The sequence below is a fragment of the Caballeronia sp. AZ10_KS36 genome (genome assembly GCF_023631105.1).
Taxonomy (GTDB): Bacteria; Pseudomonadota; Gammaproteobacteria; order Burkholderiales; family Burkholderiaceae; genus Caballeronia.
Map to the genome: position 1 here is coordinate 283,187 of NZ_JALQDQ010000025.1, position 113,891 is coordinate 397,077.

The 113,891-nt window shown below is 64.4% G+C and carries 104 protein-coding genes, 1 pseudogene and 4 riboswitches (2 of these 109 running past the window's edge); of the genes and pseudogenes, 53 read left to right on the plus strand and 52 right to left on the minus strand.

Annotated elements, in window-relative coordinates:
• The 5 genes from NCR35_RS16720 to norR all read right to left on the minus strand — a co-directional run.
• Window positions 1-487 carry the 5' portion of a cupredoxin domain-containing protein gene (locus tag NCR35_RS16720; protein ID WP_244850173.1) on the minus strand. It extends 80 nt beyond the left edge of the window, so only the first 487 of its 567 coding nucleotides appear in the window; the start codon lies at window positions 485-487; its stop codon lies off the left edge, out of view.
• An 18-nt stretch (window positions 488-505) separates the two neighbouring features.
• A complete protein-coding gene (locus NCR35_RS16725) occupies window positions 506-664 on the minus strand; it encodes a hypothetical protein (protein ID WP_244850170.1) in 159 nt (52 codons plus the stop codon).
• A 13-nt stretch (window positions 665-677) separates the two neighbouring features.
• Window positions 678-1,946 carry a c-type cytochrome gene (locus NCR35_RS16730; RefSeq protein WP_502801687.1) on the minus strand — a complete coding sequence of 423 codons (1,269 nt, stop codon included), beginning with the start codon at window positions 1,944-1,946 and terminating at the stop codon, window positions 678-680.
• Window positions 1,947-1,957: 11 nt separating this feature from the next.
• On the minus strand, window positions 1,958-2,647 hold the full coding sequence (locus NCR35_RS16735) for a c-type cytochrome (RefSeq protein ID WP_502801695.1): 690 nt from the start codon (window positions 2,645-2,647) through the stop codon (window positions 1,958-1,960).
• Between the two features lie 373 nt (window positions 2,648-3,020).
• Window positions 3,021-4,610 (minus strand): nitric oxide reductase transcriptional regulator NorR, encoded by a 1,590-nt coding sequence (norR, locus tag NCR35_RS16740; protein ID WP_250535235.1) that lies wholly within the window; start codon window positions 4,608-4,610, stop codon window positions 3,021-3,023.
• A 119-nt stretch (window positions 4,611-4,729) separates the two neighbouring features.
• Here norR and hmpA point away from each other — a divergent pair, with 119 nt between their 5' ends.
• On the plus strand, window positions 4,730-5,914 hold the full coding sequence (gene hmpA / locus NCR35_RS16745) for an NO-inducible flavohemoprotein (protein WP_250535236.1): 1,185 nt from the start codon (window positions 4,730-4,732) through the stop codon (window positions 5,912-5,914).
• Between the two features lie 114 nt (window positions 5,915-6,028).
• On the opposite strand, the gene oxlT is transcribed toward hmpA, so the two are convergent.
• The 8 genes and pseudogenes from oxlT to NCR35_RS16790 all read right to left on the minus strand — a co-directional run bounded on the left by oxlT (window position 6,029) and on the right by NCR35_RS16790 (window position 15,514).
• The gene (gene oxlT / locus NCR35_RS16750) at window positions 6,029-7,342 is read right to left on the minus strand and encodes an oxalate/formate MFS antiporter (RefSeq protein ID WP_250535237.1); all 1,314 of its coding nucleotides are present in this window, start codon (window positions 7,340-7,342) and stop codon (window positions 6,029-6,031) included.
• A gap of 342 nt (window positions 7,343-7,684) precedes the next feature.
• A complete protein-coding gene (locus tag NCR35_RS16755; RefSeq protein ID WP_250535238.1) occupies window positions 7,685-9,082 on the minus strand; it encodes an OprD family outer membrane porin in 1,398 nt (465 codons plus the stop codon).
• Window positions 9,083-9,242: 160 nt separating this feature from the next.
• The gene (oppF, locus tag NCR35_RS16760; RefSeq protein WP_250535239.1) at window positions 9,243-10,232 is read right to left on the minus strand and encodes a murein tripeptide/oligopeptide ABC transporter ATP binding protein OppF; all 990 of its coding nucleotides are present in this window, start codon (window positions 10,230-10,232) and stop codon (window positions 9,243-9,245) included.
• Window positions 10,225-11,223: an ABC transporter ATP-binding protein gene (locus NCR35_RS16765; RefSeq protein ID WP_250535240.1), complete on the minus strand. Its 999-nt coding sequence runs from the start codon at window positions 11,221-11,223 to the stop codon at window positions 10,225-10,227. Before NCR35_RS16765 ends, oppF begins: the two co-directional genes overlap by 8 nt.
• A 3-nt stretch (window positions 11,224-11,226) precedes the next feature.
• Complete coding sequence (locus tag NCR35_RS16770) at window positions 11,227-12,117, minus strand: ABC transporter permease (RefSeq protein WP_250535241.1); 891 nt, start codon at window positions 12,115-12,117, stop codon at window positions 11,227-11,229.
• A 10-nt stretch (window positions 12,118-12,127) separates the two neighbouring features.
• The gene (locus tag NCR35_RS16775; RefSeq protein WP_250535242.1) at window positions 12,128-13,048 is read right to left on the minus strand and encodes an ABC transporter permease subunit; all 921 of its coding nucleotides are present in this window, start codon (window positions 13,046-13,048) and stop codon (window positions 12,128-12,130) included.
• 18 nt (window positions 13,049-13,066) lie between these two features.
• Window positions 13,067-14,697, minus strand: a pseudogene (locus tag NCR35_RS16780) (peptide ABC transporter substrate-binding protein).
• 346 nt (window positions 14,698-15,043) lie between these two features.
• Window positions 15,044-15,514, minus strand: coding sequence for a VOC family protein (locus NCR35_RS16790; protein ID WP_250535244.1), 471 nt, complete (start codon window positions 15,512-15,514; stop codon window positions 15,044-15,046).
• A gap of 181 nt (window positions 15,515-15,695) precedes the next feature.
• On the opposite strand from NCR35_RS16790, the gene NCR35_RS16795 reads away from it, so the two are divergent.
• The 3 genes from NCR35_RS16795 (at window position 15,696) to NCR35_RS16805 (ending at window position 19,984) form a co-directional block, all read left to right on the plus strand.
• Window positions 15,696-16,457: an SDR family NAD(P)-dependent oxidoreductase gene (locus NCR35_RS16795; protein ID WP_250535245.1), complete on the plus strand. Its 762-nt coding sequence runs from the start codon at window positions 15,696-15,698 to the stop codon at window positions 16,455-16,457.
• Window positions 16,458-16,515: 58 nt separating this feature from the next.
• Window positions 16,516-18,249 (plus strand): gamma-glutamyltransferase, encoded by a 1,734-nt coding sequence (gene ggt, locus NCR35_RS16800; RefSeq protein WP_250535246.1) that lies wholly within the window; start codon window positions 16,516-16,518, stop codon window positions 18,247-18,249.
• Window positions 18,250-18,583: 334 nt separating this feature from the next.
• On the plus strand, window positions 18,584-19,984 hold the full coding sequence (locus NCR35_RS16805; RefSeq protein WP_250535247.1) for an NCS2 family permease: 1,401 nt from the start codon (window positions 18,584-18,586) through the stop codon (window positions 19,982-19,984).
• 102 nt (window positions 19,985-20,086) lie between these two features.
• Here NCR35_RS16805 and NCR35_RS16810 read toward each other — a convergent pair whose 3' ends face one another.
• The 5 genes from NCR35_RS16810 to NCR35_RS16830 form a co-directional block, all read right to left on the minus strand.
• Window positions 20,087-20,233 carry a hypothetical protein gene (locus NCR35_RS16810; protein WP_175941675.1) on the minus strand — a complete coding sequence of 49 codons (147 nt, stop codon included), beginning with the start codon at window positions 20,231-20,233 and terminating at the stop codon, window positions 20,087-20,089.
• A 126-nt stretch (window positions 20,234-20,359) separates the two neighbouring features.
• A complete protein-coding gene (locus NCR35_RS16815; RefSeq protein ID WP_250535248.1) occupies window positions 20,360-21,481 on the minus strand; it encodes a succinylglutamate desuccinylase/aspartoacylase family protein in 1,122 nt (373 codons plus the stop codon).
• Between the two features lie 86 nt (window positions 21,482-21,567).
• Window positions 21,568-22,377, minus strand: coding sequence for an ABC transporter substrate-binding protein (locus tag NCR35_RS16820; RefSeq protein ID WP_502801688.1), 810 nt, complete (start codon window positions 22,375-22,377; stop codon window positions 21,568-21,570).
• 115 nt (window positions 22,378-22,492) lie between these two features.
• A complete protein-coding gene (locus tag NCR35_RS16825) occupies window positions 22,493-23,587 on the minus strand; it encodes a calcium:cation antiporter (RefSeq protein ID WP_250535249.1) in 1,095 nt (364 codons plus the stop codon).
• Window positions 23,588-23,747: 160 nt separating this feature from the next.
• Window positions 23,748-24,179 (minus strand): OsmC family protein, encoded by a 432-nt coding sequence (locus tag NCR35_RS16830; protein ID WP_350029209.1) that lies wholly within the window; start codon window positions 24,177-24,179, stop codon window positions 23,748-23,750.
• A gap of 298 nt (window positions 24,180-24,477) precedes the next feature.
• On the opposite strand from NCR35_RS16830, the gene NCR35_RS16835 reads away from it, so the two are divergent.
• Together NCR35_RS16835 and NCR35_RS16840 are read left to right on the plus strand one after the other, a co-directional pair.
• Window positions 24,478-25,818, plus strand: a complete 1,341-nt coding sequence (locus NCR35_RS16835) for an NAD(P)/FAD-dependent oxidoreductase (RefSeq protein ID WP_250535250.1) — start codon at window positions 24,478-24,480, stop codon at window positions 25,816-25,818.
• Window positions 25,819-25,909: 91 nt separating this feature from the next.
• Window positions 25,910-26,563 (plus strand): DsbA family oxidoreductase, encoded by a 654-nt coding sequence (locus tag NCR35_RS16840; protein WP_206468357.1) that lies wholly within the window; start codon window positions 25,910-25,912, stop codon window positions 26,561-26,563.
• A gap of 207 nt (window positions 26,564-26,770) precedes the next feature.
• Here NCR35_RS16840 and ypfJ read toward each other — a convergent pair whose 3' ends face one another.
• Window positions 26,771-27,643: a KPN_02809 family neutral zinc metallopeptidase gene (gene ypfJ, locus NCR35_RS16845; RefSeq protein WP_250535251.1), complete on the minus strand. Its 873-nt coding sequence runs from the start codon at window positions 27,641-27,643 to the stop codon at window positions 26,771-26,773.
• Window positions 27,644-28,048: 405 nt separating this feature from the next.
• Between ypfJ and NCR35_RS16850 the strand changes: the two genes are divergently transcribed.
• From NCR35_RS16850 to NCR35_RS16860, 3 genes are read left to right on the plus strand one after another with little or no spacing between them, the layout of a single operon-like run.
• Window positions 28,049-29,455, plus strand: coding sequence for a cytochrome ubiquinol oxidase subunit I (locus NCR35_RS16850; protein WP_250535252.1), 1,407 nt, complete (start codon window positions 28,049-28,051; stop codon window positions 29,453-29,455).
• A 2-nt stretch (window positions 29,456-29,457) separates the two neighbouring features.
• The gene (gene cydB / locus NCR35_RS16855) at window positions 29,458-30,459 is read left to right on the plus strand and encodes a cytochrome d ubiquinol oxidase subunit II (RefSeq protein ID WP_250535253.1); all 1,002 of its coding nucleotides are present in this window, start codon (window positions 29,458-29,460) and stop codon (window positions 30,457-30,459) included.
• Complete coding sequence (locus NCR35_RS16860; protein WP_244850117.1) at window positions 30,437-30,598, plus strand: hypothetical protein; 162 nt, start codon at window positions 30,437-30,439, stop codon at window positions 30,596-30,598. Before cydB ends, NCR35_RS16860 begins: the two co-directional genes overlap by 23 nt.
• A gap of 22 nt (window positions 30,599-30,620) precedes the next feature.
• Here the strand turns inward: NCR35_RS16860 and NCR35_RS16865 are convergent, their stop codons facing one another.
• The gene (locus NCR35_RS16865) at window positions 30,621-31,670 is read right to left on the minus strand and encodes a permease (protein WP_250535254.1); all 1,050 of its coding nucleotides are present in this window, start codon (window positions 31,668-31,670) and stop codon (window positions 30,621-30,623) included.
• Window positions 31,671-31,699: 29 nt separating this feature from the next.
• A complete protein-coding gene (gene mnmH / locus NCR35_RS16870) occupies window positions 31,700-32,767 on the minus strand; it encodes a tRNA 2-selenouridine(34) synthase MnmH (RefSeq protein ID WP_250535255.1) in 1,068 nt (355 codons plus the stop codon).
• A 143-nt stretch (window positions 32,768-32,910) separates the two neighbouring features.
• Between mnmH and NCR35_RS16875 the strand changes: the two genes are divergently transcribed.
• Window positions 32,911-34,299 (plus strand): ethanolamine ammonia-lyase subunit EutB, encoded by a 1,389-nt coding sequence (locus tag NCR35_RS16875; RefSeq protein ID WP_250535256.1) that lies wholly within the window; start codon window positions 32,911-32,913, stop codon window positions 34,297-34,299.
• A complete protein-coding gene (gene eutC / locus NCR35_RS16880) occupies window positions 34,296-35,135 on the plus strand; it encodes an ethanolamine ammonia-lyase subunit EutC (protein ID WP_250535257.1) in 840 nt (279 codons plus the stop codon). Before NCR35_RS16875 ends, eutC begins: the two co-directional genes overlap by 4 nt.
• A 5-nt stretch (window positions 35,136-35,140) precedes the next feature.
• On the opposite strand, the gene NCR35_RS16885 is transcribed toward eutC, so the two are convergent.
• Together NCR35_RS16885 and NCR35_RS16890 are read right to left on the minus strand one after the other, a co-directional pair.
• Window positions 35,141-35,314: a DUF1328 domain-containing protein gene (locus NCR35_RS16885; RefSeq protein ID WP_250535258.1), complete on the minus strand. Its 174-nt coding sequence runs from the start codon at window positions 35,312-35,314 to the stop codon at window positions 35,141-35,143.
• 144 nt (window positions 35,315-35,458) lie between these two features.
• Window positions 35,459-36,607, minus strand: coding sequence for an OpgC domain-containing protein (locus NCR35_RS16890; protein ID WP_250535259.1), 1,149 nt, complete (start codon window positions 36,605-36,607; stop codon window positions 35,459-35,461).
• 282 nt (window positions 36,608-36,889) lie between these two features.
• On the opposite strand from NCR35_RS16890, the gene NCR35_RS16895 reads away from it, so the two are divergent.
• A complete protein-coding gene (locus NCR35_RS16895) occupies window positions 36,890-37,657 on the plus strand; it encodes a TerC family protein (protein ID WP_250535260.1) in 768 nt (255 codons plus the stop codon).
• Window positions 37,658-37,660: 3 nt separating this feature from the next.
• Here the strand turns inward: NCR35_RS16895 and NCR35_RS16900 are convergent, their stop codons facing one another.
• The 5 genes from NCR35_RS16900 to cbiE are packed head-to-tail and all read right to left on the minus strand — an operon-like array spanning window position 37,661 to window position 41,847.
• Entirely contained in the window at window positions 37,661-38,065 is a 405-nt protein-coding gene (locus NCR35_RS16900; RefSeq protein WP_244850108.1) for a DUF4186 domain-containing protein, read from the minus strand.
• A gap of 5 nt (window positions 38,066-38,070) precedes the next feature.
• Window positions 38,071-38,796, minus strand: coding sequence for a precorrin-4 C(11)-methyltransferase (gene cobM, locus NCR35_RS16905; protein WP_250535261.1), 726 nt, complete (start codon window positions 38,794-38,796; stop codon window positions 38,071-38,073).
• A 1-nt stretch (window position 38,797) separates the two neighbouring features.
• Window positions 38,798-39,526 carry a cobalt-precorrin-6A reductase gene (locus NCR35_RS16910; RefSeq protein ID WP_250535262.1) on the minus strand — a complete coding sequence of 243 codons (729 nt, stop codon included), beginning with the start codon at window positions 39,524-39,526 and terminating at the stop codon, window positions 38,798-38,800.
• Window positions 39,523-40,620 (minus strand): cobalt-precorrin-5B (C(1))-methyltransferase, encoded by a 1,098-nt coding sequence (locus NCR35_RS16915; protein ID WP_250535263.1) that lies wholly within the window; start codon window positions 40,618-40,620, stop codon window positions 39,523-39,525. Before NCR35_RS16915 ends, NCR35_RS16910 begins: the two co-directional genes overlap by 4 nt.
• Window positions 40,621-40,638: 18 nt before the next feature.
• On the minus strand, window positions 40,639-41,847 hold the full coding sequence (gene cbiE / locus NCR35_RS16920; protein WP_250535264.1) for a precorrin-6y C5,15-methyltransferase (decarboxylating) subunit CbiE: 1,209 nt from the start codon (window positions 41,845-41,847) through the stop codon (window positions 40,639-40,641).
• A gap of 84 nt (window positions 41,848-41,931) precedes the next feature.
• Window positions 41,932-42,119, plus strand: a riboswitch (cobalamin riboswitch).
• A 142-nt stretch (window positions 42,120-42,261) separates the two neighbouring features.
• On the opposite strand from cbiE, the gene cobG reads away from it, so the two are divergent.
• Genes cobG through cobJ form a run of 4 tightly spaced genes read left to right on the plus strand, consistent with a single transcriptional unit; the run spans window position 42,262 to window position 46,460 of the window.
• On the plus strand, window positions 42,262-43,476 hold the full coding sequence (gene cobG / locus NCR35_RS16925; protein WP_250535265.1) for a precorrin-3B synthase: 1,215 nt from the start codon (window positions 42,262-42,264) through the stop codon (window positions 43,474-43,476).
• Window positions 43,469-44,095: a precorrin-8X methylmutase gene (locus tag NCR35_RS16930; protein WP_244850102.1), complete on the plus strand. Its 627-nt coding sequence runs from the start codon at window positions 43,469-43,471 to the stop codon at window positions 44,093-44,095. Before cobG ends, NCR35_RS16930 begins: the two co-directional genes overlap by 8 nt.
• Window positions 44,095-44,820, plus strand: a complete 726-nt coding sequence (locus NCR35_RS16935; RefSeq protein ID WP_250535266.1) for a precorrin-2 C(20)-methyltransferase — start codon at window positions 44,095-44,097, stop codon at window positions 44,818-44,820. The genes NCR35_RS16930 and NCR35_RS16935 overlap by 1 nt, the downstream gene beginning before the upstream one ends.
• Entirely contained in the window at window positions 44,817-46,460 is a 1,644-nt protein-coding gene (cobJ, locus tag NCR35_RS16940) for a precorrin-3B C(17)-methyltransferase (RefSeq protein WP_502801696.1), read from the plus strand. Before NCR35_RS16935 ends, cobJ begins: the two co-directional genes overlap by 4 nt.
• Here the strand turns inward: cobJ and NCR35_RS16945 are convergent.
• From NCR35_RS16945 to cobW, 4 genes are all read right to left on the minus strand, one after another.
• Entirely contained in the window at window positions 46,439-47,008 is a 570-nt protein-coding gene (locus NCR35_RS16945; RefSeq protein WP_250535268.1) for a vWA domain-containing protein, read from the minus strand. The genes cobJ and NCR35_RS16945 overlap by 22 nt on opposite strands.
• A 113-nt stretch (window positions 47,009-47,121) precedes the next feature.
• Window positions 47,122-48,135, minus strand: coding sequence for a magnesium chelatase ATPase subunit I (locus NCR35_RS16950; RefSeq protein WP_250535269.1), 1,014 nt, complete (start codon window positions 48,133-48,135; stop codon window positions 47,122-47,124).
• Window positions 48,132-51,905 (minus strand): cobaltochelatase subunit CobN, encoded by a 3,774-nt coding sequence (cobN, locus tag NCR35_RS16955; RefSeq protein ID WP_250535270.1) that lies wholly within the window; start codon window positions 51,903-51,905, stop codon window positions 48,132-48,134. Before cobN ends, NCR35_RS16950 begins: the two co-directional genes overlap by 4 nt.
• 4 nt (window positions 51,906-51,909) lie before the next feature.
• A complete protein-coding gene (cobW, locus tag NCR35_RS16960) occupies window positions 51,910-52,989 on the minus strand; it encodes a cobalamin biosynthesis protein CobW (RefSeq protein ID WP_250535271.1) in 1,080 nt (359 codons plus the stop codon).
• Window positions 52,990-53,126: 137 nt separating this feature from the next.
• A riboswitch (cobalamin riboswitch) is annotated at window positions 53,127-53,373 on the minus strand.
• Between the two features lie 52 nt (window positions 53,374-53,425).
• Window positions 53,426-53,674, plus strand: a riboswitch (cobalamin riboswitch).
• 86 nt (window positions 53,675-53,760) lie between these two features.
• Between cobW and NCR35_RS16965 the strand changes: the two genes are divergently transcribed.
• Genes NCR35_RS16965 through NCR35_RS16980 form a run of 4 tightly spaced genes read left to right on the plus strand, consistent with a single transcriptional unit; the run spans window position 53,761 to window position 56,261 of the window.
• Entirely contained in the window at window positions 53,761-54,120 is a 360-nt protein-coding gene (locus NCR35_RS16965) for a cobalamin biosynthesis protein (protein WP_250535272.1), read from the plus strand.
• An 8-nt stretch (window positions 54,121-54,128) separates the two neighbouring features.
• Window positions 54,129-54,731, plus strand: a complete 603-nt coding sequence (gene cobO, locus NCR35_RS16970) for a cob(I)yrinic acid a,c-diamide adenosyltransferase (protein ID WP_250535273.1) — start codon at window positions 54,129-54,131, stop codon at window positions 54,729-54,731.
• 4 nt (window positions 54,732-54,735) lie between these two features.
• Window positions 54,736-56,034 (plus strand): cobyrinic acid a,c-diamide synthase CobB, encoded by a 1,299-nt coding sequence (locus NCR35_RS16975; protein WP_250535274.1) that lies wholly within the window; start codon window positions 54,736-54,738, stop codon window positions 56,032-56,034.
• A complete protein-coding gene (locus NCR35_RS16980; RefSeq protein ID WP_250535275.1) occupies window positions 56,031-56,261 on the plus strand; it encodes a DUF1289 domain-containing protein in 231 nt (76 codons plus the stop codon). Before NCR35_RS16975 ends, NCR35_RS16980 begins: the two co-directional genes overlap by 4 nt.
• Here the strand turns inward: NCR35_RS16980 and NCR35_RS16985 are convergent.
• Window positions 56,258-57,031 carry a CbtA family protein gene (locus NCR35_RS16985; protein ID WP_250535276.1) on the minus strand — a complete coding sequence of 258 codons (774 nt, stop codon included), beginning with the start codon at window positions 57,029-57,031 and terminating at the stop codon, window positions 56,258-56,260. The genes NCR35_RS16980 and NCR35_RS16985 overlap by 4 nt on opposite strands.
• Window positions 57,032-57,040: 9 nt before the next feature.
• Entirely contained in the window at window positions 57,041-57,277 is a 237-nt protein-coding gene (locus NCR35_RS16990; RefSeq protein ID WP_250535277.1) for a CbtB domain-containing protein, read from the minus strand.
• Window positions 57,278-57,308: 31 nt separating this feature from the next.
• A riboswitch (cobalamin riboswitch) is annotated at window positions 57,309-57,431 on the minus strand.
• A gap of 27 nt (window positions 57,432-57,458) precedes the next feature.
• On the opposite strand from NCR35_RS16990, the gene NCR35_RS16995 reads away from it, so the two are divergent.
• The 3 genes from NCR35_RS16995 (at window position 57,459) to hmuQ (ending at window position 58,832) form a co-directional block, all read left to right on the plus strand.
• Window positions 57,459-58,034 carry a histidine phosphatase family protein gene (locus NCR35_RS16995; protein WP_502801689.1) on the plus strand — a complete coding sequence of 192 codons (576 nt, stop codon included), beginning with the start codon at window positions 57,459-57,461 and terminating at the stop codon, window positions 58,032-58,034.
• Window positions 58,035-58,106: 72 nt separating this feature from the next.
• On the plus strand, window positions 58,107-58,478 hold the full coding sequence (locus NCR35_RS17000) for a DUF1428 domain-containing protein (RefSeq protein WP_250535279.1): 372 nt from the start codon (window positions 58,107-58,109) through the stop codon (window positions 58,476-58,478).
• Window positions 58,479-58,517: 39 nt separating this feature from the next.
• Window positions 58,518-58,832, plus strand: coding sequence for a heme-degrading protein HmuQ (gene hmuQ, locus NCR35_RS17005; RefSeq protein WP_250535280.1), 315 nt, complete (start codon window positions 58,518-58,520; stop codon window positions 58,830-58,832).
• 114 nt (window positions 58,833-58,946) lie between these two features.
• Here the strand turns inward: hmuQ and NCR35_RS17010 are convergent, their stop codons facing one another.
• A complete protein-coding gene (locus tag NCR35_RS17010; protein ID WP_250535281.1) occupies window positions 58,947-59,264 on the minus strand; it encodes a hypothetical protein in 318 nt (105 codons plus the stop codon).
• 82 nt (window positions 59,265-59,346) lie between these two features.
• Window positions 59,347-60,288: a bifunctional Delta(1)-pyrroline-2-carboxylate/Delta(1)-piperideine-2-carboxylate reductase gene (lhpI, locus tag NCR35_RS17015; protein ID WP_250535282.1), complete on the minus strand. Its 942-nt coding sequence runs from the start codon at window positions 60,286-60,288 to the stop codon at window positions 59,347-59,349.
• 224 nt (window positions 60,289-60,512) lie between these two features.
• On the opposite strand from lhpI, the gene ppk2 reads away from it, so the two are divergent.
• A complete protein-coding gene (gene ppk2, locus NCR35_RS17020) occupies window positions 60,513-61,409 on the plus strand; it encodes a polyphosphate kinase 2 (RefSeq protein WP_244850086.1) in 897 nt (298 codons plus the stop codon).
• A gap of 6 nt (window positions 61,410-61,415) precedes the next feature.
• Here ppk2 and NCR35_RS17025 read toward each other — a convergent pair whose 3' ends face one another.
• The 5 genes from NCR35_RS17025 to NCR35_RS17045 all read right to left on the minus strand — a co-directional run bounded on the left by NCR35_RS17025 (window position 61,416) and on the right by NCR35_RS17045 (window position 68,600).
• Window positions 61,416-61,637, minus strand: coding sequence for a hypothetical protein (locus NCR35_RS17025; RefSeq protein WP_250535283.1), 222 nt, complete (start codon window positions 61,635-61,637; stop codon window positions 61,416-61,418).
• Between the two features lie 146 nt (window positions 61,638-61,783).
• Complete coding sequence (locus tag NCR35_RS17030; protein ID WP_284503081.1) at window positions 61,784-63,289, minus strand: efflux transporter outer membrane subunit; 1,506 nt, start codon at window positions 63,287-63,289, stop codon at window positions 61,784-61,786.
• Window positions 63,290-63,297: 8 nt separating this feature from the next.
• Window positions 63,298-66,498 (minus strand): efflux RND transporter permease subunit, encoded by a 3,201-nt coding sequence (locus NCR35_RS17035; protein ID WP_250535285.1) that lies wholly within the window; start codon window positions 66,496-66,498, stop codon window positions 63,298-63,300.
• A 31-nt stretch (window positions 66,499-66,529) separates the two neighbouring features.
• Window positions 66,530-67,726: an efflux RND transporter periplasmic adaptor subunit gene (locus NCR35_RS17040; protein ID WP_244850082.1), complete on the minus strand. Its 1,197-nt coding sequence runs from the start codon at window positions 67,724-67,726 to the stop codon at window positions 66,530-66,532.
• A 55-nt stretch (window positions 67,727-67,781) separates the two neighbouring features.
• Complete coding sequence (locus NCR35_RS17045) at window positions 67,782-68,600, minus strand: alpha/beta hydrolase (protein ID WP_175941431.1); 819 nt, start codon at window positions 68,598-68,600, stop codon at window positions 67,782-67,784.
• A 215-nt stretch (window positions 68,601-68,815) separates the two neighbouring features.
• On the opposite strand from NCR35_RS17045, the gene NCR35_RS17050 reads away from it, so the two are divergent.
• From NCR35_RS17050 to NCR35_RS17065, 4 genes are all read left to right on the plus strand, one after another.
• On the plus strand, window positions 68,816-69,826 hold the full coding sequence (locus tag NCR35_RS17050) for a LysR family transcriptional regulator (RefSeq protein ID WP_250535286.1): 1,011 nt from the start codon (window positions 68,816-68,818) through the stop codon (window positions 69,824-69,826).
• A gap of 266 nt (window positions 69,827-70,092) precedes the next feature.
• Window positions 70,093-70,431, plus strand: a complete 339-nt coding sequence (locus NCR35_RS17055) for a DUF4148 domain-containing protein (protein WP_250535287.1) — start codon at window positions 70,093-70,095, stop codon at window positions 70,429-70,431.
• Between the two features lie 39 nt (window positions 70,432-70,470).
• Window positions 70,471-70,617 carry a hypothetical protein gene (locus tag NCR35_RS17060; protein ID WP_244850078.1) on the plus strand — a complete coding sequence of 49 codons (147 nt, stop codon included), beginning with the start codon at window positions 70,471-70,473 and terminating at the stop codon, window positions 70,615-70,617.
• A 1,201-nt stretch (window positions 70,618-71,818) separates the two neighbouring features.
• Window positions 71,819-72,283: a DUF3331 domain-containing protein gene (locus NCR35_RS17065; protein ID WP_206469470.1), complete on the plus strand. Its 465-nt coding sequence runs from the start codon at window positions 71,819-71,821 to the stop codon at window positions 72,281-72,283.
• A 34-nt stretch (window positions 72,284-72,317) separates the two neighbouring features.
• Here the strand turns inward: NCR35_RS17065 and NCR35_RS17070 are convergent, their stop codons facing one another.
• On the minus strand, window positions 72,318-72,932 hold the full coding sequence (locus NCR35_RS17070) for an NAD(P)-dependent oxidoreductase (protein WP_250535288.1): 615 nt from the start codon (window positions 72,930-72,932) through the stop codon (window positions 72,318-72,320).
• A 437-nt stretch (window positions 72,933-73,369) separates the two neighbouring features.
• Between NCR35_RS17070 and NCR35_RS17075 the strand changes: the two genes are divergently transcribed.
• Window positions 73,370-73,567 carry a hypothetical protein gene (locus tag NCR35_RS17075; RefSeq protein ID WP_159833576.1) on the plus strand — a complete coding sequence of 66 codons (198 nt, stop codon included), beginning with the start codon at window positions 73,370-73,372 and terminating at the stop codon, window positions 73,565-73,567.
• Between the two features lie 240 nt (window positions 73,568-73,807).
• Window positions 73,808-74,455 carry a phosphoribosyltransferase gene (locus NCR35_RS17080; RefSeq protein ID WP_250535289.1) on the plus strand — a complete coding sequence of 216 codons (648 nt, stop codon included), beginning with the start codon at window positions 73,808-73,810 and terminating at the stop codon, window positions 74,453-74,455.
• Here NCR35_RS17080 and mdeB read toward each other — a convergent pair.
• Complete coding sequence (gene mdeB / locus NCR35_RS17085) at window positions 74,452-77,166, minus strand: alpha-ketoglutarate dehydrogenase (RefSeq protein WP_250535290.1); 2,715 nt, start codon at window positions 77,164-77,166, stop codon at window positions 74,452-74,454. The genes NCR35_RS17080 and mdeB overlap by 4 nt on opposite strands.
• Before the next feature lie 139 nt (window positions 77,167-77,305).
• Here mdeB and NCR35_RS17090 point away from each other — a divergent pair, with 139 nt between their 5' ends.
• From NCR35_RS17090 to NCR35_RS17110, 6 genes are all read left to right on the plus strand, one after another.
• Complete coding sequence (locus NCR35_RS17090; protein ID WP_244850074.1) at window positions 77,306-77,836, plus strand: Lrp/AsnC family transcriptional regulator; 531 nt, start codon at window positions 77,306-77,308, stop codon at window positions 77,834-77,836.
• Window positions 77,837-78,527: 691 nt separating this feature from the next.
• On the plus strand, window positions 78,528-79,421 hold the full coding sequence (locus tag NCR35_RS17095) for an ATP adenylyltransferase family protein (RefSeq protein WP_250535291.1): 894 nt from the start codon (window positions 78,528-78,530) through the stop codon (window positions 79,419-79,421).
• 50 nt (window positions 79,422-79,471) lie between these two features.
• Window positions 79,472-80,506: a S1C family serine protease gene (locus NCR35_RS17100; protein ID WP_250535468.1), complete on the plus strand. Its 1,035-nt coding sequence runs from the start codon at window positions 79,472-79,474 to the stop codon at window positions 80,504-80,506.
• Between the two features lie 129 nt (window positions 80,507-80,635).
• On the plus strand, window positions 80,636-80,917 hold the full coding sequence (locus NCR35_RS17105; RefSeq protein WP_250535292.1) for a putative hemolysin: 282 nt from the start codon (window positions 80,636-80,638) through the stop codon (window positions 80,915-80,917).
• A gap of 127 nt (window positions 80,918-81,044) precedes the next feature.
• Complete coding sequence (locus NCR35_RS29885) at window positions 81,045-81,179, plus strand: hypothetical protein (RefSeq protein ID WP_284503082.1); 135 nt, start codon at window positions 81,045-81,047, stop codon at window positions 81,177-81,179.
• A 167-nt stretch (window positions 81,180-81,346) separates the two neighbouring features.
• On the plus strand, window positions 81,347-81,853 hold the full coding sequence (locus tag NCR35_RS17110) for a DUF2628 domain-containing protein (protein WP_250535293.1): 507 nt from the start codon (window positions 81,347-81,349) through the stop codon (window positions 81,851-81,853).
• Window positions 81,854-81,970: 117 nt separating this feature from the next.
• On the opposite strand, the gene NCR35_RS17115 is transcribed toward NCR35_RS17110, so the two are convergent.
• The gene (locus NCR35_RS17115; protein ID WP_206469465.1) at window positions 81,971-82,714 is read right to left on the minus strand and encodes a response regulator transcription factor; all 744 of its coding nucleotides are present in this window, start codon (window positions 82,712-82,714) and stop codon (window positions 81,971-81,973) included.
• 490 nt (window positions 82,715-83,204) lie between these two features.
• On the opposite strand from NCR35_RS17115, the gene NCR35_RS17120 reads away from it, so the two are divergent.
• The 3 genes from NCR35_RS17120 (at window position 83,205) to NCR35_RS17130 (ending at window position 86,284) form a co-directional block, all read left to right on the plus strand.
• Window positions 83,205-84,497, plus strand: a complete 1,293-nt coding sequence (locus tag NCR35_RS17120) for an MFS transporter (protein ID WP_250500443.1) — start codon at window positions 83,205-83,207, stop codon at window positions 84,495-84,497.
• Window positions 84,498-84,604: 107 nt separating this feature from the next.
• Entirely contained in the window at window positions 84,605-86,050 is a 1,446-nt protein-coding gene (locus tag NCR35_RS17125) for an MFS transporter (protein WP_250535294.1), read from the plus strand.
• Window positions 86,051-86,116: 66 nt separating this feature from the next.
• A complete protein-coding gene (locus tag NCR35_RS17130) occupies window positions 86,117-86,284 on the plus strand; it encodes a hypothetical protein (protein ID WP_244850068.1) in 168 nt (55 codons plus the stop codon).
• 76 nt (window positions 86,285-86,360) lie between these two features.
• On the opposite strand, the gene NCR35_RS17135 is transcribed toward NCR35_RS17130, so the two are convergent.
• On the minus strand, window positions 86,361-86,633 hold the full coding sequence (locus tag NCR35_RS17135; protein ID WP_175941399.1) for a hypothetical protein: 273 nt from the start codon (window positions 86,631-86,633) through the stop codon (window positions 86,361-86,363).
• 120 nt (window positions 86,634-86,753) lie between these two features.
• The gene (locus tag NCR35_RS17140) at window positions 86,754-87,590 is read right to left on the minus strand and encodes a helix-turn-helix domain-containing protein (RefSeq protein WP_250535295.1); all 837 of its coding nucleotides are present in this window, start codon (window positions 87,588-87,590) and stop codon (window positions 86,754-86,756) included.
• A 235-nt stretch (window positions 87,591-87,825) separates the two neighbouring features.
• Here NCR35_RS17140 and motA point away from each other — a divergent pair, with 235 nt between their 5' ends.
• On the plus strand, window positions 87,826-88,695 hold the full coding sequence (gene motA / locus NCR35_RS17145; protein ID WP_175941395.1) for a flagellar motor stator protein MotA: 870 nt from the start codon (window positions 87,826-87,828) through the stop codon (window positions 88,693-88,695).
• 33 nt (window positions 88,696-88,728) lie between these two features.
• Complete coding sequence (motB, locus tag NCR35_RS17150) at window positions 88,729-89,712, plus strand: flagellar motor protein MotB (protein WP_244850065.1); 984 nt, start codon at window positions 88,729-88,731, stop codon at window positions 89,710-89,712.
• A gap of 43 nt (window positions 89,713-89,755) precedes the next feature.
• Here motB and NCR35_RS17155 read toward each other — a convergent pair whose 3' ends face one another.
• A complete protein-coding gene (locus NCR35_RS17155; RefSeq protein ID WP_250535296.1) occupies window positions 89,756-91,087 on the minus strand; it encodes an Nramp family divalent metal transporter in 1,332 nt (443 codons plus the stop codon).
• Window positions 91,088-91,358: 271 nt separating this feature from the next.
• On the opposite strand from NCR35_RS17155, the gene NCR35_RS17160 reads away from it, so the two are divergent.
• From NCR35_RS17160 to NCR35_RS17190, 7 genes are all read left to right on the plus strand, one after another.
• The gene (locus NCR35_RS17160) at window positions 91,359-91,637 is read left to right on the plus strand and encodes a DUF4148 domain-containing protein (RefSeq protein WP_250535297.1); all 279 of its coding nucleotides are present in this window, start codon (window positions 91,359-91,361) and stop codon (window positions 91,635-91,637) included.
• Between the two features lie 141 nt (window positions 91,638-91,778).
• A complete protein-coding gene (locus NCR35_RS17165) occupies window positions 91,779-92,042 on the plus strand; it encodes a DUF4148 domain-containing protein (protein WP_250535298.1) in 264 nt (87 codons plus the stop codon).
• A gap of 226 nt (window positions 92,043-92,268) precedes the next feature.
• Window positions 92,269-95,445, plus strand: a complete 3,177-nt coding sequence (locus tag NCR35_RS17170) for an efflux RND transporter permease subunit (RefSeq protein WP_250535299.1) — start codon at window positions 92,269-92,271, stop codon at window positions 95,443-95,445.
• Between the two features lie 23 nt (window positions 95,446-95,468).
• Window positions 95,469-96,752: an efflux RND transporter periplasmic adaptor subunit gene (locus NCR35_RS17175; RefSeq protein ID WP_250535300.1), complete on the plus strand. Its 1,284-nt coding sequence runs from the start codon at window positions 95,469-95,471 to the stop codon at window positions 96,750-96,752.
• Window positions 96,749-98,200 carry an efflux transporter outer membrane subunit gene (locus NCR35_RS17180; protein WP_250535301.1) on the plus strand — a complete coding sequence of 484 codons (1,452 nt, stop codon included), beginning with the start codon at window positions 96,749-96,751 and terminating at the stop codon, window positions 98,198-98,200. Before NCR35_RS17175 ends, NCR35_RS17180 begins: the two co-directional genes overlap by 4 nt.
• Window positions 98,201-98,247: 47 nt before the next feature.
• Window positions 98,248-98,961 carry a heavy metal response regulator transcription factor gene (locus NCR35_RS17185; protein WP_159834444.1) on the plus strand — a complete coding sequence of 238 codons (714 nt, stop codon included), beginning with the start codon at window positions 98,248-98,250 and terminating at the stop codon, window positions 98,959-98,961.
• Complete coding sequence (locus NCR35_RS17190) at window positions 98,958-100,508, plus strand: heavy metal sensor histidine kinase (protein ID WP_284503083.1); 1,551 nt, start codon at window positions 98,958-98,960, stop codon at window positions 100,506-100,508. The genes NCR35_RS17185 and NCR35_RS17190 overlap by 4 nt, the downstream gene beginning before the upstream one ends.
• 12 nt (window positions 100,509-100,520) lie before the next feature.
• On the opposite strand, the gene NCR35_RS17195 is transcribed toward NCR35_RS17190, so the two are convergent.
• Genes NCR35_RS17195 through NCR35_RS17215 form a run of 5 tightly spaced genes read right to left on the minus strand, consistent with a single transcriptional unit; the run spans window position 100,521 to window position 108,765 of the window.
• Window positions 100,521-103,268, minus strand: coding sequence for a nitrate reductase (locus tag NCR35_RS17195; protein ID WP_250535302.1), 2,748 nt, complete (start codon window positions 103,266-103,268; stop codon window positions 100,521-100,523).
• Window positions 103,265-104,527, minus strand: coding sequence for an NAD(P)/FAD-dependent oxidoreductase (locus tag NCR35_RS17200; protein WP_250535303.1), 1,263 nt, complete (start codon window positions 104,525-104,527; stop codon window positions 103,265-103,267). The genes NCR35_RS17195 and NCR35_RS17200 overlap by 4 nt, the downstream gene beginning before the upstream one ends.
• A complete protein-coding gene (gene nirD / locus NCR35_RS17205; RefSeq protein WP_248322498.1) occupies window positions 104,524-104,868 on the minus strand; it encodes a nitrite reductase small subunit NirD in 345 nt (114 codons plus the stop codon). The genes NCR35_RS17200 and nirD overlap by 4 nt, the downstream gene beginning before the upstream one ends.
• 15 nt (window positions 104,869-104,883) lie before the next feature.
• The gene (nirB, locus tag NCR35_RS17210) at window positions 104,884-107,424 is read right to left on the minus strand and encodes a nitrite reductase large subunit NirB (RefSeq protein WP_250535304.1); all 2,541 of its coding nucleotides are present in this window, start codon (window positions 107,422-107,424) and stop codon (window positions 104,884-104,886) included.
• A 15-nt stretch (window positions 107,425-107,439) separates the two neighbouring features.
• Window positions 107,440-108,765 carry an MFS transporter gene (locus NCR35_RS17215; RefSeq protein ID WP_250535305.1) on the minus strand — a complete coding sequence of 442 codons (1,326 nt, stop codon included), beginning with the start codon at window positions 108,763-108,765 and terminating at the stop codon, window positions 107,440-107,442.
• Between the two features lie 576 nt (window positions 108,766-109,341).
• On the opposite strand from NCR35_RS17215, the gene cobA reads away from it, so the two are divergent.
• The 5 genes from cobA to NCR35_RS17240 all read left to right on the plus strand — a co-directional run.
• Window positions 109,342-110,115, plus strand: coding sequence for a uroporphyrinogen-III C-methyltransferase (gene cobA, locus NCR35_RS17220; protein WP_250535306.1), 774 nt, complete (start codon window positions 109,342-109,344; stop codon window positions 110,113-110,115).
• A gap of 105 nt (window positions 110,116-110,220) precedes the next feature.
• Window positions 110,221-110,796 (plus strand): ANTAR domain-containing response regulator, encoded by a 576-nt coding sequence (locus NCR35_RS17225; protein WP_175941369.1) that lies wholly within the window; start codon window positions 110,221-110,223, stop codon window positions 110,794-110,796.
• Window positions 110,797-110,816: 20 nt separating this feature from the next.
• Window positions 110,817-111,944, plus strand: coding sequence for a CmpA/NrtA family ABC transporter substrate-binding protein (locus tag NCR35_RS17230; protein ID WP_250535307.1), 1,128 nt, complete (start codon window positions 110,817-110,819; stop codon window positions 111,942-111,944).
• A 784-nt stretch (window positions 111,945-112,728) separates the two neighbouring features.
• Window positions 112,729-113,322 (plus strand): DUF2760 domain-containing protein, encoded by a 594-nt coding sequence (locus NCR35_RS17235; protein ID WP_250535308.1) that lies wholly within the window; start codon window positions 112,729-112,731, stop codon window positions 113,320-113,322.
• On the plus strand, window positions 113,319-113,891 hold the start of the coding sequence (locus NCR35_RS17240; protein ID WP_250535309.1) for an Hsp70 family protein. Its footprint extends 1,311 nt past the window's final position; only the first 573 of its 1,884 coding nucleotides appear in the window; it begins with the start codon at window positions 113,319-113,321; its stop codon lies off the right edge, out of view. The genes NCR35_RS17235 and NCR35_RS17240 overlap by 4 nt, the downstream gene beginning before the upstream one ends.

Sequence of the window (113,891 nt, forward strand, 5' to 3'; positions counted from 1 at the left end):
TCACATGCGCCCACATGCCGTGGTGCCCGACGCCGCAGAACTCATGGCAGGGCATCAGATGGTCGCCGGGTTCGTCGAACGTGGTCTTGAAGGTCGAGACATAGCCCGGCTCCAGCATCGAATTGATATTGGTCTTCGTGATGAGAAAGCCGTGCACGACATCCGAACTCGTGGCGCGGAACGTGACCGGCACGCCTGCCGGCACGAGCAGGCATTGCGGCGTGAACGAGTACTGCTGCGCGACGACGCGCACCGTCACCGAGCCGTCGGCCTCGGGCGCCGTGCCGAGATTGCTTTCGACGAATTCGCCGGACACGTGCAGCGTTTCCGGCCGCACGGTCTCGACGCGCGAGGGCGGCATCATCGCCCAGTGCAGGCCGGTGTAGACCACCATCGCGACCAGCACGGCGACGATGGCGAGCACGAGCATCGCCCAGCGTTTCTCGACGCGCTCCGCGACTTCATGTGAACCTGGATTGATGGCCATATAACGCTGCTCAATGAGTCACTGGATCACGCCGCGAGGCAGAAACACGGCAAAGTAAAAGACAAACCAGCTGCCGATCACAATGGCCGTCGCGATGCCCGCGAGCGCGAGCGCCCCGCCCGGCCCGCTGCGCACGATTTCGTCGAGTCTTGCGTCTTCGTTCGGATCGTCGTTCATGGTCGTGTCGAGACTAGTAAAGAGGCGCAGAGCGCAGTTCGTTGACTTCCTTCACGGAGACCGGCGCGCCGTTATTGCCCCACGTCGTGCGGATATACGTGACCACGGCCGCCACTTCCACGTCCGACAGCGATTGCGCGAACGGCGGCATGCCATAGGGCTTCGGATTCTTGAACGTGCCCGGCGGATAGCCGCCATTGAGCACCATGCGAATCGGGTTGACCGCGGAACTCATCACGATCGACTGGTTGTTCGCGAGCGGCGGAAAGTGCGGTGGCTTGCCCTGCCCCTGCGCGGCGTGACACACGGCGCATTGGGCGTCGTAGATCTTCTTGCCGAGCGGCGAGAGACTCGTGCGCTGCTCGACCACAGCCTGCGTCGGCGGCTCCGACTTGTCGCCGGCGCGCGCGGGCAGCGCCTTCAGATAGACGGCCATCGCGCGCACGTCTTCTTCGCTCAGATACTGCAAGCTGTCGTAGACGACTTCGGCCATCGGGCCATACACGGCGCCGCGGTCGGAGACGCCTGCATGCAGCAAGCCGACGATGTCGTCGATGCTCCAGTTGCCGAGTCCCGCTTCCTTGTTCGACGTGAGCGAAGGCGCATACCAGTTTTGAATCGGAATGAGGCCGCCCTCGAACGCCTTCGAGCTGACGTTGCCGCCGAGCGCGTTGATCGCGGTATGGCACATCGAGCAATGCCCGAGACCTTCGACCAGATACGCGCCGCGATTCCATTCGACGGACTGCTTCGGATCGGGCTGATACTCGCCCTGCTTGAAGAACAGCGACCGCCAGCCGATCAGCAGCTCGCGCCGGTTGAACGGGAAACGCAACTCGTGCTGACGGTTCGGCTGATGCACGGGCGGCGTGGACATCAGGAACGCGTAGATGGCATCCGAATCGGCGCGCGTGACCTTTGTGTACGACGCGAACGGCATGGCCGGATAGAGCAAGGAGCCGTCGCGCGAGCGGCCCGTGTGCATCATGTTGTAGAACTCGTCGGCGGTCCATGAACCCAGGCCCGTCTCCTTGTCCGATGAGATATTCGGCGTGTAGAGCGTGCCGAACGGCGTCTCCATCGGACGGCCGCCGCCGAAGGTCTTGCCCGCCGGCAGCGTATGACACGCGATGCAATCGCCCGCGCGAGCCAGATACTCGCCGCGCTTGACGGTGTCGGCATCGGCGCTCTTCGCCTGCGCGAGCGCGTTGCCGGCCGGCACGGCGCACGCCGCGAAGAAGACCGCTACGGCAAGCGCCCCAAGTTGGTTGAAACGAAGCACGTCGGCCCTCTCTAGTGTTGGACGCTGCCGCACGCGAGCGGCATCTTCAGCGAGCCGGCGGCGACGGGCGTCGGATTGGCCGGCGCGGGCAGCGAAGCCAGATAGGCGGAGATTGCGGTGATGTCCCGCTCGCTCAGAAGCTGGGCGACCTGCCGCATGCAGTCCGGCGCGATGGTCGAGCGCGTGCCGTAGCGCCACGCGCCGAGTTGCGCGCTGATGTAGTCCGCGTGCAGGCCGAGCAAGCCGGGGATCGCCGGCTCCATGCCGGTCATCGACGCGCCGTGGCAACTGACGCACGCCGGCACCTTGCCCGAGGCATCGCCCTTCATGACGAGCGTCTTGCCGAGATCGAGCGTCTTTGCATCGACGGTGACGGCGGACGGCGGCGGGAACGGCGGGCGCTCGGCGGCGAAATAATCGGCGATCTCTTTGAGATACGCATCGGGCAAGTACGCAAGCAGGTAGTTCATCGGCGGATACTTGCGCCGGCCGTCGCGAAACGCGAGCAGTTGGTTGTACAGATAACCGGCGGGCTTGCCCGAGAGGCGCGGAAAGTAATCGTTGTCCGTGCCCTCGCCGTGCGCGCCGTGGCACGCGGCGCAACCCATGACGCGCGCCTGCATGGTGTCGGGCGCGCGTTCGAGAGGCGCGTCCGCGGCGCACGCCTCGATGCCGCAAAACGTGAAGAGCGCCGAAATCAGGAACAAGGCGCTGCGCTGAGCCACGTTTCCCACGTATCCCCCGTTTCAGGTTGCCGTTTTCGTTTGGACGCGCGGCCGGTCGCATGCAATGGGTCGCATGCAATGGACGGCGGCGCTTTTCTTCAAAGCTGAAGGTCTTGCCGGTGACGGGCTGTGCTTGGCCTTTCAGATGTTAGGAGACGCGCTTCGTTTTCTCCAGCCCTGAGATTGTCTCAATACATGCGATCGATGCGCGTGACAAGACAGCACAAAACTTTGCGTTTGATCAAAGAGGCGCATTATTTCGAGATGCTCAACCAAGCGGTTGACGGTCTCTGCGGCGCTTAGGGATTGGCTTTGCGGGGATGGTCGCGCTTTTCGAGATTCGGGTCGTTCATTTGAGCCCGAGGCGTCGCGCGAGCCGGTTCAGGTTCGCCCGGTCGATGCCCAACTCGCGCGCGGTCGATGCCCAGTTCTGCTGGTTGCGCGCGAGCGCATCCAGAACCAGCGTGCGTTCGTATGCCGTGACGGCTTCGCGCAAGCCGACAGCGGCGGGCGCATCCGATGCGATCGGCGCAGGCGGCGCGACGCTCGCCGTATCGCCGATGCCGAAGTCGGCTGCGGTCAGCGTCAGAATGCGCGGCCGTTCGCGATGCCCCGCGAGCGCCTTCAATGCGCTTCGCCCGATCAGGTGCTCCAGTTCACGCACGTTGCCCGGCCAACGATACGCAAGCAGCGCGGCCTGCGCATCGGCGGAAAGCCGCAGGCCCGACAGGCCGAGCCGCGACCGGTTCTCCTCCAGAAAGTAGCCGGCGAGCAGCAAGATGTCGCGGCCACGCTCCCGCAACGGCGGCACGACGAGCGGATACACCGACAGCCGGTGATACAGGTCCGCGCGAAAACGCCCGCCGCGCACTTCTTCGGCCAGATCGCGATTCGTTGCCGCGATCAGCCGCACATCCACGCGATGCTCGCTATCGGAGCCGATGCGTTGCAACTGGCCGTTCTGCAACACCCGCAGCAGCTTGGCTTGCACGGCAAGCGGCAGTTCGCCGACTTCATCGAGGAACAGCGTGCCGCCGTCCGCCAGTTCGAACTTGCCGCGCCGGTCCGACGACGCGCCGGAGAACGCCCCGCGCACATGTCCGAAAAGTTCGCTTTCGACGAGCGTATCCGGCAGCGCCGCGCAGTTGAGGCTCACGAGCGGCTTGTCGGCGCGCGGCGAACGCGCGTGAATCTCCGAGGCGACCAGTTCCTTGCCGACGCCCGTTTCGCCGGTAATCAGCACGGTCAGGTCGCTCGACGCCACGATGCCGATCTCTTCCAGCAAATGCCTCTGCGGCGCGCTCCTGCCGATCATCTCGCGGCGGCGCGGGCCGCTCGCCTGCCGGTACACCTCGGCGCGCTGTCGTTCCGCCTCGCTCGTGCGCGCCAGCCGGTCGATGCGTTCGGCGACGCTCACGGTCGCCGCCGTAAGACTCAGAAACGCCTGTAGCGAAGCCATGTCGATGCCGTCGAAGCGCGCGGGATCGAGCGCATCGAGCGTCAGCACGCCCCACGGACGTCCGCCGATAAAGAGCGGGCTGCCGAGGCAATCGTGCACTTCGAGGTGTGCGCCTGCGTGCTTGACGAGGCCGTCGTAGGGGTCGGGGAGACTGGAATGTGCGGGAAAACGCGTCGGCTCGGAGCGCGCAAGAATGCGCGCGAACCGCGGATGGTCGCGCACGAGAAAGCGCCGGCCGAGCGTGTCGCTCGACAGACCGTCGATGGCGAGCGGCACCAGCGTTTCGCCGTCGAGCCGCAACAGCGCGGCGGCATCGCTCGGAAAAAGCGCGCGGAGCGTGCTCAACAGCCTGCGGTAGCGCTCGGCCTCCGGAATGTCCTGCGACAAGTCTTCGATAAGCGGCACGAGGGCATCGAGGAGGACGCGCGAAGTCATTGCGACTACATCGGCAGTCTTTTGGACCAGAGTCGAATCGACCATAACGCTGCGTAAGCCATTGAAAGTATGACAATTCTACACTGGCATAGAAGCTGTATAGAAAGACAGCATAAACCGCCTGCGGAGCTTGCCGGCTCCGCCCCTTGTCACGAGGACCAACCATGCTGTCAGCAGAACACCGAGCCATCATCAAAGCTACCGTGCCGCTTCTGGAAAGCGGCGGCGAGGCGCTCACGCGCCATTTCTACGCCACGATGCTGAACGAACACCCCGAAGTGCGCCCGATGTTCAATCAGGCGCATCAGGCAAGCGGCGCGCAGCAACGTGCGCTCGCCAACGGCGTGTTGATGTACGCGCGGCATATCGACGAACTCGACAAGCTCGGCGGCCTCGTCGGGCAGATCATCAACAAGCACGTCGCGCTGAATATCCAGCCGGAGCATTATCCGATCGTCGGAAGCTGCCTGCTCCGGTCGATCCGCGAAGTGCTCGGCGCGGACATCGCGACCGACGCCGTCATCGAGGCGTGGGCCGCTGCTTATGGCCAGCTGGCCGATCTGCTCATCGGCCTGGAGGAAGGGATTTACAGCGAGCGCGAGCACGCGCCCGGCGGATGGCGCGGCACGCGGCGCTTCGTCGTCGCGCGCAAGGTCGCGGAGAGCGATGAGATCACGTCGTTTTATCTCGTGCCGCAGGACGGTGGCAGTCTCCTCGATTTTCATCCGGGGCAGTACATCGGACTGCGCGTTTTCATCGACGGCGAGGAACTGCGTCGCAACTATTCGCTGTCGGCGGCGCCGAACGGCCGCGAATATCGCATCAGCGTCAAGCGCGAGAAGGACGGCAAGGTGTCGAGCTTTCTGCACGACCGGATTCACGAACGCGACACGCTCGATCTGTATCCGCCCGCGGGCGACTTCAAGCTCGAACACAGCGACAAGCCGCTCGTTCTGATCAGCGGCGGCGTGGGCATTACGCCGACGCTTGCGATGCTTCACGCGGCGCTCGCCACGACGAAGCGCCCGATTCATTTCATCCACGCGGCGCGGCACGGCGGCGCGCATGCGTTCCGCGAGACGATTGACGAACTCGCCGCGCGTTACCCGCAACTCAAACGCTTCTATTGCTATGAGAATCGGCGCGACGGCGACAGCGAGCCGCACGGCGTCGGCTTCGTGAACGAAACGCTGCTCGACCAGTGGCTGCCTGCGAACCGCGATGTCGATGCGTACTTCCTCGGCCCGAAGTCGTTCATGAAGGCGGTGAAGAAGCATCTGAAGGCGCTCGGCGTGCCCGAGGCGCAGAGCCGCTATGAGTTCTTCGGCCCGGCTGCTGCGCTCGACTGAACGACGCTTTGCGTTGCGTTGCGTTGAGAAGACGGACCCGCGCCGGGCAACGGCGGGTCCGTGTTTTCGTCCTGAGCGCCAAGGGATCAGGCGCGGCCCCTCTGCCGAGATCGCCTACTCTTTCAGCGGCGCATACCCCATCTCCCGCCCGAGCTCGCGCGCATGCTTTTGTGTGTGCGCGCTGCGCATCGGCTTGAGCACGAAGAGCGCGAGGAGCGCCGCGAGTGCCGCCATTCCGGCCGCGAGCATGAAGACGGCGTGCCAGCTTCCCGTCGACTTCGTGAGAACGCTCGAAAACGGCACCAGGAGGGCCGCCGTGCCCTTTGCCGTGTACAAGAGGCCCGCGTTGGTCGCCGCGAACTTCGGGCCGAACGTATCGCCGCAAGTCGCGGGGAAGAGACTGTAGATCTCGCCCCACGCAAAGAACACGATGCCGGTCAGCACCACGAACGCCGTCGGGTTGTGGCCGAAGTTGGACAGCGCGACGATCCCCACCGCTTCTATCGCGAAGGCGAGAAACATCGTGTTCTCACGCCCTATCCTGTCCGATACCCAGCCGAAGAACGGCCGCGTCAGACCGTTGAGCACACGGTCGATCGTCAGCGCGAAAGTCAAGGCCGGCAGCGTCAGCCCGAGAATCGACACAGGCGAATCCTGCAATCCGAAGTCTTTCGCGATCGGTCCGAGCTGGGCGGTCGCCATCAGTCCGCCGGCCGCCATCATCACGAACATCGCGTACATCACCCAGAAGATGGGCGACGCCAGCACCTGCTTCGGGCTCGCGTTATAGACGGCGCGCGTGACCGTGCTCTTGACCGCCGCCAGCAACTGAGCGGGCGGCGCATACAGCGCCATGCCGAGCAAGAAGACGACGAGTCCCTGCCCGAGCCCGAACCAGAGGAACGTCGCTTCATAGCCGCTGGATTTGATCATGTGCGCGATGGGCACGACCGTCGCCGCCGATCCCATGCCGAAGCCCGCCGCCGTGATGCCCGCCGCGAGGCCGCGCCGCGTCGGGAACCATTTGAGCGCGTTGCCGACGCACGTGCCGTACACGGCGCCTGCGCCCACTCCGCCGATCGCAGCGGCGAGATACAGGAGCGGCAACGAGGACGCCATCGAGTTCATCGCCCAGGCAATCGCGCAGAGGACGCCACCGCCGACGACCACGGGGCGCGGGCCGTACTTGTCGACGAGATAGCCTTCGATCGGCACAAGCCACGTTTCGGTGACGACGAAGATCGTGAAGGCCACCTGAATCGCCGCGCGGCCCCAGTGATATTTCTCGTCGATCGGATTGACGAAGAGCGTCCATCCGTACTGCATGTTGGCAATCATCGCCATGCAGATGACGCCAAAAACCAACTGCACCCACGGCGACGCGAGACGCGACGCACCCACCTGGCGGTTTATCCGGTCAGTTCCCATGCCTGTCTCCTTGGCATTGCTGCCTTGTGTCATCGGACGTCGAGCGACGCCTCCTGCGACCGCGCAAACGCGCCATCGCATATACACAGTATTTGATATATCTAGTAAGTCAAGCGAAAGAAACGGCGGGGTTTCCACTTAGGACAACGCGGGCTGTAAGCAGATGAAAGCGACGATCCATCGGGCGATGGCGAAAAAAAAGCCCGGCAGTCACGAGGCTGCCGGGCGATGGGCGTGGGCGAGACATGGCAATCCGCTGCACGCACTCTCTTTATAGATGAAAGCGTATCGTAATGTAAAGAGCGGTCTTTGTAGGGTAAACGCTCGTGACGGATGGATCAGTTAGAAGACGTTGAACGGCACATTCACCATGAGCCGATAAATGTCGCTCGTTCCGTCGGAGTAATACTTGTTGCCCTGGTGATGCATGTAATAGAACTTGACCGACGTGTTCTTGAACTTGCCGTCCGGCACGGTGTAACTCGGAATAATGCCGAATTCGTGATGCGTGCCGTGCACGGGCTGTCCGTTCACGACATAACTGCTCGCGTTGACCGTGCCGCTATTGGCCATGGCACTGCCGTCGGCACCCCAACCATAAGCGACCCACGTCGTCACCTTGAAGCCGGGCATACCGTAGTCCTTAAGATTGAGCGAATACGAAAGGCTCACGGACTTTTCGTGCGGCTGGTTGTAGTCGACATCCAGCGAGTTCGACAGATAATCGCCGCCCGACTCGTGCATGTAGTCGAACATCTGGTCGCCGAGAATCTGCTGGAAGGCGAATTGCAGCGTATGCGCGCCATGCGTGCCGGCGAGCGCGAGGCTATAGGCATTGTTATTGATCGGCCCCTGACGCTTGTCGCCGATGGCGCCTGTGTAGTAATAGTTCAGCGCGCCGGTCCAGCGCACCGACTTCGCGTCGCCGATGCTTTGCGTCGCCGAAAGATAGTACTGCTGCCACACGTTATTCGCGATGCTGCCGTACAGCGTGACCGCCGTATCGTCGCCGCGCGTCCAGTCGCCGCCGAAGTACGTGAACTGCGAGATGTGCTTGCCGCCATATTCCGTCGAGAGCCCCGTTACGGTCGTCATGCCGCGTGAAATCACGCCATCCACCGTGCCGGCCTTCAGCGTGAGGTTCTTGAACTCGTCGCTCGCGAGCGAGAAGCCGCGATACGTCGGCGGCAACGCGCGATTGTCGTGCGGCACGAGGAACGGGTTGTCGAAGAGTTGCTGGCCGTATTTGAGCACGGTGTTCGACACGCGCGCCTTCACGTCCCACACGCCCGGATACGCCCACGCGAGCTGGTTAGCGCCGCCGCCGTCCGTGCCCACGTGGACGCGGGTGCCCGCCCCGTTGCCGCCGTTCAGCTTGAACGCGCCGAACATCGACACGTCGCCGCCAAGCCCGATCAGCCCGCGCGTGAAGCCTGATTCGAACACGGCCTGCGCGCCGAGCACCCACGCGTCTTTCTTCTCGGCGCCCTTCGGTTCGAAATGTTCCGAGAAAGAGCGGCCGAGCACGTTGAAATGCGAGTCCTCGATAAAGCCCTTCGACTTCGCCTGACTGCTCACGGGCGCATCGGCTTCGGTATTGGGCGGCGAACTCGGGACGGTTTCGGTATGGCGTGAAAGCGGCTCGGTATCGGCTTCCTGGCCGTATGCGGAGACGGTTGCGGCCATCGCGCTACTGAAAAGCAAAATCGAAAGTGCGACTGAAAGTTTTTCTTTTTTCACGAAAATTATCTCCAACGACTGACTCAACCTGCGGACTACAAACCAACTCTCAAAATCGACGGCTGCAACAAGCCGCGCCCGGCGACCGAAGCAGTCGGGACGATCGACGCGCGCTTAGGATTGCTACGCGTGCATGTCGCGGGCTATGGAAACTTGCGCATCAGGCGAAGAAGCACGCGGCCGACGCGCCGTTATCGAGCGCGCGCAATGCGGGCGATTCCACCGCGCATCGCGCCTCGGCCATCGGGCAGCGCGTATGAAACACGCAGCCGGAAGGCGGATTGATGGGACTCGGGATATCGCCCGACAAGATCTGCACGATCTTGCCGCGCTCGACCGCCGGATCAGGCACCGGCACCGCCGAAAGCAGCGCCCGCGTGTACGGATGCCGCGGCGTCTCGTAAAGCGCCTGCTTGTCGGCAAGCTCCATCACGCGGCCCAGATACATGACCATCACGCGGTCCGAGATATGGCGCACCACTGCGAGATCATGCGCGATAAAAATAAGCGACAGCCCCATCTCCGACTGCAACGACTTCAGCAGATTGACGATCTGCGCCTGAATGGAAACGTCGAGCGCGGAAACGGGTTCGTCGCAGATAACCAGCTTCGGCTCCACGATGAGCGCGCGAGCAATGCCGATACGCTGGCACTGCCCGCCCGAAAACTCGTGCGGATAGCGGTTGATCATCTGCTCGCGCAGGCCGACTTTCGCCATCATCGCGCGCACGCGTGCCTGGCTCTCCTGCTTGCCGATGCCCGGCCGATGCTCGGTCAACGGTTCCGCGATGATCTGCCCGACCGTCATGCGCGGATCGAGCGATGCGAGCGGGTCCTGAAAGATCATCTGCACGTCGGCGCGCGCCGCGTGCCATTCGCGCTGCGAGGCCCGCGTGAGATTCGCGCCCATCCACACGATGTCGCCGCTCGTCGCCGGAATCAGATTCAGAATGGCGCGCGAAAGCGTCGATTTCCCGCAGCCCGATTCGCCGACCACGCCGAGCGTTTCACCGGCGCGCAGATCGAAGCTCACGCCGTCGACGGCCTTCAGCGTGCGCGCTGGCGCCCACGGCAGCCGGCTCTTCGCCTTCACCTGAAAATGCACGCGCATGTCGCGCACGGAAAGAATGGTGGATGCCGCGTCAGACATGGCTCGCCTCCCGATAACGCGTCTTGAGTGCATCCAAGGGCCGATGGCACGCGCGCAGCCAGTGAGCGCCGTCGACTGCCGCGAGCGCGGGCGCGCGCTCGGCGCATTCGGCGGCGGCATCGGCGCAACGTTCGTGGAACGAACAGCCCGCCGGCGGATGCGCCATGTTCGGCGGATTGCCGGGAATGCCGGTGAGCTCGCCGCCCTGCTGGTCGAGGCGCGGCAACGCGCGCAGCAAGCCGATGGTGTACGGATGCGAGGGCTTCGCGAACAGCGTGGCGGCGTCGCACTGCTCCATCACGCGGCCGCCGTACATCACCATGACCTTTTCGCACAGGCCGGCGACGACGCCGAGATCATGCGTGATCAACACGATGGACGTGCCGAAATCGCGCTGCAAATCCCGCAGCAGTTGCAGCACCTGCGCCTGCACGGTGACGTCGAGCGCGGTGGTCGGCTCGTCCGCGAACAGCACTTCGGGCTCGCAGAGCAAGGCCATCGCGATCATCACGCGCTGCCGCATGCCGCCCGACAACTCGTGCGGATACTGTCCGATGCGATGCGCCGCCTCGGGAATGCGCACCGCTTCGAGCATGGCGATGGCCCGCTTTTTCGCCTCGCGGCGCGTCATGTTCTTGTGCAGTTCCAGCACTTCGGTCATTTGCCGCTCGATCGTCAGGTAAGGATTGAGCGAGCTCATCGGGTCCTGAAAGATCATCGAGAGGCGGTTGCCGCGAATGCGGTTCAGCGCCTTCGCGGACATGCGGAGCAGGTTCTCGCCGCGATACATCGCGCGCCCGCTTGCGCGCCCGTTCGACGCCAGCAGGCCGAGCATGGCAAGCACCGTCTGGCTCTTGCCCGAGCCCGATTCGCCGACGATGCCGAGCGTTTCGCCTTCTTCCAGCGCGAAGCTCACGCCGTTGACCGCGCGAACGGTGGCGTCGTGCGTCGCGAACTCGACGCGCAGATCGTTGATTTCGACTAGCGGCATGGCTCACCTGTCCTTCGGATCGAGCGCGTCGCGCAGCCCGTCGCCGACATAATTGATGCAATAGAGCGTCACCGACAGCAGCCCGGCCGGAAACAGCAAGATCCACGGCGACGCTTCCATGACGCCTACGCCGTCCTGAATCAGCACGCCCCAGCTGGTCATCGGCTCCTGCACGCCGAGCCCGAGGAACGACAGCACCGACTCGGTGAGAATCACGCCCGGCACGGTGACGGTCGTATAGATCGCGACGATGCCGAGCAGATTCCGCACCACATGCCGCGCGATGATCCGCCGCGTCGGCACGCCGATGGCGCGCGCCGCCTCCACGTATTCCTTCGAGCGGATGGCGAGCGTCTGGCCGCGCACCACGCGCGCCATGTCCATCCACGAGAACACGGTGATGGTCAGCACGACGAGATAGAACTCGCGGCCGAGCAGCGTCACCATCAGAATGGCGATGAGCAGGTACGGAATGGCATACATCATGTCGACGAACCGCATCATCGCGTTGTCGACGCGTCCGCCGACGAAGCCCGCAATCGCGCCCCAGACGATGCCGAGCGTCACGGACGTCAGCGTGGCGAGCGCGCCGATCATCAGCGACACGCGCCCGCCCACGAGACAGCGCACGAGCAGGTCGCGGCCGGTTTCGTCCGTGCCGAATAGATGCCAGTGAGCGAACGTGGGCGGCACGCTCATCGCATTCCAGTCGGCGGAATCGAACGCGTTCGGCAAGACCCACGGCCCGACGATGCACGCGAGCGTGATGACGGCGAGCAGCGCGAGACTCACAACCGCCGCCTTGTTGCGCAGGAATCGCGCGCGCGCGTCCTGCCACGGACTGCGGCCCGCGACCGCCTGTTCGAGCACCGGCGCGAGAGAAGCAGATTTCATCGCGCGGCCCTCAATAGCGGATCTTCGGATCGAGCCACGCGTACGCGAGATCGACCAGCAGGTTGAGCAGCACGGCCACGACCGTCACCAGCACGACGAGGCCGAGCACCAGCGTGTAATCGCGATTGGCTGCGCCGTTCACGATCAGCTTGCCGATGCCGGGCAGCGAGAACACGGACTCCGTGACGACCGCCGCGGTGATCGACGAGATCGCGAGCGGCCCGATCACGGAGACGACCGGGATCAGCGTCGGCTTGAGCGCATGACGCAGCACGATGGCGCGCATCGGCAAGCCCTTCGCGCGGGCGGTGCGAATGTACGGCGTGTTCATCACTTCGATGAGGCTTGCGCGCGTGACGCGGCCGACCGTCGCGACGTTGATCATCACGAGAAGCGCGACCGGAAGAACAATGTAGCGCGCGTCCGCCCCGTTCCAGCCGCCCGCAGGCAGCCACTTGAGGCCGATGGCGAAGACGAGAATCAGCACCGGCCCGATGACGAACGACGGAAACGCGTTGCCCGCGTTGCTGACGAGCATCAGCGCGTAATCGGCGATGCTATTGCGCCGCAGCGCCGCGCCAGCGCCGAGCAGCACGCCGATGACGATTGCGAGCGCCATCGAGACGCCACCGATGGCGAGCGACACCGGCAGCGCGCGCAGCACGAGTTCGTTCACGCTCCAGTCGGCGTAACGGAACGACGCGCCGAGGTCGCCGTGCAGCAGGCCGTCGAGGTAGAGCAGATACTGCTTCCACAACGGCTCGCCGAGGTGATACTTCGCCTGCAGGTTCGCGAGCACTTCGGCGGAGACCTTGCGCTCGCCGTCGAACGGACCGCCGGGCGTGGCGTGCAGCAGCAGATAGCAGACCGTCACGACGATCAGGAGCGTCGGCAGCGTGAGCAGCACGCGACGCAGGGCATATGACCACATGAGAGCGTGTCCTTGGCGTCAATGCTTGACGATGTAGAGGTCCTTGCTGCCGTAGTGGTCCGCCGGATTCTTCAGCGAATAGCCGCCGACCGTGCTGCGCACGAGGCGCGGCAGGCCGTATTGCAGAAGCGGCAGCATCGGATAGTCTTCCATCACGAGCCTGGCCGCCTCGGTCAGCAACTGCTTGCGCTTGACGAGATCCGTGGTTTCGCTTGCCTGTTTGACGAGCGCGTCGGCCTTCGGATTGCAGTTGAAGTTGTCGTTCTGCTCGGACTTGCACTGCACGAGCGTAAGGAAGGTCGTCGCGTCGTTGTAGTCCGCCACCCAGCCGTTGCGCGCGATCTGGTAGTCGCCGTCATGGCGCTTCTTCAAGAGCACCTTGAATTCCATCGATTCAATGTCGGTGGAGAGGCCCAGCTTCGTTTTCCATTCCGACGCCGCGAAGATCGCCATCTTCTTGTTGTAGTCGCTCGTATTCATGGCGAAGCGCAGCGTCGTGCCCGGCTTCACGCCCGCCTGTTCCAGCAGCTTCTTCGCTTCCGCGACGCGCTTGTCCATAGGCCAGCTCGCCCATTCATAGGCGGACACGTCCGCGGCGCTCACGCCCTTCGGCAGCAGGCCGTAGCTCGGAGTCTGTCCGTCGGCGGTCACGCGTTGCGCGAGCAGATCGCGGTCGATCACCATGGAGAGCGCCTTGCGCACGCGCACGTCCTTCAGGAGCGGATCGCGGTTATTGAAGCTGTAGTAGCGCGTGCCGAGAACCAGCGAGTTGCGGATATCGTTCGGGAATTGCTGTCGGTATTTGGCATACGTGCCGGTAGGCAACTGATACGTCATGTCGTTCTCGCCCGACTGGAACAGTTTGACGTCCGTGTTCTCGTCCTCGACCGGCAGGTACGTCACCTTCGTCAACTGCACATGTTCCTTGTCCCAGTAGTTCGGGTTCTTCGCAAGCACGAGCTTGCTGTTGACCTGCCAGTCCTTCAACTGGAACGGGCCGTTGCTCACGAGATTGCCCGGCTTCGTCCACTCCTTGCCGAACTTCTCCACCGTCGCGCGATGCACCGGCCCGAGGTTCGCATTCGACATCAATTCGGGCAGGAACGGCACCGGACCCGAAGTCCTGACTTCGACCGTGGCCGCGTCGATGGCGCGCACGCCGAGCGCGCTCACCGGCTTCTTGCCCGCGACGATCTCCGCGCCGTTCAGAAGGAACGGGCCGAAGACGCTCGCGTACGACGACGCCGTTTTCGGATCGATGAAACGCTGGCAGCCGTAGACGAAGTCGTTCGCGGTCACCGTGTCGCCGTTGGACCAGCGCGCGTTCTTGCGCAGATGGAAGATCCACGTCGTCGGGTCCTTCTGCTCCCACTTCTCCGCGACGCCGGGAACGACCGTGCCGTCGCCGTTGGTCGCGGTCAGTCCTTCGAAGAGGTCGCGCGCCAGATTCGCCGCGCCGACCGATTCGACGAGCGCCGGAGCGTCTCCACTTCCGAGCCGTTGTTGCGCACCAGTTCTTGCTTGGCGGCAAGCGTCACGCCGGGCGGGACGATGGCGGCTGCGGCAGGCATCGCCGTGAATACGAAAGCGGCGCTGGCGGCGGTAATTGCCGTGCGATGGAAGGAGCTGAGAGCGGCGAACGACTTCATCGGATTCCTCTTTGTCTCGTTGTAGTGTTTGTTCTGGAAGGCTGCGCGCGCGACCACGTTTAGCGTTTGGGCTAAACGAACGCGCATGCCATTAGTAGTGCCAATGAGCGAGAATCATGCGCCACGCTCGGAACATTTCCGAGCCGCGCTTGATTTGCTTGATGACTGCCGGCGAGTATTTCGCATCGGTCATGCGGATGCCACCCGCAATCGCGCTTGATGACGAAATTTTTCGAAATGTCGCCCGAACGAGCGACTGGGACCGGTGCGAGCCTGCGGCGGCTCGCAAGAACGGACCGCAGCGTGTCGTCGCGCAGATCGCAGCGACGACACGCTAGACCGCAAGTCAGGCGCCGCCGAAGAGACGCTCCGCGCGAGCGCGCAATTCCTCGGGCGATACGTCTTCCTTGTGCGTCGCGATCCACCAGACATGGCCGAACGGATCGCGCAGCTTGCCGCCGCGGTCGCCGTAAAACTGGTCTTCGACTGGCCGCACAATGGTCGCGCCCTCGTCGACGGCGCGCTGCACCACGGCATCGACGTCTTCCACGTACAGATGCAGCATCACCGGCGTGCCGCCGACCGCGAGCGGGCCTCTCACGTCCATCTCCGCGAATTCGTCGCTCAGATAAAACGGATTGCCGCCGATGAGCAGCTCCGCATGCCCGACGCGCCCGCCCGGCTCCTGCATGGAGAAGACTTCGGTCGCGCCGAACGCTTTCTTGTAGAAGTCGATGGCCGCGACGCCGCCCGCCACCGCAATATACGGAATCACGCCATGACGGCCTTCGGGGATGGGATCGACTGGTGCACTCATGAATGCCTCCTGATTCGGCAAGGGTTAGCGGACGCCGCATTCGCCACCGGCGGCGCACTCAAGATGGTGCCGGTTTTGGCGAGCGCCGCAAAGAGCGGCCACCTACCCTTAACAAGTTTTCACTATTCGCTTCATACTCTCGGTCGGAGCACGTCCCACTTCCCCATCAAACGGAGCACTCATGCACGATCTGAAAGGCAAGTCGATCCTCATCACGGGCGCGAGCACGGGCATCGGCGCGGCGGCGGCCCGCGCGTTCGGGCGTTACGGCGCGAATGTCGCGGTGCATTACAACAGTTCCAAGGACCAGGCCGAGGAAGTCGCGAAAGATGTCCGCGCGTTCGGCGTGAGCGCGATCACCGTCGGCGGTGACGTGCGCGATTCGAAGGCGATCGTGGCCGTTGTCGCGCAAACGGTCGATGCGTTCGGCAAAATCGACGTGCTCATCAACAACGCGGGCAGCCTCGTGAAGCGCGAGCCGCTCGAAAGCGCGACCGACGAGCTCTTCGACGACATCATCAACATCAATGCGCGCTCGGTCGTCTCGTTCACGCGGGCGGCGCTGCCTTCGCTGCGCTCGGGCGGCGGCGGTTCGATCATCAACGTGACGTCGGTGGCGGCGCGCAACGGCGGTGGGCCGGGCGCGCTGCTGTACGCGGCGTCGAAAGGCTTCGTCAGCACCATCACGAAGGGCATGGCGAAGGAATTCGCGGCCGACCGCATTCGCGTGAACGCCGTCGCGCCGGGCGTGATCGGCACGCCGTTTCACGACCGCTTCTCGACGCCCGAGCAACTCGAAGGCTTCCGCAAGTCGATCCCGATGGGCTATATCGGCGAGGCGGACGATTGCAGCGGCGCGTTCCTCTATCTCGCGTCGGAGGCGATGTCGCGCTACGTGACCGGCCAGATCATCGACGTGAACGGCGGCCAGTTGATGCCGTAAGGCGCGCCGGCCGTGTTATAAGGCGCTAGTCGATACCGAAGAAAGGAGAATGCAGGAGATGCCGTTGAAACAGGAACACCGCTTTCGGTCCCTCGCGCTGACAGCCGCGGCCGTCGCCGCATTCAGCGTCGCGGGCTTCGTCGAAACGTCGCCCGCGTATGCGAAGACAGCGGACGCACAGCCGCAGGTTTTGACGGCCTCCGCAGTCGCCGTCGCCGACAAGTACGCCGCCGACACCGCCGAGCAAATCTTCAAGCAGGGCGGCAACGCTGTCGACGCGGCCGTCGCCATCGCGTTCACGCTCGCGGTCACGTATCCGGAGGCGGGCAACATCGGTGGCGGCGGGTTCATGACGCTTTACGTGAACCATCGGCCCTACTTCCTCGACTACCGCGAGCGCGCGCCGATTTCCGCCACGCGCAACATGTACCTCGACGACAAGGGCGAGGTCATCAAGGGCATGAGCCTGTACGGGCATCGCGCGGTCGGCGTGCCGGGCACGGTGGAAGGCATGTGGGAAGCGCAAAAGCGTTTCGGCAAGCTGAAATGGAAGCAGGTGCTCGCGCCCGCGATTCAATACGCGCAGGACGGTTTCGTCGTCGACGATCAACTGATCGAGCGGCGCGACCGTGCGTCGAAAGACTTCGCCGGCAAGACGAACTTCGATCTCTACTTCGGCGGCATGAAAGCGGGCGAAGTGTTCAAGCAGCCGGATCTGGCGCAGACCTTGCAGCGCATCTCGGACAAGGGCGCGAAAGGCTTCTATCAGGGCAAGACCGCGGAACTGATCGCCACGTCGATGACCGGACACGGACTCATCACCGCGCGCGATCTGAAGGAGTACAAGGCGGTCTGGCGGCAGCCCGTGGTGGCGAGCTGGAACGGCTATCGCGTGATCACCGCCCCGCCGCCGAGCTCGGGCGGCGTCGGCCTCGTTCAGTTGCTGAAGATGAAGGCCGACCTGAAGGACAAGTTCGAAGGCGTGCCGCTCGATTCCGCGCAGTACATTCACCTCGTCGCGGAGATCGAGAAGCGCGTGTTCGCCGACCGCGCGCAGTATCTCGGCGATCCGGAGTTCTACAAGGTGCCGGTCGCGCAACTGATCGACGACGACTACATCCTGAAGCGCGCGCAGGAAGTGAATCCTGAGGCGCCGTCCGATACCAAGAGCGTGCAGCCGGGGCTCGGCACGTCGATGCCGGAGAAGGCGGAGACGACGCACTTCTCGGTCGTCGACAAGTGGGGCAACGCGGTGTCGAACACGTACACGATCAACGGTTACTTCGGCGCGGGCGTGGTCGCGGAAGGCACGGGCGTCGTGCTGAACGACGAGATGGACGACTTCTCCGCGAAGCCGGGCGTGGCGAACATGTTCGGCGTCGTGGGCAGCGACGCGAACGCCATCGCGCCACGCAAGCGGCCGCTCTCGTCGATGACGCCGACCATTCTCACGAAGGAAGACCAGGTCGCGATGGTGATCGGCACGCCGGGCGGATCGCGCATTTTCACGTCGATCTTCCAGGTGCTGTCGAACGTGTACGACTTCCGGATGCCGTTGCCGGAAGCCGTCGGCGCGACGCGCTTTCACCATCAACTGCTGCCGCCCAACACGATCTACCAGGAGCCGTTCCATCAGCTCGATTCCGAGGTCGTGAAGCAACTCGAGGCGAAGGGCTACACCTTCTCGATGCAGGGCTTCAACGGCGACATTCAGGCGATTCGCATCAACGGCGAAACGCCTGAGCCGATGTCCGATCCGCGCGGGCGTGGCGTGTCGCGCGTCATTCAGTAACGAGGCGCTGGCGCTTTCAAGTTGAAAGCGTCGCCCTCGGTCCGGACTAGGCATTTGCCCTAGTCCGGCTTTCGCCGGTCGCGCTCTTAGGCCCGTCCCCCGCGGGATTCTCAGAAATATAAGAATGCTGGCATGAGCGGCATGTTTCGCGCGGGATTGGACCGCGCGTTTCGTTCCCCTAGTCTCTGTCCTGACCGAGTGCACCATGCGCCGCTGCGCGCGACGCACCCGGCCCATCCAGAACTACATACGAGACGACCCTGACGACGGAACCGCAGTGCGCATCGACGCGCGCACGGGCATTCGTTTCAGCGTGCTGATAAAGGAGCAGCTCATGTTGGAATCCCCCGCCCAGCAGCTTGGCGATATCACGCCCCTCAATCGGGAACAGGATGTTCAGACGGCCAGCGGCGGCGTGCTCGACCGCTACTTCGGCATTTCGCGCGCCGGCAGCACGCCCAAACGCGAAGTCGTGGCCGGCGTCACGACCTTTCTCGCGATGGTCTATTCCGTGTTCGTCGTGCCCGGCATGCTCGGCAAGGCGGGCTTCGATACCAGCGCGGTGTTCGTCGCCGTGTGCCTCACCACCGCGTTCGGCTCGCTGCTCATGGGCGTGTGGGCGCGCCTGCCGATCGCCATCGGCTGCGCCATTTCGTTGACCGCGTTCACCGCGTTCGGCCTCGTGCTCGGCAAGGGCCTTTCGCCCGCCATCGCGCTCGGCGCGGTGTTCCTGATGGGCGTCGTGTTCACGGCCATTTCCGTGACCGGCGTGCGCTCGTGGATTCTGCGCAATCTGCCGACGGGCGTCGCGCATGGCACGGGCATCGGCATCGGGCTGTTTCTGCTTCTGATCGCATCCAACGATGTCGGCCTGATCGTGAAGAATCCCGCGCCGGGCATGCCGGTCTCGCTCGGTCACATCACGGCGCTGCCCGTGCTGATGTCCGTGGCCGGGCTCGCGGCGATCTTCGGTCTGGAGCGCCGGCGCGTGCCGGGCGGTATCTTGCTGGTGGTGATCGGGCTCTCGGCGATCGGCCTCGTGATCGATCCGGCCGTGCGCTTTCATGGCGTATTCGCGTTGCCGTCGCTGTCCGCGCCGGGTCATGCGTCGCTGATCGGCGCGATGGACATCAAAGGCGCGCTCTCGATGGCCGTGCTGCCGAGCGTGCTCGCCCTCGTGATGACCGCGGTATTCGACGCCACCGGCACGATCCGCGCGGTCGCGGGCCAGGCGGGCCAGATCGACGCGAACGGACGCATCGTGAACGGCGGCCGCGCGCTGACGGCGGATTCGATCAGCTCGATCTTCTCGGCATGTTTCGGCGGCGCGCCGGCGGCGGCGTATATCGAATCGTCGGTCGGCGTGGCGGCGGGCGCGAAAACGGGCCTCGCGGCGAGCGTCGTCGGCGCGCTCTTTCTCGCGGTGATGTTCCTCTCGCCGCTCGCGAGCCTGGTGCCCTCTTACGCGACGGCGCCCGCGCTGATGTACGTCGGCTTGCTGATGCTCGGCAACGTCGCGAAGCTACACATGGACGACACGGTGGACACGATGTCGGGACTCGTCTGCGCGGTGTTTATCGTGCTGACGGCGAACATCGTGACCGGCATCATGCTCGGCTTCTGTACGCTGGTGATCGGGCGCGTGGTCGCGGGCGAGATCCGCAAGCTGAACGTGGGAACGGTGGCGATCGCGGCGGCGCTCGCGGTGTTCTATCTGGGCGGCTGGGCGATCTAGACGCGGTGCGTTGAAACGACAAAGCCCCGGAAGCATTCGCTTCCGGGGCTTTGTCCAATGCTGATGCGCTTGACCGGGCGTCAGGCCGAGGCGGACTCGGACTTACTTGCGATACGCTTCGACGAGGATCTCGCAGTTCTGCAGATGCAATTGCAGCGCGCGATTCCACTCGCGACGCACCGCAGCCTTCGCTGCGCGCATCCACGAACCGAACGAAACGAGCACAGATTGTTGAGCGGTGGTTTTCATGGAAAGCTCTCAGGGTAAGTAGCTAGGGGATAACCCTAACTATACGCTTTTCATGCTGCATTGCAACCAATTCTCAAAAAAGCTACAGCGTCTCTCGTCCGTCTGCCGGTCGCATTTTCCGATTCATCACTTCGCCAGCAGTTCGCCGTGACGCGCCGGTCCGTTGCCCGCGATCCGCGCGACGAGCATTCCCGTCGTCGCGAAGCGCGTCCAGTGGCGCGCGTACAGCACGCCTTCCGTCTGCGCGACGAGCGGAACGAGCCTGTCTTCGAGCGGATCGAGGATGTCGGCAATCGTCTCGCCGGCATTCACGCGCTCGCCGATTTCGCGCCCATGCAGGATCACGCCGGACGCCGGCGCATGAAGGTACTCGCAGCAGGCAAGCGGCGTCGCGGGATGGCAGAGCGGCGGCGGCTCGGGCGCGCGGCCCGCGACAAAGCCCGCGTGCGTCAGATAATCGACGATGGCTTGCGCGTCGTGCGCCGCCGTCTCGTGCGATACATCGCGCACGCCGCGCAGTTCGAGCGTGACCGGCGTGACGCCCGTCGGAATCGGGAAACGCGCGCCGAACGCATCGCGCAAAAAACGCCACGCCGACGTGCATGCTTCGTCGAACGGCTCGCCGCCCGATACGTCGGCCAGCAACTGCGCCTCGCTGCCGATAAAGCGCGCGAGCGGCTCGATGGCGGCCCACGCATCCGGCGTCGTGTAGAGATGCGCGACGGCTTCCCAGTCGCAATGCAGATCGATGACGAGATGCGCGTCGCAGGCAAGACGCATCAGCGCGATGCGTTGCGATTCCAGTTCCGTCGCGCCTTCGGCCGCGGCGAAATGGCGGCGCAACGCGGCGCGGATCAGGTCCGCGTTGCGCGCGGCGTCGTCGGTCAGGCGGCCTTCGAGTTGCGTCGCCAGCGCCGGGCCGGGATCGGGAAAGCGCCGGTTGAAGTCGTGTCCCGATTGCATGTCGAAGCGGCCCATGTGCGTGCCGAACCAATGCTGATTCAGCCCAGCGGGATTCGCCACCGGCACGAGCACGATCCGCGCGTTGAGCATGCCCGCGGCTTCGAGTTCGGCGAAGCGGCGCTTGAGCATCCACGCGACCACCATGCCGGGCAACTCGTCGGCGTGCAAGGATGCCTGGATGTACACCTTCGGCACGGCGACGTCGCCCGGTCCGAACGAATAGCTTCTGATCGCGCGCTTGGTGCCGAGCGCGGCGCCGACGAGCGGATGATCGTGAATCTGCATTGCGCCTGACCTTCGAAACTGCCGCCTGAAAAAACAAAAGGCACCGCGAGCGATGCCTTTCGACCGTATGCGCGACGCTTGCGCGCTTACTGAATGGAAACGTCGGTCGCGAAGTACTTCGCCATGATGCGCTTGAACGTGCCGTCCTTCTTGATGGCATCGAACGCCTGATTCAGGCCCTTCTGCAGATCGGCGTCGCCCTTGCGCAGGCCGATGGCCGTGCCCGGACCGATGAGCGCCTTGTCCTCGACGATCGGCCCGACGAGCGCGAACGGCTTGCCCTGCGGCTTCTTCAGAAAGCCGATGGCTGCCTGCGCCGCGTCCGTGAACATGGCATCGATACGGCCCGCGACGAGGTCGCCTTCGACCTGTTCCTGATCGCCGTACGGGACGACCGTCACGCCTTGCGGTTCCCACTTCGCCTTCGCGTAGCGTTCCTGCACGGTGCCCTGCTCGACGCCCACGCGCTTGCCTTTGAGCGCCTGCGGCGTCGGCAGAATGCCCGAGCCGGCGCGCGCGACGAGTTGCGCGTGCGTGTCGTAAAGCGGCTGGGTGAAGTCGATCTGCTTCAGACGCTCTTCGGTGATGCCCATGTCGGAGAGCACGGCGTCGAACTTGCGCGCTTTCAGGCCGGGAATCATGCCGTCGAAATTATTCTCGACCCAGACGCACTTGACCTTCATCTGCGCGCACAAGGCGTTGCCGAGGTCGATATCGAACCCGACGAGCTTGCCGTCAGGCTGCTTCGATTCGAACGGCGGATACGACGGATCCACGGCGAAGCGGATTTGCGTGATGTCCTTCGCGTGCGCGGAGAACGAGGTGATGGCGAGTGCGGCGAGCATCGCGCGCAGAGCGAACGATGCGGACTTGCTGACGAACTTCTTCTGCGACATTCCAATCCTTCGAGACTTGCGGTGATTGCTGGCGCGCTGCGTTTCTCTTGTGCAAAACACGCGGCGCGCGGTGGCCCCTTTCGGGAAAACCCTGAATGGTAGCAAACGCGATGCGTCACGGCACGACAGAAAGGAACAGAAACGCCGCGAAAATCACGAGATGCACGACGCCTTGCAGCACCGTCGAGCGGCCCGTGCCGAGCGTGATGACGGAGACGACGAGCGTCAGCGCGAGCATGGTGATTTCCTTCGGCGCGAGGCCGAGCGCGATCGGCTGGCCGATAGCGATCGACACGACCGCCACCGCCGGAATCGTCAATCCGATGCTGGCGAGCGCCGAACCGAGCGCGAGGTTCAGGCTCGTCTGCAAGCGGTCGAGCCGCGCGGCGCGCAACGCAGCAAAGCCTTCGGGAAGCAGCACGAGCGCGGCGATCACGACGCCGACGACCGCCTCGGGCGCACCCGCCGCCGCGACGCCTGCCTCGACGGCCGGCGACAGCAGCTTGGCGAGCCCGACCACCGCGACGAGTGACAGCATCAGAAACGCAAGCGCGAGCCACGCTTGCGCGTTGCTCGGCGGCGGCGCGTGCGGGCCGTCGTCCGCGGCATTGGGCGAACCCGCGGCCTTCGGCGCGAACGGCAGAAAGTAATCGCGATGGCGGATGGTCTGCACGAACACGAACATCATGTACAGCACGAGCGACACCACGCCGACGAAGATCAGTTGCGACGTCGAAAGCGCAGGACCGACCACCGTGCTCGTGAAGTTCGGCAGCACGAGCGTCAGCACGGAAAGCGCGCAGAGAATGGCGAGCGCGGCACTTGCGCCTTGCAGCTGGAAGTCCTGCACGTGATGCCGCAGGCCGCCCATCAGCAGGCACAGCCCGACGATGCCGTTGCCGCAGATCATGATCGCGGCGAACACCGTATCGCGCGGCAATGCCGCCTTCTCCGGACCGCCGGACAGCATCACGGAGACGATCAGCGCCACTTCGATCACCGTCACCGCCACCGCGAGCACCAGCGTGCCGAATGGCTCCCCGACGCGATGCGCGACCACCTCGGCGTGATGCACCGCCGCGAACACGGCGAACGCCAGCGCGACCGCCGCCAGCGCGGTCAACACGGCGCCGTGAATGAGCGGGGCCGCGCCGAGCACGACGAGCGCGAGAATCGGCGCAACGAGGGTCCAGTCGAGCTTGAGTTTCATCGGCGCTCCGGGCTGATCGGGTGAATGGGATGGTCGGCCTGCGGCGACGAACCATCGGCATGATAGCGGGCGGACCGCGTGCCGACGACAAAGCGCAATAGCGCGACACAAAACAAAACGGACGGCCTGAGCCGTCCGCGATATGCCGTTCGGTGGCGAATTACGACTCGAGTTCGGCGTTCAGCGTGATTTTCGCGTTGCCGGCGAACAGCTTCGACACCGGGCAGCCTTCTTTCGCCGCCTGAGCGGCCTTGTCGAACGCGGCCTTGTCCGCGCCGGGAATCTTCGCCTTCAGGTCGAGCTGACAGGAGCTGATCGTGAAGCCTTCGCCGTCTTTCTCCAGCGTGACCGTCGACTTCGTTTCGAGGCTTTCCGCCTTCATGCCCGCCAGTTCGAGTTGCAGCGAAAGCGCCATCGTGAAACAGCCGGCGTGCGCCGCGCCGATCAGTTCTTCCGGGTTCGTGCCCGGGCCTTCCTCGAAGCGCGACTTGAATCCATACGGCGCTTCGTTGAGCACGCCGGTTTGCGTCGAGATGAAACCCTTGCCGTCCTTGATGCCGCCGCTCCATTTAGCCGATGCAGTCTTTTGCACGAGAGTTCTCCGTGAAGATGGTTGCGTATTTATTGCCATGGGTTCGACCGGGCGCACGCGGCGCGCGGTCATCGAGACGCTTGTCGATGAACGCTTCGCGCCGAAGCACTGCGCGAAGCGTCGGGTCCATCGTAGCGGATCGGTGCTCGCGGCGCAGGAAGCGCGCTGCCGCACGACTTTTGTCCAGATGGCGAAGCGCCGCCGATTCACTTAGGATGCGTGGGCTCGGTTAACTCTCTGCATGCTTAATACATGATTCCACTCGCACGACGCGCCGCGACCCGGGGAGCGGCCTAGCATGGGTCCGCCGACCGAACGCATCGCCGAAGATGTTGCGATTCCCGAGCGCGTCGATGTAGTCGTCGTGGGCGGCGGCGTGATCGGCATCAGCACCGCGCGCTTTCTCGCGGAGAAGGGACTTTCGGTCGCGGTGTGCGAGAAGGGCCACGTCGCGGGCGAGCAGTCGAGCCGCAACTGGGGCTGGTGCCGCGCGACGCACCGCGACTTGCGGGAGCTCGAACTCAGCCTCGAAAGCCTGAAGCTGTGGCGTCGTATGGACGCGGATCTCGGGATCGACAGCGGCTATCGCGAATGCGGCATTTTGTATGCCGCCGATGACGCCGACGCCCTCGCCGACCATGAAGCGTGGCTCGCGCGCGCCGTCGCCAAGGTCGGACGCGGCGCGCTCGATTCGCGCATCGTGTCGCCCGAAGAAACCGCCGCGCTCATGCCGGGCGCGGCGCGGCGCTTCGCGGGCGGCATCTACACGCCGAGCGACGGCCGCGCCGAACCGCAACGCGCCGTGCCCGCCATGGCCGCCGCGCTGCGCGAGCGCGGCGTCAAGATCGCGATGCCCTGCGCCGTGCGCGGCGTGGAAACCAGCGGCGGCGCGGTGAGCGGCGTCGTGACGGAACACGGGCGGATTCGCTGCGACAGCGTGGTGGTCGCGGGCGGCGCGTGGACGCGGCTCTTCGCCGGCAATCTCGGCGTCGACGTGCCGCAATTGATGGTGCGCTCGTCGGTCGTGCGCACCGCGCCGCTGCCCGGCGGCCCGGAAGTGAGCGCGTGCAATCAGTCGGTCGGCTATCGCAAGCGGCTGGACGGCGGTTATTCGATTGCGAACGCGTTTCGCAGCTATAGCGACATCACGCCTGACAGCTTTCGTCTCTTCGGCAAGTTCCTGCCCGCGCTCAAGAGCCAGCTCGGTTCCATCAAGCTGGGCTTCAACGCGCGATTTTTCGAGGAGTTGCGCCGCCCGCGCCGCTGGCCGCTCGACCGCGAGACAGTCTTCGAGCGCGTGCGCACGCTCGACCCCGCGCCGGTCGAAGCCTTCAACGAAACCGCGCTCGCCGAGTTCCGGTCCATTTTCCCTTCGCTCGCGCATGTGACGGTGGAGCAGTCGTGGGCCGGCTATATCGACGTGACGCCGGACGCGGTGCCGGTCATCTCGGGCGTCGAGCGCGTGCCCGGGCTTTTCATCGGCACGGGGTTCTCGGGGCACGGCTTCGGCATCGGTCCGGGCGCGGGCAAGTTGATGGCCGATATCGTCGCCAACGACGCGCCGCTCGTCGATCCCCATGCGTTCCGTCTGTCGCGGTTCTTCGACGGCAGCAAGATCGAGATCGACGGCGGCTTCTGACGAACGGGCGCTTTCGCGGCGCGCGGCGGCACGCGCTAACATACCGGATTCGCTGGCGACGCCGCCGCACTTCATTCGTTTCGAGGCTTTCATGGCATCCACGCCCCTTTTGTTCATCGACGTCTGGTCGGACTTCGTCTGTCCGTTCTGTTATCTGGAAACGCCGGTGCTCGACCAGTTGCGCAACGCCTACGGGGACGCGGTCGAGATTCGCTGGCACGCGTTCGAGCTGCGTCCGGAGCCTGCGCCGCTGCTCGACCCGAATAGCGAACACATTGCGGAATCGTGGGAGAAGTCGGTGCGCCCGCTCGCCGACGAGCGCGCCCTGCTCATGCGCATGCCGCCCGTCGCGCCGCGCAGCCGCAAGGCGTTCGAGACGGCGCTCTTCGCGCGTGAGTCCGGCCGTTACGATGTCGTGCATCGCGCGATTTTCAAGGCGTACTTTGAGGAAGGAATCGATATCGGCGACACGGACGCGCTGCTCGACATCGCCGCGACCTGTGGCGTCGATCCGGAACTGCTGGAAGAAGCGCTCGATGAAGGCACGTACACCGATCTCGTCGTCGAAGACGAAGAATTCGCAAAGAAGATCGGCGTGACCGGTGTACCGTTCGCGGTGCTGTCGCGCGAGCCGGCACCCGGGAAAGAGCCGCCGCCGCCCATCGCCCTGCGCGGCGCCGCGCCGGTCCAGCATTTCGAAGCGGCTATCGAGCGGCTGTTTCCTGACGGGTTTCCGGGCAGTTGAGGGCACACGCTCGCTGGAGATCGGCTAGCAGTGATGCTCCGCCATCAACGACTTCCGCGATACGCTGCGACGGTTCCAGCGCTTCAGATTCGAGTCCGTACGCGATGCCCGCGTCGCCGGATTGCGCCGCGCCGACGTGGCGCACTGACGCGGATGTGTCGAGCGGTCTCTCCCCGCTCGACGTTATGCGCATAAACTCGGTCAGCCCTACAACCCCTGCGCCGAAAACGTATCGCACTGCCGAACATCCCCCGTCGACATGCCTCGCCGCAGCCACCTCTGCCGCTGCGCGCTCGTCCCGTGCGTGAACGCTTCGGGCACCACGCGCCCTTGCGTCTCTTGCTGCAAGCGATCGTCCCCGATCGCGCCCGCCGCGTTCAAGCCTTGCTCGAAGTCGCCCGGTTCGATGAGCTTCGCATTGTCGCGTTGCGCCACGGCCGCCCACACGCCGGCGAAGCAGTCCGCCTGCAATTCGACGCGCACTGACAACGCATTCGCCTGCTCGCGCGACATTCGCGCACGCGCCTGGTCGACCTTGTCCGAGATGCCGAGGACGTTCTGCACGTGATGCCCCACCTCGTGCGCGATCACATAAGCCTGAGCGAAGTCGCCGCCCGCGCCGAAACGGTCGCGCAATTCGCGGTAGAACGACAAATCGATGTAAACGTTGCGGTCGGCCGGGCAGTAAAACGGCCCCATCGCCGCCTGGCCCATGCCGCATGCCGTCTGCGTGCCGCCTGAAAACAGCACGAGCTTCGGCGCCGGATAGTCCTGATTGAACTGCGTGCGGAAGATGTGCTCCCACGTGCGTTCCGTATTGCCGAGGACGCGGCGGACGAAGACCGCGCCCGGATCATTGGCGGGCGGCGCGTCGCTCGGCGCGGCCTGGCGTTGCGGCGCATTGCCGTGCAGGACTTGCGCGCCGTTGATGATCGTCATCGGATTGATGCCGAAAAAGTACGACGCCGCCAGCGCGATAACGATCGTCCCGATCCCGATCGAGCCGCCGCCAATGCTGAACCCTCCCGATCCGCGCCGGTCTTCGACGTTCTGACTTTCCGCTTCATCATCGAGGCGCATGTTGCTTTCTCCGTTTAGTTGGCGCGTCGCGCGCTGCTCATGAAAGCGATTATCGTACCCGCGCCGGCGCCCTCCTCTACGCGGCGCGTCCGTCATAGTTCGTCCGCCTATTTCGACGCTAACGCATTGCCCAATGTCGCGAAAAACGCGTGATGCAGTGCGGTCGATTGTCGCGACAATGCGTGCTCGCGTCGGGCATGCCGCCCGCGCCCGCCGTCTCGAAACCCCCGCCTTTTCAAGCATGTAGACGCGTCACTGCGCCGAATCTGCGGCATTTGCGCGCAAGCACGTGTCGCTGACGCAGCGCAACACGTCGCGCGATTCGGCGCTACGCTTTGCCTCGTTATCAACGCAAATCAAAACCTGGCCGGCCTGGCCAAGACACGCAACGTAGCAGACGTCATCATGCAATCGACTCCTGAAGCACTCGATCTGGCGCGGATACAGTTCGCGTTCACCGTATCGTTTCACATCATCTTTCCGGCGCTGTCCATCGGGCTCGCGAGCTTTATCGCCGTGCTCGAAGGCGCATGGCTCAAAACCGGCAAACCGGTCTACAAGGAACTGTGCCTTTTCTGGTCGAAGGTCTTCGCAGTCGCATTCGGCATGGGCGTGGTGTCGGGCGTCGTCATGGCGTACGAATTCGGCACCAACTGGGGCGGCTTCTCCAGCTTCGCCGGTCCCGTCACCGGCCCGCTGCTGACGTACGAAGTGATGACCGCCTTTTTCCTCGAAGCGGGCTTTCTCGGCATCATGCTGTTCGGATGGAACAAGGTCGGCCCGAAGGCGCACTTCGGCGCGACGCTGATGGTCGCCATCGGCACGCTCATCTCCACGTTCTGGATTCTCGCTTCGAACAGCTGGATGCAGACGCCGCAAGGCTTTCGCATCGAAGGCGATCACGTCGTGCCGGTCGACTGGTTCGCGATCATCTTCAATCCTTCGTTTCCGTATCGGCTCGCGCACATGGCGATTGCCGCGTTCATCGTGGCGGCGCTCGTCGTCGCGGCAACGGGCGCATGGCATCTGCTGAAAGGCCGGCGCGATCCGGCGATCAAGAAGACCTTCTCGATGGCGCTGTGGCTGCTGCTCGCGCTGACCCCGATTCAGGCGCTCGTCGGCGACGCGCACGGCCTCAACACGCGCGAGTATCAGCCGGCCAAGATCGCGGCGATAGAAGGCATCTGGGACACGGAAAAAGGCGGCACGGCGCTCAACGTGTTCGGCATTCCGGACATGCAGGCAGAAACGACGAAGTACGCGGTCCAGATTCCGCATCTCGGCAGCCTGATCCTCACGCATAGCTGGAACGGCGAGATTCGCGGCCTGAAGTCTTTCCCGAAGGATGAGCGCCCCAACTCGACCATCGTGTTCTGGAGCTTTCGCGTGATGGCGGGCCTCGGTGTATTGATGATCGTGATGTCGGTCGCCGGGTGGCTGCTGCATCGCAAGCGCAAGCTGTTCGATGCGCGCTGGTTTCATCGCTTCGCGCTCTTTATGGGCCCGACCGGCTTCGTCACGTTGCTCGCGGGCTGGGTCACGACCGAAGCCGGCCGTCAGCCGTGGGTGGTCTACGGCGTGATGCGCACCGCCGATGCCGTCTCGCCCGTCACCGCGCAGCAGGTCGGCGTGTCGCTGCTCGCGTTCGTGGTCGTCTATACGATCGTCTTCGGCACGGGCATCTACTACCTGCTGAAGCTGCTGCGGCACGGTCCCGCGCTGCCGGGCGAGACGCCGCACGCGCCGGCTTCGTCGGCGGGAACCGCGCGTCGCCCGCTTTCGTTGCCCAATCAGTCCATCGAAGGAGCATGACCATGGACCTCACACTCGCCTGGGCCGCAATCATCGCGCTCGGTCTTCTCATGTACGTGGTGCTCGACGGCTTCGACCTCGGCATCGGCATTCTCTTTCCGTTCTTCCCGGACCAGCACGACCGCGACGTGATGATGAACACCGTCGCGCCCGTCTGGGATGGCAACGAGACGTGGCTCGTGCTCGGCGGCGCGGGCCTGTTCGCCGCGTTCCCGATGGTCTATTCCACCGTGCTCTCGGCGCTCTATCTGCCGCTCGTGCTGATGCTCGTGTGCCTGATTTTCCGGGGCGTGTCGTTCGAGATTCGCGCGAAGGCGTCGCGCACCAAGCCGATGTGGGATCTCGCGTTCATCGGCGGCTCGGCGGGCGCGACGTTCTTTCAGGGCGTGGCGCTCGGCGCGTTCCTCGACGGCATTCCGGTCGCGGACGGCCGCTTTTCCGGCGATGCCTTCGGCTGGTTCACGCCGTTTTCGATGTTCACGGGCGGCGCGCTCGTCGTCACGTATGCGCTGCTGGGCGCGTGCTGGCTGATCGCGAAGACCGAAGGCGACTTGCAGCGGCGCATGTACCGCGTCGTGTGGCCGCTGACGCTGCTGCAACTCGCGACGATTGCCGTCGTCAGCGTATGGACGCCGTTGCTGGATGCGAGCATCGCGTCGCGCTGGTTCGACTCGCCGCTTTTCTATCGCATGCTGCCGGTGCCTGCGTTGGTCGTGGCATGCGCCTGGGCGATGCGGCAGTCCATCTTGTCACGCCATGAGAAGCGGCCGTTTGCCGTGGCGCTCGGGTTCGTGGTGCTCGGTTACGCGGGCTTGGTCGCGAGCATCTCGCCGCACGACATTTTCCCCGGCGTGTCGATCTGGGATGCGGCCTCGCCGCGGTCGAGCCAGCTATTCACGATCGTTGGCGCGGCGGTGATTCTGCCGGTCATCATCGCGTACACGACGTTGGGGTATTGGGTTTTCAGAGGAAAGGTGCGTCATGGCGAACATCACTACCACTGAGCGCGGCGGCGCGGCTGCAATGACGCGGGCGACGAAGCTGTTCTGGTTCGTCGCGCTGTGGATGGCGGGCGTCGGCGGCGCGATGCTGCTCGCGCTGCCGTTCAAGCTGTTGATTCGGCTCGGGACGGCGATTCATTGAACCGCGCGACTTGCGGCGAACGTCAGAAGAACGCCGCCGCAATCGTGCCCGCGACAACGCCGAACGCCACCACCGCCCCCGCCACGAACGCCAGCACTTTCGGAGGAAACGAGCGGGCGAGCATGGCCATCGACGGCACGCTCACCGGCGGCAGCGTCATCAGAAGCGCGCCCGCGGGACCGGCCGCCATGCCGAGCGACAGCATCGCTTGGATGATGGGCACTTCGCCCGCCGTCGGAATGACGAACAGCGTGCCCGCCACCGCGAACGCGACGATCCACAGCGCGCCGTTACCGATATCCGGCCCGATATGCGGAAAGAGCCACGCCCGCGCCGCGCCGAGCAGCAGCACCAGCACGATGTACTCGGGCACGAGCCGCAGCGTCATGCGCCCGAGAATCTTGATCCAGCGCGAGAACGCGGTGCCCGGCTCGTCTTCTTCGATCAGCTTCGCGAGCGCCTCGCGCGATGCCGCCGCCTGCGCGGGCGTCACCATGCGGTTCACCGCGTAGCCGAGGCCGAACACCATCAATACGCCGAGCACCAGCCGCAGGCCCGTCCATTGCCAGCCGAGCACGAAGCCCATGAACACCAGCGCCGCCGGATTCAGAACCGTGTTGCCGAGCCAGAACGCGATCGCCGCGCCCGGCGCCGCCTGACGCGCCCGCAGCCCCGCGACGACCGGCGCCGCGCAACAGGTGCACATCATGCCGGGCAAGGACATCAGTCCGCCGTTGATCACGCTGCCGAAGCTATGCTGGCCGAGCGCGCGCGCGACCCATTGCGGCGGAATCAGCGCCTGCACCGCCGAGCCCAGCAACAGGCCGAGCACCATCGCCTGCCAGATGGCCTTGCCGTAGGCCATCGCATAATCGAGCGCCGCCTGCCACGAGGGCTCCGGCGCGCTCGCGGACGCGCCCATCAAAATCGACTTGCCGATGGAATGCTGGCTGGCCGCGACGAACGCGCGGTTGTAGTACGGAAACCATTTGACGTAGAAAAGGCCCGCGACGGCGATCAGCAGGAAAACCAGCCAGCCGAGCGCGACGCGGGGTTGTCGAAGCGTGGTCATATTCTTTGGTCGAATCGGAAGAAAGAAAATCAGCCGAGCGCAGCGGTCGTGTCGGTCAACTGCGCTAGCAGCGCCTTGGCCTGATCGACGCTGTCGGCGTCGTTCGGACGAAACAGCATATGCGCCGCGTGCGGCAACTGCGTGTAGAGCGCCCGGCTACTGCGGCCGTACGCCGGATCGTAATGGCGGTCGATCAGCTCGGCGAACAGCGCGGCGCGCTCGCCTTCGTCGATCAGCCGATGCCAATGCTCCACGCGCTCGCGGCTATGCAGCGCGACGAGCTTAGACAACTGCCCTTTGAAGAACGCCGGTTCGTCGAAAAGATGCGCGTAGTCCTGCAACAGAAACGCGATGCGGTCCTCGCGGCGCGCTTCGACTTCCACGCAGGCGGCCGCGTGCAGGCTGTCGAGCAGCGAGTCGGGCGTCGAGATCGAACCGATGCGCCGCCCTTCCGCCTCGATGAAAACGGGCTTGGCCGGATCGAAGCCGCGCAGCGTATGGACGAGCGCGGAATCGAATGCCTTCTGCGACGGCTGCGCGTGTCCCGGCAGCGCGCCGAGCAGCGAGCCGCGATGCGCCGCGAGCCCTTCGAGGTCCAGCACCTGAGCGCCCGCCCGCGCGAGCGCGTGCAAGAGCCGGGTTTTGCCGCTGCCCGTGTGGCCGATCAGCGCGATAAAGCGGAATTGCGCCGGCAACGCCGTGAGCCTCTCCAGCACGTCGCGCCGGTAGCTCTTGTAGCCGCCATCGAGCTGCCGCGCCTGCCAGCCGATCATGTTCAGCCACGTCGTCATGGAGCCGGAGCGCTTGCCGCCGCGCCAGCAGTAGATGAGCGGCCGCCAGTTGCGCGGGCGATCCGCAAAGATCGTGTCCAGATGACGGGCGATGTTGCGCGCGACCATGGCCGCGCCGACGCGCGTGGCCTCGAACGGCGACACCTGCTTGTACATGGTGCCGACGATCACGCGCTCCTCGTTTTCGAGCACCGGCGCGTTGATCGCGCCGGGAATGTGGTCCTCGGCGAATTCGAGCGGCGTGCGGACATCGACGATTTCATCGAAATCCTGAAGACGGTCGATTGAAACGAGCAGGTTTTTCACGGAAATTGAGCGCAATTCGGCGGCGGCGAAGCCCGAAATTATCGCACGGGCAGCGAATTCGGTTTTGCCGTGGATTTTTGCGCGCGCCGCGATGCGGTTACAGTAAGGGCATCGCGAATCCGGTCAGGCGGGCAGGAGAATCGATGGGCTATCAGGCAACTATCGGCGTGCGGCGCTACCGTTTCGACGACCTCAAAACGCTGCTCGCCCGCGCGAGCCCGCAGCGGTCGGGCGACGAACTCGCGGGCGTCGCGGCGGCCACCGAAGAGGAGCGCGTCGCCGCCAAGATGGCGCTCGCCGACCTGCCGTTGCGCGCATTCCTCGACGAGCCGCTCATCCCCTATGAGACGGACGAAGTGACGCGACTGATCGTCGATACGCACGACGCCGCCGCGTTCGCGCGCATCGCGCATCTGACCGTCGGCGAATTGCGCGAATGGCTGCTGTCGGATGCGACCGATACCGCCGCGCTCGAAGCCGTTGAAATGGGCCTGACGCCCGAAATGGCCGCCGCCGTCTCCAAGCTCATGCGCAATCAGGATCTGATTCTCGCCGCGAGAAAGCGTCCTGTCGTCACGCGCTTTCGGACGACCATCGGCTTGCCGGGCAGGCTGTCCGTGCGCCTCCAGCCGAATCATCCGACGGACGATCCGAAAGGCATCGCCGCCTCCATCCTCGACGGCCTCTTTTACGGCTGCGGCGATGCCGTGATCGGCGTGAATCCAGCCTCCGATTCGCCCGGGGACATTGCCGCGCTGCTCACGATGATGGACGACTTCCGCCAGCGTTACGACGTGCCGATGCAGTCGTGCGTCCTCACGCACGTGACCAACACGCTCGCGGCGATCGAGCACGGCGCGCCCGTCGATCTCGTGTTCCAGTCGATCGCGGGCACGGAGCGCGCCAACGCGAGCTTCGGCGTGTCGCTCGCGCTGTTGCGGGAAGCGCACGACGCGGCGCAATCGCTCGCGCGCGGGACCGTCGGCGACAACGTGATGTACTTCGAGACCGGTCAGGGCAGCGCGCTCTCCGCGAACGCGCATCATGGCGTCGACCAGCAGACATGCGAAGCGCGCGCCTACGCGGTCGCGCGACACTTCCGGCCGCTTCTGACGAATACGGTGGTCGGGTTCATCGGCCCGGAATATCTGTACGACGGGCGGCAGATCATCCGCGCGGGACTCGAAGATCACTTCTGCGGCAAGCTGCTGGGCGTGCCGATGGGTTGCGACATCTGTTACACGAACCACGCGCAAGCCGATCAGGACGATATGGACACGCTTTTGACGCTGCTCGGCGTCGCGAACGTCAATTTCATCATGGGCGTGCCCGGCGCCGACGACGTCATGCTCAACTATCAAAGCACGTCGTTCCACGACGCGTTGTACGTGCGCCGCGTGCTGAATCTGAAGCGCGCGCCGGAGTTCGAGGCGTGGCTCGCGCGAATGCGGGTCACGGATGCGCACGGCGCACTGCTTCCGCATTCATCGGGCGCAGTGCGGCAACCGCTTCTCGACTGGATCGACTCATGACCGACGACGCCACGCCAAGCCCGGTCGATGCGGACCCTTGGGACGCGCTCAGGCGGTTCACGAACGCGCGGATTGCGCTCGGACGCGCGGGCAACAGCCTGCCGACGACGCCCCTTCTCGCGTTTCAACTGGCGCACGCGCAGGCGCGCGACGCGGTGCATCAGCCGCTCGACACCGCGTCGCTCGGCGAAGCCCTTCGCGCAGCCGGCTTTGCCACGCTCGAAGTGGCGAGCGCCGCGCCGGATCGCGAGCATTATCTGCGTCGGCCGGACCTGGGCCGTATGCTCGACGACGCCAGCGCCGCGCGCCTCGCCGCATACGAAGCCGAGCACGGCGATGCGCCCGATGTCGTGTTCGTCGCCGCCGATGGCCTGTCCGCTTTCGCTGCCCAGCGCCACGCCGCGCCGTTGTTGTCCAGACTGCGCGCCATGCTCGACGGCTGGAACGTCGGCCCCGTCGTCATCGCGACGCAGGCGCGTGTCGCGTTGGGCGACTGCATCGGTGAGCTTTTGCGGGCGCGGATCGTCGTGGTGATGATCGGCGAGCGGCCGGGTCTCAGTTCGCCCGACAGCCTTGGGCTTTACATCACCTACGAGCCACGCGCCGGGCGGATGGACGCCGAGCGCAATTGCATCTCCAACGTGCGCCCCGAAGGACTCGGCTACGATGCCGCCGCGTTCAAGCTGCACTGGCTACTGAACGAAGCGCGGCGGCTCGGGCTAACGGGCGTCGGATTGAAAGATCACAGCGGTGCGCTGGCGCCGCCTGCGGGCGTGGGGCGGATCGAGGGCGAACGCTCTGCGACGCTCGTCGCGCGCGTCGCTACCGATAAGTAGCCCCGTCAAAGCACGAGCGACCCCGCCGAAATCGCGACGACCAGGAAGATCACGAACAGCACGAGGAAGATGAAGAAACAGATCTTCGCGATACCGGCCGCGCCCGACGACACGCTTCCGAAACCGAAGAAGCCGGCGATGACCGAGATGATCGCGAACAGAATAGCGAGCTTGAGCATGGACGAACCTTTGTTATTGTAGATACGCACGCCTTATGCAAGCCTCGTGCCTCGCCAGATTACTGGCGCTGACGTGCAAGACCGTTAGTTGCGAGGATCGCCGATAAAAAAGCACCGCCAAAAGACGGTGCCCTATTGCCGAATTCACCGCACGCCGCGCGCCGGATTCTCCGCCGCCGCAACAACGGCTGCGCTTGCCGCAGGAACGCGCGTGCGCTTGCCGAGCCAGTTCGCCACCGGCTGACGCAAACGCGGCACCGAAAGCAGCGCCATGACGGCAACCGCGTCCCCAACGAGCCCGGCCGGCACATTCACGAGCCCGTCCGTGAAGGTGAAGAGGATCGAATCGACCACGAGCGAAATCACCGCGCCCGCGACGAAGCACACCATTCCGTCGCGCCCTACCGCGCCGATCCACGGCAAACGGTTCGCGACGGCCTTCACGACGCCGTATCGCGCGAGGTTGGTCGCTATCCAGGCAATCGCGAGGAAATTGACGACGCGCGCGCCCGCCAGGTCGCGCTTGAACGCGCTGTCGAGCACGGGCGGCAGCACGAGCAGCTTGTAGTACGCCATGCCGACGATCACCGCGAGCGCGGCCGCGCTGATCGTCCAGCCGAAGCGGTGCGACGCCACGCGTTGATAGACCGGCTGGCAGCGCGCGAGCACGCCGAGCGTGAACATGAGTTGCCAGGCGGCGGGATTGAAGTCCCAGAGGTTATCGTCGACGGACGGCATATATTCGCCGATGCCGGGCGCCAACGACCACAGCGCGAGACTCAGGCCCAGCAGCACCCACGGCTTCGTGCGCGCGAGCGGCAACACGAGCGGCACCGCCAGCGCGAAGAGCGCGTACATCGGCAGGACGGCGGCGAGATACGGCTGGCGCTCGAACGTCAGAATCTGGGCAATCGACGTCACCGGTGCCGCCGTCAGCGTGTCGAGGTCGTGCAGGACGAGATTCGGCGCGTGACCATAGAACGGTCGCAGCAGGAAGGTGGCGACGAGCATCAGCGCTGCGGTGATCAGAAACGCGCGGTAGATCTCGAACGCCCGCCGCACGAAGCGCAGCCCCGCGGCGCGCTCCGACCGGCGCTGAGCGAGCGACGCGTAAGCGGTCGCAGTGGCGAAGCCGCCCAGAAACACGAAGACTTCGGCGGCGTCGTTCAGCGCGAACGCGTGCAACGTGAAATGCGACAGCACGCTCCCGCCGATATGATCGACGACAATGATCAAAAGCACGAGGCCCCGGAAGAAGTCGAGCTCGACGAGGCGTTGGGATTGTCCGGACATGCGGCGTGACCGTGTGTGCTGCAGAGTGCAGTGGGTGGACGGAGAGCGGTTCGACAGCGGCCGCATCGAAGCATCGGAGTTTACCCGTATTCGTTGCGGTGCATCATCGGAACAGGAGGACTTTTCGGCCTTAGTTCGGTATTTGTCGGTAATTCGCGGCCAACTTGCCGAAACCGCGACGTTTCCAAGGAACCAAGCTACGGCCAAGGTTTCAAATACCTTTCACTATACCGCTTCGCGGGCTAAGATCACGCCTCTCGCCCTTCCAGGAAAACGCATCGCATGGACTACATTGCCGCCCTTCTGACCGACCCCGCCGCCTGGGCGGCCCTCGCGACGCTCGTCGTGATGGAGGTCGTGCTCGGCATCGACAATCTGATCTTCATCTCCATCCTGACCAACAAGTTGCCGGCCGAGCACCGGGCGCGCACGCAGCGCATCGGCATCGGGCTCGCGCTCGTGATGCGGCTCGGCCTGCTCGGCACCGTCGCGCTGATCGTGCGGCTCACCGCGCCGATCTTCGAAGCGTTCGGCCACGGCTTCTCGTGGCGCGATCTGATCCTGATTGCCGGCGGCGTGTTCCTCGTGTGGAAAGCCACGAGCGAAATCCATCATCACGTCACGCACGACGCCGACGATCACGCCGGGCCCGCATCCGGCGCGCGGCTCACGCCGTTGTCGGCCATCGGCCAGATTTTGCTGCTCGATCTCGTGTTTTCCATCGACAGCATCGTGACTGCGGTCGGCATGACGGAGCACATCCCGATCATGTTCGTCGCGGTCATCGCGGCGGTTTCCGTGATGCTGTTCGCGGCGGGGCCGCTCTCGCGCTTCATCGAACGCAATCCGACCATCGTGATGCTCGCGCTCGGCTTTTTGCTCGTGATCGGCATGACGCTGATCGCGGAAGGCTTCGGCAACCACGTACCGAAGGGCTACATTTATGCCGCGATGGCGTTCTCCGCGCTGGTCGAAGGACTGAACATGCTGGCGCGCCGCGCGACCGGCAAGCGCCGCGTTGCGGGGCCGCGCGAGCAGAGGCCGCATTGAGCGTCAGAAGGGCAACTCGCGCTGCGGGTTGTCCTCGGTTGTCTCAGCGGCAGGCGGCATAGGCTGCGCGCGCAGCCATCGCTCGATGGCATCCACCACATGCTGGCGCTCCGCATCGTCGAGCACTTTTCCCGCCGCGATGCCGTGCCATTTGGCGAGACAGGTCCGGCAGCACGTCGCCGTCGCGTGCTGCGCGATGAACACGGGATGCCCGCGAAACGGCGTCTGCTTGCCGTCGTTGAGCGGCGCCTGCGGCGCGAGCCGTTTCGCGATCAATTCATGCGCCTGCGCGACCACCGTTTCCACGCCGCGCTCGCGCACATAGCGGCCTTCGCGAACGCCGAGCGCAAAGCGCCGGCGAAACGCGGATTTCGCGAGCGCATCGAACACGGCGTCGAGATCGCGCATGACGCTCAGTCCTTCGCGTAGAGCGTCGAATCGGCGAAATCGCGAGCGTCGAGCACGCGGCCCACGAGAATCAGCGCCGTGCGCTCCATGCCCGATGCGCGCACTTTCTGCGCGATATCGACGAGCGTGCCCTGCACGCGTTCTTCGTCCGGCCAGCTTGCGCGGAAGACCACGGCAACCGGACAGTCCTCGCCGTAATGCGGCAGCAGCTCCGCGACGATGCGCTCGATATGCCGCACGCCGAGATGAATGGCGAGCGTTGCGCGATGACGCGCGAGGTCCGCGAGCGATTCGCCGGGAGGCATCGACGTTTTCGCCGCATAGCGCGTGAGAATGACCGTCTGCGAAATGCCCGGCAGCGTCAGTTCGCGCCCGAGCGCCGCCGCCGATGCCGCCGTCGCCGTCACGCCCGGCACTACTTCGTAAGGAATCCCTAACATTTCTATGCGACGAATCTGCTCGCCGATCGCGCCGTACAGCGACGGATCGCCCGAATGCACGCGCGCGACATCCTCGCCGTTCGCGTGCGCTTGCTGCAACAACGCGACGATGGCATCCAGATCGAGTTCCGCCGTATTCACGACGCGATGCGCGCGATGCCCTTCGAGCACGCCTTCCGGCACGAGCGATCCCGCATACAGAATCACGGGGCACGCGCGAATCAGCCTTTGCCCCTTGACGGTGATGAGTTCCGGATCGCCCGGTCCCGCGCCGATGAAATAGACCGTCATGTCAGTGAGAGTCGAGAGCGAGCAGCGCATCAAGCGCGCTCGCGGGGTCGTCGAATTCGCGGTCTGCTTCGGGCAGCGTAGGCCGCGCGAGCATCACCACGGGTAAGTGCCGTTCACGCGCCACCGCGAGCTTCGCCTCGGTCGCCCTGCCGCCGCTGTTCTTGCTGATGACGACATCGATGCGCGCGGCGTCGAACAATGCGCGCTCGCCGTCGATATCGAACGGACCGCGCGCATCGAGGATGCTGGCGCGCGCCGTCCCTTCGTGCGCCCCGAGACAGCGAATGGTCCAGTGCTGCGACGCGGGGATCTCGTCGAGATGCTTGAGCGGCTCGCGTCCGAGCGTGAACAGCGGCCGGCGAAACGGCGCGATGCGTTCGACGATGCCGCGCCAGTCAGCCGCATCGCGCCAGTCGTCGCCGGGCTGCGGCTGCCATGCGGCCCGGCGCACGGCCCAGAGCGGCACATGCGCCAGCGTACAGGCTTCGCGCGCATGGCGGCTCATTTGCGCGGCATATGGATGGGTGGCGTCGATGACGAGCGTGATCCGCTCAGCATGCAGATAATCGACGAGACCCGCCACGCCGCCGAAGCCGCCCACGCGCACGGCACAGGCGAGATCCGTCGGCACGCGAGCGAGTCCCGCGAGACTGTAGACATGCGGCGCGCCCATGTTTCGCGCGATGGAGAGCGCGTCGCCCGTTCCGCCCAACAGCAGCGCGCGCGTCATGCGGCGCTCCCGACGATCACGCCTTGCCTGTCGATTGCAAAGGCCTCGACGATCACGCCGCTCGGCACGGTATCGAGCGCCACGTCGCGGGCGCGCGCGCAGACGAGGTCGCCCAGCGCGATGCCTTCGGCGCGCGCGAGCTTCAGCGCTTCCTGACTCGTATTCGCCGCGCGAATGGCCGACTGAAGCGCCGCGCTCGCGCCCGCCTCCGCAGCCCAGCACGCCAACAACGGCAAGTCGATGCTGGAGCTGCGGCTATGCAGATCCATGTGTCCCGCCGCGAGCTTGCTGAGTTTGCCGAAGCCGCCGCACAGACTGAGCTTCTCGACCGGCGCGCGACGCAGATGCTTGAGCACCGCGCCCGCGAAGTCGCCCATTTCGATCAACGCGATATCCGGCAAGCCGTAGCGCGCGCGCATCGCGTCTTCGCTCTGATTGCCGGTGCAGGCCGCGATATGCCGCACGCCGTTCGCGCGCGCCACGTCGATGCCCTGATGAATCGAGGCGATATACGCCGAACACGAAAACGGCCGGACGATGCCCGTGGTGCCGAGTATCGACAAACCGCCCACGATGCCGAGCCGCGGGTTCATCGTCTTTTGCGCGAGCGCTTCGCCATGCTCGACGCCTATCGTCACATCGAAGCCGCCCGCATAGTCCGCGAGTGGCGCGAGCGCGAGAAGATGCTCGGTCATCATCCTGCGCGGCACGGGATTGATGGCCGGCTCGCCGATGGCGAGCGCCAGGCCCGCCCGCGTCACCGTGCCCACGCCCGGCCCGGCGTGAAAGCGCACGCCCGTATCCGCCGAGAGACGCACGCGCGCAAACACGAGCGCGCCGTGCGTCACGTCAGGATCGTCGCCTGCATCCTTGATGACGCCCGCTTCCGCTGCATCGCGCATGCCGTCGACCAGGCGGCAGAACTCGAGCTTCATCGTGACGCGCTGGCCCTTGGGCAACACGATCTCCGCGCGATCGCTCGCCTGCCCGGTTAGCAACAGACGCGCGGCTGCGAGGCTCGTCGCGGTCGCGCAGCTTCCGGTCGTGTAGCCGCTTCTGAGCGGCGCGGGTTGTTCCGGTGTCTCGTCACGCATGATGAGCGTCGAATGCGGTCAAGGCTTGCTCGCGCAGAGCAGCGTGATGGGCAACGCTTGCCGCCAGGTATCGAAGCCGCCGAGCGGCTCCGCATGCGCCACGCCGATGCGCACGAGTTCACCGCCATGCCGCGCGCGCCAGTCGACGAGCGCGGCTTCGCTTTGCAGCGTGACCGCGTTCGCGATCAGCCGCCCGCCCTGACGCAGCCGCGACCAGCACGTATCGAGCACGCCCGGCACGGTCACGCCGCCGCCGATGAACACGACGTCGGGCGCGGGAAGGCCCGCGAGCGCGGCGGGCGCCTCGCCCTTGACGAGCTGAAGCGCGGGCACGCCGAGCGCATCGCGGTTATGTTCGATCAGACGCTGCCGGCCCTCGTTCGCTTCGATGGCAATGGCACGGCAGGACACATGCGCGCGCATCCATTCGATGCCGATCGACCCGCAGCCCGCGCCCACGTCCCACAGCAGTTCGCGCGGCTGCGGCGCGAGGCGCGCGAGCGTGACGGCACGCACATCGCGCTTGGTCAACTGGCCGTCGTGACGATAGGCGTCGTCGGGCAGGCCGGGTGTGAGCGGCGGACCGGCATGGCCCGCATGCGTGCGGCATTCGATGGCCACGAGATTGAGCGACGCCACGAACGGCTCGCGCCAGTCGTCCGCGCGCTCGTCGATACGGCGTTCGTTCGCGCCGCCGAGATGCTCGAAGACCGTCATGCGGCTCGGGCCGAATCCATGCGCCGTCAAGAGCGAAGCGATCGCAGCGGGCGTCGCGCCGTCCGCGCTCAGGACCAGCAGGCGCTCGCCGCGAAACACATGCGCAAGCAGCGAGGCAACGGGCCGCCCGACAAGCGACACGCAGCGCGCGTCCTGCAACGCCCAGTGCAAACGCGCAGCGGCGAGCGACAGCGACGAAGGCGCGGGAATCACGCGCATCTCGTCGACGGCAAGCTCGCGAGCGAGCGTCGCGCCGACGCCGAAGAACATCGGGTCACCGCTCGCGAGCACGCACACAGGCGTGCCGCGCGTGCGCTCGGCGAGCACGGCATCGAGAGAAAACGGGCTCGGCCACGGCACGCGGCGCGCGGCTATACGCGCAGGCAAGAGCGCGAGATGACGCTCGCCGCCGTGTATCGCGCCGGCCTCGACGAGCGCGCGTCGCGCCGCGCGGCTGAGGCCCTGCCAGCCGTCCTCGCCGATGCCTATCACGGTCAGCCAGCTCGACATGAGACGTGCCCTCCTTGCGGTTCGCGACGCGCTTCATGCGACGATACCCGGCACGAAGCGTGCTGATGGTCGATAAAAGCGGGCATAATACATCGGTACGTCGGTGCCCAACGGTTCAACCCGCGGGCCTAACAGGGAACACAGCGAAACTGTGGCTGCCCCCGCAATTGTACGCAGCGAGTCCGCGCTCCACTGCCACTGGTTTATACCGGGAAGGCCGGCGCGGGCGCAGACCTGCCAGCCAAGAGACCTGCCGACTCACGCTTTCCACGCTATACACGCTTTGCACGCAATATTCGCGCGACGCCGTCCGGGCGGGGTGTACCGGTGGCATCGCCCGAAGCGAGAATCGCACCGGTCACGCTTTTGAACGCTTCTTTTCCGACACCGCGGCCATCGGCTTGTCCCGGCCTCATGCGCATCGTGCAGGCGCGCGACGGCGGGCTCGCGCGCCTGCGCCTTGCAGGCGGCGAACTCCGCGCGCACGCGGCGCATGCCGTCGCGCACGCGGCCGTTAAGTGCGGCTCGGGCGTCATCGAGCTGACCAATCGCGCGAATCTGCAACTGCGCGGCATTCGCGCCGATGCCCACGCGGAACTCGTCGATATCGCGCTGAACGCGGGGCTCGGCCCGCACACTGAAGGCGGCGACGACTTGCGCAACGTGATGCTGAGTCCGCTCGCGAACGACGCCACGCGCGGCCTCGCCGCCGCCATCGTCACCGCGATGCAGGGCGATGCCGCGCTGCACGCGTTGTCGCCGAAGTTCGCGCTGCAACTCGACGGCGGCGAACGCCTCGCGATGCTCGATCATCCGCACGATCTCTGGCTTTCCGCGCTCGACGACGGCACGCGCTACGCGTTCGGCTTCGCTGGTTCGATCCCGCATAGTGATAGCGACTCACCCGCGCTCGGCAGCATCGCGCGCGGACAGGTCGTGGACTTCGTGATCGCGGCGCTGCGCGCGTTCGTTGCGCTCGCTTCGAACGACGAACATCGCATGCGTGAGTTGCTCGCGCGAATCGGCGTGACGCGCTTTCTCGCGATGCTTTCGTTCGATCCTATCGACACTGCCTGGCGTCGCGCCCCTGCCAACGACGCGCTGCGCTTCGGCGCGCATCCGATGCCGGACAGCGCGAACGGGTATATCGGTGCGCAGACGCAACTGGGACGGCTCGACGCCGCCACGCTCGCCGCGCTCGCCGATCTTGCTTCGACATACGCGCAAGGCCGGCTCTTGATGACGCCTTGGCAAGGCGTGCTCATGCCTGACGTGATGCCGCGAGATACGGAACACGTGCTCGACCGCATTAACGCGCTCGGCCTCATCACGCGCGCAGACCATCCGCTTGCGCGTCTTATCGCGTGCGCCGGTTCGCCGGGCTGCGCGAAGAGTCGCGCCGATACCAAAGCTGATACGCACCGCCTCGCCGCGCTGCTGCCTGTGCACGACGATGTGCATATAAGCGGCTGCGAACGCTCGTGCGCCGCCGCGCATCCCGTCGTGAACACAATGATCGCGGTGTCGACCGGACGCTATGACTTGCATGTCGACGCGCGCCTCGTCGCACCGAACGTATCCATCGAAGAGGCGGCCGCGTGGCTCGCCCGGAGCCATGCCGATGCTTGACTATATCCGCGACGGCGCCGAGATTTATCGCCAGTCGTTCGCGACGATCCGCGCCGAAGCGAACCTGAGCGCCATTCCGCGCGACCTCGAAAAGCTCGCCGTGCGGCTGATTCACGCGTGCGGCATGGTGGATATCGTCGACGATCTGCGCTTCTCTCCCGGCGCAGGCGACGCGGGCCGCACGGCCCTCGCAGCCGGCGCGCCGATACTCTGCGATGCCCGCATGGTCGCGCACGGCATTACCGAGGCGCGTCTTCCGGCCGATAACCGCATCATCTGCACGCTCGGCGATCCGTCCGTTCCCGAGCGCGCCCGCGCGATGCGCAACACGCGTTCTGCTGCTGCGCTCGAACTCTGGCGGCCGCATCTGCAAGGCGCGGTCGTCGCGATAGGCAACGCTCCCACCGCGCTCTTTCATCTGCTCGACATGCTCGACGCCGGCGCGCCGAAGCCCGCGCTCATTCTCGGCTTCCCTGTCGGTTTTATCGGCGCGGCTGAATCGAAGGCGATGCTCGCAGCCGACAGCCGAGGCGTGCCCTTCGTCGCATTACACGGACGACGCGGCGGCAGCGCGATGGCCGCCGCCGCAGTCAACGCACTTGCTTCGGAGAACGAATAATGAGCGGACGCCTGTATGGTCTCGGCGTCGGTCCGGGCGACCCCGAACTCATCACAGTGAAAGCGCTGCGGCTTCTGAAGTCCGCGCCGGTGGTCGCGTATTTCGTCGCGAAGGGCAAGAAGGGCAACGCGTTCGGCATCATCGAAGCGCATCTCGACGACGCGCAGACACGCCTGCCGCTCGTGTATCCGGTGACGACCGAAGCGCTCGAACCGCCGCTGTGCTACGAGACGATCATCAGCGCGTTCTACGATGAAGCCGCGCTCGCCATTGCCGATCATCTCGAAGCGGGCCGCGATGTGGCCGTGATCTGCGAAGGCGATCCCTTCTTCTACGGGTCGTACATGTATCTGCACGACCGTCTCGCCGGACGTTTCGATGCGCATGTCGTGCCCGGCGTATGTTCGATGCTGGGCGGCGTGTCGGTGCTCGGCGTGCCGCTCGTTTATCGCAATCAGAGTCTTTGTGTGCTGTCCGGCGTGCTGCCGGAAGACGAGTTGAAGTGCAAGCTCGAAGCATCCGATGCAGCCGTCGTGATGAAGCTCGGCCGCAACTTCGACAAGGTGCGTCGCGTGCTCACCGATCTGGGGCTGGACAAGCGCGCGCTCTATGTCGAGCGCGCGACGATGGCGAATCAACGGATCGTGCCGCTCGATGAAGTCGACCCGATGGCGTCGCCCTATTTCTCGCTGCTCGTCGTGCCGGGAAAGAAATGGCAGGCATGAACGCGGCGTCATCGATTGCGATCGTCGTGCTCGGCGAAAGCGCGCTTCCTGTCGCGCGCCGCATTCAGGCGCGTTATCCGGGTTCGCTCGTGCATGGTCTCGCTAATCGCGCTCATGCCGATATTGCCTACGACGATTTCGGCGCGCACGTGCGAGCGCTCTATCTTGCAGCCACGCCTATCGTCGCGCTGTGTGCGGCGGGCATCGTCATTCGCTCGCTCGCGCCCTGTCTCACGAACAAGGGCGCGGAGCCGCCGGTGCTCGCGGTCGCGCAGGATGGCAGCGCCGTGGTGCCGTTGCTCGGCGGCACGAGCGGCGTGAATGTGCTGGCGCGCGAGATCGCCGCGGCGCTCGATGCCACGCCCGCGATCACGACGAGCGGCGAACTTCGCTTCGGCATGTGCCTGCTTGCTCCGCCCGATGGCTACGCGCTGGCGGATATGGAGCGTGGCAAGCGTTTCGTGTCCGACTTGCTCGCGGGCGAAACGACGCGCATCGAAGGTCATGCACCGTGGCTCGCTCAGGCCGACTTGCCTCGCGCAGAAGACGCGCGCCTTGCAGTGCGTGTCACGCCGCATGTGATGAACGATGAGCGTAGTCTCGTGATTCATCCGTGTTGCGTGGCCGCGTGGATCGAAGCGCCGGACGATGGGATCGCTGATCGCGTTCAGCTTGCATTGCGCGAACACGGACTGTCGCCGCTTGCACTCGCTGCGCTGGTCGCGCCGACAGAAAGCATGACGTTCGATGCGCTCAGCGATGCTGCCAACGCGCTCGACCTGCCCCTTCGCTTCAGCAACGAACCGCCGCCCCATCACGCGCTTCGCGCCCACGGAATCGCGCTGAGCGTGGCCGAAGCGCCGATAGATGCCGAGTCCATCGGTCGCGCGCGCGGCACGTTGACGGTCATCGGACTCGGCCCCGGCAGCGCAGACTTGATGACGCCTGCCGCAAGAGTTGCGCTCGATTCCGCGCAGGACGTTCTAGGCTACGAGACCTACGTGCGCATGGCCGGCCCGTTTCGCGCAGACCAGCGCATTCACATGACGGACAACCGCGAGGAGTTGCAACGCGCACGCCATGCGTTCGAGCTCGCGAGCGAAGGGCGGAAGGTCGTGGTCGTATCGTCGGGCGATCCCGGCGTCTTCGCGATGGCTGCGGCCGTGCTCGAAGCGCTCGACGAAGGACGCGCGACGCATGCCGAATGGGCTGCCGTGAAGCTCGCTATCGTGCCGGGCGTATCCGCGTCGCTCGCAACGGCCGCGCGCGCGGGCGCGCCGCTCGGCCATGACTTCTGCGTGCTGTCGCTCTCCGACAACCTCAAGCCCTGGGACGTGATCGAGCATCGCATTCGGCATGCAAGCGAAGCGGATCTCGTGATGGCGTTCTATAACCCGCTATCGAAGGCGCGACCCTGGCAGTTCGATCGCGCAATCGACATCGTGCGCGAGCATCGCGACGCGGCGACGCCCGTCGTGCTCGGCCGCGACGTGGGACGTCCAGCGGAAACGATGCGCGTGGTGACGCTCGGCGAATTGCACGGCGGCCTCGTCGATATGCGGACGATGGTGATCGTCGGGTCGTCGAAGACGCGCGTAATCGGCGACGGCGACTGGGTTTATACGCCCCGCTCGTATTGAAGCGATTCGGCGGGTATGTGCTGCGCGCGCCAGTCGAGCGCCAGCGCGTGCGCCCCGCCGACCCGCACGCGTCCTTCCTCGAAATCGACCACGACGATACGGTCGGCCAGCGCGGGCGCTGCGGGCCGCTCGTTCGTGCGTCCATCGCTCAATAGCCACAGCCAGCGGCGTTGCGAAGGCTTGCGACGCGCGGCCCGCGCAAGCACGGTCGATGCCGTCGCTAACCCGAGCGTAAGCGGCGTGCCGCCTCCGCCGCCAATCGGCGCGATCCAGCGGTCATTGAACCAATGCGCCGTCCCCGGTTGACGACGCACTTCCGCGCGTCCGCCGCCGAAGCACACCAGCGCGACCTCCGCGCGTTCGCGATACGCACGGTCGAACAGCGCGATCAGCAAGCCCTTCGCGCGCGCAAGACGTTCGCCGCCGAGCATCGAGCCGGAGCAATCGAGCACGAAGCAATGCAGCGCGGATGCTTCGCCTTGGCCGCGTCGATAGCGCAAGTGATCGGCATCGAAGCGTGCATTGCGTTTGGCGCGCAGTGTCGCCATCCAGTCGACCGATGCAGTAGCGAGCCCTTCACGCGCATGTTCCCGCCCACGCGAACGCGCCTCCTGCCATCGAAGACGATGCGCGTTCGCATCGGCGTCGGGCCTTCGATGGCTCAGGCTTTTTTTGCGGCGAGCGGCCTGACCTGCTTGACCTTCGCGATGCCGACGGGCTCTGGCGGCATGTAACCCCAGTCGCCGCCTTGCGCGGAATTGGCGCTTGCTTCCGGCCGCGATGATTCACGCGTTGATTCACGAGACGACGCCTCAGGCTCGCGCCGGCGATGCCGCAATACCGCGTCGGCGACGCAATCGACATGCTTCGTTTCGACGTATTCCGCGCCTTCCAGCGCCGCGAGCGCACGCGCCGCGCGCAGCATGACGAGATCGGCGCGAAGGCCGTCGACGTTGGCCGCAATGCACAGCTCGCTCACGTGCGCATGCACGACGTCATCGAAATCGAACTGATCGAGCGCCGCGCGCGCCGCTTCGATGCGTTCGGCGAGCGCCGCCTGATTATCCGCGTGCTGCGCGCGAAATGCTTCGGCGTCCGAATCGAATGCGAGTCTTGCCTTGACGATCCGCTGGCGCACATTGGCGTCGAAGCAGTTGGCGAGTTCGACGGCAAGCCCGAAGCGATCCAGCAATTGCGGGCGCAGTTCCCCCTCTTCCGGATTCATGGTGCCGATCAGCACGAACCGCGCGTCATGCCGATGCGATATGCCGTCGCGCTCGATGATATTCACGCCGCTCGCTGCCACGTCGAGCAGTTGATCGACGAGAGGATTCGGCAGCAAGTTAACTTCGTCGACATACAGGACACCGCGATGCGCTTTCGCGAGCAAGCCCGGCGAGAACTTCACGCCGCCATCGCGCAACGCGCTCTGAATATCGAGCGTCCCGATAAGTTGCTCTTCGCTCGCGCCGAGCGGCAAGGTGACGAGTTTCCCTTCCGGCAACAGTTCAGCGAGCGCGCGCGCCGCCGTGGATTTCGCGGTGCCGCGCGGTCCGCTCACGAGCACGCCGCCCAATGACGGGTCGACCGCTGCGAGCAGCAAGGCCTGTTGCAACGGCGCCTGCCCGACGAGCGCGGTGAAAGGAAACGCGGGAAAAAATGAGGTTTCGTTCAAGTCTGTCGGCCTTCGAGTTGCTGCTCGACATCGAGCAGATGCTGCGTCACGGACTGCCGATAGTCGCCGGGTTCCTGCCACAGCCCGCGCTGCATCGCTTCGAGCAGGCGCTCGCAGATCGACTGGAGCGCGTGCGGGTTGTGTCGCGCGATGAATTCACGCGTATCGGCATCGTTCACGTAGGCATCCGTGACGAGCGCATATTGATGATCGGAGACGACGCGCGCGGTGGCATCGTAACCGAAGAGATAATCGACCGTCGCGGCGAGTTCGGACGCGCCTTTATAGCCATGCCGCTTCACGCCGTCGATCCACTTGGGATTGACCACGCGCGAGCGCACGACGCGCGCGATCTCCTCGTTCAGCGTGCGCATGCGCGGCGCGGCGGGGTTGCTGTGATCCGCGTTGTACGCCTGCGGCTGCACGCCCGACAAGTAACGCACCGCCGCGATCATTCCGCCCTGAAACTGGTGATAGTCGTTCGAATCGAGCACGTCGTGCTCGCGGTTATCCTGATTCTGAAGCACTACATCGAGCGTCGAGAGCCGCGCGCCGAAGGTCGAGCGCGCTTCGACGCCATCGCCGGCCTGCGAATAGGCATAGCCGCCCGTGCTTTGATAAGCGGCGGACAGATCGGCATCGGTTTCCCATTGCTTCAGGTCGATGAGCTCCTGCAAGCCCGCGCCGTACGCGCCCGGCTTCGTGCTGAACACGCGCCAGCCGGCACGCAGCCGCGCTTCTTTGGCATCGACGCCGCGTCCGATCAACTCGTCGCGCTCACGCATAATACGCGCGCGAATCGGGTTGACGTCTTCCGGCTCGTCTTCGAGTTCCGCTATGGCCTGCACGGCGGCATCGAACAGATGCATGAGATTCGCGAACGCATCGCGGAAAAAGCCGGATACGCGCAGCGTGACGTCGATGCGCGGCCGGTTGAAGATGGAGATCGGCAGAATCTCGAAGTCGGTGACGCGATGGCTGCCCGCCGCCCATTTGGGTCGCACGCCGATGAGCGCGAACGCTTGCGCGATGTCGTCGCCGCCGGTGCGCATGGTGGCCGTGCCCCACACCGACAGACCGATGGCGCGCGGATAATCGCCGTGGTCCTGTACGTGCCGCTCGACGAGCATGTTCGCGGACTTGAGCCCGAGCGACCAGGCGGCTTGCGTCGGCAATGCGCGCGTATCGACCGAATAGAAGTTACGCCCCGTCGGCAGCACGTCGGGTCTGCCGCGCGATGGCGAACCGCTCGGCCCGGGCGGAACGAAGCGCCCTTCGAGACCGCGTTTCAGTTGCAACGACTCTTGCGGTCCGCATGCATCCAGCCGCGCGAGCACATCGCCATGCAAGCGTTCGAGCACGCATTGCGTATGCAGACCGGGTGCGGCTGCATTGCCCTCGATAAGCTGCAATGCGAGGCCTTCCAGCCGCTCGCGCGTGTCACCGTGATGACGCCAGGGCGCATTACTCATCGCCTGCAATGCCGGCGGACGCGGCCCTTGCCACGGCGCGGCCCAGTCGGCGTCGAGCGGATCGAAGTCATCGCCTAGTTGCAGGTCCCGTGCGAGCGCAGTGATCACGCTTGCGTTCGCGCCCTGACCGTCGCCGATCGGAAAACGCCCGAGCGCAAGCAGCGTATCGCGCCGCTGCACGCCTTGCGGCGACTCGCCGAAAACATGCAGTCCATCGCGTATCTGCGCTTCTTTCAGCTCGCACAGATACGCCTCGGCGCGCGTGAGCAACGCGTCTTCGCCCGATGTATCGCGCGGGGCATCGAGACCGAGTTCTTCGTGCAGCTTGTTCTCGACGATGCTCGCGAGTATGGACTTGCGCAACAGCTTCGCGCGCCGGACGTCGACCATCAATGCTTCGTAGTACTCATCGACCTGCCGTTCGAGGTTTTGCAGCGGACCATAGTTCTCGGCGCGCGTAAGCGGCGGCATCAGATGATCGATGATGACCGCTTGCGCCCGCCGCTTCGCCTGACTGCCCTCGCCCGGATCGTTGACGATGAAAGGATAAAGATGCGGCATCGGCCCGAGAATCAGATCGGGCCAGCACGATGCCGACAGCGCGACGCTCTTGCCCGGCAGCCATTCCAGATTGCCGTGCTTGCCGACATGCACGAGCGCATCCGCGTTAAAGCGCATGCGCAGCCAGAAGTAGAACGCGAGATACGAATGCGGCGGAACGAGTTCGGCATCGTGGTAGCTCGCATAGTCGTTGCGTTCGCGCGACCGCGACGGTTGAATGCCGACGAACACTTCGCCGCAGCGATAGCCCGCGATCATGAAGCGCCCGCGCCTCAATGTCGGATCGTCTTCCGGTGCGCCCCACGTCTTTTCCAGCGCGGCGCGTGCATCTGCGGGCAACGCGCGATAAGCGTCGAGATAGTCGTCGAGCGAGAGGCTTTGCAACGCCGGCCGCATGTCGCGAACCACGGGATCGTTCGTCACGCCTTGCGTCAATGCGGCGATAAGCGCGTCGCCGTTCTCCGGCAATTCGCCCACGCGATAGCCTTCGCGTGCGAGCGTCGACAGGATGCCGACCGCGGATGCCGGCGTATCGAGCCCCACGCCGTTGCCGATGCGCCCTTCGCTCGCCGGATAGTTGGCGAGCACGAGCGCGATGCGCTTCTCGTGGTTGGGCGTATGCCGCAGCTTGCACCAGCGGCGGCTCAACTCCGCGACGAAGCGCACGCGTTCGGCATCGGCCTGATAACGCACCACGTCAACTTGCGTCTGCGCGCAGTGATACGCGAGTCCCTTGAAGCTGACCGCGCGCGTGATGATGCGGCCATCGACCTCGGGCAGCGCGACATGCATCGCTACATCGCGCGAATTGAGGCCGTGGTTGTCCTTTTCCCAGTCTTCGCGATTGCCGCCGCTCAATATCACTTGCAGCACGGGCGCATCGCCCGCGATGTCGAAGTCTTCGCTTTCGCCGATCACGCTGGCTGCGAACGCAGTCGTGTTCAATACGAGCGATGCGCGATGCTCCATGCATAAACGCGCGATCACTTCGCGGCTCACGCTTTCCTTCAGCGAAGCGATCGCAATCGGCAGCGGATTCAGCCCTTCCTTTTCGAGGGCTTCGATGAGCGCATCGAATACAGCGGTGTTGCCCGCTTGCAGATGCGCGCGATAAAACAGAATCGCGACGACGGGCGCGCCGTCGGTCCAGCGCGCGCGCCAGTCGTCGATTGCGGCGATGTCGTGCTCGGGATGATAGATGGCTACGGCAGGCAGCGGACGCGGCGCTTGCGGCGCGCGGCCGAAGCCGAATGCGTGATAACCGACTGCGCGCAAAAATTCTTCGGCATTGCCTGCGCCGCCTTCGCGCAGATAGCGCGACAACTCCCGGCAGAACGCGGCATCCGCGGTACTCTTGCTGATCAGGTTCGGGTCTTCGGTGAGATCGCCCGAGAACATGGCAAGCATCTGCTTCTCGCGCTCGGCGAGCGCCACGATTCGCTCGATGCCATAAGGCCAGTACGATTCACCGCCGAGATGATCGAGGATGACGACGCGCGCATGACGCAATACATCGTCGACATAGAAATCGACCGATGCGGGCTGGCGCAGAAACGATTGATTCGCGAGCCGCACTTCGGGAAAGCCCGGCTCAAGACGCGGAAACACGCTTGCAAGCAGCGCGAGCGTGGTATCGGCCGAACTCAGTACGACGATCGGTGCGCGCGTCTGCTCGATACGCATGACGCCTGCCGCGTCATCGACAAAACCTCCCGGCGTCGTGCGTAACAAATGCATTGCGTCAGGCCTGCGCGAGCGCGTTCGCCAGCGCCGCGTTCAACGCTGTTTGCAGGGTTTGACGATCGAGGTCTTCTCCGATCAGCACGAAGCGGCTCGCGGCTTCCCCTTCGTTCCAGCGCCGGTCGAAATAGCTGTCGAAGCGCCGGCCCACGCCTTGCACCACGAGACGCATGCCCGCGCCCGGCAGCGCGGCGAATCCTTTCACGCGATAGATCGTGTGGCTCTCCACAAGCGCCTGCAACGCGGCAATGGCCTGTTCGCGTGATTCGACTTGTGCTTCGACTACGACCGAATCGAATTCGTCATGGTGATGATCCACGTGGCCTTCGTCGTCGGCAGAACCGTGATGATCGTGGCGAAGATGAATGCTGTCCTCGGACGCGGACTGCAGACCGAGCAGCGCATGCAGATCCAGCTTGCCCATTTGCGCGGGCACGACCTTCACTTGCGGCGGAATCTCGGGCCGCACCAGCGCTTCCACGCGGCGCAGTGCGTCGACGTCCATGAGGTCCGTCTTGTTGACGATCACGAGATCAGCCGAGGACAGTTGATCTTCGAATAGCTCGTGCAGCGGCGATTCGTGATCGAGATTCGGGTCGGCCTTGCGTTGCGCATCGACCGCTGCGGGATTCGCGGCGAACTGTCCGCTTGCGGCGGCAGGACCGTCGACCACCGTGATGACGGCATCCACCGTGAACGCATTCTTGATCGACGGCCAGTTGAATGCCTGCACGAGCGGCTTCGGCAACGCGAGGCCCGAGGTCTCGATCAACACATGGTCGATGCGCTCGCGGCGTTCGAGCAACTGCTCCATCACCGGATAAAACTCTTCCTGCACCGTGCAACACAGGCACCCGTTAGCGAGTTCATAGAGATTGCGCTCCGAGGACCCGGCTTCGTCGTCGCAACCGATGCCGCAACCCTTCAGGATTTCCCCGTCTATACCGAGTTCGCCGAACTCATTCACGATGACAGCAAGGCGCAAGCCCTGCGCATTCGACATGATGTGGCGCATCAAGGTGGTCTTGCCGCTGCCGAGAAAGCCGGTCACGACCGTGACGGGTATCTTGCGGGTTTGCATCGTCGCTCCGTGGCTCGTGTATGCATGCGTCGTGCATGCGTCGTGCGTGCGTCGCGCGAGCAAGGTATCGCCGGCGAGATCTGCGGGAAAAAGCGCACGACTGATGGATCATGGGACATGCCGCATCCCCGCGGCGTGGGCCCTGCGAAGTTCTGGCCGGTATCCGGGCTTGGGACCTCGTCGCGCAGCCTTCCTGCCGTGCACCGACAGTGGCTTCGTGCGCAACGCGCGATATCCTAATAGCGATACCGCCGGTCTCTTACCGTTGCGGGGGCAGCGCAGGTTGGCGCGTCCGTTCGCATAATGGACGATGCGCTTCCTGCTTCCCGTTTAACTGCGTGCGAAAGAAGCTCGCACGCGGGCACCAGAACTGCGTGAAGTCTAGGCTCCCCGCGAGGGAGCGTCAAGGAATCCGGCGCTGAAACCGGTGCATGTGGTATCGTTGGCGCGCGACTGGTGCTCGCGCGTTCACACGAAACGCGCAGTTAAACGGGAAACAGAAAGCGGCGTCTTCACATGCATGCAAGCGCTCGCCAACCTGTGCTGTCCCCGCAACGGTACGCGACCGGCGGTATCGGCTCGCACGATATCGCGCATGGCGCAAACGGCCACTGCCCGTTCACGGTGGGAAGGCTGCGCGATGAAGGCCGCAAGCCCGGATACCGGCCATCGCTGGGGACGAAGCGCATCTCGCTGTCATGATGCCTTCGCCGAACGCCGCCATCCGCGAGGGACGCATGGGCGGCGCAAGCATTTCCGTCCATTCGTTCGATGATACTTCCTTGCGGGAGCCTGCGCCATCTTGCCGTCGGCATCGGCTGCAAACGCGGCGTAAGCGCCGATGCGATAGAAGCGGCCGTCCTTCGTGCGCTTCAAGCAGCGGAACTCACGTTCGCGCACATCGCGGTGGTCGCGAGCATCGACATCAAACACGACGAAGCCGGCTTGCGTGTCTTCTGCGAGCGTCATGCGCTGCCATTGCGTTTCTATCGCGCAGACCAGCTCGCGCACATGCCCGCCGACGGTGTATGCGAGCCTAGCGCGCTGCTCGCGAGCGAGGGCGGAGAGCTTGTTGTGCCGAAGATGATCGACGGTCATGTGACCGTCGCCATAGCAACGAAGAAAGCCTGAAAGAGCCCATGAAAACCGATACGGAATCACATCTGCGCGTGACGCAGCGTCGCAAGGAAGGCCACGAAAAGAAGCAGGCCGCCGCCGATCACGAGAAGGGTCTCTTGATCGTCAACACAGGCAATGGCAAGGGCAAGACGACGGCGGCATTCGGCATGGCCGTGCGCGTGCTCGGGCACGGCATGAAGCTCGGCGTCGTTCAGTTCATCAAAGGCGCGCTGCATACGTCAGAGCGCGATTTCCTGAGCGCGGTCGCCAATTGCGATTTCGTGACGATGGGCGACGGCTATACCTGGAACACGCAAAACCGCGAGGCCGACATGGCGACCGCGCGCAAAGGCTGGAACGAAGCGCGGCGCATGATCGAAAGCGGCGAATATCAGATGGTCGTGCTCGACGAGCTCAACACCGTGCTCAAGTACGAGTACTTGCCGCTCGACGAAGTGCTCGATGTGTTGAAGGCGCGTCCTGCGATGCTGCATGTGGTCGTGACGGGCCGTCATGCGCCGGATGCGCTCGTCGAACTGGCGGACCTCGTCACGGAAATGCGGCTCGTGAAGCATCCGTATCGCGAGCAGGGCGTCAAGGCTCAACGTGGCGTCGAGTACTGAGCTCATGCCGTCCTGCCCCGCACTCTTCATCGGCGCGAGCGCGTCGCATCAAGGCAAGACCACGGTGACGGCCGCGCTGGCGCGTCATCATGCGCGGCGTGGCCTGCGCGTGCGCGTATTCAAGACCGGCCCCGATTTTCTCGATCCGATGATCCTGGAACGCGCATGCGGATCGCCCGTCTATTCGCTGCATCTGTCGATGGTCGGTCTCGACGCATGCCGCGCATTGCTCGCAGAGGCCGCGCGCGAAGCCGATCTGATTCTGATCGAAGGCGTCATGGGTCTCTTCGACGGCACGCCGAGCAGCGCCGACCTCGCCGCCGCGTTCAATGTGCCGGTGCTCGCCGTGATCGGCGCACATGGCATGGCGCAGACCTTCGGCGCAGTGGCGTTCGGACTGGCGCGTTATCGCGCAGACGTGCCGTTCCATGGCGTGCTCGCCAATCGCGTTGCATCGGCGCGGCATGCGCAGATGTTGGCCGAAGCCATTCCGGATGGGCTGCGCTATTGCGGGCATCTGTCGAATACAGAGGACATCGCACTGCCCGAGCGTCATCTCGGCTTGACGCAAGCGCAAGAAGTGGCGGGACTGGATGCGCGTCTGGATCGCGCCGCCGATGCCATTGCCGCTACCGCGCTCGCGGACCTCCCGCCGCCTGTGCACTTCGAGGACGCGAAGCCCGAAGCGCCGCCGCGTTTGCTCGACGGTTTGCATATCGCCGTGGCACGCGATGCCGCGTTTTCATTCGTCTATCCGGCCAATATCGACTTGCTGCACGCAATGGGCGCGCGCGTGAGCACCTTTTCGCCACTCGCCGATGAACCCGTGCCAGCCGATGCCGACGCGCTCTATCTTCCCGGCGGGTATCCGGAACTGCATGCGGCTACGCTTGCCGTGAACCTGCGCACGCGGGCATCCATGGAAGCGCATGTGGCGCGTCGAAGAGCTGTCGTCGCCGAATGCGGCGGCATGCTGTATCTGCTCGATACGCTGACGGACGTGGAAGGCACGAAGCATGCAATGCTCGGTCTTCTCCCGGGCAACGCCTTCATGCAGCGCCGCCTCGCGCGTCTTGCAATGCAAAGGCTCGATACCGCGCACGGCGCGCTCACCGGTCACACGTTCCATTACTCCACGCTCGACACACCCATGCAGCCGCATCTGACCTCGAAGCATGCAACCACAGGCGCCGAAGGCGAAGCCCTCTATCGCCACGGTCCGATCACGGCCACGTATATGCACGCGTATTGGCCATCGAATCCGGCCGCCGCCGCGGCGCTCTTTCGCGGCGAATCGCTATGACGATCGTCGACCTCGCCTTCACTATTGCGCGCGCGAAGTCGCAAGAGCCGGTTGGTTCGCCGTGCACGGGCGTATGCAAGCTCGATCCCGCGCATGGTCTGTGCGCGGGATGCTTCCGGAGCCGCGAAGAGATCAAGTCGTTCCGCTCGATGGACGATGCGGCGAAACTCGCGCTACTGGATGAATTGCCCGCAAGGCAAGCAGCGTTATCGCGAGAAAACGCTTAGACGGTCGCCACTTTCCGCAATGCGGGCCGCTCGAGTTCGCGAGCAGCGAGCGCGCCGAACACGAGCCCGAGCGTCGTCCAGATGATGACCTGAACACCGATGGCCGCGACGCGAAAGTTCCAGAGCAACGACGCCGAGAAGCCTGCCGGCACTTCTTCGATACGCGGCAGCGCGAACTGCACGAGCAGCATCGACGCGATGTAGAAAGCGCCTGCAATCATCGTTGCGTTCCACTCGCCCCGCCGCACGCGCAGCCGCCTTTGCAGCGCGACGGCGATCACCGCTGCCGCGATCGAGATGGCCAACATGCCGAAGAACAATGCGGTGCGCGGACCGATCGTCGCCGCGTTGCCGACCGAAGGCGGGTTCGGTGGATACTTGAGGAACGGCACGACCGCCACGCTCAAGAAGCCGAACATCGCCAGCAACGCCGATGTGCCGCGCGCACGCAATGCGCCGAGCCGCCCATAAGCAAGCGCAAAGACGAGCGAGAAAATGCCGCCGAGCGCAGTGCCGAATACCGCGACGCCGGTAAAGAGGCCGACACCGGCCTGCGTGTCCCGGCTCACCAGTTCTTCGTCGCCGTCGCCGCCTTCGTGATCGTGTGAATGAGTCGTGGCTTCGTGATGGTCATGTCCATGCGCATGTTCTCCTTCGAACGCGATGGCCTGTGCAACGAACGGCTCACCGACCAGCTTCGCAAAACCGAAGCCGAGCACGCCCGCGACGAGACCCGCGATCATGCCGCGTATCAACAAACTGCGAATCATGACGCGCCCTTAGTGGCAGGGAAAGCCGAGCAGGTGCCGGCCGTCATGCACGAATTCGTGAACGACCATGCCGGAGAAGATGGACGTCGCGCCCTGCTCCGCACCGACGAAATAAATGGCGATCAAAAGGATCAGGCCGATGAACACGGCCCAAGGCAAGACTTCACGTACCGGAATAGGCACCGGCGCATCGAGGGCGGGCGAAACAGGAGCGGCGGCATAGACCGGCGCGTGAGCGACATTCATTGATTTTCTCCGAGGGAAAAGCGCGTCCCAATAGACGAAAGAGCTTGCAGCGGGGTCTGACTCGCGGACCGTCGTTTTCACGAAAGCCGCTTACAGTGGCGCGACCGTGCCGGGCTTGCACCGGCTTCCTCACACTGCAAGCTTGCCATTCTAGGACGATTGCGGGCAAAGTAAAGCAACGATGCGCCCATTGCCTCAATCATTGAACGTCACGCTTCTCTGCCACGCCGCCACGCACGCGATGAAAACCGCCCGCTTTCCGACGGGCGACGAGCCGCCTGCATGCGATGAACGCGCGGCTCTTGCGCAGCGCTTCGCACGCTTCGACGGCCGCGTGATTGCAAGTCCCGCGGCCGCTGCGCGCGCGACTGCCGCATGCATAGCAAGCACCGTCGAAACGAACGACGCATTCAACGATATCGACTACGGCCGCTGGCGCGGGCATGCGATACGCGCCATCGCCGAAAAAGAGCCTGAAGGCATGAGCGCATGGCTTTCGAATGTCGCCGCGCGGCCGCACGGCGGCGAGAGTATTGCCATGCTTTCCGAACGCATTGCGAGCGCGCTTGCAACTCTTGTGCGTGACGATGCCCGCATCGAACGCTGCCTGATCGTCACGCATGCCATCGTCATCAAAGCCGCATTGGCGCATGTGCGAGGCGACCCGCTCGAATCCATCTTTGCGATGGACTTCGCGCCCCTGTCGTCCATATCGCTCGACTATGACCGACGGTGCGGCGTCTGGACCGTGGCCTGAACTTCGTCGTGCGGCTCAAGCTCCAATGCAATTGACGGCATGACGCTGTCGATATGGCTCAAGGAGGCTCACATGGCGCACTATGTGGATGGATTCGTCGTACCTGTTCCCACCGACAAGATCGACGCGTATCGCGTCATGGCCGAGCAGGCAGGCAAGATCTGGCTTGAGCATGGCGCACTGCAATTCGTCGAAAGCATTGCCGACGACGTCAAGCCAGGGGAAGTCACTTCATTTCCGCAGAGCGTGCAATTGAGAGAAGGTGAAACGATTGCATTCTCGTGGATACTGTATGAATCCCGCGAGCAGCGCGACGCAGTCAACGCCAAGGTCATGAACGACCCGCGCCTGAAGGCGATGATGGAGCAAGGCGAGCCGCCGTTCGACGCGAAGCGCATGTTCTTCGGCGGATTTGCGACGATAGTCGAACTGGCGCGCCCTTAAACCTTCGTTTGTTGACTCACCACAAAGGAAAGTATCGACATGTATATCGCCATGAATCGCTTCAAGATCGTGCCCGGCGCAGAAGCGGACTTCGAGCGCCTATGGACGAGCCGCGACACGCATCTCAGGGATGTCCCCGGCTTCGTCGAATTTCATTTGCTAAAGGGCCCGGCCAAGGACGATCACGTCCTTTATTCGAGCCACACGATCTGGGCGAATCGGGCGGCGTTCGAAGACTGGACGCGGTCCGACGCCTTTCGCGCCGCGCATCGCAACGCAGGCGGCGAGACGCGCCAGCTCTATCTCGGGCACCCTGAATTCGAAGGCTTCGAAGTCATTCAGACCGTCAAGTAGCACGTTTCTTTTACACGTTGATGAAAGAATGTGCTTAAAGAGCGTCCGCTATGACCGCTTGGGCGCTTCGATTTGGGCGCTTCGATTTGGGCGCTTCGATTTGGGCGCTTCGAATCAGGCCTTGGCTCCGCGCGCCATGCGCTGCAAAGTGGACGAGTCGATGGCGGCGGCGCAAATGCGCACCGCCTCTTTGAGTGTGCGCGGCCGTCCAGCACCGAATTCGCTTTCCAGCATGGCGACGGCGCGCACGCGCTCCTCGTTGCCCAACTGCTCGCCGGTCGCCATCTCGAGGACGGAGATGAAATAAGCGGCGGGCGGCGCGGCGCGCCCTTGGGCCGAAGGCGCCGGTGCCCGCGAAACCGCGAGGTCGTTGGTATCGGCGGTTCGGTATGCCGGCCATGCTGCCCGGTCGGTGTCGATTCGACTGTTCATTGGTCTGTTCATTCGCTGGAGTGCTTGAGCGCCGTCGCGCAATCGTCATCGAGCAAACTTACAGCAAAGGTTGTTCCACCTGTCACGCGGCTTGGCTCTGGTCCGACAAGACCACCCTCGCGACACGGCAGGCTGCGAGGTCCCACGCCGCGCATCCGACCGACTTGAACACCACCGGAATGTCGGGTCTTTCGTGCGATGCAAGCGCCGTCGCGAGCGGCCGCACCGTGTTCCAGTCGATTCCGGCGAGGATGAAATCGCCCGCTTCGTGACGCGCGCCTGCGAGATCGTCGACGAACAAGGCGCTGGCATGAATCGTCGAGGCGGCGATTTCAGCGGCATCGGCGGTGAAAGCGCCTACGCCTATCACGAGTCGCGCCGCGCTGGCCGCAAGCGAATACACCGGCGTCTTGCTGGTCGTCGTGGTGATCACCACGTCGATAGAGTCCGGTATCGCCGGACCTTCGAGCGGGACCAGGTTCGGCGAAAGCTCGGCGTGGTCCGCGCAGAAAACACTCGCGCGCCCCGCACGCGAGCCGAGAATGTAGAGGCGCGCTTCCGGATACAGGCTCGCAAGCGCTTCCACATGCGACGCCGCCTGCTTTCCGGTGCCAATCACGAGCACTTCGCGCGGAACATCGGCGGCCAGCGCGCGTATCGCGAGCATGGAGACTGCGGCCGTTCGGCGACCGGTGACCGTGGGACCGTCGAGCATGAACTGGGGCACGCCTGTCGTGGCGTCGAAAGCGGTGACCTGACCGTGAATCGTCGGCAGGCCGCGTGCGCCATTGCCCGGGCACACGTTCACGAGCTTGTGCATCGCGATATCGGCGGCCGTTGCGGGCATCGAGAGCATCACTCCGCCGTGCGCGAGCGGGACCACCATCCGCTCGGGACTCGCTATGCGGCCGGCTGCATAATCGAGCATGGTCGCGGCGAGCGTATCCGCCAAGCGGTCGTAAGGCAGAAGGCGTGCGGTTTGCGTCGCGTCGAAAAAGGGAATTGCGCCAGCTGTGTCGATCATCGTGCGGTTCGCCTCTGGAATGGGTGTGCCATCGTGATGCCATCAAACGCTCGACCATTCTAAGGGCCGCGCTGCTCGTGTCATAAAGCGCGCGGCTTCATACAATGAATGACGCGGAAGGCGGTGTCACACGACTGCCATGCGGGAACGTCACCATCGGGCGTTCAGCGCCGGCCGAACACTGCGCCCAAGAAGCAGGCCACAGCACGCACATGGAGCATTCAATGACCACGACGGACAAGCAGCGCCGCTTTCACGCTGACCTGATCGACAGCTACGACGAAGAGTTCGAGATGGAGATCGACGATCGCTTCCTCGATGGCGAAGCGGCGTTCTCGGACGAAGAGCGGCAGCTTCGCAAGACTTATTTCCGCGAGTTGTTCCGGCTACAGGGCGAATTGGTGAAGCTACAGGACTGGGTGGTCCATACCGGTCACCGGCTTGTCGTGATCTTCGAGGGGCGCGATGCCGCCGGCAAGGGCGGCGCGATCAAACGCATCACGCAGCGGCTCAATCCGCGTGTCTGCCGCGTCGCCGCCCTCCCCGCGCCCAACAATCGCGAGCGCACGCAATGGTACTTTCAGCGATATGTCTCGCACTTGCCGGCGGGCGGCGAGATCGTGCTGTTCGACCGAAGCTGGTACAACCGCGCGGGCGTCGAGCGCGTGATGCACTTCTGCACCGACGAAGAGTATGAGGAATTCTTTCGCTCGGTGCCGGAGTTCGAGAAGATGCTCGTGCGTAGCGGCATCCAGATCATCAAGTACTGGTTCTCGATCACCGACGACGAACAGGAAGTGCGCTTTCAGGCGCGAATCGAAGATCCGCTCAAGCAGTGGAAGCTGAGTCCGATGGACCTGGAGAGCCGCCGTCGCTGGGAAGCGTATACGGCCGCGAAGGAAGTCATGCTGCAACGCTCGCATATTCCCGAAGCGCCGTGGTGGGTCGTGCAGGCTGTCGACAAAAAGCGCGCGCGCCTCAACTGCATTCATCACCTGTTGAGCCAGGTGCCGTATCACGAGATAGAACACCCGCCAATCACGCTGCCCGAGCGCGTGTTCAATCCCGATTACCTGCGTCAGCCCGTGCCGGAATCGATGTACGTCCCCGAAGTGTATTGAGTAAGTTCAGCAGCAGTGACGGCAGGCGATGCGCTCCACCGCCGCGCCGCCACGCTGACGCAGCGCCACTTGATGCATGAAATGATAGGCGTGCTGCGACCCTCTCAGCAGCATCACGAATGCGACTTGCGCGAGGTTGAAGTCCAGCGAGACCATCAGGCGCGTTAGAAGAAGCAGTGGCAGGACCACTGACGGTTGATATAGCTGTCTTTCGATCAAGGCTCTCATTGCACGCTCCCGTTCCCATGATTCAAATTCTAGGGATCGCGTCGCACGGGATAAATGGGCGCCAGGTGAAGACATATGTTCCTCGCGACGAACAATCGGCTTCATAGCAAAAAGCCCCGCTTGGAGCGGGGCTTTGTGTGTGTGCATTACTTCTGTGCGAGGCTCGGTTCAGGCACGGGCGTAGGCACTGCATCGCCCCAGCCGCCGCCTAGAGCCCGAACGAGATTGACCGTCGATACCGCCTGCGCTCCCGCGAGCTGAACCGCTGCACGCTGCGATTGCAGCACGGTGCGCTCGGCGTCGATCACGTCGAGATAGTTTACCGCGCCTTCGGTGTACTGCGTGCGCGACAGTTGCGCGGCGCGTACCGACGCATTCACCGCATCCGCTTGTGTCGCCGTCTGCGTCTCAAGAATGCGCAAGTCCGACAGGTTGTCCTCGACTTCACGAAACGCCACGAGCACTTGCTGGCGATAATTCGCCACGTCCTCTTCGTAGATGGCGCGCGCATTGGCGAGATTGCCCTTGCGACGGCCGCCGTCGAAGATAGGCAGATTCAGCATGGTGCCCGCGAACGGTCCCAGCAGGAACGTGCGGCTCGACCAGTTGAAGAGATCGCCGAGCGTGGCCGATTCAAACCCGCCCGAACCTGTCAGCGTGAGCGACGGAAAGAACGCCGCCTTCGCGACGCCGATGCGCGCGTTGGCCGCCGCCATCGACCGCTCGGCAGCCGCAATGTCCGGGCGACGTTCGAGCAGCGAAGACGGCAAGCCGGGCGGCACGTGCACGGTGACAGGCTTGAGCGGATTAGCGGCCATCGAGAACTCGGCAGGCGTCTTGCCGAGCAACACCGCGAGACTATGCTCGGATGCCGCGCGCAGCCGTTGCACCGTCATCGCATCCGAACGCGCGGTCGCGAGTTCCGACTTGGCGCGTGCGACATCCAACTCGCTGATATCGCCTTCGGCGAACCGTCGCTCTGCGAGCTTCAGTGCTTCCTCACGCAACTTCACGGTGCGCGTGTACACGTCCAGTTCGGCATCGCGCTCGCGCAGCTCGAAGTAGTTTTGCGCGACGTCCGCCTGCAACGCGAGCTGCACTGAGCGGAACAACGCTTCGCTTTGCTGCGTGTCGGCGTTGGCGGCCTGCACGGAATTCGACACGCGCCCGAACAGATCCACCTCGTACGACACGCTGGCCTGCGCGCGCCACAACGTCTGCGCGGGAACGTTCGCGTTCGGAGGCAGAAACTGCGATGCGGGCGAGAACTTCTCGCGCGTCGGACCGAAGCCTGCGTCGAGTGTCGGAAAGAGTCCCGCGCGCGCGGTCTGATTGATCGCCCGCGCTTCCTTCACGCGCGCCGCCGCGGCCTTCAGGTTCTGGTTGGCATCCTGCGCCTGACGTTCCAGATCGTTCAGCGTGGCGTCGTCGAAAAGCGTCCACCATTCGCCGCGCATCATCTCTTCCGAAGGCTGCGCGGTCTTCCAGGTGCCCGCTTCCGATGGCGACAGCGTCGGCGTTTCCTTATAGGCGCTCGGCGCGTTGACGTCCGGCTTTTCATAAGTGGGTGCGAGCGAACATCCCGCGACCACCAGCAACGCGCTCATCAGCGCGGGCAAACCCAGCCATTTTTGTATAGGCATCTTGTTCATTATCGACCTCATTGCGCCTCGTACGAAGCGCCGATACCGCGCATCTGCGGATGCGTGCCATGCTTGTCCGTCACATGTTCGGTGCGGCTCAGCTTGCGCAGAATCACGTAGAACACGGGCGTGAGCATCAGGCCGAAGAGCGTCACGCCCAACATGCCGAAGAACACCGCGACGCCCATGGCGTGCCGCATTTCAGAGCCTGCACCCGACGACAACACGAGCGGCACCACGCCCATGATGAACGCGATGGACGTCATCAAGATCGGACGCAGACGCAGGCGGCTGGCTTCGATCGCGGCCTGCACGATGGAGCGCCCCTGCATCTCCAGTTCGCGTGCGAATTCGACGATCAGAATCGCGTTCTTCGCGGACAAGCCCACGAGCACCATCAAGCCGATCTGCGTGAAGATGTTGTTGTCGCCGTCGGTGAGCCATACGCCGATCAGTGCGGACAAGATACTCATCGGCACGATCAGAATGACTGCGAGCGGCAGCGTCAGGCTTTCATACAACGCGGCAAGCACGAGGAACACAAGCAGCACGCTGATCGGGAACACCCACAGCGCCGCGTTGCCCGCGAGGATCTGCTGATACGTGAGATCGGTCCATTCGAACTTGATCCCGCGCGGCAGCACTTCCGCCGCAATGCGTTCGGCTGCTGCCTGCGCCTGTCCCGACGAATAGCCGGGCGCGGGACCGCCGTTGATGTCCGCTGCCGTATAGCCGTTGTAGCGCACCACCATTTCGGGGCCATACGTCGGCGAGACTTTCACGAGCGACGACAAAGGCACCATGTCGCCATTCGCGTTACGCGTCTTCAGCAGGCCGATGTCCTCAGGATTCGCGCGGAACGGCGCATCCGCTTGCACGCGCACTTGATACACGCGGCCGAAGCGATTGAAGTCGTTCACGTACAGCGAGCCGAGATACACCTGCATGGTGTCGAACACATCGGTGACGGACACACCCAGTTGCTTCGCCTTCACGCGATCCAGATCGACGTTCAATTGCGGCACGTTGATCTGATAGCTGGAGAACGTCGGCCCGAGTTCCGGCGTTTGCGATGCACGCTTGATGAACGCCTGCGTGGCATCGGCGAGCGCCGCATAGCCGAGCGCGCCGCGATCTTCGAGCTGCATCTTGAAGCCGCCGAGCGTGCCCAAGCCGAGCACCGGCGGCGGTGGGAACACGGCGATGAACGATCCCTTGATGCCCGCGTACTTCTGATTCAGCGCGCCTGCGATTGCGTTCGCGGAAAGCGCCTTGTCATGCACGCGGTCCTTGAACGGCTTGAGCGTGACGAACACGATGCCCGCGCTCGACGAATTCGTGAAGCCGTTCACCGACAAGCCCGGGAACTCCACCGCGCTTTCCACGCCCGGCTGCTTCAGCGCGATGGCGCTCATTTCGCGGATCACGCCTTCGGTGCGGTCGAGCGATGCGCCGTTCGGCAACTGAGCGAAGCTGATCAGATACTCCTTGTCCTGCGCGGGCACGAAGCCGCCCGGCACGATCTTGCCCATCAATACGGCGCCGCCGAGCAGCACCGCATAGAGCACCATCATGATCGCCTTGCGGTTGATGACGCTTTTCACGCCCTTGCTGTAGGACTCGGACCCACGATGAAACACCGCGTTGAAGCGCCGGAAGAAGCCACCGAACACGCGATCCATGCCGCGCGTGAGCCAGTCCTTCGGCTCGTCATGACCCTTGAGCAGCAGTGCGGCCAGCGCGGGCGACAGCGTCAGCGAGTTGAACGCGGAGATCACCGTCGAGATGGCGATGGTCATCGCGAACTGCTTGTAGAACTGGCCCGTCAAGCCGGACATGAACGCGAGCGGCACGAATACGGCCACGAGCGTCAGCGCAATCGCGATGATCGGCCCGCTCACTTCGCGCATGGCCTGATACGTCGCCTCTCGCGCGGACAAGCCCGCTTCGATGTTGCGCTCGACGTTCTCGACCACCACGATCGCATCGTCCACGACGATACCGATGGCGAGCACCATGCCGAAGAGCGACAGCGCGTTGATCGAGAAACCGAATGCGAGCAACAGCGAGAAGGTACCGACGATCGACACCGGTACGGCAAGCAGCGGAATGATCGACGCACGCCACGTCTGCAAGAACACGATCACCACGAGCACGACGAGCGCAATGGCTTCCGCGAGCGTATGGATCACGGCTTCGATACTGGAACGCACGAACTGCGTCGGGTCATAGACGATCTGATATTCGAGGCCTGCGGGCATGTCCGCCTGCAGTTCCTTCATCGTCTTGCGCACTTCGTCGGAGATTTGCAGCGAGTTCGCGCCCGGCTGCTGATTGATCGCGATAGCCACTGCGGACTTGTTGTCGAGAAGCGAGCGCAAGCCGTATTCGGAGGCCGCGAGTTCGACACGCGCGACATCGCCCAGATGCGTGACCGCGCCGTCCGGCGACGTCTTCAGCACGATATCGCGGAACTCAGACTCGTTCTGCAAGCGGCCGCGCGCATTCACGTTCAGTTGCAGCGGCACGTTAGGCAGCGTGGGCGAACCGCCGATCACGCCGGCCGCGACCTGCACGTTCTGCTCGCGAATGGCATTCACGACATCGGTCGCCGTCAGGCCGCGCTGCGCCACCTTTTGCGGATCGAGCCATACGCGCATCGAGTAATCGCCCGAGCCCCACAGTTGCACTTCGCCGACGCCGGCAATGCGTTCGAGCCGGTCCTTCACGTTGATCAGCGCGTAATTGCGCAGATACGTCATGTCGTAACGGCCGTTGGGCGAGTTCAGGTGGACCACCATCGTGAGCGTGGGCGACGACTTGATCGTCGTGACGCCGAGCCGCTGCACGTCTTGCGGCAGACGCGGCAACGCCTGATTCACGCGGTTCTGCACGAGCTGCGTGTTCTTGTCCGGATCGGTGCCGAGCTTGAACGTGACCGTGGTCGTCAGGTTGCCGTCGCTGTTGGCCTGCGACTGCATGTAGAGCATGTCCTCTACGCCGTTGATCTGCTCTTCGAGCGGCGAAGCGACGGTCTCCGCGATCACCTTCGGATTCGCGCCCGGATACTGCGCATGCACGACCACCGAAGGCGGCACGACTTCCGGATACTCGGAGATCGGCAGCCTGAACATCGCGATGATCCCGGCCAGCAGCACGACCACCGATAACACGCCCGCAAAAATCGGGCGGTCGATGAAGAATTTGGATATGTTCATGACGGGTTCTGTTCGTTACGAATGACGCGCATCACTGTGCCGATGCGGTCTTCACCGCGGGCGCATCGCCGGCGTTGTTCATGGCGACGGCGTTGACCTTCACGACATCGTTCGGACGCACGCGCTGCAAGCCGTTCACGACGATGCGCTCGCCCGGCGCGAGTCCCTTCGCGATGACGCGCAGGCCGTCATGCGTCTGGCCCAGCGTGACTTCGCGGTATTGCACGCGGTTGTCCTTGTCCACCACCATCACGTACTTCTTGTCCTGATCCGTGCCGATGGCGGCGTCGTCGACGAGCACTGCCGGATGCGGCGTGCCGCCGCCCACCTTGATGCGCGCGTAGAGCCCCGGCACGAGCGAGCCGTCCGGGTTGTTGAATCGCGCACGCACGCGGATGGTGCCGGACGTCGTATCGAGCCGGTTATCGACCGAATCAACGACGCCTTCGCGCGAATAGCCGTCCTCGTTGGCCAAGCCGAGCGAGACCGGCACGGTGCTGCCCGCATCGCGGCCGAGATAGCGCAGGTAGGTCTGCTCGTCCACATCGAACGAGGCGTAGATCGGCGAAACCGAGACGAGCGTCGTCAGGAGCGGCGCGTTCGCGCCCGTCGACACGATGTTCCCGACCGTCAGCTCCGCACGCGAGACGCGGCCCGACACCGGCGCGACGATATGCGTGTACGCGAGATTGATCTTCGCGGCTTCGAGCGCGGCCTGCGCGGCCTTCAGGTTCGCGACGGCCTCGCGCGCGGCGTTCTGCTTCTCGTCGTAGTCGCGCTTGGCAATGGCGTTGTCCGCGAGCAGACGTTCGGCGCGCGCCGCGTCCGTCGACGTATAGCCGTTGCGGGCTTGCGCCGCCGCGAGCTGCGCCTGTGCGCGGTCCACTTCGGCTTCGTAGGGACGCGGATCGATGGTGAAGAGCGGATCGCCTTTCTTCACGAGCGCGCCGTCCTTGAAATGAACGGCGACGATAGTGCCGGGCACGAGCGGACGAATGTCCACGTGATTCACCGCTTCGAGCCTGCCGGAATAGCTTTGCCAATCCGTGATGGTCTTCGACACGACGGTCGCCACGTCCACTTCCGTGGCGGTCGGACCGTGTGCCGCGGCGTGCGCCTGATTGATGGCTGCGTCGCCCTGGCCGCGCCAGACGGTATAGCCGCCCGCGCCTGCGAGAATCAGCGTCGCGCCTAGCGCGGCGTAGATGCGTTTGCGAGTGAACATCATGATGGAAAGCTCCGGTTGCGTTGAGTTCGTATTGTTGTGGTGCGTGGCTTTGCGCTTATGTGGTGCGCGCGAGCCGTTTCCTGAAGAACGCGACGACATCCTTCAATGCCGCCGCATGCGCGGCGAGCGCCTGGTGCGATGCCTTGCAATGGCGCGTGACCTCGGTCGGGACGCCCGCCGCAATGAGTTCGGCCGCGTATTTCTCGGCTTCGATATGCAGAAGGTCATGCTCCGCGCTCGCGATCAATGCAGGAGGCAAGCCAGCAAGACGGCGCGATTCGAGCGGCGCGGCGTACGGATGCAAACGTTGCGACGGATTCGGCAAGTACGCGCGATAGCACCGCGCGCACTCGCTGAGTTCGAGATCGGGGCACAGAACCTTGCGCTCGTCGGCCACGCGCGTCATGCTCGGATCGAGCAGCGGCGCGAGCAGCGCCTGCGCCGACACGCGAATGTCGCCGCGATCGCGGGCGATGGCGGCCACGCAGGTCGCGAGATTGCCGCCTGCATCGTGGCCCGCGACGCCCATGCGCTGCGGGTCCGCGCGCTGGCCGCGTGCATGGGCGAAGGCCCATTGCGCCGCGCGATAACCGTCCTCTGGCGCAGCGGGAAACGGATAGGCCGGCGCGAGCGAATAGCCGACGGACACGACCCACGCCGGCGTATCGCGTGCGATGGTCGAAGCGGCGATGTCGGCATCGTCCAGATTGCCGTGTGTAAAACCACCGCCATGAAAATAGAGCACGATGGGCAAGACAGTGCCATCGGATGCCGGGCGATAGCTGCGCAGCACGATGGGCTGGACGTGCCCTGCGATATGCACTTCTTCGATGCACAGTCTCGGGCGTTGCTCCTGATCCAGCAGTGTTGCCATGGTTATTCCGTTTGCACGGCCTTGCGTACAAGGCGTCCGCGCATGAGTTGCGATGGTCCGAATTCTGGAGTCCACGCCTTTTTAGATAAATGCCTATAATCCGGCAACACAATTCGGTCGCCCCGAACAATCGGGGCAATCGTGGCTAGACCGCGCAATTCCATTTTTAGCCACCGCTTAATTCCTCGCTCACTCAGCAACGAAGGTACGAGAACATGGATCGGCTACAAGCAATGCAGGTCTTTACCCGCGTCGTCGACACGAACAGCTTTTCGCGGGCGGCGGATACGCTCAATCTGCCGCGCGCATCCGTGACGACGATCATTCAAAACCTCGAAGCGTTTCTCAACGTGCGTCTGCTTCAGCGCACGACGCGCAGGCTCAATCTCACACCGGACGGCGCAGCTTATTACGAGCGTTGCGTGCGCATTCTCGCGGATATCGAAGAAGCGGAGAGCACGTTCTCGAACAACGGCAAAGGCCCGCACGGCAAGCTGCGCGTGGACATGCCGGGCGCAATCGGGCGTCTGATCGTCATGCCTCAGCTATGCGATTTCCACACCCGCTATCCGGATATCGAACTGATGATGGGCTTCGGCGACAAGCCCGTCGATCTGATTCAGGAAGGCGTCGATTGCGTGATTCGCGTGGGCACGCTGCAGGATTCGAGTCTCGTCGCGCGGCGCATCGGCGTGTTCCAGGGCGTGACGGTGGCAAGCCCGCAATACCTGGAGCGCCACGGCACGCCGAACACGCTCGACGATTTGCAGAACCACACGGCGGTCAATTATTTTTCGAGCCGCACGGGCCGCATCATGGATATGGATTTCGTCGTGGACGGTGAAACCATCGAAGTGAAGATGCGCGGCATGATCGCGGTGAACGACGCCGAAGCGTATTTGAGCTGCGGGCTGAAGGGCGTCGGCATCGTGCAGATCGCGCGTTTCATGGCGCTGCCCTACTTGCGTTCAGGCGAACTCGTCGAAGTCCTGCCGCAATGGAATCCGCTGCCGATGCCTATTTCCGCGGTCTATCCGCACAACCGGCATTTGTCGCCGAAAGTGCGCGTCTTCGTGGACTGGGTCGCCGAGCTATTCGAACGCTGCCCGCTGCTGCAAGGACAGAAGGATGCGGAAGAGCGTTGCCTGCCGACGAGCACCGCATCGCCGATGATCGTGCGTCATGGCACGCCCGAAGTGGCAGGCACGGCAGACGTTGTGGTTTAACGAAGCATCGCTGTTCTTCTCTCGCTGTTCTTCCCGTTTCTCGAATGCTTTCCATCGCCATGATGGAAAGCATTTCTCTCGTTTCCCACTGACTTCGATGACGACGCCGCGAGCGATTATTCGCGGATGTCGATAAATCTATTCGCGGATGGGGCATTTATCCGCCCGCACCGCGCGACTACATTTCGTCCTGCCACGACGCATCGCTCGATTGAACAATGCGCCGTATCCCGATGCATATGGAACGGACCGAAAGGAGTCGCAACATGAAAAACTATCTCGTCGCGAGTGTCTCGCTTGCCGCTATCTCTGCCGTCATTTCGAGCACGGCTTTCGCTGAAGGCGGTCAAGGCATTGGCCGTGCGGGGACGTATCTGACTCAGACAACGTCGAGCACGAGCGAAGCACCGAAGACCCGCGCGCAGGTCCGCGCGGAACTTGCAGCGGCTTACTCGGACGGCTCGCTGCCCGCGTTGAATCGCAATAGCTATCCGTCGCGCAGCATGTGGGGCGATGCGGTCGCCGCCCAAGCGGAAGCGCGCAATCGCGGGATCGTCGAGTATGCGAATGGGTCGCCGGTGCGAAACAATGTCGTCGCGCGTTGAATTATTTCGCTTACCTAACTACTTATAACGAGGTCGATCATGTTCGATAACACATCGCTCGAACAATTCTCCATGCTCGACGATTTCGCGCCGACTGCGCCCGTGTGGCGGCCGTTCGTGCAGCCCGCATCGACCGAGGCGTTGCAGGGCGCGCAAGAATGCGGCGAACATGCTGCGATTTCCTGAGCAGGCTCGATCGCGCCCACGCGGTCCTTGGACGCGGGCGCGATTTGCGCGTCAGGGACAGGCATGGCCAGTATGCGGCATCGTAGCCGCGTGACGGCAGTTGCGAAGGCGTCGTCGGTGGTCGGCGGCGTCGGGCAGGATGCGCCGCGATGTTGCGCTTCGCGCCGGACGTGACGGCCGGGCGCGCTGGCCTAGAGTCTCATCACGCTCGTACGCGCGCGAGCGGACCAGACAGCGTTCCCCGGCGGAACTGCTTATCGTCCGACAATCGCGGCACTGGCACACGTTAAACCCTCTTCTCGACGGCTTCTTCGCTCGCATGGCTTTACGGGCGCGGGTCGTATCGGTCCGAGCCAGTGGCGATGGACCGGGGCGCCTCGTTGTGCCGCAGCCCTTGCCGTCGGACCGCGCACCCGCATCGGCGACTTCTTTGACGCGGTGAGGACGCTATGGCCGGCTCCGAGCGCGCCGCCGCGCCCGCCGCCCGCGTACGATCTGCGCGTCCGGCCGTGCCCACAAGGCGTCTGCGCGTTTCGTGACCGGGCTGCCAGTCGTCTCGCGCCAGTTGAGTTCGTAGGCGCTCCTTCGTCGCCTGAGGCGACCAAACGGCATTGCTTGCCCCGGCAGGTGCCAACGGTGGACCATTGCCGCACTCGCAATCGTTCATCCGCTTTCCCAAGGCCTTCCGCCCGCGCTCGACTGCCACTTCCATGGCCGGCATTGGGCCGAGACCGAGCCGGTGGACCGCCGCTCTGCCTTCTCTGACAAGGATCTGCCTGGGGCCAGAGACGCCATCTGAGCCAGCGCTGTCGATCGACTTCCTGCGCCTCCGACGCGATGCCCACACAAGCGCGAATCGAAACGGCCGCTGGCTCTCTCGCAGGGCCCGGGCCCAGATACCCGCATTTCTGCCCGACAAACCCACATCGCACGTGAGGAAAAGCGCGTGTTTGTCTCTCTATCCCGACTAAACAGCATCGCGCCAACCAGCCCTCGCTCGACCGGGCGACCCGGCGCAAAGCCCCGCCCCACAAGCCTCCGACCGGGTCCACATGCTAACTCGACGGCCCGTCCGCCAGCGCCGTCCGCCGCCCATTCGGATTATTCGCAGGAACGGGACAGTGTTTTCACCTATGCCGTATTTATCGGAATATGCTTAATGACGTACGTTCTAGGTCGAGTCAAAGCCTGGAACAATGCCATGACAGCTTTTTCGAAAAGAGCGGACCCGTGGTCACAGACCGTCCACCAACTTGAAACAATCCCCGTCGAGTCGGGACGCACCGCGCCGTCGCAGAAGACGGCTCGGGCCGAAAGCGCGTTCCTCGAACGCCTGACCCGCGACTGGAATCGCACGCATCCGCGGGAGTCGAACGACCGCTTGCCTTTTCCGCAAGCCATCGTGCGCGTCATCGAGCGCCCGAGCAGCGCAACCGCGCTCGTTTATTGGTCCGACCCGGGAACGTGCCATTACGGCTATCAGGGCTGGCGCGCCACCACGGCGTCCGGCGACGGCGTGTGCTCGCTCTCGGGCATGCCGATTCATCGCGGCGACCAGGTTTATCGGCCGTCGCAGCGCGATCCGAAGCCCCAGAACGCATCGGCGATGATTCTCGCCGCCGCCATGCCCAAGACCGAGGAAGTCGAAGCCGACGTCCACGGCTAACCGGCGCAGGCGGCGGCCGCCCCGCCGCCTGCGGTCAATAACCGACCGTGAACCGCTGCTTGATATGCGCCCCGCGCTCGAATTCGTCGAGGAACGCAATCGCGAAATCGTCGAAGGAAATCCAGCTTCGGCCGTTGGCATCGACCAGTAGCTCGTCTACGCCGATGCGGAACCGCTGCGTGCGCGGGCCGCTCACGAACTCCGCCGACGGCGACACGAACGTCCAGTTCAGCTCGCGGTCGCGGCGCAGGGCGTCGAGAAATGCGGCGCCTGCTGTCGCTTCCGCGCGGTAGGCGTCGGGAAAGCCCGGCGCGTCGAGAACGCGCTGGCCGGGCGCCAGATACAGACTGCCCGCCCCGCCCACGACGAGCAGCCGTTCCACCCCCGCGCGCTTCACCGCGCCCACGATCGCGCTCTCGGGCACGGTCGAAAAACGCGTCGCGCTGAAGACGGCGTCGTGGCCGGCGATGGCATCGGCGAGCGCGTCGAGATCGAGCGCATCCACGTTTCGCGCGTCGAGACCGTCCCGCTTTTCGAGCTTCGAGGTGTCGCGGGCGAGCGCCGTCACGGCGTGTCCGCGCCGCAACGCTTCGTGGGTGAGCCGGCTTCCGACATTGCCGGTGGCGCCGATGATTGCGATCCTGCTCATGTTATTTTCTCCTTGTTTTATCGCGTGCGCATGGCCATCGCGCCGGCCTCTCGCGCCGGGTGCGGATAAGGAACGGCGAGTGAGCGGTCCTGATGGTTCGGATTCCTTCCCGCGAACAGCCCATGCTGAGTACGATCGTACGCTACGCCGCTTCCCGAGCGGCGCGCCCGATTGCGGCAGATGCAATTTCCGCGCCGCTTTGCCGCATCCGCATCCGATACCGCTACGCGAGCGTCATAAGAAAAACTCGCTTCGGCCGGCGCGCGCCGCCGTTACACTAGAGCCCCCGCGCTCATCGACAACTGCGTCATGACGGCGAATACCGGCGCGCCGGACGCGTAAGTTTCGGATGCGTGCTCAATCGAAGTCGTCAATTTGTCACGACACTGGTTTATCTTGCAGGTCCTCGCCGCTCCCTTACCGGAAAGGAGTTAATCGTGAAGAATCCGCAATTGCAGAGTGCCATCGAAGGACGCAACAATCCGGCAGGCGAGACTGCCTACGAGCCGATTCCGGTCGGCGCTGCGCCCGCCGAGTCGGCCGAGAAAACGGGCTACTCGGACTCGCTGGACATTCCGCTCAATTACGGCATCGTGATGGACGCTCTCAGGGACGCAGTGCGCGCGAATCTCTGAGCGTTCGAATCCCTCATCCGAAAGCGCCCCCGAGTCGGGGCGCTTTTTTTTCGCCGGGCCGGTTCGTGGCGCGCTGTCGTGCGCGTGCGCTCCTTCATATGGGTGACAGACGATTTATCGCCTACGATGTAGGAAGCTGCCTAGGCGGGACCGCGCAGACGCCCGGCGGCCGCGCCGTATGGGCGCTACGCGTGCCTCGGCGTGAATTGCAGCCCCACGCGCCGGCAGGACCCATGCCACATGAACTCCACCTTCAAGGACCGGCGCGAGGCCGGCCGCGAACTCGCCACGCTGCTCGCGGACTACGCGAACCGCGACGACGTGATCGTGCTCGGCCTCCCGCGCGGCGGCGTGCCGGTAGCCTTCGAAGTGGCGAGCGCGCTTGGCGCCGCGCTGGACGTGCTCATCGTGCGCAAACTGGGCGTGCCGTCGCAACCCGAGCTTGCGATGGGCGCGATCGCATCCGGCGACGCCTTCTTTCTCGATGAGCGCATCGTCGCCTATGCGGGGGTGAGCAAGCCCGAACTCGACGCCGTGATCGAAAGCGAGCGCGCCGAACTGGCCCGCCGCGAGGCGATGTATCGCGGATCGCGTCCGCCGCTCGATACGGCCGGCAAGGTCGCGATCGTCGTGGACGACGGCATGGCCACGGGCGCCACCCTGCGCGCGGCCGCGATATCGCTGCGCAACGGCGGCGCCCCGCCCACGCGGGTGATTGCGGCGTTGCCGGTCGCGCCGCTGGATGCGGCGTCGCGCTTTACGGAAGTCGTCGATTCATGCGTCTGCGTGCTTCAGCCGCGTCACTTCATGGGCGTCGGGCAGTTCTACATCGACTTCGAGCAGACGAGCGACGACGAAGTGCGCGCGCTTCTAGGACTCAGCGCCTAGCGCGTCCACGGAGCGTCGCGTTCGGCATGCGTCGCGCCGTACTTCTCCCGTGCGAGCCGCAGCACCGCGCGCTCGATCAGGCCGTCGTCCGCCAGGGCTTTCAGCGCCGAAAGCACGATGGCCACGCGGTCCACTTCGAAAAACGCGCGCAGCGACTGCCGCGTGTCGCTGCGCCCGAACCCGTCGGTGCCGAGCGTCACGTACCGGCGCGGCACATAGGCGCGGATCAGTTCGGGCACCGCGCGCACGTAGTCGGTCGCGGCGATCACCGGCCCGCGCGATGCCTGAAGCGCACGCGTCACATAGGGCGTGGGCGCGTCGTCGGAGAGGCGGTCCAGGCGCTCGCACGCCGCGCCATCGCGATGCAGTTCCGCATAACTCGTCACGCTCCACACCGCCGCCGCGATGTTCCAGTCGGCTTCGAGCATGGCGCGCGCGGCGATCGCCTCGTTCAGGATCGCGCCCGAACCGAGCAGTTGCACCTGAGCGCGACTCGCCTCGTCGTCGCCGGAAATGCGGTGGATGCCGCGCAGAATGCCTTCGCGCGTGGCCGAATCGAGCGTCTTGCCGGGCGCGGAGGGTTGCGCGTAGTTCTCGTTCGTGACGGTGACGTAGTAGAAAACGTCGCGTTGGCGCGTCAACATCTCCTGCATGCCCTCATCGACGATCGCCGCGACTTCGTACGCGAACGCCGGATCGTAGGCGCGGCAGTTCGGAATGGTCGATGCCGTCAGATGACTCGTGCCGTCCTGATGCTGCAAGCCCTCGCCGCCGAGCGTCGTGCGCCCGGACGTCGCGCCGATCAGAAAACCGCGCGAACGCTGGTCCGCCGCCGCGAAAATAAGATCGCCGATGCGCTGAAAGCCGAACATCGAGTAGTAGATGTAGAACGGCAGCATCGGCAGGTCGTGGACGCTATAGGAGGTCGCCGCCGCGATCCACGACGAAATCGCGCCCGCCTCGGAGATGCCCTCTTCAAGAATTTGGCCGCGCGTGTCCTCGCGGTAGTAGAGCATCGAGCCCATGTCTTCCGGCTCGTAAAGCTGGCCGAGCGGCGAATAGATGCCCACTTGCCGGAACAGATTCGCCATGCCGAAGGTGCGCGCCTCGTCGGCGACCACCGGCACGATGCGCGGGCCTAGCGTCGCGTCCTTCATCAGACTGCCGAGCATGCGCACGAACGCCATGGTCGTGGACATCTCCTTGCCGGCGCTGTCGAGCGCGAATTGCGCCCAGCTGCCGAGCGCAGGCGGCACGAGCGATTCCGACGCCTTCGCGCGTCGTCGCGGCAGGTAGCCGCCGAGCGCCGCGCGGCGTTCGTGCAGATAGCGCATTTCCGGGGCGTCGTCGGCGGGCTTGTAGAACTTCAGCGCCTCGACGTCGGCATCGGAAAGCGGCAGGCGAAAGCGGTCACGGAACGCCTTCAGGTCGTCGAGATCCAGCTTTTTCTGCTGATGCGTGGTCATGCGGCCCTGCCCGACCGTGCCCATGCCGAAGCCTTTCATTGTCTTCGCGAGAATCACCGTCGGCTGGCCCGTGTGAGCGAGCGCCTTCGCATAGGCCGCATGCAGCTTGCGCACGTCGTGGCCGCCGCGCCGCAAACGGTCGATGTCTTCATCCGACAAATGCGCGGCGAGCGCGGCCAGTTCCGGGTTCTGGCCGAAGAAGCGCTCGCGGTTGTAGCGGCCGTCGTTGGCGGAGAACGTCTGAAACTGGCCGTCGACGGTATGCGCGAACGCGCGCAGCAGCGCGCCGGTGCGGTCGCGAGCGAAAAGCGCGTCCCAGTCCGATCCCCACAGCACCTTGATGACATTCCAGCCCGCGCCGGTGAACTGGGCTTCGAGTTCGTCGACGATGCGCCCGTTGCTGCGCACCGGCCCGTCCAGCCGCTGCAGATTGCAGTTGATGACGAACACGAGGTTGTCGAGCCGCTCACGCGAAGCCAGCGACAGCGCGCCGATCGACTCGGGCTCGTCCATCTCGCCATCGCCGAAAAAGCCCCAGACCTTGCGCCCTTCCGTCTGCTTCAGGCCACGGTTCTGCAAATAGCGCATGAAGCGCGCTTGGTAGATGGAGTTGATCGGCCCGATGCCCATGGAGCCGGTCGGAAACTGCCAGAAATCAGGCATCAGCCACGGATGCGGATACGAGCACAGCCCCGGCCCGCCAATCTCGCGCCGGTAGTGCTGCAAATGCGCTTCATCGAGGAAGCCTTCGAGAAAGGCCCTCGCATACACGCCCGGCGACGAGTGCGGCTGAAAGTAGACGAGATCGCCGCCGTGGTTCTCGCCCGCTGCGCGAAAGAAGTGGTTGAAGCCCACTTCGAAGAGATCCGCGGCCGACGCGTAGCTCGCGATATGGCCGCCGAGTTCGCCGTAGGCGCGGTTCGCGCGCACCACCATCGCCAGCGCGTTCCAGCGCAGCACGCCGGCGAGTTTCTCTTCGATGTCGAAGTTGCCCGGATACGGCGGCTGCTGTTCGACAGGAATCGTGTTGGCGTACGGCGTCGCGCGCGCCCGCGCCGATTCGACGCCGACCGACAGCGCATGCTCCGCAAGGCGGTCGAACAAATATTGCGCGCGCTCCTTGCCGACGTGGGCCACCACCGCGTCGAGCGCATCCAGCCACTCGGCTGTTTCGCCGGGGTCGGCGTCTTCACGCCCCCGCGCAAGAGAAAGAAGCTGACTGGTTCCGTTCGACAAGTCGGTCATGGCGCGGCTCCGCTGGCAGGGCTAGTATCAGTCGAGGATAACCAGTCGCGCGCAGAATATGCATCTCATTTGGCTGCGAGATCGCTTTGCGGTAGTGTTCTTATTCTGCGAAAACGCGCAAAACAGGAACGTCTCGACTATGAGCACCCAGGCGAAGCAGCGGTTAGACCGCATCGACATCGGCATTCTCAACGCGCTTCAGCACAATGCGCGCATCACGAATTCGGAGCTTGCGCGCGCCGTCAATCTGTCGCCGACGCCGTGCTTCAATCGCGTGCGGGCGCTGGAGAAAGCCGGGCTTTTCAGGCAACACGTCACGCTGCTCAGTCCCGAGGCGCTGGGACTCAGCATCAACGTGTTCATTCAAGTGAGTCTGGAGAAGCAGATCAAGGACGCGCTGGCGCGCTTCGAGCAGGCGATCAGCGAGCGCCCGGAGGTCATGGAGTGTTACCTGATGACCGGCGATGCCGACTATCTGCTACGCGTGGTGCTGCCCGACGTGGCGGCGCTGGAGCGCTTCATTCTGGAGCGGCTCACGAAGATGCCGGGCGTGTCGAATATCCGCTCGAGCTTTGCGCTCAAGCAGGTGCGCTACAAGACGGCGCTGCCGCTGCCTGCGTCCGGCCTGACGTTGCCGGAGCCGAAGAACGGGGAGGAAGACTGGGCGTGATTCACCCCACGACAAAGGCTCCCTGAAACGGGAGCCTTCGAATACCAGTCACGCTCTCACAAAGGGAGCGGCAACCTTACGCCGAGATGTTGATGTCGACGGTCGTGTTGGTCGACGAGGAGCTCGACGCCTTGGCGGTGCCGCCAGCGATGTTGGCTTGAGCCAGCGCAGCGCGTTCGATCTTTTGCATTTGCATACCTTCTTGAATGACGGTTGAAACGATGATGCTAAAACGTCGACGTCGCAGCTTTAAGCCGTGATCGTGACGCTGACGTTCGTGGTGGACGAAGACGTGCTCGACGCCTTGGCGGTGCCACCAGCGATGTTTGCCTGAACCAGAGCAGCGCGGTCGATTTTTTGCATGAGAGTGCTTCTCGCTTGAAACAGAAAAATGTAGGTAATACGCCAGAAGAGATCTGCGCTGCGCGCAATCCCCGGCCAGCGTCGCCCTCAGTCACGAAGCCTGTTCGTTTTGCACAACGAACGGATAACTGCATTCGCGATCGACTGAGTGGGAGAAAGTCTATCCAAGTCGCCGCCTGAACTGAACGCCGAAAAGTCTGAACTATCGAAGCTATTCTGTGCTGTTTCGCTGCGCAGACGTTCTTTAGCAGCCGTCTGGACACAGCTTCCGCACGCTATATGCGTAAAGGCAGCAGAATGCTCATTCGGGCAATCACTCGTCAGGAACATGAGCTCAACTTCACTGCCAGAAGCGCCTTCATGGCAAGCCGTCGTCGATCAAACGGCGCGCGCGCTCGCGTGCGGCGCGCTGCGTCCGTTCGACACGATCGAGCGCGTCGTCGAGGAAGGCGGCGTGCGCTTTCTCGTGCGGCAAGCGGCCAATCTCGCGCGCAAGGACGAGGCCGCGAAGCTCGCGGCCAAGTCTGCCACCGATGCTGCAAGCGCGTGGCGCGATCCGTTCTCACCATGCGAGGACGCGTTGCGCGTCGGCGATATAGGCGAGAGGCACTTTCTGTTGCTGAACAAGTTCAATGTCATTGCGCACCATCTGCTGATCGTGACGACGCAGTTCGAGCCGCAAGAAGCCCTTCTCGACGCGGACGATTTCGCCGCCCTGCTCGCGTGCCTGAACCAGTACGACGGGCTCGGCTTCTACAACGGCGGCGCCGTCGCCGGATCGAGCCAGCCGCACAAACACATGCAGATGGTGCGGCTGCCGCTCGATGGTCTCGCGGCGCCCGTGGAACCGTTGATCGCGAACGCGCGAAACGGCGCGATCTTCCGCGTGCCGGAGCTCGCGTTCGGTCACGCGGCGGCGTGGCTCGACGACTCGTCCGAGAACACGCCGCACCGCGCGCACGACACGTATCGACGGTTACTGGACGCAATCGGCGTCGAACCGCTCGACGTCGCCGGGGCAACGCATCAGGCCGCGCCGTACAACTTGCTCGTCACCCGCCGCTGGATGCTCGCCGTGCCGCGCACGGTGCCCGATGTCGAAGGCATCGCGATCAACGCGCTCGGCTTCGCCGGTTCGTTTTTCGTGCGGGACGACGCCCAGCGCCGCATCGTCGAGACGCTCGGGCCGATGAACCTGCTCTCCCGCGCCGCGCGGGGTTGAAAAGCGCCGGCGCGGCCCACATGTCGCCTCTCGAATATCGGGAGTCCAACATGGGAAGCCGGCCACAATTCATCGACGATCTTGCGCGCGGCCCGCAAGACGCCTCGCAGTCACAGCCGCAACCGCTCGACGACACCGCGCTGCTCGACGCGTATTCGCGCACCGTGATCGGCGCGCTCGAACGTGTGCAGCAGGCCGTCGTTTTCATTTCGGTCGAGCGCGAAATGGCCGATGCCCGCGGCGCGCGTCGTCAGGCGGGCGGCACCGGCTCGGGGTTCATCTTCACCCCCGACGGTTATTTGCTGACCAACAGCCACGTCGTTCACGGCGCGACGCGCATTACCGTGACGCTCGCTGACGGCGCGCACTTTCACGCCGATCTCGTCGGCGACGATCCGGGCAGCGATCTCGCGGTGCTGCGCATCGGCTCGCCGGAGCCGCTGCCGCATGTCGAGCTCGGGGAATCCGGGAAGCTGCGCGTCGGCCAGATCGCGATCGCGGTGGGCAATCCGCTCGGCCTTGCGCAGACGGTGACGACAGGCGTCGTCTCGGCGCTCGGACGGTCGCTGCGCTCGACCTCCGGCCGCATGATCTACGACGTGATCCAGACCGATGCCGCGCTCAATCCCGGCAACTCGGGCGGTCCGCTCATCAACTCGGCGGGACAGGTGATCGGCGTGAACACGGCCATTATTTCGGGCGCGCAGGCCATTTCGTTCGCGACTGCCATCGATACGGCCAAGTGGGTCATCATGCAGATTTTCGCGTACGGACGCGTGCGGCGCGCCTATATCGGCGTGGCGGGAACGACCGCGCCGGTGTCGCGGCGCGTGCAACGCTTCTTCGGGCTGACCTCGGCGAGCGCGGTCCACGTGATGGAAGTCGTCAAGGGCAGTCCGGCTGCGCTGGGCGGGCTGCGCACGGGCGACCGTATCGTCGCGGTGGATGGCGTGAGCGTCGATAGCGTCGACGGTTTGCAGCGCGCGCTGGATGCATCGCGTATCGAGCGCGCGGTGAAGGTCGCGGTGCTGCGCGGCACGCAGATGATCGATGTCGATGTGACGCCGGTTGAGCAGACGGGATGATGGTTGGCGGGCGGCGCCCGACGCGCGACGCGCGCCGCTCAACTGGAACCCACGGCGCGGGAATTCGACGGCGCCGGGAGCGCTTGATATAGTCGCGGCGCTCAGGTATCCGATCGATCTCGTTCCTCCATGTTCAAACTCGCCACCTCCTTCGCCGTTGCTGTTCTGCTGGCAGCGTGCGCGTCGCCTGCCCCTTCCTCCTCCGGCGTTACGGCAGACCAGAGCGCCTCGCGGGCCAATCCGCAGGTAGGACTTCCCAACCCTGCTTCCACGAACTGCATCCGCCGAGGCGGGACACTGCGAATCGTCGATAGTGGCGACGGCCAGATCGGCATATGCAGCTTTCCAAGCGGCAAGTCGTGCGAGGAATGGGCGCTGCTGCGCGGCCAATGCTCGCCAGACCAGGAGTAACCGGTCCTACCTGGGCGCTTTTCCTCCGTAGCGCGACGCCGGCGTAATTTTGAGATACATCCGATGGCAAGCAAAAGCACGCTATCTCAAAATTACACCTGTCCAAACGCAACCGAGGTAACGAATCATGAGCCCCTTCTTCCTGATCGACGTGGCAGCCCTGTCCCGCCAATCTGACCCGCGCCGCAATTCCCTTAACCACGCGGTGCCGACGACGATGCTCGAGACGCTTTCCCGCCTGCTCACTTCGCTTTTTCATTAATCGACGGGCGCATGGCACCCAACGGCGGAGATTCGGAATCCGAGTTTCATCGTCGTTTAGCCTCCCTAACGAATTAAAACATTTGATCAAACCGAGGCGAACACATGGACGCCGCTACGCTGATCGTGCGAAGCTGGCTCCTTTGATTAATACAAAAAAAATCGCCGATGAATCAAATCAACGAGCAAGCCGCACCGGAAACCGACACACGCTCCGCATCATTTCAACTTGATCGCGACATGGCACTGTTCGTCGGAAAGAACATTGATTATTACAGTCGCAAGTGGGTGATTCAAAACCCGCGCACGTCGAAGCTAACCTGGAACGGCGCCGCGTTCCTATTAGGGCCGGTCTGGCTCGTGTACAGGAAAATGCACTGGCAAGCCGCCGCATACATTGCAATCGCTGTGGTTTGCACCGTAGCGACGTCTTCGCTGAGCGAGGGAATCAATCGTGCGCTCTCTTACGCGTTTCCGGTGGCGATGGGGTTCAGCGGTAATTCAATTTACCTCGCGCACGTCGAGAAGATTCTCAAGACGGTCAGCGATTCTCCCTTACCGGCTGAAATACGCAACGCTGAGTTAGTCCGTCGTGGAGGCACGAATCCCGTCGCCGCGTGGCTTCTCGGTATTGCGATTATCGTGCTTACAGCCGTGGCGGTAATTAGCGCGTGAGACAGCGTCTCAACCGAGTTGCTATTCAACGTCTGAACAAGTGGATGGCTTCATTTCAGCCAAAAGCGAAATGCCGTCTCACGACGGCATTTTCATTCACCTTCGTTCAACCACGCCTCAAGCCGCGATTCGCGCATGCTCCGTTTCCACGCGATCGTCGCCCGCGTCTTCGCCGTCATCGTAAAGATGGAGCAGCCGATAGCCGCTCTTATACACCGGCTGCAGACGGAAGTGATTCACCGGCTCGATTTCCAGCGCGAGACGCAAACGCGAAACATGGCTATCTATAGTGCGCGTGGTTTCGCGGAATTCCCGGCCCCAGACCATGGCGAAAATGTGGTCGCGCGACAGCACGCGGCCGATATTCGAAAAGAAAAGCTGCGCCAGCCGGAACTGCGTGCCGCTCAATTGCACCGGACGGCCGCGCACGGTGACGGTCTGCTGACGCGAATCGAAGCGATACGGCCCGATCTCAAGGCATGCGCTGGAAGTCGTCGGATACGCGCGGCGCAGCAGCGCTTCGACTCGCGCGCCGAACTCGCCCGGACGGATGGGATAGACCACGAAGTCGTCCGCGCCCGCCGTCAGCGCGCAGACGACGTTGTGCTCCGCGCCGTCCGCGGTGGCGAACATGACGGGAACGCGCTCGCCGAAGCTCGAGCGCACGGATTTGAGCAGATCGAGTCCGCAAAGACCCGTCGAGTTCCAGTCGAGGATCAGCAGATCCACGGTCGAGCGGGACAGCGCCTTGGAAAGCAGCAGGCCGTCGCCGAAGGTGACGACAGTGTGTCCGAGTCGTTTGACGACTTCGGCGATGAGATTTCGGTAACTTGGGTCGGTTTGCAAAACGGCGACGCGCATAGTGTCAAGCCTGATGAGTCTAAGGACATGGGCCGATACCGCTCTCGCGGCATCTCCCCGGGCGTCTCGTTACAAAAAGAGACGGCAAATACAGGCACGCATTCTGGTCAGCGCGACCACCCTTTCCCATCGGACTCCTCCGAAATGTCAACGCATGTAACCGCCGCGCGCCGTCAGTGGCGCGAGCACGCGACATCCGAATGTGATTTTTCGTGTAGCGGCGACTTACATCCTGTAACATGCCGCCTTCGGCTTACATCGAGCCGAAAGTCCCCGCTTCCGCCGCCTTACAGAGACGGCGTGAGCGCAAGCTGCGATACGGCTGTCCGCCGACATGCGCAGCGCGGTGACGGGCGCCGGTTTCGGACCGCGCCCCAGTCGTTCCCGTTTTCGCGCTCACCCGGCGCGTCGGACATCCCGCAGGGCATCGCCTCGTCCCATGCGTCGCTCGACCGCACGCGTGGCTTTTCTCATTACGGGTTCTCATTCGATGCAGGCAACACCTTTCGACGGCGCGTCGCACGCCGCCGGCCGCGCGCTGACGCGCGGCGATTACAAGACGCTCGCGCTCGCCGCGCTCGGCGGCGCGCTCGAGTTCTACGACTTCATCATCTTCGTGTTCTTCGCGCCGGTCATCGGCCAGCTGTTCTTTCCGGCGTCCATTCCTGACTGGCTGCGGCAATTGCAGACTTTCGGCATCTTTGCCGCTGGGTATCTGGCGCGGCCGCTCGGCGGTATCGTGATGGCGCATTTCGGCGATCTGCTCGGACGCAAGCGCATGTTCACGCTTTCCGTCCTGCTGATGTCGGTCCCGACGCTCCTGATGGGACTCTTGCCCACCTACGCGTCCCTCGGCCTGATGGCGCCGGTTCTGCTGCTGGTGTTCCGCGTGATGCAGGGCGCGGCGGTCGGCGGCGAAGTGCCGGGCGCGTGGGTATTCGTCTCGGAACACGTGCCGCGCCGCCATATCGGCTATGCGTGCGGCACGCTCACGGCGGGCCTGACTGCGGGCATTCTGCTCGGCTCGCTGATCGCGACGGCCATCAACAAGACGTTTGCTCCTGCCGATGTCGCGAGCTTCGCGTGGCGTCTGCCGTTCCTGCTCGGCGGCTTGTTCGGGCTTTGCTCGGTCTATCTGCGCCGCTGGCTGCATGAAACGCCGGTGTTCGCCGAACTGCAGAAGCGCAAGTCGCTGGCGGCGGAACTTCCGCTGAAGGCGGTCCTGCGCGACCACGGCCGCGCCGTCATCGTGTCGATGCTGCTCACGTGGATGCTCTCGGCCGCCATTGTCGTCGTGATTCTGATGACGCCCACGCTGCTTCAGAAGCAGTTCCACATTGCGCCGGCCACGGTGCTGATCGCGAACTGCGCCGCGACGCTCTGCCTCACGGTCGGCTGCGTGCTCGCGGGCGCCATTGCCGGCCGCATCGGCGCGGGCAAGACGCTATTCGTCGGCGCGTTCCTGCTGGCGGGCTCGTACTACGCGCTGTTCCAGCAAGTCGCGGTCGATGCCTCGACGCTGCTGCCGTGGTACGCGCTCACCGGCTTCACTGTCGGCGTGATCGGCGCGATTCCGTTCGTGATGGTCAAGTCGTTCCCGCCCGCCGTGCGCTTTTCGGGCATCTCGTTCTCGTACAACGTCGCGTATGCGGTGTTCGGCGGACTCACGCCGATCGTCGTTTCGTTGATGATGAAATCGAGCCCGGCCGCGCCCGCGCTGTATGTCGGCGCGCTTTGCGTGGTCGGCGCGGTTACCGCGCTCTTCATCAAGGAAGCGCGCTGAAGCCGCAAGCCGTTTCGTCGTGACGGAAAGACAATGGCGCACGCCTCGGCGGTGCGCCATTTTCATTTCAGGTGAGGCCGAAACATCCCGCGCGTCACGCGCCTACGATGAGCGGCATGAACTCGAACCTGTCTTCCCGCCAGTTGTGCGTCGTCGCCGCGACGAGCGTCGGCTTCGTCGTCTCGCAGCTCGATGTGTCGATCGTGAACGTCGCGCTCGCGAGCATCGCACATGATCTCGGCGCGAGCGTCGCGAGCCTGCAATGGACCGTGGACGCCTACGCGCTCGCATTCGCCGCGCTGATGCTTCTGGCCGGCTCGCTCGGCGACCGGCTCGGCGCGCGGCGGCTGTTCGTCGGCGGACTCGCGGTCTTCGCCTTCGCTTCGCTCGCCTGCGCCTTTTCAAGCGATGCCGCGCAATTGATCGCGGCGCGCGCAATTCAGGGCGTCGGCGCGGCAGCGATGCTGCCGAATTCGCTCGCGCTGCTGAACGCCGCGTGCGGCCACGAGCGGCGCGTGCGGGCGCGCGCGGTCGGCCTCTGGACGGCGGCGGGCGCGGTGTCCATCGCGGCAGGGCCGATTGTCGGCGGTGCGCTGATCGCGGCGTTCGGCTGGCGCAGCATCTTCTGGGTCAATCTGCCGATCTGCGCGGCGGGCGTCGCGGCGACGCTCGCATGGGTGGACGAGTCGCCGTCGCACGGGCGCGGCGACGGCATCGACGTGAGCGGCCAGGCGCTCGCCATCGTGGCGCTCACGGCGCTGGTCGGCGCGGTGATCGAGGCGCGGCCGCTCGGGCTGTCGCATCCGCTCGTGACCGGCGCATTCGCTATTGCGGCGACGGCGACGGCCGCGTTCATCGCAGTCGAGAGGAGAAGCCCCGCGCCAATGCTCCCGCTCGCGCTATTTAGCGAGCGCACGTTCAGCGCCGCGGTGCTGTTCGGCATCGCCGTGAACTTCACCTACTATGGAAGCGTGTTCGTGCTGAGTCTGTATTTACAACGCGTGCTCGGACAGACGCCGTTGCAGACCGGCCTCGCGTTCTTGCCGCTCACGGGCGGCTTCCTGCTGTCGAATCTCGCGAGCGGTCCGGTCGTGGCGCGTTTTGGCTCGCGCGGCCCGATGATCGCGGGCGCCTTGCTCGACGCGGCGGGTTTCGCGGCGCTCGCTTTCGTCGATGCCCAGACGCCGACGGTCGCTCTGCTGCTTCCGTTTCTGCTGATCCCGTCCGGCATGGGCGTGGCCGTTCCGGCAATGACGACCGCGCTACTCGGCACGGTCGGCCAGCGGCGCACGGGCACGGCGTCGGCCGTGCTGAACACCGCGCGGCAGGCTGCCGGCGCAATGGGCGTGGCCGCGTTCGGCGCGTTGGCGGCCCACGCGGGCCACGCGGGAGGCACGGCGGCATCGGCGCAAATCGTCGATGCGGTGCGCTGGTCGGCGGCTGCTTCGGTGGCGATGCTGGCGTGCGCGGCGGTCATCGCGCGTGGCGTGCGCGGCGGGACAGCGGCGGACGGCGATGAAGCCGCGAACCGGCACCGACGCGCGGCGAAATAGCTTGGCGCATTCGGCGGGAACACAGGTTGCGAACCGGCTCAAGTCACTTCAAGGAGAACCCGCATCATGTCCAACCAGCCACACGCCCCGGAAGAAACCGTCGAACCTGATCCGGACAAGTTGCTCGATCCGGATGCGGCGCCGAATCCCGACGATCCCGACATGCCGGACGGTCCCGATTCGGCGATGCCGCTCGTCCCGGCCGATCCGAAGAACGGCGAGCCGCGCATGTAGCGGCTCGTTCATGTCCCGCATGACGAATGCCCGCGCACCCTTTCGGGCTGCGCGGGCATCGTCGGATAGAAACACGCTAGAGGCTTGTCGTCTGCACCTCGCCGGTTTCCAGCGCCCGTTCGATCAATGCTTCCTGCTGCGCCTTGCGCACTGCGTCCGCGACGAACGTATCCGGCGCTTCCACTTCCGCCCTGATCGTGCCGATGATGCCATCGGCCTGGACGATGACGAGCGATTCCGCCGAGTCCGCTCGGCTGATGATGACGCGCTGCGGTCCGCCGCCTTCCGCGATGCTCGCGCAAAACTGCATGCGCTCGCCGCCGATCACGTGTTCGAATGTCTGAATCATGGCTGCCTTCTGCGTTGGTTGGACAAAAGCTGACGCTGGCACCGGCGCGCGCGTATGGCAGCGCGCCGCTCCCCTCCTGTTGATTGATTCGCGCGGCGGCAGCAGGTTCCACATCACCCGTTAGCGACGCTCGCCGTGCGCCCGATGGAGTATGCGCGCGGTGGCGTCGTCTGCGGGGAAAAAGGCTTCGATTGCGAGCTCCGAGAGCGTGACATCGACCGGCGTGCCGAACACCGTGGTCGTGCTGATGAGCGACAGCACGCCGAGCTCCGTGCGCAAGCGCAGCGGCACGACGACAAGATCGGTTGCGCCGCGCTCGGCGCGTCCCGCGTGCGGCGGCGCGGGATACGCTTCGAGTTCGTCGCGCAGCGCGGCGAGCGTCGTGTCGCCTGACACGTCTATCTGCCGACGCAGCCGCGCAAGCAGATGCGCGCGCCACTCGTGCCAGTTCTCGATGACGCTCGCGAGCCCGCGCGGATGCAGCGCGAGGCGCAGCACGTTGACGGGCGGCGCAAGCAAGGACGCATCCGCCGCTGCGACGAGCGGTTGCAGCGCGGCATTGGCGGCGATCATCGTCCAGTGACGATCCACCGCGAGCGCGGGATACGGCTCGTGGCCCTTCAGCACGAGTTCGACGGCACGCCGTGCGGGTGCGAGTTCCGGGTCCGCGAATGCCCGCTCCTTGTACAGCGGCGCATAGCCCGCTGCGAGAAAAAGCGCGTTGCGCTCGCGCAAAGGCACGTCCAGTTGCTCGGCGAGCCGGATCAGCATGTCGCGGCTCGGCACGGAGCGTCCGGATTCGATAAAGCTCAAGTGGCGCGTCGAAACGTCCGCTATACAGGCAAGTTCCAGTTGACTCATGCGCCTGCGTTGACGCCATTCGCGCAGCAACATGCCAACCGTGGCAGGCGTGACGCCCGGCGCGCGGGCCTTGGCTTCGGTCAGTGTCGTGTCCATGCGCCGATGTTAGACGAAGCGCATGGCAGCAATCCATTACCTTGCGCGTAAAGCACGCGCGTAAGTTTTACCTTGGCGGAGGCCGCCTCGAAATGTTTGCGGGCGCCACCCTAAATGTCGGCGTGTACCGCGCCGTTAAAAAGCCCAGCATCATGCAGACAATGCATTGCGAGCCGTGCGTGTTTCGCTAACGAGTGCGCACGGCTCGCAACGCCCGGACATTTGCGGAGAAATCATGTTTGTCGTTATCGGATGGGTAGTCGTCATCGGCTCCGTCATCGGGAGCTTCATGGGGGTCGGCGGTCACTTGGCAGCCCTCGTTCAGCCTTTTGAATTGCTGTGTATTTTCGGCGCGGCCATCGGGGCGTTCGTCGTATCGAACCCCACGTCCACGCTCAAGAAAACCTTGCAGGCACTGCCGAAGGTCTTCAAAGGCGGCGGATATACCAAAGAGAAATACCTCTCGCTTATCGCGCTGCTGTACGAACTGCTGCAGAAGGCCCGCAAGGAAGGAATGATGGCGCTCGAAGCGGACGTCGACGCGCCCGAGTCCAGCCCGGTCTTCCAGAAGTACGAACACGTGATGGCGGATCATCACCTGCTCGATTTCATCGTCGATTACCTGCGCATGATGTCGGCGGGCAACGTGAACGCGCTCGAATTGCAGGACCTGATGGACGAAGAACTCGAGACGCATCACACGGAAAGCGCGGTGGCCGCGAACGCCATTCAGAAGATGGCCGATGGCTTGCCCGCATTCGGCATCGTGGCCGCGGTGATGGGCGTGGTGCATACGATGGGCTCGGTAGGCGCTGCGCCCGCCGTGCTCGGCGAGATGATCGCCGGCGCGCTGGTCGGCACGTTCCTCGGCATCTTGCTCGCCTACGGCTTCATCGGCCCGCTCGCCGACCTGCTCAACGCGAAGGGCGCGGCGGAAGCCAAGCCGTTCCAGTGCGTGAAGTCCGTGCTGCTCGCATCGATGAACGGCTACGCGCCGACGGTCGCTGTCGAGTTCGGCCGCAAGGTGCTCTTCACGGCGGACCGTCCGAGCTTCAAGGAACTGGACGACGCCGTGCGCGCCACCAAGTCGCCGAAGTCGGCCTGACCCGCTTCTGCGTAGACACAAGGAGCATCGTTCATGGCTGAAAGACCGTCTCGCGACCCGTTGCAATCCGTGCTCGCGCCCACTGTCGTCGTGCGTCGCAAGAAGAAGGGCGGCGGCCACGGCGGCCACCATGGCGGCGCGTGGAAGATCGCCTATGCGGACTTCGTGACCGCAATGATGGCGTTCTTCCTCTTGATGTGGCTGCTCGGCTCCACGTCGAAGTACGACAAGGAAGGCATCGAGCAATACTTCAATACGCCGCTCTCGGCGCTGTTCGGCAACGAAGGCGGCGCCTCCGCCCATACGAGCGTCATCAACGGCGGCGGCAAGGACCTGTCCAGCTCGCGTCCCGGCGAAGCCAACAAGAGCCAGACGCAGCCGGTGCCGCCTTCCGTCGCGCGCGCGGCCGTCGCCGTCGACGACATGCAGCGCCTGCAACAACTGAAGCAGAAGCTGACCGCGCTGATCGAGAACACGCCCGCATTGCGCGCGTTCAAGGATCAGATCCGCATTGCGATCACGAGCGAAGGCTTGCGTATCGAGATCGTCGATTCTTTGAAGCGGCCGATGTTCGCATCGGGCAGCTCGAAGCTCGAAAGCTATGTGACGACGATTCTGTCCAACATCGGCGCATCGCTCAACGACGTGGACAATCGCGTGTCGATCGCAGGCCATACGGATGCCGTGCCCTACTCCGGCAACCAGAAAGGCTATTCGAACTGGGAACTGTCGAGCGAGCGCGCGAACGCGGCGCGGCGTGCGCTGGTCGCGGGCGGCATGAACGAAGGCAAGGTGTTGCAAGTGCGCGGTCTCGCCGACGCCCTGCCGCTCAACAAGGACGTCATCGACGAGCCGACGAACCGGCGCATCAGCATTCTCGTGCTGAACAAGGCGGCTGAACTCGCGTTCTTCCGCGATGGCGGACGCACCACGGTCGATCAGGCACTGCCCGCCGACGCTGCGATTCCCGCTGCCGTCGCGGCGAAATCGAATACGCCGGTCGCTGTCGTCAAGTAAGCCGCATTTAGTACGCGGTAGGCGGTTCGCGTAGGCCTCGCGCTTACGCGAACCACTCCGTCGCGGTCTGCACGACGAGCCAGATGTTAGCCGCGCTGATCACGACGAAAAGCAGCCACGCAATGACCTTCGTATGCGGCGCATTCGCGAAGCTGCCCATCAGCGTGCGATCGCTCGTCATGCGAATCAGCGGATACAGCGCGAACGGCAATTGCAGACTCAGCACGACCTGGCTCGCGACCAGCAGCTTGCCGACCGCGCCGTTGCCGAGCATATAGACACCGATCAGCGCAGGCACCAGCGCGAGCGCCCGCGTGATGAAGCGCCGCTGATAACACGGAATCTTCAGGCGCAGAAAGCCTTCCATGATGACCTGCCCTGCAATGGTCCCAGTGAAGGTGGAGCTTTGCCCCGAAGCGAAGAGCGTCACCGCGAACAAAATCGCGGCAAGCCCGCTGCCGACGATGGGCGCGAGCAGCTTGTATGCGTCCTCGATCTCGGTCACTTGCGTGTGACCTGTCGCATGAAACGCGGAAGCCGCGAGAATCAGGATCGCCGCGTTGATGAGCAGCGCAAGCATCAATGACGCGATGGTGTCGAGCCGCGAAAGCCTGATCGACGAAGCAAGATCCTTCGGCTCGCGAGTGACCACGCGTGTCTGCACGATGGAAGAATGCAGATACAGGTTATGCGGCATCACGGTCGCGCCCAGAATGCCGATGGCGAGATAAAGCGGCTCGCGCTCGGACAGCACGTGAAACGATGGCACGAGTCCCGCCGCGACGGACGGCCAGTGCGGTTTGACGAGCGCCAACTCCACGATGTATCCCACGCCGATGGTCGCGATGAGCCCGAGCATGATCGCTTCGAGATCGCGAAAGTTCTTGCCCTTCAGCCCCAGCACGATGAGCGTGTCGAATGCCGTGAGCACCACGCCCCACATCAGCGAACAGCCGAAAAGCAGGTGAAACGCCAGTGCGCCGCCGAGTACTTCGGCGAGATCGCACGCGATGATCGACAACTCCGCGAGCATCCATTGCGCATTCGCGACAGGCTTCGCGTAACGCTCGCGCGACAACTGCGCGAGATCGCGGCCGGTGACGATGCCAAGGCGCATCGACAGACATTGCAGCACCATCGCCGCGATGCTCGACGACACGACGACGAACAGCAGGCTATAGCCATAGCGCGAGCCAGCTTCGATGTCCGTCGCCCAATTGCCGGGGTCCATGTAGCCGATCGAGATGAGCAGCCCCGGCCCCGCGAATTGCAGCAGCTTTTTCCAGAGCGGCGTGCCCGGCGCAACGATGACGGAGCCTTTGACCTCGGACGGGCAGAACGGAGCGGTAGCGGTAGTCGGCAGCTTGAACGGCAATTGATCGTATCCGGTTCGATAAAGGAAGGCGAGGCGTCGAGCGTTTCGTCGGATGGGCCGGCCTCGCGCGCAGGCGAGTCTATCACTGGCCGCGCCGTCTTTCAGGCAGCCGACACGCGCGCGCCGCTGACCGAAACGCCATGTGCGCGCCAGCATCTCGTCACGGTACGACAAATAGAATTCAGCCGTGGCGAAAGCCGTCTTCTCTGCTCTCGCTCACCTTCCCGACCGCATGCCGCGATCGCCCTTCACCCGTTATCAGGAGTTCGCCATGAAACTCGTCATGCGTATCGTTGCCGCCGCGCTCATCGCCTCGCCCGTCGCTGCAATGGCCCAGCAAGGCCTCACGCGCGATCAGGTCAAGCAGGACCTTCAGCAACTGGAACAGGCCGGCTATCGGCCGGCGGCACGCGAGGCGTTCTATCCCGACGACATTCAGGCTGCCGAAGCGCGCGTGCATGAAGGCACCGCGTATGGTGCATCGCCGGAAGGCACGTCGGCCTCGGGCGGCACGATGTCGAACACGCCTTCGCAGCAGATGCCGCAATAGTCCGCGCATCTTTCCCGGCAACCGCCGCAAACAGGCGAATTCTCGCAACCACTCGTGCTTACAATGGACCGGTCCACGGCAACTGTGCCGTGGATGCGCATTGCGATTGCGTCCGTCCATCATCTGCATGAGGAGTTCGCCATGAAGCCAGTCACGCGCATTGCCATTGTTGCGTTCGCGCTCTCGCCGCTTGCCGCCGCCGCGCAGTCGAACGGTTTGACGCGGCAGCAGGTCCGCGACGACCTGATCCGAGCCGAGCGGGCCGGATACTTTCCGGGCGTCGACGATCAACGGTATCCCGGCAGCTTCCTCGACCGACGCGAGGGCATCTATACCGGCGCAAGCGTGTATCGCTCGGCGGCACCGCAATCGTCGCCCAACGACACCAACGGCAACTTGAACTGATGCCCTAGTGGAGCGATCGGCCCACGCGGTCGCTCCGCTTTCCATGAACGTCCGAACGTTCGCGTAACCGCGAAAATGACCGCTGCGCCATTTTCGCGTCATTATCTCGTTGGTGCCCGCGCACTACCATAGCGGCACCGAACGTAAGGCGCCCGCCTCTTCGTGGAACGCCGCGCGCTAACCAGCACGATTCCGGCGCCTTTCCCCGCACTCTCCTAACGACTCAATGTGGATCGTCAACGTTGCGCTGAAGCGCCCCTATACGTTCATCGTCATGGCCATCATGATCGTGCTGGCCACGCCGTTCGCCCTCTTGACGACGCCGGTAGACGTGCTCCCCGAGATCGACATCCCCGTGGTCAGCATCATCTGGACGTACACGGGCTTGTCGTCGCAGGACATCGCTAATCGCATCACGTCCGTCAACGAGCGCAGTCTGACGACCACCGTCAATAACATCGAGCACATCGAGTCGCAGTCGCTTCCGGGCATCGCCATCATCAAGCTGTTCCTGCAGCCGACCGCCAACATTCAGACGGCCATTGCGCAGACGGTAGCCGTCGAGCAGGCGCAGCTCAAGCAGATGCCGCCAGGCGCGACGCCGCCGCTCGTCATCAGTTATTCGGCGTCGAGTATTCCGGTGATTCAACTCGGCCTGTCGAGTCCGAAGCAGTCGGAGCAGGAACTGAACGACACCGCCCTTAACTTTCTGCGTCCGCAACTGGTGACCATTCCGGGCGCGGCCGTGCCGTATCCGTATGGCGGCAAGACGCGCCTGATTTCCGTGGACCTGAACACGCGCGCGCTTCTCGCCAAGGGCCTCACGCCGATAGACGTGGTGAGCGCCGTCAACGCGCAGAACCTGATTCTTCCGACCGGGACCGCGAAGATCGGCTTGAAGGAATACACGATCAACATGAACGGCTCGCCGACAACGGTGGCAGGCCTGAACGACATTCCGGTGCGCACGGTGAACGGAGCCACCACGTACTTGCGTGAAGTGGCGCACGTACGCGACGGTTCCTCGCCGCAGACGAATATCGTGCGGCAGGACGGTCGACGCGGCGTGCTTATCTCGGTGCTGAAGAACGGCAACGCGTCGACGCTCGCCATCGTCAATACGTTGCACAGCCTCTTGCCGCAAGCACGCGCGGCGCTGCCGCAAGATCTCAAGATCACTGCGCTCTTCGACCAGTCCGTTTTCGTGAAGGCCGCCGTGGAAGGCGTGGTGCGCGAAGCGTTGATTGCCGCCGCGCTGACCGCCGCGATGATCCTGCTCTTTCTCGGCAACTGGCGCAGCACGTGCATCATCGCCGTCTCGATTCCGTTGTCGATTCTTTCTTCGCTGCTCGCGTTGCATGCGCTCGGGCAGACCATCAACATCATGACGCTCGGCGGCCTGGCGCTTGCTGTCGGCATACTGGTCGACGACGCGACCGTGACGATCGAGAACATCGAGCGTCATCTGCACATGGGCACGGACTTGCACGAAGCGATTCTCGAAGGCGCGGGCGAAATTGCCGTGCCTGCGCTCGTTTCCACGCTATGCATCTGCATCGTGTTCGTGCCGATGTTCTTTCTGACCGGCGTAGCCCGCTACCTGTTCGTGCCGCTCGCGGAAGCCGTCGTCTTCGCGATGCTCGCGTCGTATGTCCTCTCGCGCACCCTCGTCCCGACGCTCGCGATGCTTCTGATGGGCCACGCGCACGCAGCGGATGCGAAGGCCCGGCCGAATCTTTTCATGCGGCTGCATCGCCGGTTCGATCACGGCTTCGAACGCATGCGCGCTGCTTACATCGTCATTCTGAGTACCCTGCTCGTGCGGCGCCGCGTGTTCGGCTCGCTATTTTTGGGCTTCTGTCTGTTGTCGGCAGGACTGGTTTTCGTGCTCGGCGAAGACTTCTTCCCGAGCGTGGATGCAGGCGATATCCGCATGCACATGCGCGCCCCGACCGGCACGCGCATCGAGGAAACGGCGCGTCTTGCGGATGAAGTCGAGAAAGTCGTGCGCAAGGTCGTGCCGCAGGACGAACTCGCCACCATCCTCGACAACCTCGGCCTGCCGTATAGCGGCATCAACTTGTCGTATAGCAACGCGGGCACGATCGGCACGCTGGATGGCGAGATACAGGTCGCGCTCAAGCCCGATCATGCGCCGACGCAAACCTACATCGACCAGTTGCGTTCCCTGCTGCCGCGCCTTTTTCCCGGCGTCGAGTTCTTCTTTCAGCCAGCGGATATCGTCACGCAGATTTTGAACTTCGGTCTGCCCGCGGCCATCGACGTGCAGATTCAAGGGCAAAACCAGCAAGGCAATTTTCAGGTGGCCAGCAACCTGATGAAGCAGATACGCATGATTCCCGGCAACGTGGATACGCATATCCAGCAGAAGCTCGACCAACCCACGCTCAGTCTTCAGATGGACCGCACGCGTTTGCAGCAACTCAATCTGTCCGCGAGCAATGTCGCGCAGAACGTGCTGATTTCGCTGTCGGGCAGTTCCCAGACGTCGCCGGGCTTCTGGTTCAATCCGCGCAACGGCGTCGAATACAACATGGCGGTGCAGACGCCGCAGTATCAGATATCGTCGATCGATGAACTGATGCGCACGCCGGTCTCCGCGCCCGGCACGGGGCCGACGCAATTGCTCGGCAACCTCGTGCGCCTGTCGCCCGAGAGTCAGTTCGCGGTCGTGTCGCATTACAACATCCGCCCTGTCATCGATATCTTCGTGAGCGTGGAAGGACGCGATCTCGGCAGCGTCGCGCGTCGCGTGAACGAGCTCGTCGATCAGGCGCGCGGCACGCTGCCACGCGGAAGCCAGATCGCCGTGCGCGGACAGGTCGAGACCATGCGCACGTCGTTCTTCGGCCTGGGCGTCGGCGTCGCGATGGCGATCGTGCTCGTGTATCTGCTGATCGTCGTGAACTTTCAGTCATGGGTCGATCCGCTCATCATCGTGAGCGCACTGCCCGCGGCGCTTGCAGGCATCATCTGGATGCTCTTTCTCACGGGCACGCATCTGTCCGTTCCGGCGCTGACAGGCGCAATCATGACGATGGGCGTCGCCACCGCCAACAGCATCTTGATGGTGTCCTTCGCACGCCAACGCCTCGCGGCCGGCGCGCCGCCGCTCACGGCTGCGCTCGAAGCCGGCGCTAGCCGCATTCGCCCGGTGTTGATGACCGCCTTCGCGATGATCATCGGCATGATTCCGATGGCGCTCGGCCTCGGCGAAGGCGCGGAGCAGAACGCGCCGCTCGGCCGTGCGGTCATCGGCGGCCTGCTCTTCGCCACCGTATCGACGCTCTTCTTCGTGCCGCTCGTATTCGCCGGCATTCACGCGCGGCTCGCACGCCGTGCACGGCGCAAAGACGAAGCGCAGCATCACGATCAACATTGAACGCATCACGCCCGAAGCCGAACATGACTGAAAAGAACCACGCATCGCTGGCCATTCCCGCGCGCGATCCCGACGAAGGCCCGGCGCTGCCGCCGCGCAACCTCGAATGGAAGCGCGCGAAGATTGCGATCGTCATCGTGCTCGCGCTGCTGGCGATAGGCGCGGTGCGCACGGTCGTGAGCGACCTCGTGCATAACCGCTCGGTCGCCACGCGCACGCAGCAGAACGCGCAGCAATACGTCAACGTGGCGTCGCCGACGCAAACGGACGGCAGCGGCGAAACCACGCTGCCGGGCACGTTGCGCGGCTTCGTCGAGTCGCCGATCTATGCGCGCGCAACCGGTTATCTGCTGCACTGGTACGTCGATATCGGCGCGCGCGTGAAGCAGGGGCAATTGCTCGCCGATCTCGACACGCCCGAGATCGATCAGGAACTCGCGCAGGCCGTCGCGCAACGCGACCAGACCGCATCGAGCCTCGGGCTTGCGAAGACATCACTCGAACGGTGGAAGCAGTTGCGCCAACGCGATGCCGTTTCGCAGCAGGAACTGGATGAACGCCAGAGCACCTATAACCAGGATGTCGCCAACCTCGCAGCCGCCGACGCCAACGTGAAGCGCCTGCGTCAGCTCGAATCGTTCAAGCGTATCGTGGCGCCGTTCGCTGGCGTCGTCACGCAGCGCAATGTGGATGTCGGCGATCTCATCGATGCAGGCAGTGGCGCAAGCCGCGCGCTCTTCGCGCTCGCGCAGTCCGATCCGTTGCGCGTGTATGTGCAACTGCCGCAGGCCTACGCGCAGAACGTGTCGGTCGGGCAGCAGGTGGTCGTCACGCAAGCCGAGCTGCCGGGGCAACAGTTTCACGGCAAGATGACGCATATCTCCGGCGCGATCGACGTGCCCACGCGTTCACTGCAAATCGAAGTGACGCTGCCCAATGCCGATGGACGTCTGCGCCCCGGTGCGTATGTACAGGTCGCGGTGCCGTCCGTCGCGCATGCGCGCCTGGTCGTTCCCGGCAACGCGTTGCTGTTTCGCTCGGAGGGTCCGCGCCTGGCCGTCGTCGATTCGAGCGGGCATGTGCATCTCCACAAGATCGTCATCGCGCAGGACCTCGGGCAGACGCTGGAGATCGAGAGCGGCATCGAAGCGAACGACAAGATCATCATCAACCCGAGCGACTCGGTGGCGGACGGCGATCATGTCGTGATCGCGCCGCAACAAGGCCAGCAGCACGAGCAGCAACACCAACCTCAACAACCGCAGCAACCCGAGCAGCAGGCGAGCGACAAGAAGGCCGCATCATGAGACGCATCGCCTCTATCGCGTTGCTGTCGATGCTCGCGGCCTGCACGGTCGGCCCCGACTATCAGCGCCCGCTTGCAGAGACGCCGCCGACATGGAAGACGGACTCGTACTGGCGCGTGGGCGAGCCTTCGCATGCGCCGCTTGCCCTCGACTGGTGGCGCGGCTTCGATGACGACATTCTCGACGCCCTCGAATCGCAGGCGCTCGCGCAGAACCAGACGCTCGCCGCCGCGAGCGCGCATTACGAGCAGGCTCGCGCGACACTTGCGCAAACATCATCGCTCGCGCTGCCCGAAGTGGATCTTGGCGCACAAGCGGCACGCACGCGCAGCTCGCGCAATCGCCCGGTGAACAACTACAGCACGCCGAGCATGTCGACCGTGCAGAACGATCTCAAGCTCGCGCCCACGGTCGATTACGACCTCGATCTCTTCGGCCGCATTCGCCGCGAAGTGGAAAGCGCGCAAGCATCGGAAGACCAGACGCGCGATGACCTCGCCAACGCGCGCCTCGTCTTGACCACCGATCTCGCGAGCGCTTACTTCTCGATGCGCGAACTCGATGCTGAGATCGACGTGCTCAATCGCTCGGTGCAGTTGCAGGAGAAGGCGCTCGACTACGTGAACACGCAGCACAGTCTCGGCGCGGTATCCGGCCTCGATGTGTTGCAACAGCAATCACAGCTCGATTCGACGCGTGTGCAAGCGCAACTGCTGCTCAATCAGCGCGCGCAATACGAGCATGCGATCGCCGCGCTGGTCGGCACGCCCGCGCCGCAATTCTCGATTGCCGCGAGAATCGATGAACGCCCGATTCCGCCGATACCGCTCGGCGTGCCGAGCGACGTGCTGCAACGCAGACCCGATGTCGCTTCCGCGGAACGCGCGATGGCCGCCGCCAACGCGCAGATCGGAGTGGCGAAGGCCGCGTTCTTTCCGAGCCTCACGTTGCACGGCTCTATCGGCTGGGAAAGCACCGCGCTCACGAACCTGATCTCTGCGCCGAGTCTTTTGTGGACCATCGGCACGATGGCGAGCCAGGTCGTGTTCGATGGCGGCCGTCGCTCGGCGGCGGTCGCATTCGCGAGCGAGGGGTATCGCGCAACGGAAGCGAATTACCGTCAGACCGTGTTGAACGCCTTCCAGCAAGTGCAGGACGGCATCGTCGGGCTCTCCGTGCTGGATGGCGCAGCGAAGCAGTCGCATGCCGCCGTGATGGATGCGCAGCGCCTGCTCTCGCTCGCGAATGACCGCTATTCCGGCGGCCTCGTCGCCTATCTCGACGTCATCACCGCGCAGCAGCAGTTGCTCACGAGCGAGCGGCAGGACGTGCAGATTCGCGGCCAGCAGCATACGGTATCGGTCGCGCTCGTGAAGGCATTGGGCGGCGGATGGGATGCGAGCGAGCCGGCGCAGACGCAAGATGTCGCCGACGCGCGTGCCAAGTGAATACCGCCGCGGCACAATAAGCACACACTGAACACACAGGTGCAGGCATGAAAGTCCTGATAGTGGAAGACGAACACAAGGTGGTCGATTACCTTCGTTCCGGCCTGACCGAGCAGGGCTGGGTCGTCGATATCGCGATGGATGGCGAAGAAGGCACGCATCTCGCCGTCGAATACGACTACGACGTGATCGTGCTCGACGTGATGCTGCCGCGGCGCGATGGCTTCGCCGTGCTGAAGGCGCTGCGCATGCAGAAGTCGACGCCGGTCATCATGCTCACCGCACGCGATCACATCAATGACCGCGTGCGCGGACTGCGCGAAGGCGCGGACGACTACCTCACGAAGCCGTTTTCTTTTCTGGAACTCGTCGAGCGGCTGCATGCGCTCGCTCGGCGCACGCGCGCGCAGGAATCCACGCTGATTTCGGTCGGAGATCTCTACGTCGATCTGATCGGACGACGCGCGACCCGCGACGGCGTGCGCCTCGATCTCACCGCGAAGGAGTTCCAGCTACTGAGCGTGCTCGCGCGTCGTCACGGCGATATCCTGTCGAAGACGGCGATCACCGAGCTCGTATGGGAAGTGGATTTCGAAAGCCATACGAACGTGGTCGAGACGGCGATCAAACGCTTGCGCGCGAAACTCGACGGACCGTTTCGCACGAAGCTGCTGCATACGGTGCGCGGCATGGGCTATGTGCTCGAAGTGCGCGAGCCGCGCGATGCACGTGACACGAGGGAAGACGCGAGGCCATCATGAACGTTCCGTGGGCAGCATCGCACGAGGGTCCGCACGCACAGAATCTGCCGCGTTCGCAGCGTTCCATTGCGCGGCGGCTCGCGGTCATGTTCGCGCTCGTCGCGCTGTTCGTGTTCTCGCTCGTGGGCTCGGGGCTTTTTCTCGTGCTTCGCGTGCAACTCGAACAACACTTGCGCGATTCGCTCGATAACCGCGCCGAGATTGCGCGGCTCATCGTCACGCATGTGTCCAACGCGGACAAGTGGAAGATCGCGAAAGAGAAGCTCGCGGATATCACGCCGCGCGACGGCTCCACGCTCTTCGCGGTGACGAGCAACGACGCGCGCTTCCGCTACGGCACGCCGCCTGCGGGCCACGTCACCAAGCGCGTGCTCGGCGGCTATGCACGCTTCAAGCCCGAAGGCCGCGCGTACGACATGCTGATGACCACGCTCACGATTCCGCCCAACGCCGACCGCCCGCCGCTACAGCTTTTCGTCGCAGTTGACTGCTCGCCGAACGTACGCACCATGCGCGTATTCGGCGTGGCGCTCGCCGCGCTGACGGCGCTCGCGACGGTCGCTGTATTGCTGCTGAGTTACTCCGTCGCGCGACTCGGCCTGGCGCCGCTCACGCGGCTCACACGCGATGCCCAGAGTGTGAGCCCGAACAATCGCTCGCAACGGCTCAACACGCGTTCGTTGCCATTTGAACTGGAAGACCTCGCGAAGTCGTTCAACGGTGCGCTGGAACGGCTCGATCATGCATACGGGCGTCTCGAAGCATTCAACGCGGATGTCGCGCACGAACTGCGTACGCCTGTCACCATTCTGATCGGTCAAACCGAAGTGGCATTGACGCGAGACCGTCCGATCGAAGAACTGCGTCATACGTTGCAGTCGAATCTCGAGGAATTCGAGCGCGTGCGCGCGATCATCAACGACATGCTGTTTCTTGCACGCGCCGATCAGGGCGAACGCGCGACGGGCCTCGTGGAGGTGTCGCTTGCCGCGGAAGTGCAACGCACGCTGGACTTCCTGGAGATTCCGCTCGAAGAAGCGCAAGTGCGCGCGGTATCGAGCGGAGATGCGCGTGCTTTCGTGAATACATCGCTATTCGGACGCGCGTTGTCGAATCTCGTGATGAACGCGATTCAGCATTGCGCGCCGGGCGCGACCATATCGGTGTCGATCAAACGAGAGCAGACGCGCGTGCGCATAGCGGTCGCCAATCCCGGCGAGCCGATTGCGCCGCACATCATGGAACATCTCTTCGACCGCTTCTATCGCGCGGAGAGTTCGCGAACGAATAGCCGCGAGAATCACGGGCTCGGGCTTGCCATCGTGAAAGCGGTCGCGGAGATGCATCGCGGCACGGTGTCGGCGACGAGCGAGAATGGCATCAATACGTTCGCGTTCTCCGTTGCGCGCTTCGGCAACGACGATCGGCCGATGCACGATCTACGCATGCAAGGCACCGCGCATGCCCTCGCGAAGAACGGCGCGCCGCAGTCATCGCAGTCATCGCAAACGCGCGAAGGCAAGATAGGCATACGGCCCGCCGGATAGACGAGGCAAGTGTCAGCCGACGCTCAGTAGCGCCATCTCCGTCTCGACGATGAGCTTCTTCAACTCCGGCACACACGACCCGCAATTGCCGCCCGCCTTCACGCAGGCAGTGACCTGCGCCGCTGTTTTCAGCCCTTTCTCGCGGATCGCGTTGCAGATCGTGTTGCGGCCCACGCCGAAGCATGAGCACACCGTCGGTCCTGTGTCCTCGCCCTTGCCGATCGCCTGGCCGAGCAAGAGGCTCGCGCGGTCGTCGTCGCTCAGACGCTCCTTATCGAAGAGACTCGCGAGCCACGCGCGCGCCGGCAGGTCCGGGCGCTCGCAGATGAACACGCAGCTCTCGATGCGATCATCCACCACATGCGCCGCGCGATACACGCCCGCGCTCTTGTCCTCGTACTCGATCCAGTCGGCGTGCGGATCGTCGACGCCGAGAAACGCACGCGCCCAGTCGTGATGATTGCCATGCGAGTCATCGAAGCGATTGCGTCCCGCGAGTTCATAACGCATGAAACGGTCGCCGTGAACGCGGGTCCAGTGCGTGACCGAATCGATGACCGGCGTGCTGCGCGAAAGCGAAAAGCCATGCCACGTCACATGGAATTTCTCGACGGCCACCGGCGTATGCTTGAACTCGGGCTCGCCCGACACCGTATCGACAACGGGATTCACCACTGCGCCCACGCGCGCATCCGATGCCACTTGGTCGTTCCAGTGAATCGGCACGAAGACGCTGCCGCGCTGCATGCCGCCGCTGTGTTGCACGCGAGCGATCATCGAACCCCAGCGGCTCGTGATACGCGCCAGCTCGCCTTCACGCACGCCGCATGCAAGCGCGTCTTGCGGATGCATGTCGATGAACGACTCGCTGATATGTCCTGCGAGCTTCGCTGAACGTCCCGTACGCGTCATCGTGTGCCACTGGTCGCGCACGCGTCCGGTATTGAGCACGAACGGGTAGTCGCTATCAGGCGCATTGACGGGTGCGCGCGGCGGCGTTGCGACGAAACGCGCGCGGCCGTCCGCATGGCTGAAGCGGCCCGTTTCGAACAAGCGCGTGCCGCTTGCGGCTTTGGTGGCACGCAGCGGCCATTGCACCGGCTCCAGTGCATCGTACTGTTCGCGTGTCAGATCGCTCAGTCCGCCGATATCGAATGCGCGATACACGCCGCTTTCCGCATCGTTGCGATACGACGAAAGACGCGCGTGCTCGTCGAAAATCTCATGCGGCGCGTCGAAGTCGAAACCATCGTAGCCCATGCGCCGCGCGACATCGCAGATGATGCGCCAGTCCGCGCGCGCGTGTCCCGGCGCGGGCAGAAACGCGCGCTGACGCGAGATGCGCCGCTCGGAGTTGGTCACCGTTCCTTCCTTCTCGCCCCATCCGAGCGCGGGCAACAGCACATGCGCGAAGGCATTCGTATCCGTCTTCTCGATGATGTCCGATGCGACGACCAGTTCGCACTTGTCGAGCGCCCGCTTGACGCGATCGCCGTCGGGCAGACTCACCACCGGATTCGTGCCCATGATCCACACTGCCTTAACACGGCCCGCTTCGATGGCATCGAACAGTTCGACGGCCTTCAGGCCAGCGCGCGCTGCCATGCGCGGCGACGACCAGAACGTTTGCACCATGCCGCGGTGATTCCCGTTATCGAGTTCGAGATGCGCGGCGAGTGTGTTGGCGAGGCCGCCGACCTCGCGGCCGCCCATGGCATTGGGCTGGCCCGTGAACGAGAAAGGCCCCATGCCCGGCTTGCCGATGCGCCCCGTCGCCAGATGACAGTTGATGATGCTGTTGACCTTGTCCGTCCCCGCGCTCGACTGATTGACGCCTTGCGAATAGACCGTGACGGCACGCTCCGTCCGCGTGAAGAGTCGATAGAACGCGAGCAGGTCATGCGCATCCACATTACAGTCGCGCGCCACCTGCTCGATGTCCGCGACTCCCGCTGCCGAGAGCGCGGCATCGTAGCCATCGGTATGAGCGTCGACGAACGCCGCATCCGTCGCCCCATGCGCCGCGAGGAACGCCAACAGGCCGTTGAAAAGCCGAACGTCGCTGCCGGGTTTCAACGGAAGATGCAGGTCCGCCATCTCGCACGTCGCGGTGTGACGCGGATCGATCACCACGATCTTCACGTCGGGCCGCGCTTCCTTTACCTTCATCATGCGTTGAAAAAGGATCGGATGACACCACGCCGTATTCGATCCGACGAGCACGATCAGGTCCGCGAGTTCGAGGTCCTCGTAGTTCATCGGCACCAGGTCCTCGCCGAATGCGCGCTTGTGCCCCGCCACCGACGACGACATGCAGAGCCGCGAATTCGTATCGATGTTCGCGCTGCCGATATAGCCCTTCATGAGCTTATTCGCGACGTAATAGTCCTCCGTCAGCAACTGCCCGGACACATAGAACGCGACGGCATCGGCCCCATGTTCGGCAATGATGCGCGCGAAGCCGCTCGCCACCGTGCCGATTGCATCGTCCCATGACACGTCGCTGAGTGCGCCCGTCGCGCGGTCGCGCAGCTTCGGGTTCAGCAGCCGCCCTTCGAGGCCGACCGTATCGCCGAGCGCCGAGCCCTTCACGCACAGCCGGCCGAAGTTCGACGGATGCGTTTCGTCGCCTGCAATGGCAACATCGGTCGCGGTTCGCGGCGTGGCGACGACGCCGCATCCAACGCCGCAATATGGGCATGTCGTGCGCACGCCGACCGGATCGGCGCGCGTGATGGGAATGATGTCGATGCTGCTCATGCGGCCCCTTCGCAAAGTGTCTTGCCGAACAACAAGCGGTCGCGATACCGCGAAACATCCGTGCCGCTCTGAATCAGATCGAAGTACCAGCCGCCGTCCTTCACGTCGCCGTACAGGACCGTGCCGATCACGCGGCCCGCTTGCAGCACGAGTCGCTTGTACACGCCACGGCGCGGATCGCGCAGCACGAGATCTTCGCTGCCTTCGCCGCCGATGAGATCGCCCGCGGAATACAGGTCCACGCCGGTTACTTTCAGCTTGGTCGCGGTTGCACGCTGCACGTAACGCCGATGCCCCGCGCCCGCGAGATGCGCGCCAGCCACGCGCGCCTGATCCCAGATCGGCGCAACGAGGCCGAACGTGGCCGAGCGATGCTGCACGCATTCGCCCACCGCATACACGCGCGGATCGAACGTCTGCAGCGTATCGTCCACGACGATCGCGCGATCGCAGTGCAGACCCGAAGCCTTCGCCAGCGCGATATTCGGGCGCACACCCGCAGTCATTACGACGAGGTCCGCCTCGATCTGGGTGCCGTCGGCAAAACGCACGGCACGCACGCGTTCTTCGCCGACGATCTCGGTGGTTTGCGCGGCCATCGCGAAGCACAGGCCCTTTGCTTCGAGCGAACGCTTGAGCAACGCGGACGCGCTCGCGTCGAGTTGCCGATCCATCAGGCTATCGCTCGCATGCACGACGGTCACCGACATGCCCTGCCGCTGCAATCCGTTCGCCGCTTCGAGCCCGAGCAGTCCGCCGCCGATGACAACCGCACGGCGATGATGTCGCGCGGCCTCGCGCATCGTTTCGACGTCCTGAATGTCTCTGAACGCGATGACGCCCGGAAGATCGCGGCCGGGCACGGGGATCACGAACGGCGTCGAACCGGTCGCGATCAGCAAGCGGTCGTACCGTGCTTCGCGTCCCTTTTCCGATCGCACGATACGGCGCGCACGATCGATCTCGACGACAGCATCGCCCGCATGCAGCGTGATGCCATTCGCGTCGTACCATTCGCGCGTGTTGATGACGATATCGTCGATGCTCTTTTCGCCGGCGAGCACCGGCGAGAGCATGATGCGGTTGTAGTTGCCATGAGGTTCGGCACCGAACACGGTGATGTCGTAAAGCTCGGGCGCGATCTTCAGCAACTCCTCGACCGTGCGCATGCCGGCCATGCCGTTGCCGATCACCACGAGCTTTTGCCTCTCGATGCGAGCCGCGCCTGCCGCTGCCGCAACCGCATATTCGGTTCTCATGCCGCGATCCAGACTTTGCCGCCCGCGACGCGCGCGCGATACGCATTGACCGAACGTTCCGGCGCTTCGAGGCATTCGCCCGTGCGCAGATCGAAGTGCTGTTTGTAGAGCGGCGAGGCCACGACGATCCGTTCGCCGAGACTGCCGACGATGCCGCGCGAGAGCACGGCGGCCTGCGAGTGCGGGTCGACGTTGTCGATGGCGTACACGGTGTTCGCATCTGCCGCGACGTGAAACACGGCGACCTGCGCGCCGTTGACGAGCGCGCAGACGCCCGTGTCGGGCACGATATCGTCGAGTTCGCAAACGGCGGTCCAGTCGGGTTCGATACGGTCGTTCATGATGGGCTCCTGAGTTCAGACGGTTTCGACAACCACGGGAATGTCGATGCGCTTAGTCTTGCGTTCTTCCGGCGTCGCGGGCCGGATCTGGCCGCGCTCTTCCACGAAGGTCACGGTCTCATCGCCCTTGTCGCTGTTCACGAAATGACGGAAGCGCTTGCGGGTTTCGGGGTCCGTGACGGCCTTCTTCCACTCGTCTTCGTACGTGTCCACGACGAGTTGCATCTCGGCTTCCAGCTCATCGGCGATATCGAGCTTGTCGTTGACCACGACGTCGATCAGATAGTCGAGGCCGCCTTCGAGGTTGTCGCGCCATACGCTCGTACGCTGGAGGCGGTCGGCGGTGCGCACGTAGAACATCAGGAAGCGATCGATGTAACGCACGAGCGTCGCCTGATCCAGATCGGATGCGAGCAGTTCCGCGTGACGCGGCTTCATGCCGCCGTTGCCGCAGACGTACAGGTTCCACCCTTTCTCTGTGGCAATGACGCCGATATCCTTGCCCTGCGCTTCGGCGCATTCGCGCGTGCAGCCCGATACGCCGAACTTGATCTTGTGCGGCGTGCGCAAGCCCTTGTAGCGATTTTCGAGTTGCACCGCGAGGCCGACCGAATCGCCGACTCCATAGCGGCACCAGGTCGAGCCGACGCACGACTTGACCGTGCGCAGCGCCTTGCCGTACGCATGTCCGGACTCGAAGCCGGCCGCAATGAGTTCTTCCCAGATGAGCGGCAATTGCTCGACGCGCGCGCCGAACATATCCACGCGCTGCCCGCCGGTGATCTTCGTGTACAGGCCATATTTCTTCGCGATCTGACCAACGGCGATCAACCCATCGGGCGTGACTTCGCCGCCCGCCATGCGCGGCACGACGGAATACGTGCCATCGCGCTGAATGTTGGCGAGGTAGTAATCGTTCGAATCCTGCAAGCTGGCGTGCTCTTTCTTGAGAACGAACTCGTTCCAGCACGAAGCGAGAATGCTTGCGACCACGGGCTTGCAGATATCGCAGCCGAGGCCCTTGCCGTGCTTCGCGAGCAGGGATGCGAACGTGCGATGTCCTTCCACGCGCGCGATGTGATACAGCTCCTGCCGCGAATAAGCGAAGTGTTCGCAGAGGTGATTGTTCACCGCCAGGCCCTGACGACTCATCTCCGACTTCATCACTTGCGTGACGAGCGGCACGCAGCCGCCGCACGATGCGCCCGCCTTGCATGCGCTCTTCAATGCGCCGATGCTGGTCGCGCCCGCGCAGACCGCCGCGCAGATCTCGGCTTTGCTCACGTTGTTGCACGAGCAGATCTGCGCACCGTCCGGCAATGCCTCGACGCCGAGCGCCGGTTTGGCCTTGCCGTCTGCCTGCGGAAGAATCAGGAATTCCGGCGCTTCGGGCAGTTCCATCTTGTTCAGCATGAACTGAAGGAGCGTGCCGTATTCGGTCGCATCGCCGACCATCACGCCGCCGAGCAGATACTTGCCGCAATCGGATACGACGAGCTTCTTGTAGACCTGCTTGCGTTCATCGCTGAATTGATAAGAGCGGCTGCCGGGCGTCTTCGCGTGCGCATCGCCGATGCTCGCGACATCCACGCCCATCAGCTTGAGCTTCGTGCTCATGTCCGCGCCCGCGAACGACGCCTCTTCGCCCAGCAACTGCTTCGCGACGATCCGCGCCATGTCGTAGCCCGGCGCAACGAGGCCGAACACCTGGCCGTTCCACGATGCGCATTCGCCGATCGCGTAGATATGCTCGTCGCTCGTGCGGCAGGTGTCGTCGATCACGATGCCGCCACGCGGGCCGACTTCGAGCCCTGCGGAACGGGCGATATCGTCGCGCGGACGAATGCCTGCGGAGAACACGATCATGTCCGTGTCGAGATGCGCGCCGTCCGCAAAGTTCATGCGGTTGACCGCGCCTTCGCCGTCGACGATGGCGAGCGTATTGCGGTTCGTATGCACCGTCACGCCGAGCGCCTCGATCTTGCTTCGCAGCACGCGGCCGCCGCCCTCGTCCACTTGCACCGCCATCAGGCGCGGCGCGAATTCGACGACGTGCGTTTGCAGCCCCATGTCGCGCAGCGCCTTCGCGGCTTCGAGCCCGAGCAAGCCGCCGCCCACCACCGTGCCCGTCTTCGCACGCGCGCCGAACGCCTGCATCGCTTGCAGGTCTTCGATCGTGCGATAGACGAAACATCCTTCGCGGTCCTTACCTTCTACCGGCGGGACGAATGGGTACGATCCGGTCGCCATAACGAGCTTGTCGTAGGCGAGCGTTTCACCGGTCGATGTCGTGACGGTGCGCGCTGCGCGGTCGATGGCGACGGCTCTCGCATTCAGCTTCAGCGCGTAACCCGAACGATCGAAGAAGCCCGCTTCGACGAGCGAGAGGTCGTCCGCGGACTTGCCCGCGAAGAACTCGGACAGATGCACGCGGTCGTACGCTGCGCGCGGTTCCTCGCACAGCACCGTGACATGCAGTGCTTCATTGGCGCTTTCAGCGAGGCATTCGAGGAATTTGTGGCCGACCATCCCGTGGCCGATGACAACGATATTCATGACAGGGACCTTTCCTCAGTTGGCAACGCCGTTATTGACTGCGAGCGCGCTTTCACGCAGCGCGGCCTCGCGGGCCTTGTGTTCGGGAGAGAAGCGCACGGCGATGGCGCACAGCGCCGAGCCCGCGACCAGCACGCCGAGCAGCGACAGCGTCTGCTGCACGTTGCCGACGCCCTTCATCAGGAAGCCCGCGGCTACCGCGCCCACATTGCCGCCCGCGCCGATCACGCCGGCCACGCCGCCGAGCGCTTTGCGGTCGATGAACGGCACGAGCGCATACGTCGCACCGCATGCCATGTGCGTGAAGAGACCGAACGCGATCATCGCGATGAGGGCAAGCGCGATGCCGTCCGCGTGAGCGAAGGCATAGAGACCGACGCCCTCGCCCGCGATCAACACGAAAAGCAGCGTCGCGCGTATGTCGAGGCCGCGCCGCGCGGCGGCTTTATCGGAAAGCCAGCCGCCGAGTGCGCGGGCGAACAATGCAAGCAAACCGAAGCTGCCCGCCGCCATGCCTGCCTGACCGAGCGACAGGCCGAAGTGATCGACGTAATAGACCGCCGCGATGTTGTGGATGAACACCTCGACGCCGAAGCACGCGCCATACGTCACGAACAACATCCATACGCGATAGTTCGCGCAAGCGGTGACAAAGCTCTGCCAGCCGCCCTTCTTGCCGCCGTCGATGGCGATGCCCGCGCGACGCAGTTGCGCGAAGTCGCCTTGCGGACAGTCCTGCGTATAGCGCCAGTAGAAGAACGCCATCACGGGCATCGCCAGGCCCGGCACGATCAGCGCGATACGCCATGCCGATGCTTCGCCTGCGCCCAATGCAATCGCCGCCGCGACGAGCAAGGGCACGATGGCCTGCGCCGCGCCCGCGCCTGCGTTGCCCCAGCCCGCGGTCGTCGCGTTGGCCGTGCCCACCACGTTCGGCGCGAACATCACCGACGTGTGGTACTGCGTGATGACGAAGCTCGCGCCGATAGCGCCGATGGCGAGCCGGCACCACAGGAAGCTGTCGTATCCCGTGGAAAGCGCCGCGCCGATGACCGGCACCGCGCCGACGAGCAACAGCGCGCTATACACCTTGCGCGGGCCGAAGCGGTCGCACATCGGGCCGACCACGAGCCGCACGAGAATCGTCACCGCGACCGCTGCGATGTTGATGTTGGCGATCTGGTCCGCGTTGAGTCCGTATTCACGCTTGATGAGCGGCATGAGCGGCGCGCACGCGAACCACGCGAAGAAGCACACGAAGAACGCCATCCACGTGAGATGGAAGGCGCGCATCGGCGCCGTGCGCAAGCTGAAGAGATCGATTCGGGTGGCTTTGTCCATCGTCTTTCCGCAAAAAAAAGAAAGGCGTCCCGTGCACCGGGCCGATGGCCAGATGCAGGGGACGCCGTTGTCCGTGCCCACTTGGCTTCAATCAGCCGGGCGCTATATTCAGGACGGATCGCCGTTGATCCGATGGCGAGACTAAAGGCAAAGGCTATGCCATGCGCGTCGCATCGTCCGCTTTCGCTTGTGGCATAAGGCTTCGAGCGCGGCGCGCACTCGTTGCGTGCATTCGGCCCGCGTCGCATTCGGATGCACGCCGGCACAGCGATGGTGCGACGCAGCACTCATCGCGTGCGAAGGGCTCATTCGTGATCCGCGTGAACGATCCGGTTAGCGCACGCTTATCTCCACTGTTCACGCGACTTCCGCGTGGCGGATGGCATCCACGAAGAAAATGGCCCGCTTATTGCATTGGAAAGAGCGCCGCGGCAACGACGCTGTGGCGCATGAGTATTGAAGGATCGAACGCACCGACTGCGAACCACGGACAACGGCGTCCCTCGTGCCCGACACGAGCGGACGCTTTTCGCGTTCGCCGCGCCGAATCCAGCAACATGCGATACAGGACCCAACATGAGCACCACTCGCGCGAACAACCCAGGCAAAGTCACGCTGCTGAGCGCAGGACCCGGCGACCTCGATCTCTTGACCATCCGCGCCGCCAACGTGCTTGCCGCAGCGGACATCCTGCTGCTCGACGACCTCGCGAATCAGGACATCGTCACGCTCGCACCGCGCGCTCGCGTGATTCGCGTGGGAAAGCGCGGCGGCTGCAAGTCCACGCCGCAAGCGTTCATCGAGCGCCTCATGCAGCGTTACGCGAAGAAAGGCCTGCACGTCGTGCGCGTGAAGGGCGGCGACGCCTTGTTGTTCGGTCGCGCAGGCGAGGAGCTGACCGCGCTGCGCGGCGCGGGCATTCCGGTGGATATCGTGAACGGAGTGTCGTCAGGCTTTGCTGCGGCGGCGAGTCTCGGCATGTCGCTCACGCATCGGGATCATTGTCAGGGCGTGACCTTCGTGACCGCGCACATGCAGGACCACGGCGAGCCCGACTGGCGCGCGCTCGCGGCCACCGGCATGACGCTCGCCATCTACATGGGCATGAGCCGCATTGCGAGTATCGCGGCGACGCTGCTCGATGCGCTGCCGGCCAGCACGCCGGCGGCGGTCGTGCAGCACGCGGGCTCGGCGCATGAGAAGCGGCTCGTGACCACGCTCGATCGCCTCGCCACTGATGCTGCGGCAGCCGGACTCGGCAGCCCGGCTGTGATCTTGGTGGGCGGAGCGATCGGCGAAGCGGTCGAGTTTGCCATGCGTCGCGAGCCCGGTTTCGCTCACGCGGCCTGAGCGACGCCGTCATGCGGCCTATGCCATCCGGCCAGGTTTTCGCTCGTGGCGTCGTGCGTTAGAGTCGAATCCACCGATACCTCGAACACCGCTTCCGCTCAACAGATGCTTCGCGTCCTACTCGTCACCGACACCGACAAGCCCATCGGCGATCTTCGCGATCAGCTCGCCCGCATGGGCTATGAGATGCTCGCCGAGGTCGCCGCGCCGGCCAAGCTGCACGCGGCCGTCGAGAGCCAGAAGCCGGATGTCGTCATCATCGACACGGACTCCCCTTCGCGCGACACGCTCGAACAACTCGCGGTGATGAACCAGGCCGCGCCGCGCCCCGTGCTGATGTTCAGCAACGACGCGGATCAGCAGTTCATCCGCGCTGCCGTCGGTGCGGGCGTGACGGCCTACTCGGTCGAGGGCCTCGCGCCGGAGCGGCTCGCGCCGATCATCGAGGTCGCGCTCGCGCGCTTCGCTCACGAAGCGCGGCTGCGGCTGCGGCTGGAACAAGTCGAGAACGAACTCGCGCAGCGCAAGCTCATCGACCGCGCGAAGCGTCTGCTGATGGAACGGCGCGGCATGTCGGAAAACGACGCTTACGCCACGCTGCGCAAACGCGCGATGGATCAGGGCGTGAAAGTCGCGGAAATCGCCCGCCAGCTTCTTTCGGTGGCCGACCTGCTCGGTTAGACAGTACTCCTTATCACGTCATGAATTCGCCTATATCCGCTTCATCCGCCACGCACGCGCCCGAACGCACGCATCTGCGGCTCGGCTTCGTCGCGCTCAGCGACGCCGCGCCGCTCGCCGCCGCCGCGCTGCGCGAGATGGGACAGCGCCACGGCATCGAGATCGAGCTATGCCGGCAGCCGTCGTGGGCCGTCGTGCGCGACAAGCTTTTGTCGGGCGAACTGGACGCGGCGCACGCGCTGTACGGGCTCGTGTATGGCGTGCAACTCGGCATCGGCGGGCCGCAGGCCGACATGGCCGTGCTCATGGTGCTCAATCGCAACGGACAGGCGATCACGCTGTCGAACCCGATTGCCGACGCGATCCGCCAAGGGGCAAGCGTGAAGGACGCGCTGGCATCGCTGGGTCGCGTGCCGGTTATCGCACAGACGTTCCCGACCGGCACGCATGCCATGTGGCTCTACTACTGGCTCGCGGCGAACGGTGTGCATCCGTTGCGCGACGTGCGCAGTGTGGTGATTCCGCCGCCGCGCATGGCGGAGGCGCTCGCCGAAGGCACGCTCGACGGCTTCTGCGCGGGCGAGCCGTGGCATGGCGTCGCCGAAGCGCGCGGCGCGGGACGCACGGTCGTCCATACCAGCGAGATTTGGCCGGATCATCCGGAGAAGGTGCTTGCCTGCCGGCGCGATTTCGTCGCCCTCTATCCGAATACCGCGCGTGCGCTGGTGCGCACGATGCTCGATGCATGCGCCTGGGTTGACCGACCCGAGCACCGCGCGGAGATCGCGCAAGAACTCGCTTCGTCGGACTTGCTGGGCGTGCCGCGCGAGTTGATCGAAGCGCGGCTGGGCGCGCGGCACGGCATCGCGCCGGTGCGCTTCTTCGATGACGGCGCGGTCAACTATCCGCGCGCCTCGGAGGGCTTGTGGTTCATCACGCAGTATCGTCGATGGGGCATGCTCACCGCCGAGGGCGACGACTCAGCCGTTGCGGCGGCCGTGAATCAGACGGCTCTGTATCGCGAGGCGGCGGGCGCTTCGGGCGTGCCGATCCCTGCGGAAGGGCAAGCCGCGACCCTCTGCGATGGCCGCGTGTGGGATGCCGGCGATCCGGTGGCGTATGTCGCCGGCTTCGATGTGAAAGCCTGAGGCGGCGCCGATCGCGCCGGAGATAGCGCAGTACACAAGAATCGGTGAATGGACCGCGTTGGGCGATCGGCGTGCGTGCTTCGGCCCCGCCCCGCCTCGTTCGACTGGATGATCACTCGCCGGTGCTGTGATTGCATCGCCGTTTAGATGGTGTCGTCGCGCTGCTTGTGTAATGCCACGCCAGCGATTGCGCTTGGCTCAATAAACTTCGTGGATGCTTCGCGCGGCCGCATCGGCTTGTGCTTGCGGCTTCGGCTCACGGGTTGCGGTCTGCGAGTGGCAGCTTGCGAGCCGAGGCTCCGTGCCACCGCTCGGGGCTGGGCTCGCGGCTCCGGTTAGGATCTGAGCTTGCGCGTGGACTTGCCCTCTAACTCAACCTCGCACCCGGACCCAGCCCCGGACTTGCCCCGACTCGCCGCCCGGCCGCGAAAACTCGACGCTTCAGCAATACGCCCCGCGCCAACGCACCCGCCCCGCCTTGACTTACCCCCGCAAATCCCGAGAATGAGCGCCGCCGCCACGCGCGACGCCCCGACGAGCGGCCAGCCCAAACCCGCCCGCGAGGATGTTTTCCCGCGTGATCCGCAACTTCATGGACAATAACGGGATGAGGCACGAACGCCCCGGCGTTTCCTGCGCTCGTCGCACCGGCGCGCGATGCATGTCGCGCCGACGCAGCATCCACGGCGACCGGCCCTTTGCGGCCGGTCAGCCACCGAACTCGGCCACCCGCGCCGCCCGAGGATGAGGTCGTCCTCGAACGCGGCCTACAGGAGCATCATCCATGACCGACATGAATCCGTCCTTTCTCGGGCGGCTATCCATCGCCTTCGGCGCGTTTTTCGGCATCCTCGGCAACAGCGCGTTCGCCGGCCGCGTGCAGCGTCTGCGCGAAGCGGGCGACGCGCCCCAAGCACCCGAGGCACCCATCAAGACGCCCGCGCCCGCCGCAGCGCCGGTTGCCCCGGCAGCACCCGCGCCCTCGCCACTGAGGGAAGCGAGCCCGGTCGCCGCGCTCCAGTTGCTGGGCCTGCTTCAGCGCGACGCCCGCTTCATCGACTTCGTCGAAGAAGACATCGCCAACTACAGCGACGCCGACATCGGCGCGGCCGCGCGCCTCGTGCACGACGGCTGCCGCGCCGTGCTGCGCGAGCACTTCACCATCAAGCCGGTGCGCAGCGAAGCGGAAGGCAGCCGCATCACGCTGCCGGACGGCTTCGACGCAAGCGCCGTGCGTCTCACGGGCAACGTCGTCGGCAAGCCGCCGTTCAACGGCAGCATCAGCCATCGCGGATGGAAGGTCGAGGCAACGCGCCTGCCGAAGCTCGCCGAGACGCATGACGCGAGCATCGTCGCCCCGGCGGAGGTGGAGCTATGAGCGACTTCGACCAGCAAAACACGCCGCGCTATTCGATCGGCGTCGATCTCGGCACGACGCATTGCGCGCTGTCGTACGTGGACTTGTCCGCGAGCGACGGCGAGAAGACCGCGCAGGGCGTGCTGTCCATCGCCCAGTTGACCGCGCCCGGCGCCGCCGAGGAGCGCGATCTGCTGCCGTCGTTCCTCTACTTGCCGCATCCGAACGAACTCGCGCCCGGCGACCTGACGCTGCCGTGGACGCAGGAGCGGCCCTTCATCGTCGGCGAACTGGCGCGCAGCCGCGGCGCGGGCACGCCCATCCGGCTCGTGTCGAGCGCGAAAAGCTGGCTGTGCCACCCCGGCGTGGACCGGCGCGCCGCGATCCTTCCGGCCGATGCGCCCGAGGAAGTCGAACGCGTGTCGCCGCTGGAAAGCTCGGTGCGCTATCTGACGCATTTGCGCGAGGCTTGGAACCACGCGCATCCGGACGCGCCGTTCGATCAGCAGGACGTCACGGTGACGATCCCCGCGTCGTTCGATCCCGCCGCCCGCGAGCTCACGGCCGAAGCGGCGACCGCCGCGGGCTAC

Excerpts from the sequence above, each read along its gene's own strand:
- NCR35_RS16945 (WP_250535268.1), bottom strand. The coding sequence starts at position 47,008 with ATGGCGACACTGCGCGCCAAACGCAATGCACGCTTCGATGCCGATCAC.
- NCR35_RS17130 (WP_244850068.1), top strand. The coding sequence starts at position 86,117 with ATGTCCAACCAGCCACACGCCCCGGAAGAAACCGTCGAACCTGATCCG.
- NCR35_RS16770 (WP_250535241.1), bottom strand. The coding sequence starts at position 12,117 with ATGAAATCTGCTTCTCTCGCGCCGGTGCTCGAACAGGCGGTCGCGGGC.
- NCR35_RS17050 (WP_250535286.1), top strand. The coding sequence starts at position 68,816 with ATGGATCGGCTACAAGCAATGCAGGTCTTTACCCGCGTCGTCGACACG.
- hmpA (WP_250535236.1), top strand. The coding sequence starts at position 4,730 with ATGCTGTCAGCAGAACACCGAGCCATCATCAAAGCTACCGTGCCGCTT.
- NCR35_RS17055 (WP_250535287.1), top strand. The coding sequence starts at position 70,093 with ATGAAAAACTATCTCGTCGCGAGTGTCTCGCTTGCCGCTATCTCTGCC.
- NCR35_RS16915 (WP_250535263.1), bottom strand. The coding sequence starts at position 40,620 with ATGCGTGACGAGACACCGGAACAACCCGCGCCGCTCAGAAGCGGCTAC.
- NCR35_RS16805 (WP_250535247.1), top strand. The coding sequence starts at position 18,584 with ATGTTGGAATCCCCCGCCCAGCAGCTTGGCGATATCACGCCCCTCAAT.
- NCR35_RS16885 (WP_250535258.1), bottom strand. The coding sequence starts at position 35,314 with ATGCTCAAGCTCGCTATTCTGTTCGCGATCATCTCGGTCATCGCCGGC.
- cydB (WP_250535253.1), top strand. The coding sequence starts at position 29,458 with ATGGACCTCACACTCGCCTGGGCCGCAATCATCGCGCTCGGTCTTCTC.
- NCR35_RS16865 (WP_250535254.1), bottom strand. The coding sequence starts at position 31,670 with ATGACCACGCTTCGACAACCCCGCGTCGCGCTCGGCTGGCTGGTTTTC.
- NCR35_RS17170 (WP_250535299.1), top strand. The coding sequence starts at position 92,269 with ATGTGGATCGTCAACGTTGCGCTGAAGCGCCCCTATACGTTCATCGTC.
- NCR35_RS16910 (WP_250535262.1), bottom strand. The coding sequence starts at position 39,526 with ATGACGCGCGCGCTGCTGTTGGGCGGAACGGGCGACGCGCTCTCCATC.
- NCR35_RS17115 (WP_206469465.1), bottom strand. The coding sequence starts at position 82,714 with ATGCGCGTCGCCGTTTTGCAAACCGACCCAAGTTACCGAAATCTCATC.
- NCR35_RS16930 (WP_244850102.1), top strand. The coding sequence starts at position 43,469 with ATGCTTGACTATATCCGCGACGGCGCCGAGATTTATCGCCAGTCGTTC.
- NCR35_RS16890 (WP_250535259.1), bottom strand. The coding sequence starts at position 36,607 with ATGTCCGGACAATCCCAACGCCTCGTCGAGCTCGACTTCTTCCGGGGC.
- NCR35_RS17065 (WP_206469470.1), top strand. The coding sequence starts at position 71,819 with ATGACAGCTTTTTCGAAAAGAGCGGACCCGTGGTCACAGACCGTCCAC.
- ppk2 (WP_244850086.1), top strand. The coding sequence starts at position 60,513 with ATGACCACGACGGACAAGCAGCGCCGCTTTCACGCTGACCTGATCGAC.
- NCR35_RS17225 (WP_175941369.1), top strand. The coding sequence starts at position 110,221 with ATGCTTCGCGTCCTACTCGTCACCGACACCGACAAGCCCATCGGCGAT.
- NCR35_RS16835 (WP_250535250.1), top strand. The coding sequence starts at position 24,478 with ATGGGTCCGCCGACCGAACGCATCGCCGAAGATGTTGCGATTCCCGAG.
- ypfJ (WP_250535251.1), bottom strand. The coding sequence starts at position 27,643 with ATGCGCCTCGATGATGAAGCGGAAAGTCAGAACGTCGAAGACCGGCGC.
- NCR35_RS17160 (WP_250535297.1), top strand. The coding sequence starts at position 91,359 with ATGAAACTCGTCATGCGTATCGTTGCCGCCGCGCTCATCGCCTCGCCC.
- NCR35_RS16980 (WP_250535275.1), top strand. The coding sequence starts at position 56,031 with ATGACGATCGTCGACCTCGCCTTCACTATTGCGCGCGCGAAGTCGCAA.
- NCR35_RS17230 (WP_250535307.1), top strand. The coding sequence starts at position 110,817 with ATGAATTCGCCTATATCCGCTTCATCCGCCACGCACGCGCCCGAACGC.
- NCR35_RS16875 (WP_250535256.1), top strand. The coding sequence starts at position 32,911 with ATGGGCTATCAGGCAACTATCGGCGTGCGGCGCTACCGTTTCGACGAC.
- NCR35_RS17100 (WP_250535468.1), top strand. The coding sequence starts at position 79,472 with ATGGGAAGCCGGCCACAATTCATCGACGATCTTGCGCGCGGCCCGCAA.
- NCR35_RS16975 (WP_250535274.1), top strand. The coding sequence starts at position 54,736 with ATGCCGTCCTGCCCCGCACTCTTCATCGGCGCGAGCGCGTCGCATCAA.
- NCR35_RS16850 (WP_250535252.1), top strand. The coding sequence starts at position 28,049 with ATGCAATCGACTCCTGAAGCACTCGATCTGGCGCGGATACAGTTCGCG.
- NCR35_RS17140 (WP_250535295.1), bottom strand. The coding sequence starts at position 87,590 with ATGGACACGACACTGACCGAAGCCAAGGCCCGCGCGCCGGGCGTCACG.
- NCR35_RS16790 (WP_250535244.1), bottom strand. The coding sequence starts at position 15,514 with ATGAGTGCACCAGTCGATCCCATCCCCGAAGGCCGTCATGGCGTGATT.
- NCR35_RS17025 (WP_250535283.1), bottom strand. The coding sequence starts at position 61,637 with ATGAGAGCCTTGATCGAAAGACAGCTATATCAACCGTCAGTGGTCCTG.
- NCR35_RS16825 (WP_250535249.1), bottom strand. The coding sequence starts at position 23,587 with ATGAAACTCAAGCTCGACTGGACCCTCGTTGCGCCGATTCTCGCGCTC.
- NCR35_RS29885 (WP_284503082.1), top strand. The coding sequence starts at position 81,045 with ATGAGCCCCTTCTTCCTGATCGACGTGGCAGCCCTGTCCCGCCAATCT.
- NCR35_RS17165 (WP_250535298.1), top strand. The coding sequence starts at position 91,779 with ATGAAGCCAGTCACGCGCATTGCCATTGTTGCGTTCGCGCTCTCGCCG.
- NCR35_RS17235 (WP_250535308.1), top strand. The coding sequence starts at position 112,729 with ATGACCGACATGAATCCGTCCTTTCTCGGGCGGCTATCCATCGCCTTC.
- NCR35_RS17190 (WP_284503083.1), top strand. The coding sequence starts at position 98,958 with ATGAACGTTCCGTGGGCAGCATCGCACGAGGGTCCGCACGCACAGAAT.
- NCR35_RS16840 (WP_206468357.1), top strand. The coding sequence starts at position 25,910 with ATGGCATCCACGCCCCTTTTGTTCATCGACGTCTGGTCGGACTTCGTC.
- NCR35_RS16985 (WP_250535276.1), bottom strand. The coding sequence starts at position 57,031 with ATGATTCGCAGTTTGTTGATACGCGGCATGATCGCGGGTCTCGTCGCG.
- cobW (WP_250535271.1), bottom strand. The coding sequence starts at position 52,989 with ATGCAAACCCGCAAGATACCCGTCACGGTCGTGACCGGCTTTCTCGGC.
- NCR35_RS17045 (WP_175941431.1), bottom strand. The coding sequence starts at position 68,600 with ATGGCAACACTGCTGGATCAGGAGCAACGCCCGAGACTGTGCATCGAA.
- cobM (WP_250535261.1), bottom strand. The coding sequence starts at position 38,796 with ATGACGGTCTATTTCATCGGCGCGGGACCGGGCGATCCGGAACTCATC.
- NCR35_RS16995 (WP_502801689.1), top strand. The coding sequence starts at position 57,459 with ATGCGCCCATTGCCTCAATCATTGAACGTCACGCTTCTCTGCCACGCC.
- NCR35_RS17180 (WP_250535301.1), top strand. The coding sequence starts at position 96,749 with ATGAGACGCATCGCCTCTATCGCGTTGCTGTCGATGCTCGCGGCCTGC.
- motB (WP_244850065.1), top strand. The coding sequence starts at position 88,729 with ATGGCTGAAAGACCGTCTCGCGACCCGTTGCAATCCGTGCTCGCGCCC.
- NCR35_RS16935 (WP_250535266.1), top strand. The coding sequence starts at position 44,095 with ATGAGCGGACGCCTGTATGGTCTCGGCGTCGGTCCGGGCGACCCCGAA.
- NCR35_RS17195 (WP_250535302.1), bottom strand. The coding sequence starts at position 103,268 with ATGAGCAGCATCGACATCATTCCCATCACGCGCGCCGATCCGGTCGGC.
- NCR35_RS16990 (WP_250535277.1), bottom strand. The coding sequence starts at position 57,277 with ATGAATGTCGCTCACGCGCCGGTCTATGCCGCCGCTCCTGTTTCGCCC.
- NCR35_RS16860 (WP_244850117.1), top strand. The coding sequence starts at position 30,437 with ATGGCGAACATCACTACCACTGAGCGCGGCGGCGCGGCTGCAATGACG.
- motA (WP_175941395.1), top strand. The coding sequence starts at position 87,826 with ATGTTTGTCGTTATCGGATGGGTAGTCGTCATCGGCTCCGTCATCGGG.
- mdeB (WP_250535290.1), bottom strand. The coding sequence starts at position 77,166 with ATGACCGACTTGTCGAACGGAACCAGTCAGCTTCTTTCTCTTGCGCGG.
- NCR35_RS16895 (WP_250535260.1), top strand. The coding sequence starts at position 36,890 with ATGGACTACATTGCCGCCCTTCTGACCGACCCCGCCGCCTGGGCGGCC.
- NCR35_RS17080 (WP_250535289.1), top strand. The coding sequence starts at position 73,808 with ATGAACTCCACCTTCAAGGACCGGCGCGAGGCCGGCCGCGAACTCGCC.
- norR (WP_250535235.1), bottom strand. The coding sequence starts at position 4,610 with ATGGTCGATTCGACTCTGGTCCAAAAGACTGCCGATGTAGTCGCAATG.
- cbiE (WP_250535264.1), bottom strand. The coding sequence starts at position 41,847 with ATGTCGAGCTGGCTGACCGTGATAGGCATCGGCGAGGACGGCTGGCAG.
- NCR35_RS16810 (WP_175941675.1), bottom strand. The coding sequence starts at position 20,233 with ATGAAAACCACCGCTCAACAATCTGTGCTCGTTTCGTTCGGTTCGTGG.
- cobG (WP_250535265.1), top strand. The coding sequence starts at position 42,262 with ATGCGCATCGTGCAGGCGCGCGACGGCGGGCTCGCGCGCCTGCGCCTT.
- nirB (WP_250535304.1), bottom strand. The coding sequence starts at position 107,424 with ATGAATATCGTTGTCATCGGCCACGGGATGGTCGGCCACAAATTCCTC.
- NCR35_RS16965 (WP_250535272.1), top strand. The coding sequence starts at position 53,761 with ATGATACTTCCTTGCGGGAGCCTGCGCCATCTTGCCGTCGGCATCGGC.
- oxlT (WP_250535237.1), bottom strand. The coding sequence starts at position 7,342 with ATGGGAACTGACCGGATAAACCGCCAGGTGGGTGCGTCGCGTCTCGCG.
- hmuQ (WP_250535280.1), top strand. The coding sequence starts at position 58,518 with ATGTATATCGCCATGAATCGCTTCAAGATCGTGCCCGGCGCAGAAGCG.
- NCR35_RS17110 (WP_250535293.1), top strand. The coding sequence starts at position 81,347 with ATGAATCAAATCAACGAGCAAGCCGCACCGGAAACCGACACACGCTCC.
- cobA (WP_250535306.1), top strand. The coding sequence starts at position 109,342 with ATGAGCACCACTCGCGCGAACAACCCAGGCAAAGTCACGCTGCTGAGC.
- NCR35_RS16725 (WP_244850170.1), bottom strand. The coding sequence starts at position 664 with ATGAACGACGATCCGAACGAAGACGCAAGACTCGACGAAATCGTGCGC.
- NCR35_RS17120 (WP_250500443.1), top strand. The coding sequence starts at position 83,205 with ATGCAGGCAACACCTTTCGACGGCGCGTCGCACGCCGCCGGCCGCGCG.
- NCR35_RS16900 (WP_244850108.1), bottom strand. The coding sequence starts at position 38,065 with ATGCGCGATCTCGACGCCGTGTTCGATGCGCTCGCGAAATCCGCGTTT.
- NCR35_RS17135 (WP_175941399.1), bottom strand. The coding sequence starts at position 86,633 with ATGATTCAGACATTCGAACACGTGATCGGCGGCGAGCGCATGCAGTTT.
- NCR35_RS17010 (WP_250535281.1), bottom strand. The coding sequence starts at position 59,264 with ATGAACAGTCGAATCGACACCGACCGGGCAGCATGGCCGGCATACCGA.
- eutC (WP_250535257.1), top strand. The coding sequence starts at position 34,296 with ATGACCGACGACGCCACGCCAAGCCCGGTCGATGCGGACCCTTGGGAC.
- cobJ (WP_502801696.1), top strand. The coding sequence starts at position 44,817 with ATGAACGCGGCGTCATCGATTGCGATCGTCGTGCTCGGCGAAAGCGCG.
- NCR35_RS17030 (WP_284503081.1), bottom strand. The coding sequence starts at position 63,289 with ATGAACAAGATGCCTATACAAAAATGGCTGGGTTTGCCCGCGCTGATG.
- NCR35_RS17105 (WP_250535292.1), top strand. The coding sequence starts at position 80,636 with ATGTTCAAACTCGCCACCTCCTTCGCCGTTGCTGTTCTGCTGGCAGCG.
- NCR35_RS17185 (WP_159834444.1), top strand. The coding sequence starts at position 98,248 with ATGAAAGTCCTGATAGTGGAAGACGAACACAAGGTGGTCGATTACCTT.
- NCR35_RS17070 (WP_250535288.1), bottom strand. The coding sequence starts at position 72,932 with ATGAGCAGGATCGCAATCATCGGCGCCACCGGCAATGTCGGAAGCCGG.
- NCR35_RS17000 (WP_250535279.1), top strand. The coding sequence starts at position 58,107 with ATGGCGCACTATGTGGATGGATTCGTCGTACCTGTTCCCACCGACAAG.
- NCR35_RS17060 (WP_244850078.1), top strand. The coding sequence starts at position 70,471 with ATGTTCGATAACACATCGCTCGAACAATTCTCCATGCTCGACGATTTC.
- NCR35_RS16795 (WP_250535245.1), top strand. The coding sequence starts at position 15,696 with ATGCACGATCTGAAAGGCAAGTCGATCCTCATCACGGGCGCGAGCACG.
- oppF (WP_250535239.1), bottom strand. The coding sequence starts at position 10,232 with ATGTCTGACGCGGCATCCACCATTCTTTCCGTGCGCGACATGCGCGTG.
- NCR35_RS16765 (WP_250535240.1), bottom strand. The coding sequence starts at position 11,223 with ATGCCGCTAGTCGAAATCAACGATCTGCGCGTCGAGTTCGCGACGCAC.
- NCR35_RS17095 (WP_250535291.1), top strand. The coding sequence starts at position 78,528 with ATGAGCTCAACTTCACTGCCAGAAGCGCCTTCATGGCAAGCCGTCGTC.
- NCR35_RS16815 (WP_250535248.1), bottom strand. The coding sequence starts at position 21,481 with ATGCAGATTCACGATCATCCGCTCGTCGGCGCCGCGCTCGGCACCAAG.
- NCR35_RS17175 (WP_250535300.1), top strand. The coding sequence starts at position 95,469 with ATGACTGAAAAGAACCACGCATCGCTGGCCATTCCCGCGCGCGATCCC.
- NCR35_RS17035 (WP_250535285.1), bottom strand. The coding sequence starts at position 66,498 with ATGAACATATCCAAATTCTTCATCGACCGCCCGATTTTTGCGGGCGTG.
- NCR35_RS17040 (WP_244850082.1), bottom strand. The coding sequence starts at position 67,726 with ATGATGTTCACTCGCAAACGCATCTACGCCGCGCTAGGCGCGACGCTG.
- NCR35_RS16820 (WP_502801688.1), bottom strand. The coding sequence starts at position 22,377 with ATGTCGCAGAAGAAGTTCGTCAGCAAGTCCGCATCGTTCGCTCTGCGC.
- ggt (WP_250535246.1), top strand. The coding sequence starts at position 16,516 with ATGCCGTTGAAACAGGAACACCGCTTTCGGTCCCTCGCGCTGACAGCC.
- NCR35_RS17215 (WP_250535305.1), bottom strand. The coding sequence starts at position 108,765 with ATGGACAAAGCCACCCGAATCGATCTCTTCAGCTTGCGCACGGCGCCG.
- nirD (WP_248322498.1), bottom strand. The coding sequence starts at position 104,868 with ATGAACGACCGTATCGAACCCGACTGGACCGCCGTTTGCGAACTCGAC.
- NCR35_RS16775 (WP_250535242.1), bottom strand. The coding sequence starts at position 13,048 with ATGTGGTCATATGCCCTGCGTCGCGTGCTGCTCACGCTGCCGACGCTC.
- lhpI (WP_250535282.1), bottom strand. The coding sequence starts at position 60,288 with ATGATCGACACAGCTGGCGCAATTCCCTTTTTCGACGCGACGCAAACC.
- NCR35_RS17125 (WP_250535294.1), top strand. The coding sequence starts at position 84,605 with ATGAGCGGCATGAACTCGAACCTGTCTTCCCGCCAGTTGTGCGTCGTC.
- cobO (WP_250535273.1), top strand. The coding sequence starts at position 54,129 with ATGAAAACCGATACGGAATCACATCTGCGCGTGACGCAGCGTCGCAAG.
- NCR35_RS17200 (WP_250535303.1), bottom strand. The coding sequence starts at position 104,527 with ATGAGAACCGAATATGCGGTTGCGGCAGCGGCAGGCGCGGCTCGCATC.
- NCR35_RS17090 (WP_244850074.1), top strand. The coding sequence starts at position 77,306 with ATGAGCACCCAGGCGAAGCAGCGGTTAGACCGCATCGACATCGGCATT.
- cobN (WP_250535270.1), bottom strand. The coding sequence starts at position 51,905 with ATGCATTTGTTACGCACGACGCCGGGAGGTTTTGTCGATGACGCGGCA.